The organism is Acinetobacter sp. YH12094 (assembly GCF_013419295.1).
GTDB lineage: Bacteria > Pseudomonadota > Gammaproteobacteria > Pseudomonadales > Moraxellaceae > Acinetobacter > Acinetobacter amyesii.
The window spans coordinates 230,687-319,529 of sequence record NZ_VPAK01000001.1; the positions used below are offsets into that span (position 1 = coordinate 230,687).

At 41.0% G+C, this 88,843-nt stretch carries 85 protein-coding genes, 6 tRNA genes, 1 other RNA gene, 2 pseudogenes and 1 riboswitch (1 of these 95 only partly in view); of the genes and pseudogenes, 42 read left to right on the forward strand and 52 right to left on the reverse strand.

Annotation, left to right across the window (positions count from 1 at the left end):
* Nucleotides 1–1,788, reverse strand: partial view of a valine--tRNA ligase gene (locus FTU34_RS01095; RefSeq protein WP_180034473.1) — the 5' portion only. The gene continues 1,107 nt to the left of window position 1, outside the view; the window shows 1,788 of its 2,895 coding nt (coding positions 1–1,788); it begins with the start codon at nucleotides 1,786–1,788; its stop codon lies off the left edge, out of view.
* A gap of 184 nt (nucleotides 1,789–1,972) precedes the next feature.
* Here FTU34_RS01095 and FTU34_RS01100 point away from each other — a divergent pair, with 184 nt between their 5' ends.
* The 3 genes from FTU34_RS01100 to FTU34_RS01110 all read left to right on the forward strand — a co-directional run bounded on the left by FTU34_RS01100 (nucleotide 1,973) and on the right by FTU34_RS01110 (nucleotide 4,586).
* Nucleotides 1,973–2,644, forward strand: coding sequence for a hypothetical protein (locus FTU34_RS01100; protein ID WP_180034472.1), 672 nt, complete (start codon nucleotides 1,973–1,975; stop codon nucleotides 2,642–2,644).
* 44 nt (nucleotides 2,645–2,688) lie between these two features.
* Nucleotides 2,689–3,495, forward strand: coding sequence for an SDR family oxidoreductase (locus tag FTU34_RS01105; RefSeq protein ID WP_078191399.1), 807 nt, complete (start codon nucleotides 2,689–2,691; stop codon nucleotides 3,493–3,495).
* Between the two features lie 74 nt (nucleotides 3,496–3,569).
* Entirely contained in the window at nucleotides 3,570–4,586 is a 1,017-nt protein-coding gene (locus FTU34_RS01110; RefSeq protein WP_180034471.1) for a hypothetical protein, read from the forward strand.
* Between the two features lie 33 nt (nucleotides 4,587–4,619).
* On the opposite strand, the gene FTU34_RS01115 is transcribed toward FTU34_RS01110, so the two are convergent.
* The 8 genes from FTU34_RS01115 to sdsA all read right to left on the reverse strand — a co-directional run bounded on the left by FTU34_RS01115 (nucleotide 4,620) and on the right by sdsA (nucleotide 15,337).
* Nucleotides 4,620–5,063, reverse strand: a complete 444-nt coding sequence (locus FTU34_RS01115; RefSeq protein ID WP_111885285.1) for a YbjQ family protein — start codon at nucleotides 5,061–5,063, stop codon at nucleotides 4,620–4,622.
* Nucleotides 5,064–5,066: 3 nt separating this feature from the next.
* Nucleotides 5,067–5,423, reverse strand: a complete 357-nt coding sequence (locus FTU34_RS01120) for a YbjQ family protein (protein ID WP_078192212.1) — start codon at nucleotides 5,421–5,423, stop codon at nucleotides 5,067–5,069.
* 150 nt (nucleotides 5,424–5,573) lie between these two features.
* Entirely contained in the window at nucleotides 5,574–7,028 is a 1,455-nt protein-coding gene (adeK, locus tag FTU34_RS01125; RefSeq protein ID WP_180034600.1) for a multidrug efflux RND transporter AdeIJK outer membrane channel subunit AdeK, read from the reverse strand.
* Nucleotides 7,028–10,207, reverse strand: coding sequence for an efflux RND transporter permease subunit (locus FTU34_RS01130; protein WP_180034470.1), 3,180 nt, complete (start codon nucleotides 10,205–10,207; stop codon nucleotides 7,028–7,030). The genes adeK and FTU34_RS01130 overlap by 1 nt, the downstream gene beginning before the upstream one ends.
* Nucleotides 10,208–10,219: 12 nt before the next feature.
* Nucleotides 10,220–11,485 carry an efflux RND transporter periplasmic adaptor subunit gene (locus tag FTU34_RS01135; RefSeq protein ID WP_180034469.1) on the reverse strand — a complete coding sequence of 422 codons (1,266 nt, stop codon included), beginning with the start codon at nucleotides 11,483–11,485 and terminating at the stop codon, nucleotides 10,220–10,222.
* 42 nt (nucleotides 11,486–11,527) lie between these two features.
* Nucleotides 11,528–12,124, reverse strand: a complete 597-nt coding sequence (locus FTU34_RS01140) for a phosphatase PAP2 family protein (protein WP_180034468.1) — start codon at nucleotides 12,122–12,124, stop codon at nucleotides 11,528–11,530.
* 152 nt (nucleotides 12,125–12,276) lie between these two features.
* On the reverse strand, nucleotides 12,277–14,328 hold the full coding sequence (locus FTU34_RS01145) for a site-specific recombinase (RefSeq protein WP_180034599.1): 2,052 nt from the start codon (nucleotides 14,326–14,328) through the stop codon (nucleotides 12,277–12,279).
* 31 nt (nucleotides 14,329–14,359) lie between these two features.
* Nucleotides 14,360–15,337: an All-trans-nonaprenyl-diphosphate synthase gene (gene sdsA, locus FTU34_RS01150; protein ID WP_180034467.1), complete on the reverse strand. Its 978-nt coding sequence runs from the start codon at nucleotides 15,335–15,337 to the stop codon at nucleotides 14,360–14,362.
* Between the two features lie 459 nt (nucleotides 15,338–15,796).
* On the opposite strand from sdsA, the gene rplU reads away from it, so the two are divergent.
* The 10 genes from rplU to FTU34_RS01205 all read left to right on the forward strand — a co-directional run bounded on the left by rplU (nucleotide 15,797) and on the right by FTU34_RS01205 (nucleotide 24,103).
* Nucleotides 15,797–16,108: a 50S ribosomal protein L21 gene (gene rplU / locus FTU34_RS01155; RefSeq protein ID WP_078191390.1), complete on the forward strand. Its 312-nt coding sequence runs from the start codon at nucleotides 15,797–15,799 to the stop codon at nucleotides 16,106–16,108.
* A gap of 19 nt (nucleotides 16,109–16,127) precedes the next feature.
* Nucleotides 16,128–16,382, forward strand: coding sequence for a 50S ribosomal protein L27 (gene rpmA, locus FTU34_RS01160; protein WP_067764378.1), 255 nt, complete (start codon nucleotides 16,128–16,130; stop codon nucleotides 16,380–16,382).
* 181 nt (nucleotides 16,383–16,563) lie between these two features.
* Nucleotides 16,564–16,734, forward strand: a complete 171-nt coding sequence (locus FTU34_RS01165; protein ID WP_180034466.1) for a hypothetical protein — start codon at nucleotides 16,564–16,566, stop codon at nucleotides 16,732–16,734.
* 92 nt (nucleotides 16,735–16,826) lie between these two features.
* On the forward strand, nucleotides 16,827–17,945 hold the full coding sequence (locus FTU34_RS01175; RefSeq protein WP_306669808.1) for a YadA-like family protein: 1,119 nt from the start codon (nucleotides 16,827–16,829) through the stop codon (nucleotides 17,943–17,945).
* A gap of 232 nt (nucleotides 17,946–18,177) precedes the next feature.
* Entirely contained in the window at nucleotides 18,178–18,873 is a 696-nt protein-coding gene (gene lolA / locus FTU34_RS01180) for an outer membrane lipoprotein chaperone LolA (protein ID WP_180034465.1), read from the forward strand.
* A gap of 161 nt (nucleotides 18,874–19,034) precedes the next feature.
* Nucleotides 19,035–19,826, forward strand: coding sequence for an RsiV family protein (locus FTU34_RS01185; protein ID WP_180034464.1), 792 nt, complete (start codon nucleotides 19,035–19,037; stop codon nucleotides 19,824–19,826).
* Between the two features lie 117 nt (nucleotides 19,827–19,943).
* On the forward strand, nucleotides 19,944–21,215 hold the full coding sequence (gene serS, locus FTU34_RS01190) for a serine--tRNA ligase (RefSeq protein ID WP_078192204.1): 1,272 nt from the start codon (nucleotides 19,944–19,946) through the stop codon (nucleotides 21,213–21,215).
* Between the two features lie 73 nt (nucleotides 21,216–21,288).
* A complete protein-coding gene (cysG, locus tag FTU34_RS01195; RefSeq protein ID WP_180034463.1) occupies nucleotides 21,289–22,689 on the forward strand; it encodes a siroheme synthase CysG in 1,401 nt (466 codons plus the stop codon).
* A 265-nt stretch (nucleotides 22,690–22,954) separates the two neighbouring features.
* Nucleotides 22,955–23,434: a tRNA (cytidine(34)-2'-O)-methyltransferase gene (locus tag FTU34_RS01200; RefSeq protein ID WP_111885295.1), complete on the forward strand. Its 480-nt coding sequence runs from the start codon at nucleotides 22,955–22,957 to the stop codon at nucleotides 23,432–23,434.
* Nucleotides 23,435–23,602: 168 nt separating this feature from the next.
* Complete coding sequence (locus FTU34_RS01205) at nucleotides 23,603–24,103, forward strand: hypothetical protein (protein ID WP_218948048.1); 501 nt, start codon at nucleotides 23,603–23,605, stop codon at nucleotides 24,101–24,103.
* 114 nt (nucleotides 24,104–24,217) lie between these two features.
* On the opposite strand, the gene FTU34_RS01210 is transcribed toward FTU34_RS01205, so the two are convergent.
* Together FTU34_RS01210 and FTU34_RS01215 are read right to left on the reverse strand one after the other, a co-directional pair.
* Entirely contained in the window at nucleotides 24,218–25,885 is a 1,668-nt protein-coding gene (locus FTU34_RS01210; protein ID WP_180034462.1) for a PT dipeptide repeat lipoprotein, read from the reverse strand.
* Nucleotides 25,886–25,955: 70 nt separating this feature from the next.
* A complete protein-coding gene (locus tag FTU34_RS01215) occupies nucleotides 25,956–26,351 on the reverse strand; it encodes a hypothetical protein (protein WP_078192198.1) in 396 nt (131 codons plus the stop codon).
* A 152-nt stretch (nucleotides 26,352–26,503) separates the two neighbouring features.
* Here FTU34_RS01215 and FTU34_RS01220 point away from each other — a divergent pair, with 152 nt between their 5' ends.
* The 3 genes from FTU34_RS01220 to FTU34_RS01230 all read left to right on the forward strand — a co-directional run bounded on the left by FTU34_RS01220 (nucleotide 26,504) and on the right by FTU34_RS01230 (nucleotide 29,206).
* Nucleotides 26,504–27,700: a cupin-like domain-containing protein gene (locus FTU34_RS01220; RefSeq protein WP_180034461.1), complete on the forward strand. Its 1,197-nt coding sequence runs from the start codon at nucleotides 26,504–26,506 to the stop codon at nucleotides 27,698–27,700.
* Nucleotides 27,701–27,771: 71 nt separating this feature from the next.
* Nucleotides 27,772–28,575, forward strand: coding sequence for a DUF6502 family protein (locus FTU34_RS01225; protein ID WP_180034460.1), 804 nt, complete (start codon nucleotides 27,772–27,774; stop codon nucleotides 28,573–28,575).
* On the forward strand, nucleotides 28,562–29,206 hold the full coding sequence (locus tag FTU34_RS01230) for a hypothetical protein (protein ID WP_180034459.1): 645 nt from the start codon (nucleotides 28,562–28,564) through the stop codon (nucleotides 29,204–29,206). Before FTU34_RS01225 ends, FTU34_RS01230 begins: the two co-directional genes overlap by 14 nt.
* A 119-nt stretch (nucleotides 29,207–29,325) precedes the next feature.
* Here the strand turns inward: FTU34_RS01230 and FTU34_RS01235 are convergent, their stop codons facing one another.
* From FTU34_RS01235 to rpoD, 6 genes are all read right to left on the reverse strand, one after another.
* Nucleotides 29,326–30,723 carry an APC family permease gene (locus FTU34_RS01235; protein ID WP_180034458.1) on the reverse strand — a complete coding sequence of 466 codons (1,398 nt, stop codon included), beginning with the start codon at nucleotides 30,721–30,723 and terminating at the stop codon, nucleotides 29,326–29,328.
* Nucleotides 30,724–30,988: 265 nt separating this feature from the next.
* The gene (locus FTU34_RS01240) at nucleotides 30,989–32,173 is read right to left on the reverse strand and encodes an iron-containing alcohol dehydrogenase (RefSeq protein ID WP_078191377.1); all 1,185 of its coding nucleotides are present in this window, start codon (nucleotides 32,171–32,173) and stop codon (nucleotides 30,989–30,991) included.
* A 3-nt stretch (nucleotides 32,174–32,176) separates the two neighbouring features.
* A complete protein-coding gene (locus FTU34_RS01245; protein WP_180011534.1) occupies nucleotides 32,177–32,710 on the reverse strand; it encodes a hypothetical protein in 534 nt (177 codons plus the stop codon).
* Between the two features lie 75 nt (nucleotides 32,711–32,785).
* On the reverse strand, nucleotides 32,786–33,445 hold the full coding sequence (lipB, locus tag FTU34_RS01250) for a lipoyl(octanoyl) transferase LipB (RefSeq protein ID WP_180023222.1): 660 nt from the start codon (nucleotides 33,443–33,445) through the stop codon (nucleotides 32,786–32,788).
* A 142-nt stretch (nucleotides 33,446–33,587) separates the two neighbouring features.
* A complete protein-coding gene (locus tag FTU34_RS01255; RefSeq protein ID WP_078192402.1) occupies nucleotides 33,588–33,875 on the reverse strand; it encodes a YbeD family protein in 288 nt (95 codons plus the stop codon).
* 127 nt (nucleotides 33,876–34,002) lie between these two features.
* Nucleotides 34,003–35,892 carry an RNA polymerase sigma factor RpoD gene (rpoD, locus tag FTU34_RS01260; RefSeq protein WP_078192191.1) on the reverse strand — a complete coding sequence of 630 codons (1,890 nt, stop codon included), beginning with the start codon at nucleotides 35,890–35,892 and terminating at the stop codon, nucleotides 34,003–34,005.
* Nucleotides 35,893–36,290: 398 nt separating this feature from the next.
* Between rpoD and FTU34_RS01265 the strand changes: the two genes are divergently transcribed.
* Both FTU34_RS01265 and FTU34_RS01270 read left to right on the forward strand, forming a co-directional pair.
* Nucleotides 36,291–36,500, forward strand: a complete 210-nt coding sequence (locus FTU34_RS01265; RefSeq protein ID WP_078191373.1) for a PA3496 family putative envelope integrity protein — start codon at nucleotides 36,291–36,293, stop codon at nucleotides 36,498–36,500.
* 67 nt (nucleotides 36,501–36,567) lie between these two features.
* Nucleotides 36,568–37,092, forward strand: a complete 525-nt coding sequence (locus tag FTU34_RS01270) for a YecA family protein (RefSeq protein WP_078191372.1) — start codon at nucleotides 36,568–36,570, stop codon at nucleotides 37,090–37,092.
* Nucleotides 37,093–37,172: 80 nt separating this feature from the next.
* Here the strand turns inward: FTU34_RS01270 and FTU34_RS01275 are convergent, their stop codons facing one another.
* From FTU34_RS01275 to FTU34_RS01295, 5 genes are all read right to left on the reverse strand, one after another.
* Complete coding sequence (locus tag FTU34_RS01275) at nucleotides 37,173–37,589, reverse strand: ABZJ_00895 family protein (protein WP_180034457.1); 417 nt, start codon at nucleotides 37,587–37,589, stop codon at nucleotides 37,173–37,175.
* Between the two features lie 123 nt (nucleotides 37,590–37,712).
* Nucleotides 37,713–38,123 (reverse strand): ABZJ_00895 family protein, encoded by a 411-nt coding sequence (locus FTU34_RS01280; protein ID WP_111885304.1) that lies wholly within the window; start codon nucleotides 38,121–38,123, stop codon nucleotides 37,713–37,715.
* A 21-nt stretch (nucleotides 38,124–38,144) separates the two neighbouring features.
* Nucleotides 38,145–38,756, reverse strand: coding sequence for a DedA family protein (locus FTU34_RS01285; RefSeq protein WP_168378111.1), 612 nt, complete (start codon nucleotides 38,754–38,756; stop codon nucleotides 38,145–38,147).
* A 372-nt stretch (nucleotides 38,757–39,128) separates the two neighbouring features.
* Nucleotides 39,129–39,425, reverse strand: a complete 297-nt coding sequence (locus FTU34_RS01290) for a hypothetical protein (protein WP_180034456.1) — start codon at nucleotides 39,423–39,425, stop codon at nucleotides 39,129–39,131.
* Nucleotides 39,426–39,619: 194 nt separating this feature from the next.
* The gene (locus tag FTU34_RS01295; RefSeq protein WP_111885306.1) at nucleotides 39,620–40,552 is read right to left on the reverse strand and encodes a rhodanese-related sulfurtransferase; all 933 of its coding nucleotides are present in this window, start codon (nucleotides 40,550–40,552) and stop codon (nucleotides 39,620–39,622) included.
* Between the two features lie 188 nt (nucleotides 40,553–40,740).
* Here FTU34_RS01295 and FTU34_RS01300 point away from each other — a divergent pair, with 188 nt between their 5' ends.
* Together FTU34_RS01300 and FTU34_RS01305 are read left to right on the forward strand one after the other, a co-directional pair.
* A complete protein-coding gene (locus FTU34_RS01300; RefSeq protein ID WP_180034455.1) occupies nucleotides 40,741–41,229 on the forward strand; it encodes a DUF1289 domain-containing protein in 489 nt (162 codons plus the stop codon).
* A 62-nt stretch (nucleotides 41,230–41,291) separates the two neighbouring features.
* Nucleotides 41,292–41,903, forward strand: coding sequence for a LysE family translocator (locus tag FTU34_RS01305; protein ID WP_180034454.1), 612 nt, complete (start codon nucleotides 41,292–41,294; stop codon nucleotides 41,901–41,903).
* Nucleotides 41,904–41,991: 88 nt separating this feature from the next.
* On the opposite strand, the gene ribB is transcribed toward FTU34_RS01305, so the two are convergent.
* On the reverse strand, nucleotides 41,992–42,651 hold the full coding sequence (gene ribB / locus FTU34_RS01310; RefSeq protein ID WP_180034453.1) for a 3,4-dihydroxy-2-butanone-4-phosphate synthase: 660 nt from the start codon (nucleotides 42,649–42,651) through the stop codon (nucleotides 41,992–41,994).
* 103 nt (nucleotides 42,652–42,754) lie between these two features.
* A riboswitch (FMN riboswitch) is annotated at nucleotides 42,755–42,908 on the reverse strand.
* A 170-nt stretch (nucleotides 42,909–43,078) separates the two neighbouring features.
* Between ribB and FTU34_RS01315 the strand changes: the two genes are divergently transcribed.
* Together FTU34_RS01315 and FTU34_RS01320 are read left to right on the forward strand one after the other, a co-directional pair.
* Nucleotides 43,079–44,920: a DUF2157 domain-containing protein gene (locus FTU34_RS01315; RefSeq protein ID WP_180034452.1), complete on the forward strand. Its 1,842-nt coding sequence runs from the start codon at nucleotides 43,079–43,081 to the stop codon at nucleotides 44,918–44,920.
* Nucleotides 44,920–45,540, forward strand: a complete 621-nt coding sequence (locus FTU34_RS01320; RefSeq protein ID WP_180034451.1) for a GDYXXLXY domain-containing protein — start codon at nucleotides 44,920–44,922, stop codon at nucleotides 45,538–45,540. Before FTU34_RS01315 ends, FTU34_RS01320 begins: the two co-directional genes overlap by 1 nt.
* 122 nt (nucleotides 45,541–45,662) lie before the next feature.
* Here FTU34_RS01320 and panD read toward each other — a convergent pair whose 3' ends face one another.
* The 11 genes from panD to FTU34_RS01375 form a co-directional block, all read right to left on the reverse strand.
* Nucleotides 45,663–46,043 carry an aspartate 1-decarboxylase gene (gene panD, locus FTU34_RS01325; RefSeq protein WP_078191363.1) on the reverse strand — a complete coding sequence of 127 codons (381 nt, stop codon included), beginning with the start codon at nucleotides 46,041–46,043 and terminating at the stop codon, nucleotides 45,663–45,665.
* A 150-nt stretch (nucleotides 46,044–46,193) separates the two neighbouring features.
* Nucleotides 46,194–46,769, reverse strand: a complete 576-nt coding sequence (pth, locus tag FTU34_RS01330) for an aminoacyl-tRNA hydrolase (RefSeq protein ID WP_180034450.1) — start codon at nucleotides 46,767–46,769, stop codon at nucleotides 46,194–46,196.
* Nucleotides 46,770–46,789: 20 nt separating this feature from the next.
* On the reverse strand, nucleotides 46,790–47,086 hold the full coding sequence (gene rplY, locus FTU34_RS01335; protein WP_078192179.1) for a 50S ribosomal protein L25: 297 nt from the start codon (nucleotides 47,084–47,086) through the stop codon (nucleotides 46,790–46,792).
* A gap of 98 nt (nucleotides 47,087–47,184) precedes the next feature.
* The gene (locus FTU34_RS01340; RefSeq protein ID WP_078191360.1) at nucleotides 47,185–48,138 is read right to left on the reverse strand and encodes a ribose-phosphate pyrophosphokinase; all 954 of its coding nucleotides are present in this window, start codon (nucleotides 48,136–48,138) and stop codon (nucleotides 47,185–47,187) included.
* 37 nt (nucleotides 48,139–48,175) lie between these two features.
* Nucleotides 48,176–48,250: transfer RNA gene (locus FTU34_RS01345), tRNA-Gln, on the reverse strand.
* 91 nt (nucleotides 48,251–48,341) lie between these two features.
* Nucleotides 48,342–48,416 (reverse strand) — tRNA-Gln (locus tag FTU34_RS01350).
* 28 nt (nucleotides 48,417–48,444) lie between these two features.
* Nucleotides 48,445–48,519: transfer RNA gene (locus FTU34_RS01355), tRNA-Gln, on the reverse strand.
* 38 nt (nucleotides 48,520–48,557) lie between these two features.
* A tRNA-Gln gene (locus FTU34_RS01360) sits at nucleotides 48,558–48,632 on the reverse strand.
* A gap of 3 nt (nucleotides 48,633–48,635) precedes the next feature.
* Nucleotides 48,636–49,475, reverse strand: coding sequence for a 4-(cytidine 5'-diphospho)-2-C-methyl-D-erythritol kinase (ispE, locus tag FTU34_RS01365; protein ID WP_180034597.1), 840 nt, complete (start codon nucleotides 49,473–49,475; stop codon nucleotides 48,636–48,638).
* Nucleotides 49,476–49,503: 28 nt separating this feature from the next.
* Nucleotides 49,504–50,082 (reverse strand): lipoprotein insertase outer membrane protein LolB, encoded by a 579-nt coding sequence (gene lolB / locus FTU34_RS01370; protein WP_180034449.1) that lies wholly within the window; start codon nucleotides 50,080–50,082, stop codon nucleotides 49,504–49,506.
* A gap of 9 nt (nucleotides 50,083–50,091) precedes the next feature.
* Entirely contained in the window at nucleotides 50,092–51,804 is a 1,713-nt protein-coding gene (locus FTU34_RS01375) for a hypothetical protein (protein ID WP_180023231.1), read from the reverse strand.
* 78 nt (nucleotides 51,805–51,882) lie between these two features.
* Between FTU34_RS01375 and hemA the strand changes: the two genes are divergently transcribed.
* A complete protein-coding gene (gene hemA / locus FTU34_RS01380) occupies nucleotides 51,883–53,166 on the forward strand; it encodes a glutamyl-tRNA reductase (RefSeq protein WP_180034448.1) in 1,284 nt (427 codons plus the stop codon).
* A 54-nt stretch (nucleotides 53,167–53,220) separates the two neighbouring features.
* Here the strand turns inward: hemA and FTU34_RS01385 are convergent, their stop codons facing one another.
* Complete coding sequence (locus FTU34_RS01385; protein ID WP_180034447.1) at nucleotides 53,221–55,149, reverse strand: DNA primase; 1,929 nt, start codon at nucleotides 55,147–55,149, stop codon at nucleotides 53,221–53,223.
* A 220-nt stretch (nucleotides 55,150–55,369) separates the two neighbouring features.
* Nucleotides 55,370–56,353: an outer membrane protein assembly factor BamD gene (locus FTU34_RS01390; RefSeq protein ID WP_180034446.1), complete on the reverse strand. Its 984-nt coding sequence runs from the start codon at nucleotides 56,351–56,353 to the stop codon at nucleotides 55,370–55,372.
* A 71-nt stretch (nucleotides 56,354–56,424) separates the two neighbouring features.
* Here FTU34_RS01390 and rluD point away from each other — a divergent pair, with 71 nt between their 5' ends.
* The 4 genes from rluD (at nucleotide 56,425) to FTU34_RS01410 (ending at nucleotide 60,434) form a co-directional block, all read left to right on the forward strand.
* Complete coding sequence (rluD, locus tag FTU34_RS01395; RefSeq protein WP_078191355.1) at nucleotides 56,425–57,477, forward strand: 23S rRNA pseudouridine(1911/1915/1917) synthase RluD; 1,053 nt, start codon at nucleotides 56,425–56,427, stop codon at nucleotides 57,475–57,477.
* 45 nt (nucleotides 57,478–57,522) lie between these two features.
* A complete protein-coding gene (gene pgeF, locus FTU34_RS01400) occupies nucleotides 57,523–58,263 on the forward strand; it encodes a peptidoglycan editing factor PgeF (protein ID WP_180034445.1) in 741 nt (246 codons plus the stop codon).
* A gap of 40 nt (nucleotides 58,264–58,303) precedes the next feature.
* Nucleotides 58,304–58,855, forward strand: coding sequence for a flavodoxin family protein (locus tag FTU34_RS01405; RefSeq protein WP_078192171.1), 552 nt, complete (start codon nucleotides 58,304–58,306; stop codon nucleotides 58,853–58,855).
* A 229-nt stretch (nucleotides 58,856–59,084) separates the two neighbouring features.
* Nucleotides 59,085–60,434, forward strand: a complete 1,350-nt coding sequence (locus tag FTU34_RS01410) for a hypothetical protein (RefSeq protein WP_373686458.1) — start codon at nucleotides 59,085–59,087, stop codon at nucleotides 60,432–60,434.
* A 53-nt stretch (nucleotides 60,435–60,487) separates the two neighbouring features.
* Here the strand turns inward: FTU34_RS01410 and smpB are convergent, their stop codons facing one another.
* Nucleotides 60,488–60,961 (reverse strand): SsrA-binding protein SmpB, encoded by a 474-nt coding sequence (gene smpB / locus FTU34_RS01415; protein ID WP_078191351.1) that lies wholly within the window; start codon nucleotides 60,959–60,961, stop codon nucleotides 60,488–60,490.
* A 137-nt stretch (nucleotides 60,962–61,098) separates the two neighbouring features.
* On the opposite strand from smpB, the gene coaD reads away from it, so the two are divergent.
* The 4 genes from coaD to FTU34_RS01435 all read left to right on the forward strand — a co-directional run bounded on the left by coaD (nucleotide 61,099) and on the right by FTU34_RS01435 (nucleotide 62,411).
* Nucleotides 61,099–61,590 (forward strand): pantetheine-phosphate adenylyltransferase, encoded by a 492-nt coding sequence (gene coaD, locus FTU34_RS01420; protein ID WP_078191350.1) that lies wholly within the window; start codon nucleotides 61,099–61,101, stop codon nucleotides 61,588–61,590.
* Between the two features lies 1 nt (nucleotide 61,591).
* Complete coding sequence (locus tag FTU34_RS01425) at nucleotides 61,592–61,855, forward strand: YfhL family 4Fe-4S dicluster ferredoxin (RefSeq protein ID WP_078191349.1); 264 nt, start codon at nucleotides 61,592–61,594, stop codon at nucleotides 61,853–61,855.
* 26 nt (nucleotides 61,856–61,881) lie between these two features.
* An RNA gene (gene rnpB, locus FTU34_RS01430) (RNase P RNA component class A) lies at nucleotides 61,882–62,261 on the forward strand.
* A 73-nt stretch (nucleotides 62,262–62,334) separates the two neighbouring features.
* Nucleotides 62,335–62,411 (forward strand) — tRNA-Met (locus FTU34_RS01435).
* A 67-nt stretch (nucleotides 62,412–62,478) separates the two neighbouring features.
* Here FTU34_RS01435 and FTU34_RS01440 read toward each other — a convergent pair.
* Nucleotides 62,479–63,060 carry a hypothetical protein gene (locus FTU34_RS01440; RefSeq protein ID WP_257226185.1) on the reverse strand — a complete coding sequence of 194 codons (582 nt, stop codon included), beginning with the start codon at nucleotides 63,058–63,060 and terminating at the stop codon, nucleotides 62,479–62,481.
* 159 nt (nucleotides 63,061–63,219) lie between these two features.
* Between FTU34_RS01440 and FTU34_RS01445 the strand changes: the two genes are divergently transcribed.
* A complete protein-coding gene (locus tag FTU34_RS01445; RefSeq protein ID WP_180034443.1) occupies nucleotides 63,220–64,626 on the forward strand; it encodes a P-loop NTPase fold protein in 1,407 nt (468 codons plus the stop codon).
* Here the strand turns inward: FTU34_RS01445 and FTU34_RS01450 are convergent.
* Nucleotides 64,610–65,227, reverse strand: a complete 618-nt coding sequence (locus tag FTU34_RS01450; protein ID WP_180034442.1) for a CatB-related O-acetyltransferase — start codon at nucleotides 65,225–65,227, stop codon at nucleotides 64,610–64,612. The genes FTU34_RS01445 and FTU34_RS01450 overlap by 17 nt on opposite strands.
* Before the next feature lie 101 nt (nucleotides 65,228–65,328).
* Nucleotides 65,329–65,733, reverse strand: a complete 405-nt coding sequence (locus FTU34_RS01455; RefSeq protein WP_078192166.1) for a RidA family protein — start codon at nucleotides 65,731–65,733, stop codon at nucleotides 65,329–65,331.
* A 141-nt stretch (nucleotides 65,734–65,874) separates the two neighbouring features.
* Between FTU34_RS01455 and FTU34_RS01460 the strand changes: the two genes are divergently transcribed.
* Nucleotides 65,875–66,462: a TetR/AcrR family transcriptional regulator gene (locus tag FTU34_RS01460; RefSeq protein WP_078192165.1), complete on the forward strand. Its 588-nt coding sequence runs from the start codon at nucleotides 65,875–65,877 to the stop codon at nucleotides 66,460–66,462.
* A 79-nt stretch (nucleotides 66,463–66,541) separates the two neighbouring features.
* Here the strand turns inward: FTU34_RS01460 and greA are convergent, their stop codons facing one another.
* The 3 genes from greA to carA all read right to left on the reverse strand — a co-directional run bounded on the left by greA (nucleotide 66,542) and on the right by carA (nucleotide 71,512).
* Nucleotides 66,542–67,018 carry a transcription elongation factor GreA gene (gene greA / locus FTU34_RS01465; RefSeq protein WP_078192164.1) on the reverse strand — a complete coding sequence of 159 codons (477 nt, stop codon included), beginning with the start codon at nucleotides 67,016–67,018 and terminating at the stop codon, nucleotides 66,542–66,544.
* A 107-nt stretch (nucleotides 67,019–67,125) separates the two neighbouring features.
* Nucleotides 67,126–70,356 (reverse strand): carbamoyl-phosphate synthase large subunit, encoded by a 3,231-nt coding sequence (carB, locus tag FTU34_RS01470; protein ID WP_180034441.1) that lies wholly within the window; start codon nucleotides 70,354–70,356, stop codon nucleotides 67,126–67,128.
* A gap of 13 nt (nucleotides 70,357–70,369) precedes the next feature.
* The gene (carA, locus tag FTU34_RS01475; protein WP_078192162.1) at nucleotides 70,370–71,512 is read right to left on the reverse strand and encodes a glutamine-hydrolyzing carbamoyl-phosphate synthase small subunit; all 1,143 of its coding nucleotides are present in this window, start codon (nucleotides 71,510–71,512) and stop codon (nucleotides 70,370–70,372) included.
* 309 nt (nucleotides 71,513–71,821) lie between these two features.
* Between carA and FTU34_RS01480 the strand changes: the two genes are divergently transcribed.
* Nucleotides 71,822–72,307: a hypothetical protein gene (locus tag FTU34_RS01480; RefSeq protein WP_180023242.1), complete on the forward strand. Its 486-nt coding sequence runs from the start codon at nucleotides 71,822–71,824 to the stop codon at nucleotides 72,305–72,307.
* A 239-nt stretch (nucleotides 72,308–72,546) separates the two neighbouring features.
* Here the strand turns inward: FTU34_RS01480 and FTU34_RS01485 are convergent, their stop codons facing one another.
* Entirely contained in the window at nucleotides 72,547–73,086 is a 540-nt protein-coding gene (locus FTU34_RS01485; RefSeq protein ID WP_180034440.1) for a DOMON-like domain-containing protein, read from the reverse strand.
* A gap of 6 nt (nucleotides 73,087–73,092) precedes the next feature.
* The gene (locus FTU34_RS01490) at nucleotides 73,093–73,416 is read right to left on the reverse strand and encodes a YhbY family RNA-binding protein (protein WP_078191340.1); all 324 of its coding nucleotides are present in this window, start codon (nucleotides 73,414–73,416) and stop codon (nucleotides 73,093–73,095) included.
* A 195-nt stretch (nucleotides 73,417–73,611) separates the two neighbouring features.
* Here FTU34_RS01490 and rlmE point away from each other — a divergent pair, with 195 nt between their 5' ends.
* The 4 genes from rlmE to FTU34_RS01510 all read left to right on the forward strand — a co-directional run bounded on the left by rlmE (nucleotide 73,612) and on the right by FTU34_RS01510 (nucleotide 77,666).
* Nucleotides 73,612–74,262 (forward strand): 23S rRNA (uridine(2552)-2'-O)-methyltransferase RlmE, encoded by a 651-nt coding sequence (gene rlmE / locus FTU34_RS01495; RefSeq protein WP_078192159.1) that lies wholly within the window; start codon nucleotides 73,612–73,614, stop codon nucleotides 74,260–74,262.
* 136 nt (nucleotides 74,263–74,398) lie between these two features.
* Entirely contained in the window at nucleotides 74,399–76,297 is a 1,899-nt protein-coding gene (ftsH, locus tag FTU34_RS01500) for an ATP-dependent zinc metalloprotease FtsH (protein ID WP_078191443.1), read from the forward strand.
* A 112-nt stretch (nucleotides 76,298–76,409) separates the two neighbouring features.
* The gene (gene folP / locus FTU34_RS01505) at nucleotides 76,410–77,264 is read left to right on the forward strand and encodes a dihydropteroate synthase (protein ID WP_078192158.1); all 855 of its coding nucleotides are present in this window, start codon (nucleotides 76,410–76,412) and stop codon (nucleotides 77,262–77,264) included.
* Between the two features lie 87 nt (nucleotides 77,265–77,351).
* Nucleotides 77,352–77,666, forward strand: coding sequence for a DUF5713 family protein (locus tag FTU34_RS01510; RefSeq protein WP_078191338.1), 315 nt, complete (start codon nucleotides 77,352–77,354; stop codon nucleotides 77,664–77,666).
* Nucleotides 77,667–78,484: 818 nt separating this feature from the next.
* On the opposite strand, the gene FTU34_RS01515 is transcribed toward FTU34_RS01510, so the two are convergent.
* Together FTU34_RS01515 and FTU34_RS01520 are read right to left on the reverse strand one after the other, a co-directional pair.
* A tRNA-Leu gene (locus FTU34_RS01515) sits at nucleotides 78,485–78,570 on the reverse strand.
* A gap of 169 nt (nucleotides 78,571–78,739) precedes the next feature.
* Nucleotides 78,740–79,474 carry a hypothetical protein gene (locus tag FTU34_RS01520; protein ID WP_180034439.1) on the reverse strand — a complete coding sequence of 245 codons (735 nt, stop codon included), beginning with the start codon at nucleotides 79,472–79,474 and terminating at the stop codon, nucleotides 78,740–78,742.
* Nucleotides 79,475–79,669: 195 nt separating this feature from the next.
* Here FTU34_RS01520 and FTU34_RS01525 point away from each other — a divergent pair, with 195 nt between their 5' ends.
* Nucleotides 79,670–80,176 carry a hypothetical protein gene (locus FTU34_RS01525; protein ID WP_078191335.1) on the forward strand — a complete coding sequence of 169 codons (507 nt, stop codon included), beginning with the start codon at nucleotides 79,670–79,672 and terminating at the stop codon, nucleotides 80,174–80,176.
* Between the two features lie 98 nt (nucleotides 80,177–80,274).
* On the opposite strand, the gene FTU34_RS01530 is transcribed toward FTU34_RS01525, so the two are convergent.
* The 4 genes from FTU34_RS01530 to FTU34_RS01545 all read right to left on the reverse strand — a co-directional run bounded on the left by FTU34_RS01530 (nucleotide 80,275) and on the right by FTU34_RS01545 (nucleotide 84,666).
* Complete coding sequence (locus tag FTU34_RS01530; RefSeq protein ID WP_180034438.1) at nucleotides 80,275–81,615, reverse strand: CitMHS family transporter; 1,341 nt, start codon at nucleotides 81,613–81,615, stop codon at nucleotides 80,275–80,277.
* A gap of 267 nt (nucleotides 81,616–81,882) precedes the next feature.
* Nucleotides 81,883–82,161, reverse strand: coding sequence for a hypothetical protein (locus FTU34_RS01535; protein ID WP_078191333.1), 279 nt, complete (start codon nucleotides 82,159–82,161; stop codon nucleotides 81,883–81,885).
* A gap of 54 nt (nucleotides 82,162–82,215) precedes the next feature.
* The gene (locus FTU34_RS01540; RefSeq protein WP_180023248.1) at nucleotides 82,216–83,544 is read right to left on the reverse strand and encodes a hemolysin family protein; all 1,329 of its coding nucleotides are present in this window, start codon (nucleotides 83,542–83,544) and stop codon (nucleotides 82,216–82,218) included.
* Between the two features lie 129 nt (nucleotides 83,545–83,673).
* Entirely contained in the window at nucleotides 83,674–84,666 is a 993-nt protein-coding gene (locus tag FTU34_RS01545; protein ID WP_078191331.1) for a LysR family transcriptional regulator, read from the reverse strand.
* Nucleotides 84,667–85,350: 684 nt separating this feature from the next.
* Between FTU34_RS01545 and FTU34_RS01550 the strand changes: the two genes are divergently transcribed.
* Nucleotides 85,351–86,955, forward strand: a complete 1,605-nt coding sequence (locus FTU34_RS01550; RefSeq protein ID WP_078192152.1) for an isocitrate lyase — start codon at nucleotides 85,351–85,353, stop codon at nucleotides 86,953–86,955.
* Nucleotides 86,956–87,096: 141 nt separating this feature from the next.
* Here the strand turns inward: FTU34_RS01550 and FTU34_RS01555 are convergent, their stop codons facing one another.
* Complete coding sequence (locus tag FTU34_RS01555) at nucleotides 87,097–87,471, reverse strand: diacylglycerol kinase (protein ID WP_078192151.1); 375 nt, start codon at nucleotides 87,469–87,471, stop codon at nucleotides 87,097–87,099.
* A 372-nt stretch (nucleotides 87,472–87,843) separates the two neighbouring features.
* On the opposite strand from FTU34_RS01555, the pseudogene FTU34_RS01560 reads away from it, so the two are divergent.
* Together FTU34_RS01560 and FTU34_RS17810 are read left to right on the forward strand one after the other, a co-directional pair.
* Nucleotides 87,844–88,575, forward strand: a pseudogene (locus tag FTU34_RS01560) (MBL fold metallo-hydrolase); the annotation flags it as partial.
* 132 nt (nucleotides 88,576–88,707) lie between these two features.
* A pseudogene (locus FTU34_RS17810) lies at nucleotides 88,708–88,843 on the forward strand (hypothetical protein); the annotation flags it as partial.

The following is an 88,843-nucleotide window of genomic DNA, read 5'->3' on the forward strand; positions in this document are numbered from 1 at the left end:
CAAACCAGTCGTACGTTTTTGTACTAAAGTTTCAAGATCAACACCGTCAATCAAGTCTAATGGGTCAAGCACGTTACCCTTAGATTTAGACATTTTCTGACCTTCGCCATCACGTACCAAACCGTGAACGTACACCGTTTTGAACGGAACTTGCGGTGTGCCGTCTTCATTTTTCATGAAGTGCATGGTCATCATGATCATGCGGGCAACCCAGAAGAAGATGATGTCGAAACCTGTTACTAGTACATCAGTCGGGTGGAAAGTATTTAAGAAATAGTTTTCTTTATCTTTCGCCGCGTCGCCAGTCCAACCTAAAGTTGAGAACGTCCAAAGACCAGAAGAGAACCATGTATCAAGCACGTCTTCGTCTTGTTTCAATTCAACTTCAGGTGCAATGCCGTTTTTCGCACGAACTTCAGCTTCATCACGACCTACAAATACGTTACCTTCAGCATCGTACCAAGCAGGGATACGGTGACCCCACCACAATTGACGCGAAATACACCAGTCTTGAATGTTGTTCATCCAAGCCATGTACATGTTGCTGTATTGCTCAGGTACAAATTTGATCTCGCCATCTTTCACAGCTTTGATTGCAGGTTCAGCAAGCGGAGCGATCTTCACATACCATTGGTCAGTCAGTAATGGTTCAACGATCACACCTGAACGGTCACCGCGAGGTGGCTTCAAGGTATATGGTTGAATTTGGTCTAACCAGCCTTCAGCTTCCGCTTGAGCAACCAATTTTTTACGTGCTTCAAAACGTTCTAAACCAATGTAATCCGCAGGTGCAGGAATGGTTTTAGAAATTTGCTCGCCCGCTTTTGCGATGTATTCAAACTCAGCCAACACTTCAGCATTTTTGTTGAAGATATTGATGATTGGAAGTTCACAGCGTTTGCCCACTTCATAGTCATTGAAGTCGTGTGCAGGGGTGATTTTTACACAGCCTGTACCAAATTCTTTGTCTACATATTCGTCTTTAACGATTGGAACTGCACGGCCTGTAATAGGTAGGATAATGTTTTTACCCACAAGCGCTGCATAGCGTTCATCATCCAGTGCAACTGCAACAGCGGTATCGCCAAGCAATGTTTCAGGACGAGTGGTCGCAACGACAATGTGATCTTTACCATCGTGGGTGCGGATAGATTTGTCTTCAAAGAAGTATTTGAAGTGCCACAGTGAACCTGCTTCTTCTTTATCAGACTCAACTTCCAAGTCAGAAAGGGCAGTTTGTAGTTTAGGGTCCCAGTTCACAAGGCGTTTACCACGGTAAATTAAGCCTTCTTCATGTAGCTTAACAAACACTTCTTTAACGGCATTTGATAAACCTTCATCCATGGTGAAGCGTTCACGTGACCAGTCTACAGATGAGCCTAGACGACGAATTTGACGGGTAATGTTCCCGCCAGATTGTTCTTTCCATTCCCACACTTTTTCGATGAACTTTTCACGGCCAAGGTCGTGGCGGCTGATGCCTTCAGCACCCAATTGACGTTCAACAACCATTTGCGTTGCGATACCTGCATGGTCGGTACCCGGCTGCCAAAGGGTATTTTTGCCAGACATGCGGTTATAACGAGTCAACGCATCCATAATGGCATTGTTGAAACCATGACCCATATGCAAGCTACCAGTGACGTTTGGTGGCGGAATCATAATACAGAATGAATCACCTTTTTGAGATGGCTTGAAGTAGCCTCTCTCTTCCCAAGTCTTGTACCATTTTTTTTCGATCTCGGTCGGATCGTAGGTCGTAGCAATATTTTGCGCTGAATCAGTCATAGTCTAAACAGATCAAAAGTGGATAAAAAATTAGATCTATTGTAGCAAAAAAAATGGTGAATTAGGGATGTTGGGCGAATGTTAACTTTTAGGATTTGGCAGTAAATAAAAGAGTCCGTATGATAGGACCTAAGATAAGAAGTATCCATTGATCCCAAAACTAAGATAAAAGGAGCAATATCAAATGACTTATTCTATTTCTTTAAAGATTCAACCTACGACATATCAACGTTTTGAGACGATTCATCAAAAACTCAATGCAGGTGAAACAGAAAGTCAGTCCAAAGCCTTAGGGGATAATTTAGCGGATATTGCATGTGAAATTTTAGATCAAGTTTTTGGCCAAATGGCGCGTATGAATAAGTCTGGAGACAATGAATCCGAAAAAATTATTCAGCAAATACGTGAAACAACCCGTAAATATATGCCGTGGTCGGTGTCTTTTTTTGGCAATGACCGCCTTGTACCGATGGTAAATTATTTATATGGACGTTTTTACAGCGAAGATGGTCAGCATTATATGCATTATCCGATCGATGCCTCTTTAGCCACCGACTTGCTTGCCTATGTCAGTCAAATGAAAGAAGGGCAGAATCAATATGTCCCACTCGCATTGAAGGCATTTACACAAGTGGTCGATGCCGGGGTGACGCATTTGGTGCGAGAACCGAAAAAAATGCTGAAATTTAACATGGTGGTGGATAAAACTTTAACCGGTGTCATCAATCTCACCACGCAACTCGGTTATAAACGTTTTGATAAACTCGGCAAAATTTATGATGCACAATCGATGAGTCAGTACTTTGACCATTTTATGATGTTTTTGAGCAATGAGCCTGTACTACATAAAGCATAAAATACATATAAATGAATAAATTAGTTATTTAAAAGGATGTCAAAATGGCAAAACGTGATGATTTAAATGGAAAAGTGGTATGGATTACTGGGGCATCGTCAGGTTTGGGTGAAGCTTTAGCAAAAGAATGTGCTTTGCAAGGGGCGCAGGTCATTTTGACCGCACGTCGTTTTGAAGAGTTGGAAAAAGTCCGTGTTTCATTATTACATCCAGATCAACATCTTTCAGTGTGTGCAGACATTACCAATGAAGAACAAGTTCGCCATGCTTATGAACAAGTCCTTGCGCATAAAGGCCGAATTGATTGGCTAATCAATAATGCGGGATTGAGTCAGCGTGCATTGATCACGGATACGACTATGCAAACTGAACGTGCCATCATGGAAGTAGATTATTTTTCGCAAGTCTATTTAACCAAAACCGTTTTACCGACATTTTTAGCACAAAAGTCTGGTCGAATTGCTTTTGTTTCAAGTGTTGCAGGCTTATTAGGGACACAATACCGCGCGACCTATTCTGCTGCAAAAGCTGCCATTCATATGTGGGCGAACAGTCTACGTGCGGAAGTTGCGGATCAAGGGGTGGGCGTATCGGTGATATTCCCCGGATTTGTCAAAACCAATGTTTCATTTAATGCACTCAATGGTGCTGGCAAGCCACAAGGGCATCAGGATGAAGCCATTGAAAATGGTCTAGAAGCCAATGAGTTTGCCGAAACAGTAGTGCAATCTTTGCAACGTGGGGAAGAATACATCGTGGTGGGTGGTTCTAAAGAAAAGCTCGGTGTTTGGGTGTCACGTTTATCACCAACAACGTTGTATAAAATGATTCGTAAAACCAAAGTGAAGTAAGTTTTAACAAGTTTAAATTGTTTAAAAGTCACTCTTAACAGTGACTTTTTTAATGAGTAACGAGATTATAAGAAATGAAAAAGAATAATTTTAACAAATGGGGAATAGCCATCATTTTGTGCGCAATCATTGGTGCAATCGGTACAGTGGCATATTTTTATTTTAAACAGAAAACTCAAAAAATTGAGCACAACTCAACGCTCGAAAAGCCTGAAAAAGAAATAGGAACTGTATCAGAACTCGTTACTGAATCTGTTGAGATTGAGCCTAAAGTTGAAGCGGCGAGTGCAGAAGTTGTTATGCGAGGACCAAATGAGGGGTGGTTACCGATCGAAGCACTGTTTGATGAAAAAGGATTATTGAAGTCTGAGTATTACAGTCAAAATCCTCAAGATTCAGATGTTGATAAATTACCTTATAGCTCGAATAAAATTGGTGATTTTAAATGGCGAGCTGAATTTCATCCTGTTGATGATTTTAAAGGCGATCAGGCTAGATTTAAAGATCAATGTTTTGGATATTGTGTTTTAGTGAAAGGTAAGTTGCTGACCAGTGTTGAATCGACTGTATTTACGGGAGCATTTATTGCGAAAGATCATTTGATCGAAGTGATTGCACATAAGGGGAGTGGCGCATATATGCCTGTCAACTATAGCTTTATCAAAATCGACAAAGCTGGTAATGCAGAGTTAATCTCAGATGATCATAATTCTTACAAAGATCAATTGGCTCGTATCAATCATTCGGGACTCGAGATTGACTTAAAACCATTTAGAAAACTTCAATATTTTCTTTTAATGAATGAAAATGGTTTAAATGTGTCGATGCAAAAACCCAATAAGGTGGATGTCGAACCGACTCAGTGTAAAGAGTATTACGAAGGAACATTAGAGGCATGTCCAACTTTATATGGATGTAAAGCTGACATTGTGGTGCAAGATCTGGCACGTGCTTATGCTGGAGATGTTGCATTTAGTTATCATGATCCAAATATTGATGAAAAGAAATTTAATGAAGTTTGTTTTAAAGTTTGTCGCAATGAAAATGTGAGTTATGAAGAGTTTGAAAACACATTGTGTAAAGTAAATTAAATAGTAAAAATGAATTGGGGAGAAGTAGAGAGATCAGATGTCTCTCTTTTGAATTGCTGTCCCATACGCAAAGACTTCGACCATGCCGCCTTGCATACCCAACTCAGTGGTGCTTAAACGCAGGCCCATAATTTGCGTTGCGCCCATCTTTTCAGCTTCTTGCTTTAAACGCACCACGGCTTCACGACGTGCCCGATCGACGATGCTTTCATAACTGGTTAAACGTCCGCCAAAGAAGTTCTGAATATTGGCAATCACATATTTAAAATAATCATGTGAAATCACTACATTACTCGAAATCAGTTGTCCGAAATGTTCAGTAGTTTTAAAGCGGTTGTTGTCTATGCGAATATGTGCCAATCGCTTTTCTTGAGCTTCGAGTTCTTTGAGATGTTTTTGTTCGATATGGCGACCGAAGCCCCAACCAATACAAAAGAGCACCACAAAGATCAGGACTTTAAAAATAAAGGCATCCATGACTTAGTCCTGAGTTGGAAATGGGTCTGGGAGTTTTGCTGAGTTGGCTTCTACGCGAACAGCGGTGCCATACACAAATAATTCAGAGGCGCCTTGAGCAATATTTGAGGTTGAAAAACGGATGCCGACGACCGCATTCGCGCCTAAGGCACGTGCTTTATCAATCATACGGCTCATGGCTTCTTGACGAGATTCTTCGAGTAGTTCTGTATAACCTTTGAGTTCACCACCCACGATATTTTTTAGGCCAGCCATAAAGTCACGACCAACATGTTTACTGCGGACAGTACTGCCATAAACGACATCAAGTTGTTGTGTAATGGTATGACCCGGAACAGATTCAAGATTACTTAAAAGCATTTTTAGTTATCAATATAAAAAGGTGAATTGAAGATAGAAAACTCTTTAGCAAAAAGCAATAAATTCATTTTTATTTTAAAGCTTCGATCTAAAAATGAAAAAGCCCACCGAAGTGAGCTTTTCAAATATTACTGGCTAGGCTAAATCAAATTATTGTTTTGATGCAGCTTTACGCTCAGCAGTAGAAGGTTGGTATTGCACAGCATCAGAAGTGTTGGCTTTGATACCACCACCAAGTGTTTTATACAATTCAACTTGATTGTTGAGATTTGCTTGTTCAAGCAACAACAAACCTTGCTCAGCTGCATAAGATGCACGCTGCGCATCCAGTACAGTTAAGTAGCTATCAATACCAGCACGGAAGCGAGCATTTGATAGTTTGTACGTTGTGTTGGTTGCATCAACTAAACGGCGCTGTGCTGCAATACGGTCACCAATGTTTTGGCGAACTGCAAGCGCATCATTCACTTCACGGAAAGCTGACTGAACTGATTTTTCATAATCAGACAATGCAATTTTCTGGTCAGTTTCAGAAACTTTAATATTTGCCTGACGTGTACCCCAGTCGAAAATTGGAATATCTAGGCTAGGGCCAGCAGACCATACAAAGTTGCCTGATTTAAATAGATCACCTAAGTCCGTTGAAGCATAACCCGCTGAACCTGTCAGACTAATCGTAGGGAACAGACGTGCTTTAGCTGCACCAATGTTCGCACCAGCAGCAGACAGTTTATATTCAGCTGCACGTACATCTGGACGGTTGTTCAACAAGTCACTTGGAATACCTGAACCAATGGTATTGGTCGAAGTAATTCGACTGACACGTTGATTTGGCAGCAAGTTCGCAGGCACTTGTTGACCCACTAATAGGTTCAATAAGTTTTGCGCTTGAGCAATTTGAGTCTTGTAATTCGCAACATCATTACGTGCAGTTTCTACAGAAATTTGAGCCTGACGAACAGGAACTTCACTGTCAATACCGACATCAAAACGCTTTTTGTTGAGGTTGTAAGATTCAAGCTGAGCCTTTAAGGTTTGATCCGCAAGCTTCAAGTTTGAGTTAGCGTATGCATAGTTTAACCATGCTTGAGCCACTTGACCGATCAACGCAATTTGTGTCGCATCACGGGCACTTGCAGTTGCAAGGTAACTGTCTAAAGCATTGTCTTTTAAGCTACGTACACGACCCCAAAAATCAAGTTCATAGGCAGTGACACCTAAACCGACATTGTAAGAGGTGATAGGCTTTTGTGTATTCAACGTGTCTTGACGAAGTACACTACCACTTGCACCAATGGTTGGTAATTGACCATTGGCAGTGATTTGATACTGTTGCTGTGCACGTTCAATATTTAAAGCAGCCGTACGTAGGTCACGGTTATTGGCTAAAGCTAAGTCAAGAACTTGTACCAGACGTTGGTCAGCAAAGAAATCTTTATATCCTTGTTCAGCAACAGAAGTACCTGAAGCACTTGCTGTGTAGCTTTCGGGGATATTGGTCTGAACAACCGGCTCTGGACCACGCATGCTTTGGCAGGCAGCCAAAGCAAGCGCAAGTGAAGAAACCGCAATGCTACGACCTGCAATAGACCATACATTTTGCATCACGATAAATGCTCCTGATTATTTTGTTGTTTTGGTTTGTACTTAAAGATACTTCGGATCCATACATAGAACACAGGAATAAAGAAGATACCAAGTAGGGTAGAACTGATTACGCCACCCAATACACCATAACCTACGGAGTGCTGACTACCTGCACCTGCACCCGAAGAAAGGGCAAGCGGAAGTACACCAAAACCAAAGGCTAAAGTGGTCATGATAATTGGACGTAGACGCATTTTAGCGGCATGCAATGTTGCGTCAAACAGATCTTCACCTTTTTCTTGAAGTTCTTTGGCGAATTCTACGATCAAGATCGCATTCTTCGCAGACAAACCAATAACGGCAATAATAGCCACCTGGAAGTAAATGTTATTCGCCAAGTTTGGATTTTTGAAGAACACCATTCCAAGGAAAGTCAGTAATAACGCACCCAATACACCTAATGGTACAACCAGTAATACTGAGAACGGAATAGACCAGCTTTCATACAAGGCAGCAAGACATAGGAAGACGATTAACAATGAAAGTGCGTATAGGAATGGTGCTTGTGCGCCAGACTCACGTTCTTCTAGAGATAAACCAGTCCATTCATAGTCAAAGCCTTGAACGCCCATCGAAGGAAGTTTTTGTACAATTTCTTCCATCGCTTTCATCGCGTCGCCCGAACTTACACCCACACCCGGTGAACCTTGAATGTTCACAGATGCGATACCGTTATAACGTTCAAGACGCGGTGAACCATAAGTCCATTCACCAGTAGCGAAGGTCGAGAATGGAACCATTGTGCCTTGGTTGTTACGGACATACCACTGGCTCAGGTCTTCAGGCATCATACGTGCCGCAGCTTCACCTTGTACATAGACTTTCTTCACACGACCACGGTCAACGAAGTCGTTGATGTAAGAACCACCCCATGCCATACCCATTGTGGTATTGATTTCAGAGATGCTGACACCCATAGCACCGGCTTGAGCTTGGTCAATCGTGATTTTGTACTGTGGCGTATCTTCTTGACCATTAGGACGAACACCCATGAGGCGTTTATCTTGAGCAGCCATACCTAGCACCATATTACGGGCATCGATAAGTTGTTGATGGGTTTGACCTGCAGAAGCTTTTAACTGCAAGTTGAAGCCGGCAGTTACACCCAATTCAGGCATTGCTGGTAATTGGATTGGCATGATGTATGAAGCATCCTTCACGATCATGTTCAATGCCATACCACGTTGAATAATCGCACCCACTTGAGATTCAGGTGATGTACGGTCTTCCCAATCTTTTAACTTGACGAAAGCAAGACCTGCGTTTTGACCCACACCTGTGAACGAGAAGCCGGCAACACTGAATACAGATTCGACATATTTTTCTTCGTTTTTCAGGAAGTAATTGGTCATTGCAGTGACAGTTTTGTCCGTACGCTCAAGTGAGGCATTCGGTGGTAACTGCACCAGTGTCATCACGACACCTTGGTCTTCATCAGGTAAGAATGATGAAGGCAATTTTTGGAATAAAAGTACCAACAAGCCGATTACAACTGCATAAATCACACCAGAGAAAATCTTGTGGTGTGTCATGAAGTTCACGCCGCCTTGGTATTTATGCGCAACTTTATCAAAAGAGCTGTTAAACCAACGGAAGAAACGGGCAAAGATATTGTTGCTTTCAGGTTTGTTTGGATCATGTTGTTTCAACATGGTCGCGCATAGGGCAGGGGTAAAGGTCAATGCCACAATCAATGACAGAATCATTGCTGTTACCAGCGTGATTGAGAACTGACGATAAATTACACCTGTCGTACCACCGAAAAATGCCATCGGCACGAATACAGCGGTTAACACAGAGGTAATACCGATTAAGGCACCCGAGATCTGTTTCATTGAGATTTCAGTTGCAGTCACTGGGTCAAGATGATCTTCAACCATAACACGTTCAACGTTCTCTACGACAACAATAGCATCATCCACGAGGAGACCAATCGCCAGTACCATCGCGAACATGGTGAGTGTGTTGATCGAGAAACCAAACATGTTAATGACAGCAAAAGTACCCAATACCACTACAGGTACAGCCAATGTCGGAATAATCGTTGCGCGCCAGTTCTGTAAGAATAAGAACATCACAAAGAATACAAGAATCACGGCTTCTACAAGGGTATGTACAACACTTTCAATCGATAACTTAATGAATGGAGTCGTATCAAATGCAAGCGTGTCTTCTAAACCTTCAGGGTAGTTTGGACGTAGTTCTTTTAAACGTGCTTCAACAGCTTCGGCTGTGTCTAATGCGTTTGCACCAGTTGCTAGTTTGATCGCTACACCACCAGCAGGTTTGTTGTTGAACTTAGAGTCGAACTGATAGTTGTCAGCACCTAATTCAACACGTGCAACATCACCTAAACGTACCTGAGCACCATCACTACTGTTACGCAGGAAAATGTTTTTAAACTGCTCTGGTGTTTGCAACAAACTTTGTGCTGTAACTGTCGCGTTCAGTACTTGACCTTCAGTTGCAGGCGCACCGCCTAACTGACCAACAGCAACCTGAGCATTCTGTGTACGGATAGCCGCAGCCACATCACTCGGTGTAACTTTCAGGTTTGCCATTTTGGCTGGATCTAGCCAAATACGCATCGCATAAGAACCACCAAATACTTGGACTTCACCTACACCTGCCACACGGCTGAGAGGTTCAGAAATATTCGAGTTTACATAGTCCTTAATGTCGTCCGCAGTCAACTTGCCCGACGGTGAGTGGAATGCTACAACTTGTAGGAAGCTTGCGCCAGATTTGGTGACTTTTACACCTTGACGCTGTACATCTTCAGGTAATAGCGCTGTCGCAGACTGGAGTTTGTTTTGGACTTGAACTTGGGCGATGTCTGGATCGATCCCTTGTTCAAAGTTCAATGTAATAGATGCCTGACCGTTACCCGCACTGTTTGACGAAATATAACGTAAGCCATCCAAACCATTCATTTGTTGTTCAATGATTTGGGTTACGGTGTTTTCAACTGTTTCTGCAGATGCACCAGGGTAAGTCGCAGAGATTGAAACCGTTGGCGGCGCAATGGTCGGATACTGTGCAATTGGCATATTTGATAGCGTGAGTACACCCGCCAACATAATCACCAATGCAATCACCCATGCAAAAATGGGGCGATGAATAAAGAATTGAGCCATTCAGTCTACTCCTTATGCGTTTGAAGTAGCTTTTTGTTCAGTTTTAGGCGCTGCTTGTTCTGCGGCTTTAGCGTCTGGCTTTGCTGCAGCAGGTTGTTGAGCACCTTGAGGTGCAGCAGCCTGAGGTTGATACGGTTTGGCTACAACTTGTTGCTCTGGCTTAACTTTCGCAATACCGTCAACAATTACTTTATCGCCAGTATTCAAGCCTTGAGTCACGATCCAATTCGAACCTTGTGTACCAACAGTGGTTACAGGGCGAGATTCAACAGCACCTTTTGCATTCACAATCATTGCCATTGCTTGACCTGTAGGAGTACGCGTAATGGCAGCTTGTGGAATCAGGTAAGCATTTGGAATCACACCTTGAACGATGCGAGCATTGGCAAACATACCCGGAAGTAATAAATGATTCGGGTTAGAAAAAACAGCACGAAGTGTAACCGTACCTGTATCTGGGTTTACACTCGCATCAGAAAATGCAAGACGACCTTCAATTGGGTATTCGCTACCATCTTCAAGACGTAATTTCACTTTGGTGTTATTACTGCTGTCCAAGTTGCCTTGGCTTAATTGTTGACGTAAGCGAAGAAGTTCAGCACTTGATTGGTTAATGTCAACGTACATTGGATCAAGACGTTGAATTGTGACTAATGGATCAGCCTGAGATGCAGTAACTAATGCACCCGCTGTGACTGTAGAACGGTTGGTTTGACCTGAAATTGGCGCACGTACAGTTGAGTAACCTAAGTTAATTTCTGCATTTTTAAGTTCTGCCTGAGATGCAGCAACGTCTGCTTCAGCCAGTTTTACTTGCGCAACAATATCGTCATATTCTTGTTTAGAAATCGCATTTGATCCCACAAGCTGACGGTAGCGACCTTCTTTAACACGTAACACGCCTAAATTTGCTTGTTGACGTCTTAAAGCAGCACGAGCACTGTCAGCTGAAGCACGGTTTGTACGCGAGTCGATCTCGTACAAGGCTTGTCCTTCGCGAACATAACTGCCTTCTGCAAATAGACGTTTCAGTACTACACCACTGGTTTGTGGACGTACTTCTGAAATTTCATAGGCAGATGTACGGCCGGAAAGTTCAACAGATTGTTCAACGCTTTGCGGTTGGGCAACAATGACACCGACTTCAGTTGGTGGCATTTGCTGTGCAGCAGCAGCTTGCTGTGCATCTTTAGGATCTTTGCTACAACCAACAAGTGCAATACTTGTTGCCAATGCGCAAGCAGTCAGGGCAGGAGCCCAAAGCTTTGCAGACATCATTGTTCCACCTCAATTAGATATTTATCTAAACTATTCATTTGTTTACGCTTTACTGATTTTGATGTAACTCAAATAAAGTAGCGCGATCCAAATAAAACTTATGCTCCAACCGGATAAGACATCTGTCGGAAAATGAACCCCAACATATACTCGCGAAACACCCATACACAGTATCCATAACAATGCCAAAATGGTGATCAAGCGATGTTGAGCATGTTGTCGGTAAATCAAGATCATAAGACACGCAAGCGATGCAGCATAACAACTGTGTGCACTTGGGAATGAACTCCCGTAAGACGCTACAAGATGGTACATTTCTGGGGGACGCGGTCTGGTGAACGTAAATTTAAGCAACCATGCAAGGCCGATACTTCCAAAGATCCCTATACTGATAAAAACAATCTCTGTGTATTTTTTATACCACGCAAAGTGTAAACACCATAGTGTGGTGAAAAATAATACAAAAGGCATGCCGCCTAGCGCCGAAAGTCCGATGGCAATTTGATTAAAAACAGCAATACGGTGCTGACTCATCCATTCCACGATACTTAAATCTAATAGATTTAAATAGCTAGAATAAAGCGACAACACACTGATAATTAATGCAAAAAAACCAACAAACAGTAGCGTTCGTGGCATATTTTATTCCTTGTCATTTTAACCGGTTTGAGCTCGGTTAATTAATGGACTAAAGTGTACTCATCAGTACACTTTATTTCAAGTATGTGTAAATCATACTGATTTTATTTTTTGTGTTCATTTACATCTTACTAAAATAAAACACAAATCTGCTAATGATTGTTCTTACTGGCTTGTGTGCCATCTTCAACTTCAAGTGGGGTTTTCGGTGGCCAGAAAAAATCACTTGGTCGCGTTAGAAAATGAGTCATCACCAGTTTAGCCAGTGGTTTCCATTGTTCAAATCTTACGCGACGTGCCCGTAGTGCCACAATAATGGTTAACGTGAAACTGACGAATAAGTTAGTCAGACCGATCAGAATAACCCCTAAGAATGACACAATGATTAAGCCAATGTCTGGTGAACCATTAATATTGATGAGGCCTTGAATGAAGTTGGCCGAGGCGAAGGCGATATGGCGAATATCTAAAGGTAAACCAAAAATAAATCCAATCGTTCCCATACTGCCCAGCATGATCCCGAATAAGAAGTTACCTGCTAAAGCACCTAAGTTTCGCTCAATGTAAGCGGCAAGCTTATCCAGTCTCTCTTGACCCATGATGCGTTTTAACTTTGGATGTGCTTGAATCCGTGGTCCAACTTTGCGATAGATCGCCATGTTGTCAAAGTATCCAGCAAGCAAACCTGATAAAAACAAACATACCCCAGCAATCGCAGCATGTGGCACAGCCAATGAGGTAAATGGATTGAGGTCGTGTAAGGTTTTAGCTGCTTTTGCATGATTCATTAATGGCTCATGTAAAGCCATGTCCCAACTTAATGCGATCAATGCTGCAACAGGAATCGCAATACTGATGTTGCCTAAGATTGCAATAAACTGGGTTCGAATGATGTTAATAATCAGCGCGGCAAGCTCGGCAATTTGCGCCATTTTCGAGCCTTTACGATGCTGAACCGTCGAGGCAAGGGCAGCAGCAGTCATCGCAGGCTGTTTAGTGGCAACAGTAAAATGTAAGACATGAATCAGCATAAAGCCGAAAGAGTAGTTCAGACTATATGAAATGGCTTGCATGAGCGGTGCCATGCTGACACGGGCCATCAGTACTTTTAAAGTTGCCATACAGGCAATGATCACACCGGCACCTGCCGCAGATCGGTACATGCTCATAAAGCCTTGTTTGTCCGTACTTACATAGTGTTCGCCGGTTTTACTTGCGTTTTCGGTGACTTGTAGGGCAACCAATTCACTATTGGTGGCGAGCAAATCGCGCACACTGCGCTCGCTATAAATCGCTGACGTCACATCACTGAGTAAACTACCCATAGACACATAGCGGACATCATCTTCTTCAACAATCAGGTTGAGTAAGATTTCTAAGCGATCTAAACACTGTTCTAAAAGCGACAATAAGTAAGTCAGGCTGACACTTACACCAATTCGTTTGGTCGCACGCCGAATCTTCAGCACCACATCACGACATTGTTCCAGCATTACCAACGCTTGAGAAGCATCTGGCGGTCGCACAGCACTCATTTCTTCAGCACTTTGATGGAGCTTTTTATACTGCTGAATAAAATCATTTATTTCACGGTTTTGCACCAAAAAAGGTGATTCATATTCGGTCAGTTCAGGCTGTGCATTAATAAATTCAGGATATAAGCCAATACCACTTACCCGATAGGACAAAACGGTAATAGCTTTAATTAACTCACGGCGAATTTTCTTTTTTTCTTCCTGATTGCTATGACCTTGGTTAAACAATCGAAAGAGCTGCATCCATTGCTGATCATCAATACTGTCCAGCCAATATTTGTCGCTATGACGATAAAAAACTCGACGGACTAAATCTTGTAATTGAGTTTCGTCATTGATCAGAGGAAGAAAATGTGCGCCAAGCCGTTGGAACAGTTGTCCCCAGAAACCATCGAGAGACAAAATACCCGTGTCCGCATATAAACTGGTTTGTTTATATCGGCTAATGAGTTTTAGGACAAAACTTTGCAGGGTAGAGGCTGCATCTGGCGTGATGAGTAAAGCTTGGATGAAAGCCTGAAATTTTTTCTTAATTTCGTCGGTATTTTTTGTATCTTCTGGTCGAATTCGGTTGACCAATTCGATCAGCAAGTTTTCATCCAGCACAGCCCGAGGGGTATCGAGCTGTTGCTGCATGGTCAAAAAGATATCATTGAGTTTTATATGCATAGGCAAGGGGAATTACGATGAATATTGTTAATTATTGAATTCGGTGTAATGCCAAGTTTGCGAGGTTGATTAAAGCTTGACGATATTCAGTATCTGGTAGCGCTGCTAAAGCGGCTAGTGCTGCCTCAGTTTCTTCAGTCGCTCGTTGGCTACAATAATCAAGTGCCCCAGAGCTTTGTACAATCTGAATAACACGCTCTAAATCTGCCGTACCACCTGTGGCAATACTGCGGCGAATAATGTCATGTTCTTCGCCAGTGGTATTCTTTAAGGCAGAGATTAAAGGTAAAGTTGGTTTACCTTCCATCAAATCATCGCCAATATTTTTACCTAATGTTTCAGCATCTGAGGTGTAATCTAAAATATCGTCAATAATTTGAAAGGCATTTCCAAAGTGTCCCGCAAATTTTCTAAGCGGTTCACGGTACTCTGGTGTACCAGTCAGAATCGCTGCACCTTCGGTAGCGAGCTCAAATAAACGCGAAGTTTTACCGTGAATAATATCTAAATAGGTTTGTTCAATAGTTTCGGGTTGGTGCTGTGATTGAAGTTGTAAAACTTCACCTTCAGCAATTTCACAGGTACCCGTTGAAAAGTCTTTGAGTAATACTTTGCTGTCTAGATCCACCAATAAATCAAAAGCTCGTGAAATTAGAAAATCCCCCACTAGTACGGCAGTTTGATTATTCCATGTCGCATTTGCGGTTGGGCGACCACGGCGTAAACCCGATTCATCGACTACGTCGTCATGTACCAAGGTTGCGGTATGTAGCATTTCAATAATTGCTGCAAGTTTACGGTGTTTTTCTAAATCTTCTGCGCCACATGCCTTTGCTGCAAGTAAGCACATAATGGGACGCATGCGTTTACCGCCTGCTTCAACTACATGTTTACTGACTGCCATGACCAAGGCAACTTTAGACGTGATCCCTTCATTAATAAATTTGTCCATCGCAGCAAAGTCAGTAGCAACAGGCGCGAGAATATCTTGCTTAAAGTCGATGGTCATATGAAGAGAAACCTCAATAATTTTTGAATTACAGACGTAGTGTAGCAATTTGTTATATGAATAACAGATAAGAACTTACTCAATTGACTTAATCTTAAGTGATTTTTTTCATCAAGCGGAAGTATTGTACTTATTTTTTAACAGACTTTTATCTTTAGCATGTTGTTTGAACAGCATGTTGTTGATGTCAGTCCAGTGTATATTAGCGAATTGTTGCTAAAAATCTATGTCAAACCTTGCCAAAAGCATGGTAAGTGAAATAGAGCACTCATTTTAATGGTTTTAATGACACTGTTTATATAATAAACGCATACTCATCTAATATTTTACGGAAATGACTTGTTGTTTTTCGGGTTATCCCTTAAAATCTTTGCCTTTGCGAAACCCCAGTGACGATCGTTTTAAGATCGGTATATCCCTTTACCGGCACGACAACACGGGCATGTTTGGAGTACTTAAATGTACGCAGTAATCCAAAGCGGTGGTAAACAACACCGTGTAGTTGAGGGTGAAACCCTTAAAGTAGAATTATTGAAAGCTGAAACTGGCTCAACTGTTACTTTTGATGACGTGTTGATGCTTGTTAACGGTGACAGCATTCAAATTGGTGCACCAGTAGTAGCTGGCGCTAAAGTAACTGCTGAAGTAGTTAGCCATGGTCGTCACGACAAAATCCGCATCATCAAAATGCGTCGTCGTAAACACTATCGTAAACAACAAGGTCACCGTCAATGGTTCACTGAGTTGAAAATTACAGCTATTTCAGGCTAATTACGAGGAGTAAGTAGACATGGCAACTAAAAAAGCCGGTGGTTCGACTAAAAACGGTCGTGACTCGAACCCAAAAATGTTGGGTGTTAAAATCTACGGCGGTCAATCTGTGACTGCTGGTAACATCATCGTTCGTCAACGTGGTACTGAATTCCACGCTGGTGTAAATGTAGGTATGGGCCGTGACCATACTTTATTTGCAACTGCTGACGGCGTTGTAAAATTCGAAGTGAAAGGCCAATTCGGTCGTCGCTACGTATCTGTTGAAGCGTAAGCTTGAATAGAAAAAAACCCGCATTTTTGCGGGTTTTTTTTTGTCTGAATAAAATGTGAGGTATTTTTTAGATTGTTACAAATGATGTACAAATCAATAAATTCACCATAAATAGTGATTTAAATCACAAAAAAATAAAGAGCGTAATAGAGGAGTACAAATACAAAAAAAGGATAAGGACATGAATAAAATATTGAATACAGTTTTTATCGGTGCTGACTATCAGAAAAGGAATTGTCCTGATAAAAGCCAACAAATTGCATTTGAAAAGACACTAGGACTTGGTGAAATAACTTCAATCGCTATTAAAGCTGTACCAAAATTACTAGCTGTGAGTATTTTATTTTCTTAGGTTCAATTGCATGGGCTGGTGGGAGTGGCTCGTCATATCCTGAGCATACTTGTAATCGTTGCAATAGTGGAATTCCTTGCCCAGAAGGGCCAATGGGACCTCAAGGTCCTGCTGGTGAAAAAGGCGATACAGGAGCAACAGGTGCAACCGGAGCTAAAGGTGACAAAGGCGATACAGGAGCAACAGGCGCTATTGGTAAAGATGGACTCAATGGCCGAGACGGCATCGATGGTAAGGATGGGTTCAACGGTCTGAATGGCAGCAATGGTCTAGATGGTGCAAGTGCTTATCAAGTTGCGGTGAGCAATGGTTATGAAGGCAATGAAGACCAATGGTTAGAAAGTCTACGTGGTGCAGTTGGCGCACAAGGACTAACTGGTGAAAATGGTTTCAGTGCGTATGAACTTGCGATAAAAAATGGATTTGTCGGTACTGAAGTTGAATGGTTGTTGAGCTTAAAAGAAACAGATCCGTACATTAAAATTCAATCAAACGTTGCCAATACAGCACCTAAACCAACTGCGAATGGACAAGATGCGATTGCAATCGGTGCAGGTAATAAAGCTGATGGTAATCAGTCTATTGCCCTCGGTGTAAACAATACAGTCAGTGGTGATGGATCTGGTGCTGTAGGTTCAAATAACACAGTCACAGGTAATAATACCTATGTGGTTGGTAACAATATCAACACCTCTGCAAATAATGCTGTTGTACTTGGCAATGGTTCAAGCTCTGACCGCAATAATACGGTTTCCGTTGGCCCGGCTGGTGCAGAGCGGCAAATTATCCATGTGGCAGCTGGTACGGCAGACACCGATGCGGTAAACGTGAAACAAATGCGTCAAGCAGATCTAGAAGTGTTAAATAGTTCAAAAGCATATACAGATCAGCATGGGGCAAATGTACTCAACCAAGCCAATAGTTATACCAATCAACGTGTGAATGAATTGAACCATAATTTCAATAAATTTAAAGATAATGTTTACGGTGCTGTTGCTTCAAGTATTGCAATCGCCTCCTTACCTCAACCCACAGATGCTGGATATAACATGTTCAGTGTAGGTATGGGGACTTGGGAAGGTTCACAAGGCTATGCAGTAGGTTTTAGTGGAGTAACTGAGAGCAATAAATATGTGTATAAATTGGCTGCAATAGGGAACTCTGAAGGCGACTTTGGCGCTGGTGCATCGATCGGTTGGCAATGGAAATAACTCAATATTGGATTATTAAAATTGCTAAATCGTTGTTTAATTATTTGAAAGGCATTTGAATCAAATCAAGTGCCTTTTTATTTTATATTTCTCCATCATGATGAATAAAAAACAGCAATTTGCATTAATAACCATACAAAACTTCTTTTTTTCTCTAAATTTAGTCAATGAAAGTGGTTTAAGATGGAGCCATCTAACAAATTGCGTTGATGCAAATATAAAAGGTGAATCTATGAAAATGCTTCGTAAAACCATCTGTGCTATGGCATTAGGTGCAGCGACACTGGCACCGGTTATGAGTACGACAGTATTCGCGGCACCAGTTGCAGCGTCGGAGCAGCAGGCAACTGCCAATTTGGTGAAACAATTATCGGGTATTAAAAGTTTTACAGCTAACTTTCAGCAAACTACAAAAGTGACCAACCCGAAAGCTACTCAAAAGAAAGGTTTAAGTGCGCAGCATATGAACCAAACTTTTACTGGGGTCATGAAAGTTCAGCGTCCGGGTAAATTCTATTGGGAAACAACCAGCCCATCTAAGCAAACCATTGTGACTACAGGTAAAACAGTTTGGATTTATGACCCAGACCTACAACAAGCGGTACGCCAAAGCTTAGATGACCAAGTTGCGAATACACCTGCATTATTATTGTCAGGTAATACGGCTCAAATCATGAAGTCTTATCGTATTACACAGCCGAATAAGACCAAAACTTATTACACTTTATATCCAAAAAGTGATGATGGTGTGTTTCAAAGCTTAACCATTAGTTTTGGTGCGAAAAATGCGCCGACTTTAATGATTCTCCAAGACTCATTAGGTCAAACAACCCATGTACGTTTCAATAATGTGAAGGTGAATGCGTCTATTCCAGCGTCAACCTTTAATTTTGTACCTCCAAAAGGTACGGACATTATTGATCAATAATTCTCATAATCGAAAAAAAGCAGACATCGGTCTGCTTTTTTTATGGAGAAATGTAAAGCCAGCAAGCTGAATATAAGAGAAATTTAGTAGTATGCTGATATTCACAGTTTGCTTAAATGAAGTGACTTGTGGTTTTGACTGTTGCTATAGGGAATTTTGGGATGAAAAAAAATCATATGAATAATATAGCTTGGGCTGTTTCAGCTGTGGTTTTAATCGGGTCATTAACGGCCTGCCATCCTCGAAATGAACCTGTTGAAGGTGAAACAACGGAACAGAAGCCAGCGGTCGTCGCTGATGCGATTCCACTTATTCAATCTAAATCTGTCGAGATGCAATTACCAAAAGCTCAAGCTTGCGATGCGGAAGGTTGTACCCAATATAGGATTCAAACAGTTGAAACCAATGTTGATTGGATTAATCAATATTTTACTGATCGGATTAAAAAAGCAGACCCGATTGCATTTTCAACTGAGCCGAATCAAAAAATCGATTTATCAGACAAGACGGATGCAGGCTTAAGTCAAAGTACAACTTCTGTTCGATATATTAGTCAGTGGGGACATATCGCAACTTTTGCAATCGAAAGCTATACCTACGCAGCGCATGCGGCTCATGGTATGTCCCATGTTGAATATGTCAATTTTGATTTAAAAGCCAAAAAACGTTTGGCTTTACAAGATGTCTTGGTCAAAGGTGCAGATGCGAAAGTGATTAGCGCACTTTTTGATGCCAACTATATGTGGTTAGATAGTCATAATATTGAACGTTCAAAACTACAGTTAAGTGATAATTTTTATTATGGGGCGAACGGGATTGTATTTGCTTATCCACTGTATGAATTGGCGAGTTATGCAGAGGGCATGCCTGAGCTAAAACTTCCATATTTTACGGCTAAAGGACTATTTAAACCTGAATATTTACCAAGTTTGCCAAATTACGACACCAAATAAGACAATTTGAAGCAAGATTATTGGTTTAATAAGGGGCAGCTGTAAGCTCGGTCACTGTATTTTTGAGTGTTAAGAGCTTACACTATAGCCAGTTTTTTTCTTTACTTAAGATTGGCTATGATCGACCCGAAATTACTCAGAAATAATATTGAGGCTGTAAACTTAGCCTTAGCAAAACGTGGTGTTCAACTTAACGTAGCAGAGTGGGCAGACCTTGAAGCGCGCCGTAAGGAAATTCAGTCTAAAACTGAGTCGTTACAAGCTGAACGTAATGCTGGTGCAAAACAAGTTGGTCAAATTAAAAAAGCTGGCGGTGATGCATCTGAAATCATGGCACGTATGTCTGCTATTGGTGATGAAATTAAAGCCGCAGAAGTTGCACTTTCTGAGCTTCAGGCTGAACTTGAAGCCAAATCTTTATCGATTCCGAATTTACCTCATGAGTCTGTGCCAGAAGGTAAAGACGAAAACGACAATGTTGAAGTTTTAAAATGGGGTACACCACGTCAGTTTGATTTTGAGATCAAAGACCATACTGACTTGGGTGAAATGATGGGCGGTTTAGAATTTGAAACCGCAACCAAATTGACAGGTACTCGTTTTAGCGTACTCAAAGGCCCATTGGCGCGTTTACAGCGTGCAATTACCCAATTTATGTTAAATACACATACCTTGGAAAATGGCTATACAGAAGCGTATGTACCTTATTTAGTTAATGCAGATTCTTTACGTGGTACAGGCCAATTGCCTAAATTTGAAGAGGATTTATTCAAACTTCAAGGCGAAAAAGAATACTACCTGATCCCGACTGCAGAAGTGCCTGTAACCAACTTCGTGCGTGATGAAATCATTGATCCAGAACGTTTGCCATTAAAATATGCAGCGCATACGCCATGTTTCCGTAGTGAAGCAGGTTCGTATGGCCGTGATACACGTGGTTTGATCCGTCAACACCAATTTGACAAAGTAGAAATGGTTCAGATTGTAAAACCTGAAACTTCGATGGATGCGTTGGAAGAATTAACGGGTCATGCCGAAGGTATTCTTCAAGCATTAGGCTTACCATACCGTAAAGTCGTTCTGTGTGGCGGAGACATGGGCTTTGGTGCAATCAAAACTTATGATTTAGAAGTTTGGGTGCCAAGTCAAAATACCTACCGTGAAATTTCATCTTGCTCATGCATGGGTGACTTCCAAGCACGTCGCATGAAAGCACGTTACCGTACTGACCAAAAGAAAACTGAGTTTGTACACACGCTGAATGGTTCAGGTTTGGCAGTTGGCCGTACTTTACTTGCCGTGATGGAAAACTATCAACGTGCAGACGGTTCAATTGAAATTCCAGCAGTACTTCGTCCATATATGGGCGGTGCTGAATTTATCGATTAATAGTCGATAAAGTGCATACATTTGTGCACAAAAATTGCTTAAGACAATCAGATTTAAACTATTGAGGTCGTGTGTGGATATCTTTCCAATCTCTTTGAAGTTGCAGCAGCAACCTTGTCTGATTGTTGGTGGTGGTCGAATTGCATATAGAAAGGCTGTGCTGCTTGCAAAAGCGGGCGCTCAGCTGACAGTTTGCTCACCCGAAATTGAAGATGATTTATTGACCTTGGTTAATAAAACCCAAGGTCAATATCTCAACTCGATTTATCACGAATCGGTTTATCAAGAAAATGCCATTGCGCTGCGTCAGTTTCGTTTAGTGATTGCAGCAACCAATGACAAAGCAGTCAATCAGGCGGTATTTGAAGCCTGCGAAGCTGAAAATGTCTTGGTCAATAGTGTTGATGATCCGCCGCATTGCCGTTTTATGGTTCCTGCGATCATTGACCGTTCTCCGCTGGTCATCTCTGTTGCATCTAATGGCACATCGCCAGTGCTTTCACGCCAAATCCGCACCCAGTTAGAAAGCTCAATTCCACATGGCATGGGCAAACTGGCTGAGTTCTCAGGCCAATGGCGCGCAGCTGTTAAAGCCAAAATCGTCAATCCAGATGAACGCCGTATTTTTTGGGAAGATTTGTATGCAAGTCCGCTCAAAGAGCAAGTATTCAATGACAATTTGACTGAAGCCAATCGTTTGATTGAACAGGCCTTATTGGAATGGAAACAGCCGAAAGGTGAGGTGTATTTGGTTGGGGCAGGGCCGGGTGATCCTGAACTGTTGACCTTAAAAGCACTGCGTTTAATGCAGCAAGCGGATGTGGTGATCTATGACCGTTTGGTTTCTCAGCCAATTATGGACCTCTGCCGCCGCGATGCCGAAAAAATCTATGTAGGTAAAGCAAGATCCAATCATGCTGTTCCGCAAGAAGGCATCAATGCCTTACTGGTAAAATACGCAAGTGAAGGCAAACGCGTCTGTCGCTTAAAAGGTGGAGATCCGTTCATCTTTGGCCGCGGTGGTGAAGAAATTCAGGAACTCTTTGCGGCAGGCGTTGCTTTCCAAGTTGTTCCGGGAATTACTGCTGCCTCTGGATGTTCGGCTTATGCAGGGATTCCTTTAACGCATCGAGATTATGCGCAAAGTGTACGCTTCTTGACAGGGCATCTGAAAGAAGGTTCACCTGAGCTACCTTGGAATGAGTTGGTTTATCAAAATCAAACGCTCGTGCTGTATATGGGCTTGGTCGGTCTAGAAAAAATTTGTGAGAAACTCATTGCGCATGGGCAGCGTCCAGACATGCCTGTCGCATTGGTTTCTAAAGGGACGACTCCTGAACAAAAAGTCGTGGTCGGGACATTGGCAGATATTGCATCTAAAGTCAGTGAATACCAAATTCAGGCGCCTACATTGACCATTATTGGTGATGTGGTGAGTCTGCGTGAACAACTTCAATGGCATGAGCGAGGATAAGCAACGCAACGCGTTGCCCGAGCGCAAGGCGAAGGCTATGCCTGAGCAAAGAGGATAAGCAGGCTGCTGAATTGTCCAAATGCAAGGCGAAGGCTATGCCTGAGCAAAGAGGATAAGCAAGCTCTCGTATAGTTCATATGCAATGCGCAAGCTAAGCAAAGAGGATAAGCGAACGCTTGTCGTAGCATCTAAACTTATGCTTTAGCTTTGTAACTATAGCCTGAGCTTTAAGCCATTATTTAACTAAAGAGTAGAGAAAAAAACTGTGATCCATGTTGTTTTATACGAGCCAGAAATTCCTGCAAATACAGGGAATATCATTCGTTTATGTGCCAATACTGGAGCGCAGTTGCATTTGGTCAAGCCATTAGGTTTTGAGCTGGATGATAAAAAACTCCGCCGCGCCGGTTTGGATTATCATGAATGGGCACACATGAAAGTATGGGAAAACTTTGAAGAATGCCTTGCGGGCTTAAAAGCGCAAGGTATTGAGATGGATGCCATTTATCCATTAACCACCAAAGGTTTTGAAACACCGCATACCTCTAATTTAAATCGTCCTGTGGCACTGTTGATGGGGCCAGAAACACGTGGTTTGCCGGAAGATGTCCGTATGATGTTCCCAAAAGAACATTGGATTCGCCTGCCGATGGCACCAAATTCACGCAGTTTAAACTTGTCTAATGCTACTGCTGTGATTTTATATGAAGCTTGGCGTCAGCAAGACTTTAAAGAATTGGTCTAAGTGTGATCTGTTCAAAAAGCCGCTCTATCGAGCGGTTTTTTATTGGGAGTGAGCACAGTGAACCATTTACAGCAATGAAGTTTTGTAAAATAAGGGCTTAAAAACTTCAGCATCAATATAAAAATGTGTATAAGAACACTGTGAAGAAATAAAACGGGTACTTAAAACTTGAAATCTATAAATTTAAAAGCTTTTGGTGTCGTGATTGCGACCGGATTCATTTCATCAATGAGTTGGGCTAATCCAACCGTATCGAACACAACAGAACAGACACCAGTGACCGTCACTGCAACTACAGAAAATGTTCCAGTTGTACCGAAGGTTGAGGTGATCAAGCCTTTTACTAAGGCTGAAATCCAGCAGGGCATGCTGGAAATGCAGCAAAGACAAAATCAGCGTATTGAGGAATGGGGAAAAACACTAAAAGCCGACGATTTTGAACGTTCATGGTATGGTGGTCGTCAATTGAAAAAGTCCAAGCGTCAGGAAGTTTGCGGAATCTATCAGGGTTTAGTGAATGAAACCTATGGGTTGGCACAAAAAAATAAAGCAAGATTGAGTCAAGCGGATCAAAAACAAATATCAGACCGCAACCAATTTATTCAAAGCTTAGGTTATGAAAATAATATCGTTGATACCAAGATGGGTTTTAATTGCCGCCTAAAATAAGTGGTTTGTTGAAACCCTTTTGATCTATCTTAATATAATTAATGTCCTTGATGTCGAAACAACAAGGACATGGAAAAGCTTAAGTACTTTTAAAAGCTCGAGAAACCTAGTGATTTAATCAATTAGATTAAAGTCACTCAGCTCTGTTTGCAGATGTTTTGGATTATTTGCAAACAGCAGTTGACCGCTGGTGTATATCCAACCCAATTGACCTTGCTGCTGAAGACGTTTCAGTAAGACGTCGTTAAATGTCGACGTTGCAAAGACAGTTTCACTAAAGACTTTAAACTCACCGACATTAGTGTTTTCGCTGTCTTTCATAAACAGCATGCCGTTTTTGGTGGTTGAACTCATATCTAAAGCACGGCTGACTAAGCGGTAACCGTCTTTAGCTTGCTCATCAATCAACTCCTGTAATTTTAAGCTGCGCTCTACACTATTGCTGCCGGTTGGGTGAGTTTTATAGCGATAGCTGTAAGTGCCATGGTGTGCGCTGCTATTTATACAGGTTGCAACTTTAGGACTGTTTTGATTGCCGTTAAGAATTTCAGGACGAAAACCTGTGTAATAGCTTTTGAATTGAATAATACGGCAGCCTTGGGCACCCAGTGTATTGAGCATAGTTTCCAGTTGCACTGGGTCTACGAGCGGGGAAACATAGCCGCTGTCGTAAGTATATGTCGCGGTATCATTTTCCTTCTTAATAAAATAATCTTTGAAATTCAGGGCATTGGTTGGTCTGACGCTATGCAGGTATTGATAGCCTGATTTACCTTTTTCATTTAACTGATTACGCCATGTAAAATATATGTCAGCGATAGAGGGTGCTGTACGGTCTGCCACAATATGATTGAAACGCGTATTTTCATTGGCAAGTTTCATGTAGCTATTAACATTACCATTGTCCAAAGTTTTAGAATCATAGCCAATTAACTTATAACCGCTTTGTCCCATTGTATTGAGCTGAGCCAAGAAGTTTACTGTGTCGGTGGTATTAATAAAATTCTCAGACTTAAAATCTGCAGTTGTGATTTTGGTTTTCGGTTTTAAATTGGTGAAGAATTCATTGGAATTTTTTGTATAGCAGCGGCTGTCCTTGAGTGGGTCGGTAATTAGACCTCGTTGCATGATGATATAGCTTGGATTTGAAATCGTCGCGTTAATTACACAGAAAGAATTATTATTTAAAAAAGTTAAGACACGGTTGCTCGTCGCGCCACCTCTGACTGGTTGAAACTTAATGGCATGATATTCAAAGTTATTTAGTGTTGCAGCCGGCTGTATTTCACTCATGACCATGTCATGAAGTAATTGATAGCGTTTGGAAATAAATTCACCGCTGCAAGTTTTACTTGAACTATTGTGTACCGCATATTTTAGTTCTTCGTTCAGTGAACTGACTGAATTTTCACTGGTTTTATGAATTGAAATTTGTGGCAAATCACAATTACTGTTACCGAGGGCAGAGTTCCCTTGAATCCATTCTCCTGTGAATTTATCCGCTACAGTTGTTGGCGTTGGCGTTGGCGTTGGCGTTGGCGTTGGCGTTGGCGTTGGCGTTGGTGTTGGTGTTGGTGTTGGTGTAGGTGTAGGTGTAGGTGTAGGTGTAGGTGTAGGTGTAGGTGTAGGTGTAGGTGTAGGTGTAGGTGTAGGTGTAGGTGTAGGTGTAGGTGTAGGTGTAGGTGTAGGTGTCGCGCCACCATCATTGGAGCTTGATCCACCACAGCCCACCAATGTCGTAAATACAGCAGCGATAATGCTGATTTTGTGATTATTATTCATGACTAGTGCTCAATAGAGTGAAGTTGTTATGTATGGCTGATGCCGTTGTATACACTTTTAAAATCTAGATTTATTGCACAAGGTGTGACTCAATCCAGCCATTGCCATGTTCTGTAGTGACTTCGATCAAACCTGTTTTAGTCATGTTTCCCGCAAAAATAATGTCTGCATTTTTTGACAGTTTATTAATGACTTGGCTCGATTTATCGGCAGTTTGATAAAGCGGTAGATTATTAATTTTAGGTCTGAGTTGCTGTCCCATGCTGAAACCATTTGCAGCATAATTTGAGTTAGTCGTGGCCCGACTACCTGTCCATTCTTTTGCGGTATTCGATACTTCTTTGGATGTTTCATTAAATTGATTCAGCGTATTTCTTAAATCACGCATGGTATCGGCAAAACCTGCATATACCGGTATTGAAGCTAAAGACAGACTGCTAACAATGACTAAATGACGAATTTTCATGAACTTTCTCCTTTACTTTGTTATGTCATTCCGCATGAGTTTTGTCGGATTCATAACATTCGCGGTGTTTAAATAATTATAAAATGCGAAAATTTAGCATTTTTAAAATAGATCATTTATACTTCACTTGTAAAGAGGGTGGAGTGGTGAAGATGAATGTAGAAAGCCAGAGTGAACATCTAAAGCAAAGTAAAAATTGGTATCAGTCCTTACCGACGGAATGGCAAAATTGGTTGAATGAAAATATTGAAAATGGTTGCGATGTACAGAAAATAAGTCTAATTTTACAATCACATGGATTAAGCCCAAGGGCGGATCAATACTTATTTTCTGATGCAGACCAACTTTCAGAACAGCTGCAAAATGAACTTTTGGACTACAGTCTTGAGGGCTTAGAGACAGATGAAATTTTAGAAAAAATTAAGCAAAAAAATATTTCAAATCATTTGATCATTCAGTTTTTAAAGCGTGTAAACAATAACGTAATTTTTAAAAAACTGAAGCAAGTACAGCAACAGCAAAATAAACAGCGTTGGCTATTACAGGTGATGGGTCAATTGAATCAATTGAACGACCACATTCCATCCACAATCGATTGCATAGAAACACCTGATTTTGAAACATTTATAGAGCGGTATTATAGCCAGATGCGACCAGTCATTTTAAAAGGTGGGATACAACATTGGCCTGCACTGCATAAATGGAGTCCTGATTATTTTGCAGAGCATTTTGAAAATGAGTTGGTTGAAGTCCAGATGCATCGTGAGCAGCATCAAGATTTTGAAAAAAAATCGGTACAATTGAAACGTATTATTTTGATGCAAGATTTTGTCGCACAAATTAAAGCCACTAAGCACAGCAATGACATTTATTTAACTGCGAATAACGCCGCTCAAAATAAGCAATTTATGCAAAAGATTAGTGAAGATTTAGGTGACTTCGCCAAAGCTTATTGTCAAAAAGAGATCAAAAATCGACATTTTTTATGGTTTGGCCCTGCAGGCACATTTACACCACTGCATTATGACTTAACCAATAATATGTTGGCACAAATCTATGGACGTAAAAAAGTGACTTTGATTCCTGCATGGCAAATGCCGTATATGTATAACGATCATTGGGTATTCAGTCAGGTTTCAGACGTCGCAAAGGCTGATCTAGCAGACTATCCATTGTTAGAAAAAGTGACGCCATTTGAGTGCATTTTGCAACCTGGAGAAACCTTATTTATCCCAATTGGCTGGTGGCATAGTGTTAAAAGTTTAGATATATCGATCAGTGTTTCATTTACGCATTTTAATGCAAATAATCATTTTTTTACTGAATATCCTCAAGATATCATCAGATGAAAATTGTGAAGAAGATCAAATAATGCGAAAATTTCACCTACAGAGTATTTCTTTATTTGTTGGCTAATTGCATGACTAAACTGCCGCTGGACGATGCCCAATTCAATTTACAGCAAGTGCTGCTTTTAATGGGCTATTTAAGTGAATGGCTCATTCGTTCAGGTGTGGGCTATACGGAGTTTACTGCTGCATTGAAGCCGATATTTTATGAACAGGCAGAGCTGGAACTGGCGCGCATTGAGCAAAAACCGACAATTTCAGCGATCAGTTTGCTGTCTGGCCTGCACCGTAAAGATGTCACCGCTTATAAGCAGACTGTACAGGCGGGTAAGGCGCTGACTGAAGCGCCGGTCTCAGAACCGATCAGCGTGCCGTCCAGAGTTGTTGGCCTATGGCTGGCTGAAGGCTGGAAAGAGACTTTGCCGTTTTACAGCGAAACCGAAAACAGCTTTGAACATCTGGTGAAACGGGTATCTACAGAACGCCACCCGCGTTCTGTCTTGAATGAACTGATCCGTTTAGGGGTCGTCACTGAGCAAGCAGAGAATGTATCGCTGCAAAAAGGCCAGTTTATTCCTGACCCCTCATTGCAGGAAGCCCGGAAAATTTTGACAGCTAATTTGAGCGCGCATTTGGCTTCAGGCTTACATAATTTGTTTCAAAATACAGGTGATACTTATCTGGAACAGGCAATTTGCGCAGATGAATTAACTGAAGAATCAATTAAAATTTTACATAATGAAAGCCTGAAATTATGGCAAGAATATTCATTGCGCTTATTAAAAATAGCATCGGAAAGATGCGCTATAGATGAAGGAAAGCCTGATGCGACACAAGCCTTCAGATTTGGAGTTTATCAGCATGACCGTGAGTAAGCCGCTCAAGCTGTTCAGTATTTGCATGCTTTTCGCAGCAATGTCAGGATGCGGGGATTTATTTGGCGCAGGAGGCGTCAGCTTAGAAGGGACAGGCAACGGCAAGCCGACCGTGCCGGGCATGGGAAATGCCGGTGAGGATAAAACAGATAAAGTAGCGGATTCAGATTATAAGCTGAATCTGTCATTGGGAGCATCAGCGGTAGATTCCTGCAATTTAGTGATTCGTGAATTGCAGTTCATCAATACCGCATCCGATACCGCGGTGTTTCAAAATTCAGTGATCCCTGTGAACTTTGATAAAGACGGCATTGTGCCGGTCACAGTGCAGCTGACTTTGGAAAACGCCAATGCGTCCGCTGTGGAAATTGAATATCCGCATTGCGATGTGCCGCTAATGCTGCAGAATGCCGCTGCGGATGTGCAGTATTTTCCGGCGCGCGAATGCAGCGCAATGAAAACAGAGCTGCTGGCTTCGGATGAAATACGCAGTTTTAGGCTGAATTACAGTCTGGATACAGCTATGCAAGGCAATTGGAGTGTGCACAGCAAGCTGAAAATGAGTGTGCCGGGACAGCCAGCAGAACAGTGTGAACCGCTGCTGCTGCCGATAAGCCTGACATTGAAATGATCAGGTGCAAATCATGCAGGGAAGTATGTGCAGCCTGCTTAACCGCTGCATCTGAATCAATAAAATACAACATAAAAAAAGGCGCTTTAAGCGCCTTTTTTGTTTAGAGATAAACTTGATTAGAATTTATCATCAAATTCGTTATGTTGCGGTGCAGGGTGTTTAAAACCTTTAGTTTTATAACCAAGGTATAAAATACCGAACATTGCCCACCACAAACCATATTTCAATGCAGTTTCTTCAATTTCTAACCACATCGCAAAGATACTGATAAAGCCAAGCATTGGAATAACGACAAAGCTAAAAATATCTTTGGCTGTTTTTGTGCGGCCATCACGAAGTGCATAACGTGAAATCACAGATAAGTTCACGAAAGTAAAGGCTGTCAATGCACCAAAACTAATCATCGAAATGACAATATCAAGATTCATAAAGCCCGCAGTTAATGCAACCGCACCTACGATCATGATGTTGTACGATGGTGTGAAGTTTTTCGGACTAATATGACCAAAGATCTTCTTGTTAATTACGCCATCACGACCCATTACGTACATCAGACGTGATACACCGGCATGTGCAGAAATACCTGATGCCATTACTGTCACAATCGCAAAAGTTAAAACATAGGATTGGAACAGTGAGCCGCCGACGAGCATGAGTATCTCTGGCTGCGTTTCAGCAATATTCTTGAAATAGTTACCTGGCTCAGCAGGGAAGAATAGCTGCATGAAGTAGGTACTAATAATGAAGATAATCCCTGCAATTAAAGCAGTTAAGAAAATCGCTTTCGGCAGTGTTTTCTCAGTATCTTTGGTTTCTTCTGCCAATGAACTTAATGAGTCAAAACCAGTGAACGAGAAGCACAGTAATGTTGCACCTGTAACCAGCGCACCCACAGACGTCAGCTCATTCCAGAATGGCTCAAGGCTCCATAATTGGTAGCGTTCTGCAGCAGAAATCGGGCCATCAGCATTGAAGCCCATTTGAAGCTTGCTGTAGACCATCCACGTGAAAATACCAATTACTAATAACTGCACAAGTACAATCAGGCTGTTGAAGTTAGCAACAAAACGCGCGCCGCGTAAGTTAATTCCAGTCATGAATGCCGTTAGCACAATGACCCATACCCAGTGGTTTACTGTTGGAAATAGTGCTTCAAGGTAAATCACTGCAAGAATAATATTCACCATTGGAGATAATAGGTAGTCTAACCAAGAAGACCAACCCACCATGAAACCTACGTTCGGGTGAATAGATTTTTGGGCATAGGTATACGCAGAACCCGAAGAAGGGTAGCGACGGATCATATGACCATAACTAATCGAGGTAAACAGAATTGCAATAAGGGCAATAATGTAAGAAGTCGGCACGTGTCTATGACTTTCTTCAGATACTAAACCAAAAGTATCAAATAGAGTCATTGGTTGGATGTAAGCCAAACCAATAATAATAATGTGCCAGAGTCCAAGCGTTTTTTGCAGTTTAGCTGCCGATTGAGTCCCAGAGATATTTGTCAACGGCGTTATCCTCTTATCGTTGATCAAGGATCAGTCATATTCTAAGGATCGTTTGAGACGAACGATCCCCCCTACGTTTTAAAACAAAAGTGCGCCAATCTACTCCAAATTGGTACATTTTGTCAGTAACTTTGAAATTATTTTTAGCAGAAATTATGCCAGTTTGATTAAAAAATAACTGATATTGCGTTCTGCAAGTGAAAAGCCTGATGTTTAAAAAAACATCAGGCTTAATTTTTCGCTATATTCGCTTATTTTTCAGCAATTACCAAGCTTTTTTTAGAATAGTTTTAAGGTCTTCTAAGCTGGCTTCTTTAGGATTATAAATAATCGATCCATCATTCAGTGCTTTCTCTGCCACTTCATCTAATTGAGCTTCTGTCACCTTGCCAGTTTCACTCAAAGTACGAGGTAATTTGGTCAAACTATACAAGCGGTCACGCATGGCTAAAAGCGTTGAAATGGCTTTTTCAGCGCGGAGGTTGGCCGGTGTTTGTGCATAAATATCAGGACCAGCCAGTGGTAATAGCAATTCAGCAATCTTATCGCCATTCACTTCTTTGTTGTATTCCAACACATACGGCAAGAATAAATTCATGCATAATCCATGGGGCAGGTGAGCAACAGCACCTAAAGCATGACCCAATGAGTGGACTAATCCAACCATCGAATTCGAAAATGCAATTCCTGCCATTGTAGACGCTTGTGCAAGTTCTAAGCGCCCATGTGCATCGCTGGTATTATCTAATACACCAAATAAGCTATTGCTAATTTTCTTGATTGCGGCAGTTGCATAGGCATCTGAAATCGGGTTCGCCGCCATGCACGTATAGGCTTCAATGGCATGCGTCATCGCATCCATCGCTGTCATAGCCGTAAGATGAGGTGGTAAAGTTTGCGTCATACGTGGGTCAAGAATTGCCGCATGTGGCATCAAATAATTCGATGCAAAGGCCATTTTGACATTCTTTTCAGGGTCAGAAACTACAGCGACCATAGTCACTTCTGAACCTGTTCCCGAGGTTGTTGGAATCACAAAAAATGGTTTTAACGGTTTTGGTAAGTTGTGCGCACCTGAGTATTTCAGTAAATCATCACCACCTTCAGATACCAAGATGTTGGTTGCTTTAGAGGTATCAATCACTGAACCGCCACCGACGGCAATAATGGCATCACATTGGTTGTCGCGGTAAAGTTGAGCCGCTTTACGTACGGTTTCTAGACTTGAGTCTGGCGGAACATCATCAAAAATATAGCCAATCACCGTCTCGGTACTTTCAAATGCCGCTTCAATCGGTGCAAGTAATTGATTACTGCGAACGCCTTTGTCAGTAATGATCATGGGGCGTTTAGCACCCAAAGTAGAAAGTTCGAATGGAATGTGTTCTAAAGCAGCATGGCCAGCAATCACTTTTACAGGACAGAAAAATTCGTAATATGGTTTAGCCATGTGTTATGCGCTCCGTTTTAAATAAGACTGGGCTACTTTTAAATAAATATTTGCAGCACCGCTCAGTTTTTCTTTTAGGCTTAAATGTGTTGGATATTCTTTGACAGCCAATTCAGCCACCAATTTAGGTAAAATTAACGCTTCCATTTTGTTGAGACAACGCACCAGTCGGATGGCATAAGACAAATCACCATCGGCGATCATGCGGTCATTGGCAAAGGCTTGTGCGGTACTTTCTTGAAATGAGAAGACCAAAAAGGCATGATTCAAATGCTTAAACGTAATGGTTAAGTCAGGCTTTTGAGTGCCGGGTGTGAGGAGTTTGAGTTGGTGGTCTTCCGTGACTTGCGCGACAAATGCAGCACCATTAGGAAAAACATTCATAGATAAAATAAAATTAACTGGAAATTTAGCAACTTCTTGTTTAATTTCTTCATCGACCTGGCTCGCCATGACCAGACCTCTGCCAATCACATCCATCATGAGTTTGACATAGGCCTGCTGGAGCGCGGGTTTAACGGATTTAGTTGCAATCACGTGTACATCCCTTATCTATAATTATTAATTTAGAGCTTTTACTCTAAATTATTTTATTTGAGAAAGCAAAGTCTTTTATAGTTGTTTGACTGTTACGTCTTTAAAGTAACCACTGTTTTTCAAAGTATCAATGATATCGACGCATAAGTTTTCAAATTTAGGGTAATCTTGCACCAAATCTTGTATACGAACCATTTCTAATCCAGCATAGCCACATGGATTAATGGTATGAAAACCAAATAGATCACAATCGATATTCAGTGCCAAACCGTGATAACTGCGGCCTTTACGAATTTTAAAACCGAGAGAACCAATTTTGCGTTCTGCAACATAAACACCCGGTGCATCAGGCTTGGCATAAGCGTCGATGCCGTACTTTTTCAGCAGTTCGATCATCAAGTTTTCTGCATAGGAAACCAGCGTACGCACGTTCCAACCTAAGCGATTTAAGTCAAACATGAAATAAGCTACCAACTGACCCGGTCCATGCCAAGTGACTTGTCCACCACGGTCTGTTTGTACCACAGGGATGTTACTTTGCACCAAAATATGTTCAGGTTTGCCAGCTTGCCCCTGAGTTAATACATCGGGATGTTGCAATATCCACAGCTCATCGGGTGAGTATTCATCTCGCTGTTCAGTGAGAGTTTTCATCTCTAAAAAGCGGTCTGCATAAGGGGTAAGGTGGTTATATTGACGAATGATTAATTCGGGTTTTTGAACAGTTTCAGTCACGCGTGTTGCGTCCTTTATGGTCAAACATAGAGTTTTATTATAATGAATTGGCAGAATAATGGGGGCGTTGAACGGTTTGAGTTGTAATTTAATGCTCTATTTTCACATAAAAAAACACGCTCGAAAGCGTGTTTTTCAGTACTTACAGTGCTGTCTTAATTAATGGACAAGCTGCAAGGTCTGCATAAACTGCGTGAACTTGTTCAAGCTCTTCAAAACGAAGATTTGCTGTTACTGAATGGTATTTACCTGTACGTGAAGGCGTTACAGTCATTTCACTGCCGTCAAATTCAGGAAAATGTTTAACGAAAATATCATTTACTGCCTGACGGAGTTCCGCGCCTGCAAGACCAATCAGTTTAATTGGATAATCCATCGGGAACACCCAAAGATGCTCTTGCAATTCACGTGAAGGAGCGCGATTAGTCATATCAGTCATGGGACACCTCATTAGAAAAAATACCTGCAATGAGCAGGTATTTTGTATTGTTTTGCTACATGCTCATATTATGGGGGAGAACCCCCCATATTCAAGCCTGCATTATCCTATAGATAGATTAGTCATTCTCAAGGAAAGAACGTAAGTGTTCAGAACGAGAAGGATGACGTAATTTACGTAAAGCTTTTGCTTCAATCTGACGAATACGTTCACGTGTTACGTCAAACTGTTTACCCACTTCTTCCAAGGTATGGTCGGTTGGCATATCGATACCGAATCGCATTTTCAAGACTTTCGCTTCACGTTCAGTCAAGTTTTCAAGAACTTCACGTGTTGCTTCTTTTAAGCCTTCTGACGTTGCAGCGTCAATAGGAGAGGTGATATTACCGTCTTCAATGAAATCACCAAGATGCGAATCTTCATCATCACCAATTGGTGTTTCCATTGAAATTGGTTCTTTCGCGATTTTAAGCACTTTACGAACTTTCACTTCGTCCATTTCTAGACGTTCACCTAATTCTTCTGGTGTAGGTTCACGACCCATTTCTTGAAGAAGTTGGCGAGATACACGGTTGATCTTGTTAATGGTTTCGATCATGTGTACTGGAATACGAATAGTACGTGCTTGGTCGGCAATCGAACGCGTAATCGCCTGACGAATCCACCAAGTTGCATAAGTAGAGAATTTATAACCACGACGATACTCGAATTTATCCACCGCTTTCATCAAGCCAATGTTACCTTCTTGGATCAAGTCGAGGAATTGCAAACCACGGTTGGTGTATTTTTTCGCAATCGAAATTACCAAACGTAAGTTCGCTTCAACCATTTCCTTTTTCGCACGGCGAGCTTTCGCTTCACCAATCGACATACGTTTAGAAATGTCTTTGATGCCTTTAACATCTAAACCAAGTTCTTTCTCGATGTCAGCGATTTTTTGTTGGAATGCCAGAACGTCAGGGCGGACTTTTTCAAGATAGCCTTTCATTTCTGCAGGTGCTTTAGCAATTTGTTCATCTAACCAAGCAAAGTTAGATTCTTGACCTGGGAAAGACGTACGGAATTGAGTACGGTCCATACGACCACGACGTACTGCATAGCGCATAACTTCACGTTCAGAAGTACGGATTTGGTCATGGGTATTACGAATCAAATCAGAAATGATGTCGAATAAACGTGGTGTGAATTTGAACATCATGAATACAGTTGCAAGTGCTTCAAGGGCAGCAGCAGCTTCTTTACTGTTACGACCATGTTTTTCAATTGCAGCTTTAGTGACTAACCATGCTTGTTCAAGCTCAGTGAAACGTGCTTTAGCAATTTCAGGATCTGGACCAGATTCGCCTTCAGAATCATCATCACCTTCAGACTCTTCTTCTTCATCGTCATCATCAAGTTTGACATCTTTAGTTGGCTTGTTGGTTGACGCTTCATCTTCATCGATCTCAGAATCATCTTCATCGATCACTTCTGGGATGGCTTCGTCAGATTCTGGATCTAAATAACCAGAAAGAATATCAGCTAAACGGCGTTCACCCGCTTCATAATCTTTATATTCTTGCAATACAACTTCGACTGCATTTGGCCAATAAGCAATAGAATGTAAAACGTCACGAATACCTTCTTCGATGCGTTTTGCAATGCTAATTTCGCCTTCACGTGTCAAAAGCTCAACTGTACCCATTTCGCGCATATACATACGCACAGGGTCAGTGGTACGACCGGGTTCATTTTCAACAGATGCAAGTACAGCAGCGGCTTCTTCTTCAGCAACTTCGTCAGTCGCTTCGCTGCCACCTTCAAACATTGTATCGTCAGTTTCTGGTGCACGATCATGTACCGGAATACCCACGTCATTCAACATCTGAATGATGTCTTCAATCTGTTCACTTTCAGTGATTGAGTCCGGGAGATGATCGTTAACCTCGGCGAAAGTTAGGTAACCTTGCTCTTTGCCTCGGCTAATCAGAGCCGCTACTTGAGAAGTAGGGGAAGTCATATCGCTCATCTTTGCTTACTCTTCGTTGAATCTGTGGCAGTAAAAAACCGTGCATTTTAGCACGATCGTCTCATTAAATCTTGTTAATAGCTGGCTTATCCCATTAGGACGGTACAGCATCAAGCTGTCCAATGAGATATTAAAAATTTAAATTCAGTAATTTAGGTGGGGCTGAAATTGTTGTTTTCAAGTTCATCCCATGCATCGATTATTTTACGAGTCATCTTTGACTGTCATAAAAATGAAGGACGCAGGGTGGATTATATCATGCCACAGGTTTTGGTAAGAAAAAAAGACCTATTTTTAAAGTTTAGTTGTTAAAAAAACAAATAAAACTTGACAATATTTTATATCCCATATAAATAGCGGCTAGACCCTTCAATTTTTTTCATTATGAGGTAGTTTTGGTGTCTTCTACAGATTTTGAACTAGATGATAACTACGGTGATGATGATGTGAATTTCGATGAGGCCAGTGCAAAAACTAGCGCGAAAGAATCGTTAGAAAAGCGCCGACTTATTGATGACCTTCTGGCTCAGCGCCGTCTTGAACGTGAGCTTAAAGATTTTGATTACGACATCGACGATGACGATGATTTTGATGACGAAGAAGACTAAATAGCGATTTAGCATAGCGTTTGAAAATGCTATGCTTACGCATTAAGTTTCTAACTCTGGATTTGAAATGAGTGCTTTAGATTTAGACCTTTTGAGTGACTATCTAGACGGCGATGACAACGAGCATGGTCTAGATTTTGCAGCGACTCATGGTTTTTTATGTGCAATTGCAGTAGGCCCAGCTTTTGATAAATGGCTAGACGAACTTTTTGATAACAATCAGAAAAAAGTACCTGCTGAAATTATAGCACAAGTAAAAGCATGGCTCGAATCGATTCGTCAGAATCTTGCCAATGAAGATGGTATTGAATTTCCATTTGAAATTGAAGAAGCCGATGTTGAATCAAGTCTTGGTGACTGGAGTGTTGGCTTCGTTGATGCCATGTTCCTAAACGAAGATGCATGGTTCACCGACGAGTTTGAAGAACAATTGGTAGATTTAACTTTGCCAATCATGGTGTTCAGCGGCATTGATGAAGAAGATCCACAAATGGAATCTTTCCGTCGTAATGGTCAGTTGATGGATGAACTTGCAGAAGAAATCCCAACCAATTTGAACGAATTATATTTGATGTATCACACACCAAATTAATTTCGACGAAATTTAAAAAAAGCACCTTGGGGTGCTTTTTTTAGTGCTAAACCTTTTCAATTCAAAGTTAGTCTAAAGGCTTAACTACGTTTGGCTTTTAAGAAGCTCTTTGCCATCCATCCAAAAGATAAAGCCAACATGAGGTAATGGATGAATAAGGTAAAGCTGATAGCAAGCAGCCAGACCCAAGCGGGTAATTGCGTTAGCGCCATTTGAATAAAGGCTTGGGTTTCAGGGAAGATCAAGAGACAAATGACTGTAGCAACGATACTGATGAGAACCGAAGCTAAAATACAGCTCCAAATCAAAGTTCGCTTTTCTAACTTATTTGGCACTCGCTGATGGTCTTTAACAAAGCTAGATGCTGCAGCAAGACCGCCCACGATGAGACAGGTAATAGATGAACCACCGGGTAAATCAAAGAAAGATTCGATGGCTGCGACAGCAACCATGGCGAGGGCATAAGCAATGCTAAATGTGATGATGTATTTTTTCATTATTCAATGTTCATATTTTCGTTATATAAAGGGAGAGTATAACTTACCCGAAGTTTCTTCACTGAATTTTAAGTTTTAGTGAAGGGTAATGTTTTAAATTTTAACGTAATACATTGAAAAAATTTATAATTTTTTAGCGCAATAGTCTGCATACCAACCATAGGCAATATGAAATATTGTGCCATGAATGGCGACCAAACAAAGCATAACCACAGCAGTTAGCCCGATGCCTGCATGATCTACAGACTTCATAATGCTTTCGGCATTGGGATTCATTAGCACCAAGAACAGCACAAAAAAGCTCCCAATAATGATTGCAACGGCACTGGAGCCCCAAACCAGTTGAATCTTTTCATGGTTGCTAGGCACGCGTTGTTCTTTCTTTACAAAATGCCCAACGCTGATTAATGCACATGCCACCAATGTAGGAATTAATGTAATACCACCTAGATTTAATCCAAAAATTAATACGGTAATCAAAAGCACCAAGGCGATGCTATAAACAGCAGCAAAGTGTAGGAGATAGTGTTTCATTTAAGCCCCAAAAATAAAAAATTAACGAGGTCGACGTTTATGTCGACGGTACAAAATCCAACTAATAATGATGACTGTGATCAGAATAATCACATGGCCAACTTTACTAAATATTTGCTGCATTAACTGCTGATTTTCACCTAAATAAAAACCCATACAAGCTAAAAAAGTGGTCCAAATAATCGTGCCTAAACCACTATAAAACATGAACTTCCAAAATGGCATGCGGCTCATTCCCGCAGGAATACTAATGAGAGAACGCACAGCTGGAATCATCCGGCCAAAAAATACAATGCGGTGACCGTATTGCTCAAACCATGCTAGAGATTTTTTTACATCTGCCGATTTGATAAATAAATACTTTCCATAGCGATCGACGAAGTGAAAGATAGATTCATGCTTAAACTTATAACCAATCCAATATAGCAATGCAGCCGCCAGTAAAGAGCCGACACAACCTGAAATAATGACACCAATGAGGAGTAGTTGACCTTGGGAGGCAGAATAGCCAGCCGAGGGCATAATGATTTCTGAGGGGATTGGGGGGAAGACATTGTCAAGGAACATGAGTAGGGCAATACCGAGATAACCCAATTGTTCCATGATTGAAATGATCCATTCAGTTAAAGTCATGGTAGCTAAGGCAGAGAAAAGGTGTATTTATCCTATGTTGAAAAGCGCAGTGGGTAAAGTTCCGTTTTAAATATTCCTGAAACCACCTAAGCAAAAACAACAAATATTGAGTTCATCTTGTATTAAGTAGCATGTAGGCTTAATGAGAAGGAAAATGTATCAATGCGTGATGGCATTAAGATATGCTGAATGGTATAAGGCTGAATAGCTGAATAATTGAAAGGCTTGGATCATAGTTTTTATAGTATTGAGTGTACGCTGTTCAGTTTGGATTTTATTTAGATTTCGGAGCTTTAGCAGCTTTAAAAATCGTTTTATGTACTGAACAGCGTAGGACAAAGTTGCAATAAGTGACGTTGTAAGGTGCGTAAATTAATCATCATGTTCCATATTTAACAGTGTGTGAATATAGACTTGGCGTAAGCATAGAGATAAAGCAAATGGAATCACACAAAGTCCAAGAATATTGAGCATAGTAGGTTGTAAGTGCAATGTATAAGCAATAAATAAGGCAAAAATTGCACCAATGCATGTAGCAATACTGACTATCAAAATATGCGACTGTTGGTTAAGGAGGTGTTTTAATTCTGTTACACTTTCTTTTACGTGTGGAGCGGGTAAAGCAAGGCGCCTTGAGGTTGCAATTGGAGAGTTGATTAATTTTGGCATAATGCTTTCCTTTTCAATTATCTATAATGATTTTCTCGGATCAATTGATCAGAATAAGCATAAATGCGCGAACTGATTCTCGTAAATAACCAGATATAGTTATTTTGTCAAAAAAATTAAGTCACTGTTGAGAATGCGTAAAAAAAGCCCTAAAAATAGGGCTTTTATTTATATATCGTTACAACAAATTTTCCTTAGAGACGCTTACGTTTTGCTGCCACAATTTGTGATTGACGCATACGGAAGCCTGCTTTTTGCTGTTCAGTAGTTTTGTCGATACAGTATTTGCATGATACGCCGTGTTCGTAGCTCGGAAGTTCAACTTCAGCAGGAGCCAGTGGCCAACCGCATGCGTGACATTTGATATTTTCGCCTTCTTCCATACCGTGAGTGACAGCAGTACGACCGTCAAATACGAAACATTCACCTTCCCACATGCTTTCTTCAACAGGGGTTTCTTCTAAATATTTTAAGATACCGCCTTTAAGGTGATAAACCTCATTAAAGCCTTCTTGAAGTAAAAGTGAGGTTGATTTTTCACAGCGAATACCGCCTGTACAGAACATGGCAATTTTCTTATCTTTATGCTGCTCAAGCTCTTTTTTCACGTATTCAGGGAATTCACGGAAAGTCTCAGTTTTCGGGTCAATCGCACCCTTAAATGTACCTGCTTTGTACTCATAGTCGTTACGTGTATCAATTAGGATTACGTCATCACGTGTAATTAGTTCATTCCATTCTTTAGGATCAAGATAGTGACCGACTAAATCACGTGGTTTCACTTCCACACCTAAAGTCACGATTTCTTTTTTCAGTTTGATCTTCATTTTACGGAATGGTTTATCCGTACTATGCGATTCTTTGTATTCCATCGCATTAAAGCCTTCATTGAGAAGGAATTGATGGATGATATCTACAGATTTACGGTCACCGGCAACAGTACCGTTAATACCTTCACCTGCCACAATTAGAGTACCGCAAAGGTTGATGGTTTTTACCAAGTCTAAAAGACGTTGTTGAAGATCGGCAGGATCTTGAACTTCTTTGAATTGATAAAGTGCGGCAACAACCCAACCAGAGGTCGCTTGCTGTTCTACAGGTGCAAGCTGTTCTACAGTAGCGTTCATGGAGTACTCCAAATGAATAAACAGGATAAAAATTAAGGCGCACATTCTACCGTGATTTGGATGAATAAGCGAGTAAAGCGGTGGCTTTTAACCACACATTTGATCATAGCTTCATTTCAGTAGTTTTAGCGTGTATAGTCATGCCGAGTTGTTTTTATCCCATAAATATTGATTGAATGGAGCCGGTTTTGAGTACTGATCGTCGAATTGCCTCGTTGACCCCATGCGCAGGGCGTTGTTCTACGGTATTTGGTGATTCAGTCTGTCGTGGTTGCCGCCGCTTTAACCATGAAGTCATAAAATGGAATACCTATACAGCAGAGCAACACACGGCCATTTGGTGTCGTTTAGATGCACAATTAGATCAAATTTTAATACCGATGTTGCCGCAAGCAGATATCATCCATGTCGAAGGCTTTGTCTTGTCTAAGCGAGTTCGCTTACGTCCAGATGCAAGCAAAGGCCGTAAACTGTATCACGCACTCAAGCTCTGCGAAAAAAACCGTCATTTCACAGATGAAAGTGGACTCGGGATACATTACAAACAAGTGCGACCGTTGTGGGATGAATTTGAGCGTCGTATTTTAGCACTTGCCACAGCCAGCTATGATTTGGCATTTTTAAGAGCAGATGCCATTCGCTTGCATTTATTGCAAAACATGGATGAAGAGGACTAAGTCCTCTTTTTTTATTTATGAAATTTATCTTGATGTAAAAAAATAAGTGAAGGAATTTCAGCGTGAATTATTCGGAGTACTTTTTATATTGTGTGGCAGTCATCGTGATGATTGCAACACCTGGACCTGTCATGCTGTTGGTCGCAAGTTCAGGTTTACAAGGCGGATATAAAAAGGCATTTCAAACCATTGTCGGGACAAATTTTGCGTCACTGATTTTGATTGTGCTGTCAGTGTGTATTTTAAAAGGCATTTTAAATGTTAATGCGCATTGGCTCGATGGCATTAAAATACTGGGTTGTTTATATATTGCTTATATTGGTTTTGATATTTTAAAAGAAGTAACGATACAGCCCACTGCACAATCTCTGCAGTTAAAAGCAGCACAAGGGGGTTTTAAGCAAGGACTAATTGTGGGGATTTCAAATCCTAAGGATATTATTTTCTTCGCGTCATTTTTTCCGCAGTTTGTAGGAATTACTCCTCATCTTAATCTGAGTTTAATTGTGTTGACCCTGAGTTGGATCGTTTTAGATTTCGCAACTTTGTCTTTGGTGTATTTGTCTTTTCATCGATTGTCGAAATCACGCTGGTATAAAAAATTGTTGGCACTGTGTGGGCTGATTTTAGTGGTGGTTGCCATCTATGGCATCTATAGCATATTCACGGCTTAATTCTTAACTTGAAACGTCTATTAAAAAAATAAAAAGGCTGATTAAATCAGCCTTTTTTATGAACGTGTAGAGCTTTAATTAATTCGCACTAGAGATTGTGCTGTAAACGATATTGCACAATTTCTTCAATGGTGAGTACAGTCAAATGATGGGTTTGTGCATACGCTAAAACTTGTATGCCATTGGCCATTGTGCCGTCTGGGTTGGTTAATTCACACAAAACACCTGCAGGTTTTAAACCGGCCAGACGTGCCAAATCAATGGTGCCTTCAGTATGTCCGCGACGGGTCAATACGCCGCCTTCACGCGCACGTAAAGGAAAAACATGACCCGGACGGTTTAAGTCACTAGCCACAGCACCATCTTTAATTGCGGCTTTGACTGTAGTTGTTCGGTCTTTTGCTGAAACGCCAGTAGTAACACCTTCCGCAGCTTCAATGGTTACGGTAAAGGCAGTTTTAAAATGGCTAGAGTTATCAGACACCATGGGTGGAAGTTCTAAATGATTAGCCTGAGCATCGGTTAAACACAGGCAGACAATCCCTGAACCGTCACGAATCATGCGTGCCATGGTTTCTACAGTCAGTGTTTCTGCAGCAACAATCAGGTCGGCTTCATTTTCACGGTCAAAATCGTCCATGACTAAAACAGGCTTGCCATGACGAATGTCTTCTAAGGCTTGCAGCATTCGCAGTTCTGCAGGTGGAAGGGCAGAAAAGAAAATTTCGGGTTGAATTAAACTAGACATTGAAACGCTCGCGTAAATTTTAGATACGGTTGAACATTTCAGGACATGTGAAATAGTGGCGTTACGATATATATTGAAAATGATCAATGATATAGAGATGTGACGTCGTCTTCTTTCATCCGGACTATACCGTCGGCTCAGGTATTGCACCTGATCTGCGAATCGCGTTTAAACGATTGGCTCGTGGGCTTTTTGTAGGGCTTTCAACCCAGCAAATTTACCACCGGTGGGGAATTTCACCCCGCCCTGAAGCGATGTGTCTTGAGTATAGACCTGTTTGAGTGATGATGGGGGATTATTGCTTAGAATCATTTGCAAAATTTTAGATAAGTAAATTTATAAGATTGGATTTGTAAGCATTTATATAAAGTGTGTCAAAGCATGCTATCGTGCCGATAAATCAACCATGATTGCATAATGATAAAAAATGACCGCTCCTCAGCATTCTCAGCAGCAGAATATAAAGCTGCATCGTTCACAGTTAGATCAAGAGTTTTCAACAGGTCTGTTCCAAGATGTACAGGTCATTCGGTATCTGCAAGTGATCGGTGTTGCACTGATAGCAGCCAGTTTCGTGTATTTGATCGCGGCAAACTGGTTGATGTTGCCAAAATTCATTCAATTAGCAATTCCAATGTTGCTGTTAGTACTTAGTGCTGTGACGAGTGTATATTTTGCAAGTCGTGTTTGGATTCAGCAAAGTTTAGATACTTTAAGCGGTTTGTTGCTTGGATTGTGTTTGGCTGTGATTGGGCAGGTCTATCAAACAGGTGCGGACAGTTATCTGTTATTTTTAGTCTGGGCTTTGCTGCTTTTACCTTGGTTATATCGACCGAATACCGGAGTCTTTGCGTTACTGTGTTTGATCAGTCAATTGGCATTATTTTTATATTTTAAACAAAGCTATTTAATCGTTGATCATTCATGGTGGTATTTACTTTGTATGAATATATTGACGGCAATATGTGTGACCTTGTGTTTGAAATATTATGCTGCACTGCGCTTTGTATTTATTGCATTCATTACATTAATGTCGATGTATTGCATGTTTTTATATTGTGGAAATGGGGTAGAGCAGTATCAATGGCAATATTTAATTTTTGCCTTGTTGCTTCCAATTTATCTGATTATCTATTTTTATCGACAACAGCGTGCATTAGAAACCAGTTTACAAACTGCGGGTCTTGCCGCGAGTTTCAGTATTTTGATTTTCCAATGGGCAGAACATATTTTATCTGATTCGATTACAGGATTGTTGGTTTTTGCTTTGCTGATATTTGCTTGGTTTGCGGTGATCAGTTTGGCACTGATGAAATTTCTGCCAAAGACTAAATTTGCGGTTATTCCTTTAGCGATTGGGGCATGGCTGGCAGGCATTATTTTGTCGAGTTTATTGCTGACCTATTGGAAGGCGTTTTCGATCGTCATGGGCTTGGTTTTTTTGGGTGTGGCTTGGTGGTTGATTCGACATGCTAAGAGTATCTTTAGTCGCCAATTTGCTTACTGCTTATGGGTATGTGGCCAATCTGCGGTCTTCATTCATACAGAGAGCTTAACCAATAGCATTTCGTTTATTTTAGTGTTGCAAATTGGCGTTATATTGCTCTGTTTATTTAGTCGAATGCATTGGTTTATTGTTTTTATTCAACTCATTGCAGGATACGGCCTTGCAGTGGTCACACTATTTGATGCCGATCTTTTTATGAGCGATGAACATGTCATCTTAGCTGTGACTGGATTGAATTATATTCTACTGATTTTCTTGCTCGGGAGTGCAACAGCTTGGTTGCACTCGATGTATCGAAAAAGCATTGTGTTATGGATGTTATGCATCGTATTGGCGGGTGTGGTGTTGCAGACGTTGTCAAATAACATTCTACAGTTTGAACAGACCCAACATGGTGTTCTTGACCTGTTTATCGGTTATCTGTTGCCTGTAGTTTGGCTTGGCCTTTACATCGCAAATCAGAAAAAACAGGCGGGGAGCGAAAAATGGTTGTTACTGCTATTGGGTCTTGTGCTGATTGCGATGGGTTATTTTGAAATTTTCTTATTATTGGTTTTATTGGCATGGGCGCAGGTCTATCAGCAATCTTTGGTTAAAGCCCTGAGCATCGTGTTGATCATTTTTAGCTTATGGATGCTGTACTACAATTTGGGTCTGAGTTTTTTATTAAAAAGTTTAACGATTTTGATCTCTGGCCTTTTGCTGCTTGGCATTACCAAGATGTTATCTGCGATACAGCTTAAACAAGGGGGAGATGTGTGATGACCATACTTAATAAAAAAATACTTCCTGTTGGTTTGGTTGTACTCAGTATTCTTTTATTTGTGCTGATGATTGCACGTCATGAATGGCATCTGGCAAACAGTCAGAGTATTTATGTAAAGCTGCAGCCTGTCGATCCACGCTCTTTGATTCAAGGTGATTATATGGCCTTGAATTATCAGCTCTATTTTGGTGGTCAGCCTTCTGAAGAGCAATCTGCCAATAGGCAGACAGCCAAAGTGAACGATGCTGAAAATTTACACCGTGACTATTTTGTCGATCAAAAAAGTATTGTGAGTTATGTGCAGCTTGATGCACAGCGTAGAGTGATTCGAACCAGTTTCAACCCAGAGTTGTTAGCGCAGTATCCAAGCTCATCTACAAAACTGGTGCTCAAAAATCCTGACAATAGATTTGAGGGTTTATATCCCGCTGCGAGAAGCTTTTTATTTGCTGAAGGCTTGGAGTCGTGCTATCGCGATGCGCAATATGCAGAGCTAAAGGTACAAGAAAATGGTCAGCCTTTGTTGGTGGGTTTGGTCGGAGAGCATTTACAGCCCTTTGATTGTAAACAAAACCAAGCATGGTGGAAGGGCCCGAGAGCAGGGGAGATAAGTTGAGCTGTTGAGTTGTATGTAGTGATATGCGTCTAATACTGAATTTTTGCAGTCAATAATGCATAGTTCAGCCATAAAAAAGCCCGCAAATTTTGCGGGCTTTTTAGAATCTTTAAATGCTTGAACTAAGCGACTTGAACTGGAATACAGTTCGCTGTGTGGTTCACCGTGTTGTTTGGGTTCGCGTAGACTAAGCGTGGCTTATGTGCATTTGCTTCAGCTTCTGTGAAATCACCAAAAGTTGCGATAATCAACAAGTCGCCAATATCTGCTTGGTGAGCAGCACCGCCATTTACAGAGATAATGCCAGAACCTTCTTCACCACGAATGGCATAAGTGGTAAAACGCTTACCATTAGTCACGTTCCACATATGAATTTCTTCATATTCACGGATACCGGCTAAATCTAGAAGAATACCGTCAATTGCACAAGAACCTTCATAATGTAATTCTGCTTGTGTAACGACGCAACGGTGGATTTTAGCTTTTAATAAACGAGATAGCATGGCTAGCGTCTCCTTGGTAGACCTAAGATCGTATCTTATGGTGGAACAATCTCTTGAATGCTGGGTGAGCAGTCAAATGCAAGCGCATTTTGCTCTGAAATCATTCAGATGGCAATAAGTATTGTTCAACAATTTGTGGAATTGTCAGTTCTATTTGTAAGCGTTGATCTGGTTCATGGCTTGCTGAATCTCACCACTTACCAACAATTTAGTACGTGATAAGGCATGTGCAATAGCATCATCCATTAAACCTTGTTCACTACTTGGTGCTTTACCTAAGACATGGCCTGAGACACGTTCTTTAGAACCAGGATGACCAATACCAATACGTAAACGATGGAAATTTGGACCAATATGCGGGACGATATCGCGTAAACCATTATGACCACCATGACCACCGCCAGTTTTCAGGCGAATGACACCAGGGTTCATATCAAGTTCATCGTGTGCGATAAGCATTGCTTCAGGAGCAATTTGATAGAATTTAGCGAAGGGAACAACACTTTGACCAGAGAGATTCATAAAGGTTGTAGGTAACAGCAGACGAACGTCTTGACCTTCGATATTACCACGACCACTGATGCCTTTATATTTAGGATCAGCTTTGAGTTGGATGCCATATTGATCTGCAAGGCGTTCTACAAACCAGAAGCCTGCATTATGGCGGGTTTGGGCATACTCAGAACCTGGGTTACCCAAACCAACAATCAGTGAAAGTTTACTCACTCATTTACACCATTTAACACTTATGCGCGTTTGAAGTCAGCGTGCATAGGAGTGTTTTTAGCTGGGTGACGTTGTAAAGCTTGGATTTTAACGCTTTCAGCTTTACCGTCAATGTTGATTTCAACAACTTCTTCAAAGAATGCGTTGTTTTCTAAAGCTTTAACAAGTTCGCGAAGTTCCAAAGTAACTGCTACAGGTTCAGCTGCACCACCGTAGATGATTGCTGGTACTTTATTTTGAAGACGAAGGCGGCGGCTCGAACCTTTCCCTTGTACTGCTTCTTCACGTGCTACTGCATTTAATACGAAGTTTGCCATGATAGACATTCCTATTTAAGTTTAATTAACTAGACCTTCGACCAGTCTAGTGATAGAAAGCCCCACCAAAAGGCAGGGCTTTTAAATTTAGCGCTATATTATAGATAAGAATCAAACATTGCGCTAATAGATTCTTCGTTGTTAATACGACGAATTGTTTCAGCAACCATACTTGCAACTGAAACTTGGCGAATCTTACCAAGAGCTTGAGCTTCTTCTGAAAGCGGAATAGTGTCTGTTACAACCAATTCGTCAATCACAGAGTTTTTCAAGTTTTCTAAAGCTTTACCAGAAAGTACAGGGTGAGTTGCGTAAGCAACAACTTTGCGAGCACCAAAAGTTTTTAGTGCGTCAGCAGCTTTACACAATGTACCTGCTGTATCCACCATATCATCAACGATGACACAGTCACGGCCTTTAACGTCACCGATCAAGTGCATTACTTGAGATTCATTCGCTTTTTGACGGCGTTTGTCGATGATCGCAAGATCGATATCACCCATTTGCTTAGCTACAGCACGCGCACGTACTACACCACCAACGTCAGGAGAAACAACCATTAAGTTGTCGTGTGACTGTTGACGAAGATCTGCTAAAAGTGCAGGAGTACCGTAGATGTTGTCTACAGGAATATCGAAGAAACCTTGGATTTGGTCAGCATGAAGGTCGATCATGACAACGCGGTCAATACCAACAGTTGTGAGCATATCTGCAACAACTTTTGCTGTAATTGGCACACGGCTTGAACGTGGACGACGGTCTTGACGAGCATAACCAAAATAAGGAATGACAGCAGTGATACGACCAGCACTTGCTCGACGCAAAGCATCAGCCATAACTAAGATTTCCATAAGGTTATCGTTAGTTGGAGCACAAGTTGGTTGTACGATGAATACGTCTTTACCACGAACATTTTCAGTAATTTCGACAGCGATTTCACCGTCAGAAAATTGACCTACAGATGCAGCACCTAGAGGGATGTGGAGGTGGCTAACGACTTTTTGGGCGAATTGTGGATGTGCAGATCCACTAAAAACGACAAGATTGGGCATGAAGCACCCTTGGCGGTTGGCAAATTGGAAAATTAGATGGCAGGGGCGGCTGGATTCGAACCAACGGATGCCGAGATCAAAACCCGGTGCCTTACCACTTGGCGACGCCCCTAATGCGGCAGAACTTTAATATTTTTACGGTATTTTGTCAAGTTGAAACAACAAAGATACTGCAAATTATGCTCTGTCTTTTTTGAAGTAAATGGCAGGGGCGGCTGGATTCGAACCAACGGATGCCGAGATCAAAACCCGGTGCCTTACCACTTGGCGACGCCCCTAAATTGATGAAATAGCGAATAAAGTAAATGGCAGGGGCGGCTGGATTCGAACCAACGGATGCCGAGATCAAAACCCGGTGCCTTACCACTTGGCGACGCCCCTAATACTTTACAGCAATTACATCTACAGGTGAAAAATGATGGCAGGGGCGGCTGGATTCGAACCAACGGATGCCGAGATCAAAACCCGGTGCCTTACCACTTGGCGACGCCCCTATATCAAACTTCAAAATGACGTAATGGTGATTCTTGCAAACTGCGAACCAAGTAAGATTTACATGGTGCATTTTTCAATATGTCATCAATATTCATATTTTCAGTCACTTCAGTAAATACACAAGCACCTGTACCTGTAAGCTTTGCTGTACCGAACTGATCTAAGTACCGCATTGCTTCATCGACTTCGGGATATAAGCTTCGTGCCACAGGCTCAAAGTTATTTCCAAAATCAGATGGTGTTTCCTGATAGCCGCAAAATTTAGTGGGCTTTGAGTCTCTTGTCAACGTTTTTTGTGAAAAAAGCAGTTGAGTGCTGATAAAACAGTCAGGTTTTAACACAATGTACTGTTTTTGAGCTAAATCTATGAATGTTAAGTGTTCACCGATGCCTTCTGCCCATGCATTTAGACCATGTACAAACACGGGAATATCTGCTCCAAGTTGTAAGCCGAGCTCTGCAAGTTGTTCGGTATTTAGACCGCATTTCCATAGTTGATTAAGCACGATTAGGGTGGTGGCTGCATTGGATGAACCACCGCCGAGCCCTGCACCCATCGGAATATTTTTTTCAATGTGGATTTTTTGTGCAGTTAGTGCTTTAGCAAACGGTTTGAGTATTTGAGCAGCACGATAAATTAAATTTTGCTCTAGATTGACGCTGTTTAAGCCCTCAATTTGAATAAAATCTTCATCAGCAGAATTTGCACGTGGATGAAATTCCATCCAATCCGATAAATCGATGAGCTGAAAAATCGTTTGTAATTCGTGATATCCATTCGGACGTCGGCCAGTAATGTGCAAAAACAAATTGAGTTTTGCAGGAGAAGGTACACGAATCATGGAAGTCATAGTTCAGCTTTTAGGCAAATTAACGATTTTGAATCACCATTGTAATACGATTTTCCTGACCGGATTCAAGTGCTTGTTTTAAAATTAACTTGTTCGGTACCGTCGCAGTCTCGTTATAGCTCAGGTCTACGGTCCAACCATCTTCAATAATCTGTTGGGGGCGCTGCGCAGTATCGCGTTGAATTTTTGCTTGTGTGGTTGCAGGGCGCGCCTGTACCCAGTCGATGAGGTGGGTAATGGGAGCTTGCCAACCGGTAGCACGCTCGAGTAATTCTTCTGGTGTTGCTGCTTCAATCAAACCGGTTTTTGCACTATTGAGTTGAACTTGACCGGGTTTACCGCTGATTTGAGTTTTTCCAACACCTAATATGCCACTCAGTTCAATGTCATATTCATTGCGGTCTTGAACCCAAGTAAAAAAAGCACTTCCTGACTGTTGTGGCGTGCGCACACCAATCTTACCTTGTAAGTTGAATTGATTTGCAGCGACCTCTTCAGGGCTAGGTTGAGCGGGTGTTTTAACATATTGCTGACAACCGGTAAAAAATAAAGCGCAGCAGGTCAGGGCAGATACCCCAAATTTTGAAGATACTTGCATAAAGTCTTTTTAACTCTTTTTCATGGGTTGGGGTAACAATAACGAATGTAGTTGCTCTAATTGCGGATCATTCGGATGTTTTTGTTGGAGTTGTTGTAACAACGCGTCAAATTTATTCATATCACCTTGCATGAAGACTGATCGTGCGTAGCGAATGCCAATTTTTAAACTATTACTCAGTTCATACGCTTTGGCCAAAACAGATGCAGATGTACTAAAATCATTTTGCAAATAACAAATATAACCGAACGTATCTAAAATTGAGGCTTGCTCAGGAGCATATTCTAAGGCATGTTCGACGTATTTTCGGGCTTCATCTAAGCGTCTATTTTGTACCGCCAAGGTATAGGCATATGCATTTAAATAGGTCGGGCTATTGGGTTCAATTTCAAGTAATTGTTTTAGTAATTGGTCGAGTCTATCTTTATCTTGATGGGCGTCGAGCAGTAGAACTTCGGCATAAATGAGCTCAGGATCTTCGGGCAAGTTTCTTACCGCTTCATCAAGCAAACGGACTGCTGCTTTTTTATTGTTCATGCGTTTTAAAATATCTGCCTGAGCAAGATATAAGAAACTGGCATGTTGAGGATAATTAACCCGCTCTTGGGTTAAAAAGCGCAGCGCATCATGCAGCTTATTTTGCTGGCTAAAAATGCTGATCATATTGCGCCGTGAAACTGTATAAAGACTGCCATCAACAAGGCGATAATAGGCTTTTGCCGTTTCATAATGCTGTTTGCGTTCAGCATTTACTGCGAGATAGTAATACGCTTCATTTTGGTATTTGCTCGAATAGCGTAACTCCACCAAATACTTTTCGGCTTTTTCATAAAGCTCTAAGTCAATACTGGTCAAACCTGCCATAAATAGCGGTTCTTCAGCAGATGGCCATTTCTTTAGTATATCTTCGAGTTTTTCTAGACCTAATTCTGACTGATTGATTTTAATTAAATATTTTGCTTCTGCTAAGCGAACTTCCATATTGTTGCGGTGTTTACGGCTGGATTTTTCGAACCATTTTAAGGTTTCTTCTTCATCACCTAACGACATAAGTAAATTGGCTTTCATTAAAATATAGCCAGTCACTTTCGGGCGTTTTTTCAGTGCTAAATTAATGGTGTCTAAGGCATCAGCAAAGGCACCATTTTGAGCTTGTAAACCTGCGACTAAGACCAAAATAGAAGGGTTGGTTTTCTCCTTGCTAGCGGTCAGTGCTTGAATCAGATAAGCGCGATCTTCCTCTGATTCAGGGGAAATACCCGCCAAAATTTGTTCTAAATCTGCATTTGGGTCAATGGTTAAAATTTTATCAAGTGTTTCGGCGGCAAGCTCATATTCATGGGCTTTCAAAGCAATATGTGATAAATAAAATAATGCTGGTACATCTTCAGGTTCTTGCACAACCCAATGTGTAGCAATATCTAAGGCTGCTTGTAAATCATTTTGCTCAATAGCAACGTTTAAAGCACGCTGTTTGACCATGGTGGATTTACTTTTGATTGCAAGCACGGTGTAATTATGAAGCGCGGTTGGGATGTCGTTATAAGCTAAGGCAAATTCTGCAATCATACTTTGTTTAATTGCATCATATCCTGAATTTGCATGGTAAACTTCTCCCACGGCCCGAATTGGGGCAGTAGAAGCCATGCTACCAACAAGTAAGAATGTGGTAGAATACTGCTTTATTGTCTGGCCGTTCAGTCGGCTATTTGTTAGACGCAATTTTTCTTGATCCAAGTAATGCTTTTTATGACGCCGATAATGCACAATAGCATAAATTTAGCGAAATGATGATCTGATATGTCTTTCTTTGCATTGGGTGTCAACCATCAAACCGCCTCTGTAGAACTGCGCGAACAGATTGCATTTAACCCTGAAAAGTTAACAGCGCTGCTTGAACAGCAAAGCCATGCACCTGAACTCAATGACATGGTGGTGGTATCTACATGTAATCGTACTGAAGTCTATGCGATGTCTGAAAATGCAGACATGGTATTGAATTGGCTTGCCCAATCAAATGGTATTGATGTAAAGCAATTGTCAAATCATGTGTATCGTTATGAAAATGCACAGGCGGTGACACATCTCATGCGTGTGGCTAGCGGCTTGGATTCGCTCATGCTTGGTGAGCCTCAAATCTTAGGTCAAGTTAAAACGGCTTTGTCCTTAGCCAAAGATGCCGAAACTGTCTCCCCAAATTTAAACCGTATTTTTGAATATGCCTTTTATGCGGCAAAACGAGTGCGTTCTGAAACAGCCGTAGGAAGTCATGCAGTGTCGATGGGCTATGCCGTTGCTCAGCTAGCTTTACAGGTTTTTAGTCAGCCTGAAAAATTGACGGTCATGATTGTTGCTGCTGGTGAAATGAATAGCTTGGTTGCGAAGCATTTGGCCGAAATGGGTGTGGGTAGAATTATTATCTGTAACCGTACACGTGCCCGTGCTGAAGCTTTATCCCAAGAGATTGCTCATCGTGTAGAAGTTGAAATAATTGATTTTGCAGATTTGGCAGACAATTTACATCGCGCAGATGTAATTTCAAGTTGTACTGGAAGCTTGCATCAAGTGATTTGTTTTGCGGATGTCAAAGCAGCATTGAAAAAACGCCGTTATAAACAAATGTTGTTGGTCGATTTGGCGGTACCCCGTGATATTGAAGCCAAAGTCGAAAGTTTAGATGGTGTTTATTTATATGGTGTCGATGATCTGCAAACAGTCATAGAAGAAAACTTGGCTCAGCGTCGTCAGGCGGCAGTTGAAGCCGAAGTGATGGTTAATCAGCTTGCGACAGATTTAATCACACAGCAAAAAGTGAATTTGGCTGGCTCGACAATCCATGCATACCGTGAACATGGGGAGTCATTGCGTCAAGAAGAGCTGGCTTTGGCCTTGAATCGTCTACAAAAGGGCGAAGATGCTGCGAAGATTATGCAAGAAATGTCACATCGTTTAACCCAAAAGCTGTTGCATCCAACCTCTATCGTGCTGCGCAATGCTGCGATGGCGGAAGATCCTGCTTATTTTGAAATGTTAGAACAAAATTTAGTTAATGTGGCTGAAAATCGCCGTAAACCAAAGAAATAAATAAAGCTATTCATTGAATAACGGTCATTCACAGTTTGAACTTGAAGTTAAAAATTAATCTTCAAGGAGGGTGAGCGATCTTTTTTTATCAATATCATAAATACGTTGTTTTAAATTACGCATTTCAGCAAGGCTAGAAAACTTATTCGACTTGATCTTGAGTTGTAAGAATTGATATTGCAATTTTGTCGATAAATCTGCCGCAAGTTTATCTGCTTGTTCAGGTGATGACGTATAGTCACTGATATTGGCATGTTCTAAAATATGTTGTAATTCATGATGATGTGCTGCACAAGCACCGAGTACATAATAGGTGGATAACTCTGGATCATCAGGCAATTCATCAAAAATCACATTGAAAATATTTAACACATGATAAAGCAATAGGTCTTGTGAAACTAAGGCGCGTAAAGGCTCAAAGTGAATGTAGAGATAAGGATGATTGATTAAAATCGCAATCACATATTCTTCAGCATCAATTTTTGTACTAAAGCTCAGAGACGCATCATTATTGACTTGAGGCTGCCACTTTCGGCTAAACCCTAATTTTTCACGGAAATATTGTTGTAGCAAATAACGATATGAACCACCTTTCGGCAACAGTTCAGTGAGCTGTCTGAGTTCACCCATCACCTGACTTTTACCCTCAGGTGAACTGACATCATGATTTTGCGTTAAATGTGCAAAAACAAATTCAGAAAGAAGCGGTGAGGTGTGCAGTAACCGTCGAAAATTTTCAATACCTTCACGGCGGATCAATGAATCTGGGTCGTGGTCATTCGGCAAAACAAAAAATTTAAGTTCACGTCCATCATTCAGTAATGGAAGGGCAATTTCGAGCGTACGACGAGCTGCTTTTTGACCTGCGGCATCACCATCAAATGCAATGGTAATGCGGCTATTTTGCTTAAATAAAATGTTTAAATGTTCAGTATTACTGGCAGTCCCTAAAGTCGCTACAGCGCCATGAATGCCATATTGCTGTAGGGCAATGACATCCATATAACCTTCGACCATTAACCAATCTTGGGCTTTTTGTTTACGGCCTTCATATAAACCATAAAGTAACTGGTTTTTATGGAAAACTTCAGAGTCTGGAGAGTTGATGTATTTCGGTTTGATTTCATCATTTAGGGCACGACCACCAAAACCGACCACACGACCTTTCGCATCTCGAATCGGGAAAATCACCCGCTCACGCAGTAAGTCAAAGTCACGACCACTATCACTGGTGCGAATCAAACCGAGGAGTTTGAGTCCTTCGATATCTTGTGGAAAGGCTTTTTCCAGATGTTGCCAATCTTCGGGGGCATAGCCTAAACGCCAATAGGCAATGGTGTCTGCACTGAGACCCCGTTGTTTAAAATAAGCTTGCCCAATTGGACTGAGCGGAAGTTGTTGCTCATAAAACTGTGCGACATTTTCCAGCAAGTCATATAAGTTTCCGTCTTGCGGCACATCTTCAAAACCATTGGTAACTTGGTCAAAGTGAGCAAACGGATCGTTCCCATAAAACGCATCTTCGTTATTTTGAAACTCAGCAAATGGGTCGTGTTCGAAATTTACTGCAGCAGGATTTGTGTCGGTTTCGCCTGTTTTGGGCGGCAGAGCTTTTGCTTCGATTGCAGGTTTTTGTACAGGTTTGGGTTTAGATTCGCGTTTATATTTGAGTTTATTGGAATCGTTATTGTCTTTCGGTAGTTCAATCCCTGTTTGGCTTGATAAATCCTTCATCACTTCGATGAAGTTACGGCTACCAATATCCATTAAAAAACGGATGGCATTACCATTGGCCTGACAACCAAAGCAGTGAAAATATTGTTTATCACGATAGACATGGAAAGATGGCGATTTTTCCTGATGGAATGGGCAGCATCCTGAGTAGGTGCGTCCAGTCTTTTTCAATTTCACAAATTGACCAATCACATCGACAATATCGGTGCGATCTAAAATTTGATCAATTGTATGTTGAGGAATGGCCATGCTGTTTTATCTGTCTATCTATTGAATTTGGGCAGTTCGTGAAATATGTTGAAATCAGCAATGCTGTAAGTTCAGTGGGGATGCAGTACAGCATCGCCCATCGAACTATTGTATACCTTTTAATCTAACCGAATCTGTAGATCCTGAAAAGATAAAAGGGCAAGTATTCTAACTTGCCCTTTGTGAAAAATCGACCTTCGTTGCGACTATATTATTCAGCTTATTCTGACGACTCAGTTTTTTCGCTATGAGGACGATCCAATAAGCCAAAGCTTAAACGATTAGTTAAACTACGTTTTTCTTCATCATTTTCAACTACATCTGTAGAGGTTTGCTCAGACATCGTCTGTGCTTCTTTACCGAAAATACCTAAGGTTGCACGGTTTAGGAAGCTACCTTCACTACGTGCAGCACGCATATTGACCGTACCGTCTGACTTCACAAGTTTTGGATAGTTTAGCTTAAGCACTTCAATGTATTGCTGAGACGTGATTTTATCACCAAGTTTGTCATAACCATAGGCAACCGTCGCTAGAGCTTCTGGAACTTGTGGTGCTTGAGGATAATGTTCGATCACCCAAAGTGAACGTTCAACAGCAGCTAACCATGCTTTACGCTTCACATTAAAACGTGCCGCATTCATTTCGCTTTCAGCCAATTCTTGACTGATGAACTTCATACGTTGTGCGGCATCGACTGCATATTCGCTCGATGGGTAGCGACGGATAAAGTCGACAAAGTTTTGATAAGCCACTTTGAGATAGCTCACATCACGATGCGATTGCTTTAAAGAAGTATAGCGAAGCAAACCATTGTAGTTTTGCTCCATGTTTGAAACACCACGCACGTAGTACGCATAATCAACTTGCGGATGCTGTGGGTTCATACGAATAAAACGGTCTGCAAGTGCAATCGCACCTTCATAGTCTTTTTGCTGAAACTTTACATACAATAGTTCAAGTTGTGCTTGCTGCGCATAGTTACCTGTAGGGTAGTAGGTCTCTAGAGCTTCAAGGTGTTTTGCTGCATCTGTATATTGGTTACGTTCAAGCGCTTTTTGTGCTTTCTCGATATAAATCTGTTCGCTTGATTGTGGACCTGTGTCGACCACTTCTTTCTTTGGATTACTGCTACAGCCTACCATTGCCGATGCAATGCCTATTGTTAGAGCAAGCATTGTCATTTTATATTTTGGTAGCGACATAAAAATTCCTCTGTTAATACGGGCAATGAGCTACAATTGAACTATTAAACCACTTTTGTCTGAATGAGCAAATGAGTCAAGCACAATCTTCCAATTCTAATTTCCCTGAAACTGATTTCAATTTACTTGAAGATTCTGAGGATGCAGATAACCATACTTCAGACTCAACTGCAACACGTTTATCGTTGCAATTTCAATTGGATGAAAGCTATTTAGGACAACGTATTGATCAGGTTTCAGCACTGGTATGGACTGATTTTTCTCGTGAAAAGCTAAAACAGTGGCTCAAAGAGGGCCATTTGTTGGTCAATGGTAACACTGTGAAACCTAAGTACAAATGCGAAGGCACAGAGTTACTGACTTTAGACGTCGAGTTAGAAGCACAAACCCGTAGCTTACCTGAAGATATTCCGCTCAATATTGTCTATGAAGATGACGATATTATGGTAATTAATAAACCTGTCGGCATGGTTGTTCATCCGGGTGCTGGAAACAGTACAGGCACATTGGTGAATGCAATTTTGCATCACTACCCAAAATCTTCAGAGTTGACTCGTGCAGGTTTGGTGCATCGTATTGATAAAGACACCTCAGGTCTGTTGGTTGTTGCGAAAAACCTCGAATCCCAATTTTCTTTAAGTAAGCAATTGGCGAAGAAATCGGTTTACCGTATTTACGATTTGATCGTATATGGCAACATTATTGCTGGCGGTACAGTCGATGAACCAATTAAGCGTCATCCTGTCGATCGCATCAAAATGGCAGTCTTGCCGGGCGGTAAAGATGCGGTGACTCACTACAATGTGAAAGAACGTTTCCAAAACTTTACCCGCGTTCAAGCACGTTTAGAAACGGGTCGTACCCATCAAATTCGTGTGCATTTTACTTATATCGGTCATGGTCTTGTGGGCGATCAAGTGTATGTACCACGTGTACGTATGCCGGCAGGCGCGTCGATGTTATTAGATGACACTTTACGTGGCTTTAAACGTCAAGCGTTACACGCGGTTAAATTGGGTCTCGTTCATCCACGTACAGGAGAAGACATGATGTTTGAAGCACCATGGCCTGAAGACTTTAATCAATTGGTTGAAGTTTTACGTAGTGAAAACAAAGCTTATTAAGTTTTAAAACTGATTTACACGCCATAGATAGAAAAGGACGGCAACATGCAATTTGTTCAGGGACTTCCACAGGGTGTTTTTGTGGGACAAACTCGAGTTCATCATGATCAGACGCAACCCGCTGAACAACGTGAACTGGCAGGATTTAATCTGGCATTGCATGTGGGAGATGATGCAGCGCGTGTGCAAAAGCACCGGATGCAATTGCTCAAAGACTTTGCTAAATATGGCGTGAATAAAATCAGCTGGATGAACCAAACCCACAGTACGCTATGCCATCGCATTGATGAACAGATCAACTTTGTTGCACCCCAAGGCGATGGTATGGTCACGCAGTCTAAACATCATGCCCTGATGATGATGACCGCAGACTGCTTACCCGTGGTTTTGGGTAATGCTGATGGGACTGAAGTTGCCAATCTGCATGCAGGTTGGAAGGGCCTGGCTAATGGTATTGTGGAAAATACCATTGCAGCTATGCATACTCAGCCAACATGGGCGTGGTTGGGGGCAGCCATTTGTCAAGAGAGTTTTGAAATTGGCGCAGAAGTCAAAGCTGCCTTTTGTTCCAAATACCCAGAACTTGAAAGTGCATTTAAAGCTGGTGTAAGGGAAGGCAAATATTATGCTGATCTTTATGCGATAGCGCGTTATATTCTTGCATTACATGGGGTTAAAGCCGTAACAGGTGGCGACCAATGTACCTTTTTGCAAGCTGAAGAATATTTTTCTTATCGCCGCGAAGCGAAAACAGGACGTATGGCAACATTCGTCTTTATGCTTTGAAAATGCTAAACTTGACTGAATCTATCGACTTTTAAATGTTATGTCTTTGACTGCTAAATCTCTTGCTGTTGTTTACCACAGTCCCTATGGGCACACTGCCAAAGTGGCGAATTTCATTGTACAAGGTGCAGAAAAAGCCGGTGTAAAAGTCCATCTCATGAATGTAGAGCATGTGGATTGGGATGAATTGGACAGTGCAGATGCCATCGTTTTTGGATGCCCAACCTATATGGGCAGTATGAGTGCGGCAATGAAATTATTCATGGAGCAATCATCTAAACGCTGGTTAGCACGGACATGGCAAGGCAAGTTAGCCGCAGGTTTTACCAATGGTGGCGGCTTAAGTGGAGATAAATTGGCAGTATTGCAGCAAATCAATTTATTCGCCATGCAGCACGGTATGTTGTGGAGCGGTCTTCCATTGATGCCAACTGGACGAAGCACAACAGATTTAAATCGGATGTCGAGCTTTTTAGGTTTAATGACACAATCGGATAATGCACCTGTTGAAGTCACGCCACCTGCGGGCGATTTAGAAACCGCCATTTGGTTTGGTGAATATTTGGGGCTGTTGTTAAATAAAGTTAATTAATTTGTAAATAAATCGTTTGAACTATCATTTATAAATCTTTGAAAACCCTAGTGATGGAAATGTTACTGGGGTTTTTAATGGCCTGAAATTTGTGAAAATTGGCATTTTGTATAATTGAGTTGTGATGTGTGTCACAAATTGCCATTCATTTACGCCAACGCTATTGATTTAATCTTCTCATAAATTTCACTCGGGATGAGTGACGAATATTAAAAAGGATTAAATAATCGTGAAAAAAACAATAGTCGCAATGGCATTGACCTTATGTGTTTCTGACGTTGTTTTTGCAGCAGAAGGATTGGTGGGATTAGCCGATGAAGAATTGTCTGCCATCAATGGTGCTGCATTGATGAATATGTCCTATACCGATCCTATTTTGGTCAACCAACAAATGGTCGATGAAAATATTGGTTTCTACAAACTCAGTTTAGATGCCGTCATGGATCTAAATGTCAATGTCAAAAGTTTGCAACTCGGCTGTGGTGGGGTAAATGGGTCAAATGGCTGTGATATTGATATTCGTCATCTGGCGTTGAGTGGTAATGCAACGTCGACCGATGCCAATGGTAATCCCGTCTTTAATGGTGATCGAGCGTCAACAAGTGCCGAACTGAAAAATCCGTTTATTGAATTTGCAATTAAAAACCCAAAACAAGCGGCTTTACGTGAAGTTAAAGGCTTCCGTGTCAGTGCTGAATCAATTACAGGTTTATTGACCACAGGTATTCAAAACACGGGTGCGCCGATAGATGGGATTAAGTCGCTAAGCGGTTATATGAAAATTGCACCGACTACAGGGATAGCAAAGACCCAAGCAGCAATTTTTGGTGATAGCAGCAGTGAGACTTTATCCGGTAACTTGGTGATTAATACGATTTGGAACAATGATCGTAGCTTTGTTAGCCAACCCGAAAATAGTAAGGGTTTAAAAATTCCTTCAATGAATGTGCCATTTACCGTCCCTGAAATTACTATTAATGGAAAACGACAAACTCAAGCCGTTGCCAAAAATATCAGTGCGACTGTACCGTCGATTCAACTCAACCGTGATAGTGGTAGTTTGCAGGTCAAACTTGACCGTAATTTGTTATGGGTAGAAGGGGCGCAGTTCTTTATGGATTCGGGTTCATCAATTGATGGTTTGAAAATGAACATTACCTTTGAGCAAGCCTTAAATATGATTCATAACATTCCATTAAATGGCACAGCCGGTTATTTATCACTTCAATCTCAAGATATCAGTTGGCCAGATGCCAATGCCGATGATATTGCACGTACAGGTTGGTGGATGTCATTTAAAGACCCGATCAATATTGGCAAATTGAATCCAACATCTGAAGTGGATATCTCAGGCGTCTTGCCACAAGTTGCTCAAAAAGTATCGCAAATTTTAACCAATGAACCAATTTATATTCCCTTAGGTTCTGCTGTTGGTGCAGCATTTGGTCTGCCAATTTATAAAAATGTCGGTTCAATTAACCTTAGTAATGCCGGTGCGGCCAATTTAACGTTAAAAAATCAGGTCTTGGGGAATCAGGAAGTTCGGACCAACTGTTTTGGTGGATTGAAATTCTGCTAAATCTGCAATTTAAAAATAAAAAAACCTCCAAAAAGGAGGTTTTTTTAATGAACTTATTTATGAAAAATACGGGCTTTATCGCGTTGCCAATCACGGTCTTTTTCCGTTGCACGCTTGTCGTGAAGCTGTTTACCTTTTACTAGGGCGATTTCAAGTTTGGCATGAGGACCTTTCCAGTAACATGCCAAAGGCACACATGAATAACCTTTTTGGTTAATCGCACCTTGTAGTTTTTCAATTTCACGGCGGTTCAGCAATAATTTACGAGTACGTGTTGCTTCAGGCACCACATGTGTCGAAGCACTCAGTAAAGGTTGCACTTGAGCGCCGAATAAAAATGCTTCACCATTTTTAAACGTAATATAGCTCTCTACGATAGTCATACGACCCGCACGCATTGATTTGACTTCCCAGCCTTGTAATGAAAGACCCGCTTCAAATTTTTCTTCAATGAAATAATCGTGACGCGCACGCTTATTTAGGGCAATCGTACTGCTACTATTTTTTTTAACTACTGCTTTCGTCATAATCAAAAACTTCCAAACTTAGCACTATTGTACCCGAACTTTGAATAAGATGAAGTTTTTAAATTTACAAGCTGACTTCACCTATAAATCAAGATTTTGTTAAAATACCCGTCTACAAAATAACAGAGTACAACTGGATGTCTAAAACTCGTGTAATTTATCCGGGCACATTCGATCCAATTACTAATGGTCATATCGACTTAGTGACACGTGCATCACGCATGTTTGACGAAGTTGTCGTGGCAATTGCAATTGGACATCACAAAAACCCTGTGTTTAGTCTGGAAGAACGTGTTGCACTAGCGCAAGAGTCTTTAAGTCATTTGTCAAATGTTGAGTTTGTAGGTTTTGATGGGCTGTTGGTCAACTTCTTTAACGAGCAAAAAGCAACAGCCGTATTACGTGGGTTACGTGCAGTTTCAGATTTTGAATATGAATTTCAATTGGCAAATATGAATCGCCGTTTGGACAGTAAATTTGAAGCGGTGTTCTTAACCCCATCAGAGCAATATTCGTTTATTTCATCTACGCTCGTGCGTGAAATTGCACGTTTAAATGGTGATGTCACTCAGTTTGTACCACAAGCTGTCGTGGAAGCCTTTAAGCGTAAACAACAGCAAGGTTGGTAGAGTGTCTTTATATATCACTGATGAATGCATCAACTGCGATGTCTGTGAACCTGTATGCCCCAATGAGGCGATTTTCATGGGGGAACTCATTTATGAGATTAACCCTGATTTGTGTACGGAATGCGTTGGGCATCACGATAAACCGCAGTGTCAGTTGTTCTGTCCGGTGGACTGTATTCCATTGGATCCGGCACATCCTGAAACTCAGGAACAGCTTCAACAAAAGTACGAAAAACTAACTGCTCAAAAAACATCAAGCAATTAGTTGTCAGATTTGTTAGAATGCGCCCCGAAGTGAACCAGACGATCGCTGCTGTGTATAGGTCTCCGTGACTAAAGCAGGGGAGGAAAGTCCGGGCTTCATAGGGCAAGGTGCCAGGTAACGCCTGGGCGGTGTGAGCCGACGGAAAGTGCAGCAGAGAGTAGACCGCCTTCATTATGGTTTCGAGCAATCGAAATCGGAGGTAAGGGTGAAAGGGTGCGGTAAGAGCGCACCGCGTGTCTGGTAACAGTTCACGGCATGGTAAACCCCACCGGAAGCAAGACCAAATAGGGATCCTTTAGGCATGGCCCATGCTGGATCCGGGTAGGTCGCTTGAGCGTATGAGTGATTGTACGCCTAGAGGAATGATCGTCCTCGACAGAACCCGGCTTATCGGTTCACTTCAACAAATTTTGATCAAATACGCGCATTATGGGCTTGACGATATTTAAATATCCCTCCATAATGCGCGCACAGTTTAAGGCTATGTAGCTCAGTTGGTTAGAGCACCGCACTCATAATGCGGGGGTCACAAGTTCAAGTCTCGTCATAGCCACCATATTCAAAAAAAGACCACTCCGATTGAGTGGTCTTTTTTTATGTCTCAATTTTCCAAATTTAAAAAATTAACGATAAACAAAACGACGCATACCTGCACGTAAGGCAAATGCGCCATGCATATATAAGCCACCGAGCCAATACGGCACATTGTAAATATCTTCATGGCGATATTTAACTAAAGCAAACTCAGTCAATAGTCCTTCAAAGAACGTGCCGCCAATGGCAAGCATAATGGCTAATATCAGTAGCCATGTACGCTCATAGCTAAATAACCAGCGAATAAAAAAGCTAATATAGAAAATCCAGCACAATGCTTCAGGGTGGAAGTTACCAAAACCACTGAGTATGTAGACAATCGCAAAGAGTACTAAAGCCTCAACTAATGGAGCTGTACCATCGTGATGGCAACTGAGCTGAGTCATTACATAGTGTTTAAGTAGTTGTGTAAGTTGAATATAGCTAAATGCCATGAAAGCAAAGGCAATAAAAAAGCCGGGGAATACCCACCAAGCCTGATGGAAAAATAATGGGTTGGGATAACTAAGCGTCTGGGTATAGACATGAATCGCATCGCAAAAAGTTGCGACGACTGCTGCCAGCAGGGCAAGTATAAATATGCCTGAGAATTGAGTGGTTCTCGTCATCATTCATCCTGAAAAGTGGGGTCTTTTTATTTTATGAGTTCTTTATAGTCTGAATTTGAGGAAAAGGCTATGACAAGTTACGAGATGCTTATGGGTTAAATGTTAATTTATAGCGCTACTGCTATACTCAATACATAGTTAACTTGATGAATATAAATAGAAATGATGGATAATCAATTAAACTGGGCTAAAGATAATTTTGAGAATATTGAAACTGCATGGGAGGGTGATCTTTGGGATCGCCGCCGTTTAGGAGAGCAACTCACCAACTATGTTGACCGCTTAAATTGTGGGGCTGTTCTTGCCTTAGATGCACGATGGGGAGAGGGCAAAACATGGTTTGTTCGTAACTGGGCGAAACATTTAGATGATACTCAGCATAACGTGATTTATTTGGATGCGTTTGCAAATGATTATTTGGAAGATCCTTTTTTAACGATTGCCGCTGAAATAAGTCAAACTTTTAAAGAATCAGAAGAAATTGATGATAATGAAATTAAAGATTTTAATGCTAAGACTGCTTCAGTTTTAATATCGTTGGCTGCTATTATACCAATGATTGCAGCTAAAGCTGGGATGCATTTGATTGGCTTGGGTGGAGCTGGAGAAGCATTTAAAGAGGTATATGAAGAAGGAAAAGAGTTGTATGACACAGCAAGTGAGGAAATAGCTGCAAAAGTTAAGGAGAAAATCGAAAAGAAAATAGAGAATCATCAAGTTGAGAAACAAACAATTCATGACTTTCAGAGAGAACTTGCTGAATTAGCTGGAAAATTAGATAAACCTTTAGTTTTTATTATTGATGAGTTAGATCGTTGTCGGCCTGATTTTGCGATACGATTAATTGAAAGGGTTAAACATTTCTTTGATATTCCTAAAATTGTTTTTGTTTTGGTGATGAATAAGCCACAATTATCACAGTCAGTTCAGAATTTTTATGGTTATGAAGCAGAGATAACAGCTGATTATTTTGAAAAATTTATAGATTTAACAATTAAATTTCCAAATTTGGAAGCTTATATTAACTATGAAAATGTATTGAAGGAAGAGCTTTATAGAATTGGTGAGATGGAGCATAAAGAAGCTTTAAATGAATTCTTTTTTTGGGTATTAGCATTACAAAATTATAAAAACTTCAACTCACGTGAATTAAAAAGAAAAATTAATCAATATGCTATTTTGAAAACTAATGATTTTAGAAAAAACCTAATATTAATTGCGTTTGTATTTGGTGTGGAATTTTCAAAAGATTTGAAAATATTTCGTTTAGTTTTAAGTAAGTTAGTTGAAAAACTTAATTTGTCTTTTAGTGATAGTAAATTTCTTGGAAATATTATTATCAGTAAACTACGAACTGAATATTTCATTGATGAATTTCATATAGGAAATTTATATAATAAACAAGTAACATTGAATGAAAAATATGTATCAGTGGGACAACAAGATGCCAAAGAATTGTATATGCTTGAAACTTATACTCCCTTTGCTATCCAGAAATTAAAACACTCCGATGATTTTATAATCGATTGGAAAAACTATGTTGAATCGGGATTTAATCTAGATATTTGATTAATGTATCAACATCATCCGTCTGCAACTGCTCCCGCATCTTTAAAAACTGCTTTTCATCTAAGTCATAAAGCTTAAGGGAAAGCAGTTTTTTGATATCTTCTTCAGAAAAGCGATATTTAATAATTTGAGCAGGTACACCGCCGACAACTGCATAAGGTGGCACATCTTTAGTCACCACCGCGCCTGTAGCCACCACAGCACCTTCACCAAGAGTCACACCTTGCATAATCATCGCACGTGAGCCGATCCAGCAGCCATCACCAATGACTGTGTCGCCAGCAGGTACAAAACTGCGTGTATCGAACGGAAATGCTGAAATCCAGTCAGTGCGGTGGAGTTGGTTACCGCCCATCATAATCACGCATTCTGCGCCAAAACAGACAAAATTACCGATATGTAGCTGGTCTATCGGCTTCTCTAGAGTCGCAGGTTTATCATGCAGATAACGCACCACACAGCGCTCAAAACCTTGATCCCAATATGCAGAATAATATGAATAATTACCTTTGATGTGAATATTTGGGTTCTTCACTGTTTTAGAGATGAACTCAAATTCACACCAATGATTGACAGGTGAATTAATCAATTTTTCAGACATAACTGGGATACAAAAATAGGGAATGTGCCATTATACCGAATAGATCTTTACGCTGGTGAACAATCCAATTCCACAAATGAACTGATGGCAAAACTAAGTTTTTAGGTGGTTTTAGATTGTTGAGGAATACGGGCAATGACCTTAATTTCAAAATCAAAACCCGCCAGCCAATTCACACCAATCGCTGTCCAGTTCGGATAAGGCTTTTGGGTAAATACCTGATTTTTGACTTTCATAATGCTTTCAAATTGCTGTTCAGGATCAGTATGAAAGGTGGTGACATCAACGATATCATCAAAAGTACAACCAGCAGCTGCCAATGTTGCAGCCAGGTTTTCAAAAGCCCGTTCTACCTGTTTCTCAAAATCAGGTTCAGGAGAACCATCCTCACGGCTACCAACCTGACCTGATACAAAGAGTAAATCTTCCGATTTGATGGCAGCCGAGTAACCATGCTGTTCATACAAAGCATGCCGATCTTGGGGAAATATTGCAGTTCTTGTCATGACTATTCTCGCTTAATGTTAAATTTAAAAAAATATTTTTAAAAACGGCATAAGTTTTCACATACGCTTCGTATGTAAACATAATTGACATACGGGCCGTATGTCAATTAAAATTTTGGTAAGGATGAGGTAAGCAAAGCAATGTCTGTTCGTGAACAAAAAATGGCGGCAACCCGCAAGAAACTGATTGAAGTGGCACGTCGTGCATTTGCTGAGTATGGTTATGCAGACACGTCCATGGATAAACTCACGGCAGACGCGGGGCTGACACGTGGCGCGCTGTACCATCATTTTGGCGACAAACGGGGCTTATTTGCTGCTGTGGTCGATCAAATTGATTCAGAAATGGCTTCATCTGCCCAGCAGCATCTGGAGCAGCCTGAAGATCTTTGGGAAGGGCTGATGCTTGAAGGGCAAGCCTATATTGAAAATGCTTTGAATCCTGAATTTCAGCGTATTGTACTGCGTGATGGGCCAGCTGTATTGGGAGATCCTGCACATTGGCCCAGTCAAAACAAATGTTTGCAGTCTACCCGTGAGTGCGTACAACAGTTATTGGCAGTAGATCGAATTAAAGCAGTAGATCCTGAAGCGGCTGCCGTATTTTTAAATGGCGCTGCCATGAATGCCGCACTTTGGGTCGCCTCCAGTGAGCATCCTGAACAGGCACTCCCAGAAGCATTACATGCCTTTCAAGTCTTTGCGTCAGGATTGTTAAAAGAAGGATAGAGTGGGGTTGTTGATAATCAATTGTCTGAATATAAAAAACCCCTCAAAAGAGGGGCTTAAAATTGCTTATCTTAATGAATTAAAGATATTCAACTTTAGAAATTTCATACTCAACTTCACCTTGTGGTGTGTTGATTTTTACATCGTCGCCTTCGTTTTTACCCAAAAGACCACGCGCAATTGGAGAGTTCACAGAGATTTTGTTGATTTTAAAATCTGCTTCGTCATCACCAACGATTTTATAAGTCTTTTGTTCTTCAGTATCTAAGTTTTCAATGGTCACTGTCACACCGAAAACCACACGGCCATTTTGCTCAAGTGATTTAACATCAATCACTTGGCAAGCACCCAATTTACCTTCGATATCTTGGATACGGCCTTCACAGAAACCTTGTTGCTCGCGAGCAGCGTGGTATTCAGCGTTTTCTTTCAAATCCCCATGTTCACGCGCTTCAGCAATTGCTGCAGTAATACGTGGACGATCAACACTTTTAAGTTGCTGTAATTCTTTCTCTAGGGCAATTTTGCCTTCGGGAGTCATAGGATAACGTTGCATTGTTGTCCCTCATGTTTGTAAAAAGAAAAAATCAGTAAAATTTTTACTGACCTAGAAATGAAAAAAAGCCCGCCACCGAGAGGTGGCGGGACTTCTCGGTAACTTAATTAACCTTTAGTAAGGTCTTGTAAGCGGTATACATCCATTGGCAATTTGATTGCTAAAGCTTGGCATACTGCATCAGCACCGTTAAGGGTAGTTGTGTAATACACTTTACCTTGTAATGCAGAGCGGCGGATCGAGAATGAATCTTCTTGAGCCTGTTTGCCTTCAGTTGTATTGATAATGAGCTGAACTTCGCCATTTTTCAAGCGGTCTACGATATTAGGACGGCCTTCAGTCACTTTGTTCACACGTTCACATTCAATACCAGCATCTTTAATCACATCATAAGTACCGCCAGTAGCGATGACTTTGAAGCCAAGATCTGTTAGCTGTTTCGCAATACCAACAGCACGAGGCTTGTCAGAATGACGAACAGATAAGAATGCATGTTTAACTTCGCCTTCTGTTGGTAGGCCAGGTAAACGGTCATTAGAGCCTAACACAGCTTTATAGAACGCTTCACCAAATGTTTTGCCTACACCCATCACTTCGCCTGTAGATTTCATCTCAGGGCCAAGAATTGGGTCAACACCAGGGAATTTGTTGAATGGGAACACTGCTTCTTTTACAGAGAAGTGTTCAGGAATAATCTCTGTAGTGAATCCTTGAGATTCTAAAGATTGACCAGCCATACAACGCGCAGCAACTTTCGCTAAAGATTCACCAATGCACTTAGATACGAATGGAACAGTACGTGATGCACGTGGGTTCACTTCTAGAATGTATACGTCAGTGCCTTTAACAGCAAACTGTACGTTCATTAAACCAATTACGCCAAGCTCTTTCGCCATAGCGATGGTTTGACGGCGCATTTCGTCCTGAACTTCTTTAGATAAAGAGTAAGGAGGAATAGAACATGCTGAGTCACCTGAGTGAATACCAGCTTGTTCGATGTGCTGCATGATACCGCCGATCACAACGTCTTTACCGTCAGATACGCAGTCCACGTCAACTTCAATCGCGTCATCTAGGAAGTGGTCAAGAAGTACAGGTGCTTCGTTCGATGCTTGAACCGCATCACGTAAGTAACGTTTCAATTCTTCGTCGTTGTACACGATTTCCATCGCACGGCCACCAAGTACATAAGATGGACGTACCACAAGTGGGTAGCCAACTTTTGCTGCTTCAGCCATACCTTCTTCAGCAGATTTTACGATGCTGTTGTTTGGTTGACGAAGTTGTAGACGTTGAATCATTTGTTGGAAACGTTCACGGTCTTCTGCACGGTCAATCGCGTCAGGTGATGTACCAATAATTGGCGCACCAGCTTCTTCTAAAGCACGAGCCAATTTAAGCGGAGTTTGACCGCCGTACTGAACGATAATGCCTTTAGGCTTCTCGATACGCACGATTTCAAGTACATCTTCCAAAGTAATTGGTTCGAAGTACAAACGATCTGATGTGTCGTAATCTGTAGAAACCGTTTCAGGGTTACAGTTCACCATGATGGTTTCATAGCCGTCATCACGCATTGCAAGGGCAGCGTGTACACAGCAGTAATCGAACTCGATACCTTGACCAATACGGTTAGGACCACCACCGATGACCATGATTTTGTCACGGTTCGATGGGTTTGCTTCACATTCTTCATCGTAAGTTGAGTACATGTAAGCTGTATCAGATTCGAATTCAGCCGCACATGTATCTACACGTTTGTAAACTGGAGTTACGCCCAAGTTCCAGCGGTGTTTACGGAATTGTTTTTGTGAAATGCCCATCAAGTCCGCAATGCGAAGGTCAGATAAACCTTTGCGTTTGAACGAACGGATGTTGTCAGCGTTTAAGTCACCAAAACCTAAAGATTTGATTTTCTCTTCAGTTTTGATGATGTCTTCGATTTGGATCAAGAACCAACGGTCAATATTCGTCGCAGCGAACACTTCATCTAACGTGAAACCATGACGGAATGCATCGCCAACGTACCAAATACGCTCAGGACCAGGCACTTTAAGTTCTTGAAGGATTTTCTCTTTCGCACCTTCAGTACCCACTTCGATTTTTTCATCAAAGCCAGCAGCACCCACTTCAAGACCACGAAGCGCTTTTTGTACTGACTCTTGGAAGTTACGGCCAATTGCCATGACTTCACCCACAGATTTCATCTGTGTAGTTAAAGTTGCATCAGCTTGTGGGAATTTCTCGAAGTTGAAACGAGGAATCTTAGTCACAACATAGTCAATCGCAGGTTCGAATGATGCAGGAGTTGTACCGCCAGTGATGTCATTTTTCAGTTCATCAAGGGTATAACCGACTGCCAATTTCGCTGCAATTTTTGCAATTGGGAAACCGGTTGCTTTAGATGCCAAAGCAGATGAACGAGAAACACGAGGGTTCATCTCGATCACAACCATACGGCCATCTTTCGGGTTAATACCGAACTGAACGTTCGAACCACCCGTTTCTACACCAATTTCACGAAGTACTGCTAAAGAGGCATTACGTAAAAGTTGGAATTCTTTGTCTGTTAATGTTTGTGCAGGGGCAACAGTGATTGAGTCACCTGTGTGCACGCCCATTGGGTCAAAGTTTTCAATGGTACATACAATGATACAGTTGTCGTTTTTGTCACGAACAACTTCCATTTCGTACTCTTTCCAACCAATCAATGATTCATCAATTAAAAGTTGGTGAGTAGGAGAAAGGTCGAAACCGCGTTCACAGATCTCGATAAATTCTTCTTTGTTGTATGCGATACCACCGCCTGAACCACCCATCGTAAATGATGGACGGATAATCACAGGGAAACCGAAGCGTGCTTGAATTTCTAACGCTTCTTCCATTGATTCAGCGATGTCAGCTTTTGGACATTCAAGACCAATTTTACGCATTGCTTGGTCGAAGAGTTTACGGTCTTCGGCTTTTTCAATTGCTTCTTTAGTCGCACCGATCAATTCAACATTGTATTTTTCTAAAATGCCGTGCTCATCAAGGGCGAGGGCACAGTTCAATGCAGTTTGACCACCCATTGTTGGAAGAACTGCATCTGGGCGTTCTTTCTCAATGATCGCTGCAACAGTTTGCCAAGTGATCGGCTCGATGTAAGTTGCGTCTGCCATCGCAGGGTCAGTCATAATGGTCGCTGGGTTAGAGTTCACCAAAATAACACGGTACCCTTCTTCACGAAGGGCTTTACATGCTTGCGCACCTGAGTAGTCAAACTCACATGCCTGACCGATCACAATCGGACCAGCACCAATAATTAAGATGCTTTTAATGTCTGTACGTTTAGCCATGATGCTTCCTTAATTACTTCTTAGATGCTTCGATAAGTTCGATGAAATGATCGAACAGTGGTGCGCAGTCATGTGGACCAGGGCTTGCTTCTGGGTGACCTTGGAAACTGAACGCAGGTTTGTCTGTACGATGAATCCCTTGAAGGGTTTGGTCGAACAGCGATTTGTGCGTAGCTTTCAAGTTTGCAGGAAGAGTTTCTGCATCCACTGCGAAGCCGTGGTTTTGAGAAGTAATCATCACTGTACCATTTTCTAAGTTTTGTACAGGATGGTTAGCACCGTGGTGACCGTGAGGCATTTTCACAGTTTTTGCACCTGATGCAAGTGCAAGAATTTGGTGACCTAAGCAAATACCGAATACAGGTACATTACGTGCGTCTTCTACAATTGTTTTTACAGCTTCAATTGCGTAATCACATGCTGCTGGATCGCCGGGACCGTTCGATAAGAACACGCCATCTGGATTCAGCGCAAGTACATCAGCAGCAGGAGTTTGCGCAGGCACGACAGTCAATTTACAACCGCGGTCTGCGAGCATACGTAAGATGTTGGTTTTGACACCGTAATCGTATGCTACAACATGGAATTTAAGTTCTGGTTGAGCGAAACCTTTACCAAGCGCCCAAGAGCCTTCAGTCCACTCGAAACCGGTCGGATCACAGCATTCTTTTGCAAGGTCTAAACCATTAAGACCACCAAAAGCACGTGCTTTAGCTAACGCTTCTTCTTCAGTTGCATTTTCACCAGCAAGGATACAACCGTTTTGCGCACCTTTTGATCGCAGAATACGCGTTAATTTACGAGTATCAATATCTGCGATAGCAACAACATTGTGTTGTTTAAGGTAATCACTTAGTGATTGCTCAGCACGGAAGTTGCTATGCAATAAAGGTAGGTCACGAATGATCAATCCGTTGGCCCATACTTTATGAATTCGACCTGACTCAGCGTCTTCATCATTACAACCTGTGTTACCGATATGTGGGTAAGTTAGGGTCACAAGTTGTTGTGCATAACTTGGGTCAGTCAAAATTTCTTGATAGCCAGTCATGGCAGTGTTGAAAACGACTTCACCAGTCGTACTACCCGATGCGCCAATTGAAGTACCTTTAAAAATAGTACCATCGGCAAGGGCTAAAATTGCTGGGGTGCTCAAACCAAAGCTCCTGAAATTTAGGCTGTAAAAAAGCGAGAAGACGAAAAAAAAGGAAGGCTGCTTAAAAACCTACCCTCCTTACATCTGCTCGCTTGAACTTAACACGGCATTATACGCAGAAAGCCACTGAAAGTCCATTGTAAATATTAGGAATAAAGCAGATAAAGCGCTTGCATTTTAGAATAAAGTTTGGTTTTGCAAAATCGTAGAAAAATGTAAGCAATTAATTATTGTCAGACAAATCATAAATTAAAATTTATCAATAAGCGCTATTGTGGTTCGGTCAGCAAAAACTATAGGTACAAAGTCATGGCAACACAACAAAAACAAACAGCGGCTAAATCCTCCCTGAAAGAAGTCGTTATCGAAGGTGCTGAAAAGCTTGAACAAGTTGCAAAAGAAGCGAGTGTCCAAGCCACAGAAGCGGTCACTGAAAGCAAAGAAAAGATCGGAGCAGAGGCAAAGCAGTTGAATGCCAGTGTGCAAGATCAATTGCGTCAGTTGAAGCAAGATGTGTTGAATAAACTTGATCAGCTAAAAGTTCAATTTGGTTCATCGCAAAAAGATTTTAGTGAACTCAAAGAATTTGTGAAAACTGAGTTTAATACGGTTATTGATGATCTTTCAAAACTTGGAAAAGAGCTGAAAGAAGATGTGACCCAAATTTCAGGAAAACACAAAGATCATCTAACAGAAACATTTAAGCGTTCTAAGGAACATACTTTAGAAGCGTGGAAAAAAGTTTCACCACTGAAAGCTGATGTTACGGATCAAACCACAGATCTTAAAAGTTAATTGTGAATGACATGAATTTTAAAGCGCTTAAGCTAAATCTAGTCATTCCAGGGAGCTGGATTGGGTGAGAGCGAATTAAACTTAAAGTTAACGCTATATATGCATAAGGGAGCCATTAATGGCTCCCTTATTGTGAATAGTACATTTAAGTCCAAAGCAGTTATTTAAAAATAAGCAGGCAATAAAAAAGCAAAAGATCGTACTTTTGCTTTTTATCGAAGATCAAAACGTTAAAAAGTTTAGAACTGATGTAGCCAATCACGTTTGTTGTGAAAGTCAGCATTTGGACTACTATGCTGCATGGCATAGTACTGTTCACCTTGAGGGGTTTTCAGTACAGCAGTTAGACCAATATAGAGATCTTCCCATTTAAGTTTGTACTTCAGCATAAATTCTGTCAGATCAAGACTGACATTTAAGCCATAGTGCGTCCGTTTCAATTGATTCAGTTCGATATCGTAAGCAGCTTGTGGCGGCATATCTTCTGGATAGCGATATTCTTCAAACTGGTAAACCTGCCAAGCTTGTGAAGGGGAGAGGTTGATTTCACGATAAAAGTCTTCGTTGCGTACACCAATAAAAACTTCTAAGCAGGTCTGTTCCCACAAAAAATCGATTCGTGGGTGAGCTGATACCAGTTCTGGCCATTGAATCAGTTGGTTTGGGTCTCGAATCCAATAACCCACATTTAAAGTATATGGGCTTTGTTGTTCGATAGCACCAACGACTGATACAGCCTGAAAGCGACGATCAAAAGCGCTGAGTTCGAAACTTGCCATAAATGCTTAGTTAGACAGGTGTGCGTAGCGAACAAGGTTAGACAGTTTTGCATTTTGTTTTGCCGCTTTGCGGTAAATCAAAGCAATCTTACCAATCGTTTGAACAACTTCAGAACCTGAAACAGTCGCAATTTCAGTAATCATTGCAGCACGAGCTTCACGGTCTTCTGCCACAACTTTCACTTTAATTAACTCATGGTCGTTTAACGCACGGTTTAATTCTTCAACAACGCTTTCTGATAAGCCTTTGTCCGCAACCATTACAACTGGGTTTAGGGTGTGACCAATTTGACGTAAGCGTTTACGTTCTTGAATAGATAAAGCCGCCATAAATATAACCTAATTTTAAAAACGACCTAGTATAGCAAAATCAAAGTTGAAGCGCTGTATTTAATCGGCATTTTCTCGATGAAGATTATTGAAAAAAACATGATTTAAGATGCTTTTTAGATACACATGTCTACTGCAAAAGTGCTGAATTTCACGTACAATCAAGACTGAGAAGTTTTTTTTATTTAGAGAGTTATGGCTACCCGCATTACTAACCAGAAATTATCCAAAAGTAGTCGTGACTGGATGCGTGAGCATCTTGATGACCCCTTTGTGAAAAAAGCACAAAAGGAAGGATATCGTGCGCGTGCCGCTTATAAATTGCTTGAAATTCAAGAAAAATACAAATTGATCAAGCCAGGCATGACCGTTGTCGACTTAGGTGCTGCACCAGGTAGTTGGTCGCAAATTGCCGGTAAACTTGTTGGCGACAAAGGTTTGGTTATTGCTTCAGATATTTTACCAATGGATGCTTTACCCGATGTGACCTTCTTACAAGGTGACTTTCGTGAACAAGAAGTGTTCGATGAATTGTTAAAAATTTTAGATGGACGTACTGTAGACGTTGTAATTTCAGATATGGCCCCCAATACATCAGGTAATAAGGCTGTAGATCAACCGCGTCAGATCTATCTTTGTGAATTAGCAATCGACTTTGCTCAAAAGGTTCTTGGACCAAATGGACAATTTGTTGTTAAAGTGTTCCAAGGTGTTGGATTTGATGAATACCGTAAGCAAGTTGTAGACACATTTGATGTGCTGAAAACAGCAAAACCGGCGGCTTCACGTGCTCGATCTAAAGAAGTGTTTTTAATCGGGCAGGGACGTAAGAAAGCTTTCAAGTAAAGTTTACTTGCCAACTCGTTAAAAATTGTGCATTTTGTACGTTTTTAAATTATTGCGAAGCTACTCTGCAGCGTAAGTATTAGAGTCACCCATATAAATGGGATTGAACGAATTAGATAGAAATGGGAATAAAGCTTTGAGCGATCTTTTTAAGAATGCCGTGTTGTGGCTGGTTATCCTAGGCGTGCTGGTTTTAATCTTCAGCAACGTCAGTGACCGCAATCAACCGACCGCGATGAACTATTCTGAGTTCGTGGCAGCCGTAAATGCGGGTCAGATTAAACAAGTCACCATTGATGGCGAAAGAATTCGTGGCGAAAAATCAAACGGTTCTGAGTTTGAAAGTATCCGTCCTGCGGTTCAAGATCCTGAACTTATGCCGAACCTAATCAAGAACAATGTTGTTGTTGAAGGTACAGCGCCACAGCGTCAAAGTATTTTGATGCAACTTCTGATTGCAAGTTTCCCTGTTCTTTTAATCATTCTGTTATTCATGTTCTTTATGCGTAACATGGGTGGTGGAGCTGGTGGTAAGAATGGCCCAATGAGTTTTGGTAAGTCAAAAGCAAAAATGCTGTCTGAAGACCAAATCAAAGTGACATTTACTGATGTTGCGGGCTGTGATGAAGCTAAACAAGAAGTTGTTGAAATCGTTGACTTCCTAAAAGATCCATCTAAGTTCAAACGACTTGGTGCAAGCATTCCAAAAGGCGTGCTTATGGTTGGTCCTCCGGGTACGGGTAAAACTTTACTTGCTAAAGCGATTGCGGGTGAAGCGAAAGTACCGTTCTTTAGTATTTCGGGTTCTGACTTTGTTGAAATGTTCGTGGGTGTGGGTGCGTCTCGTGTCCGTGACATGTTTGAACAAGCAAAGCGTCATGCACCATGTATCATTTTCATCGATGAGATCGATGCCGTTGGTCGTCACCGTGGTTCAGGTACAGGTGGTGGTAATGATGAGCGTGAGCAAACATTAAACCAAATGTTGGTTGAAATGGATGGTTTTGAAGGCAACGAAGGTATTATCGTCATTGCTGCAACAAACCGTGCTGACGTATTGGATAAAGCTTTACTTCGTCCAGGTCGTTTTGACCGTCAAGTGATGGTGTCTCTACCTGATATTAAAGGTCGTGAGCAAATCCTGAATGTACATTTGAAAAAATTACCTTCTGTGACTGGTGTAGATGTCAAAGTCTTAGCACGTGGTACACCGGGCTTCTCGGGTGCACAGTTGGCTAACCTTGTAAACGAAGCGGCACTGTTTGCTGCACGTCGTAACAAGAATACGGTCGATATGCATGACTTTGAAGATGCAAAAGATAAGCTTTACATGGGTCCTGAACGTAAATCGATGGTGATTCGCGAAGAAGAACGTCGTGCGACGGCTTATCATGAAGCAGGTCATGCAATTGTTGCTGAAATATTGCCGGGTACAGACCCTGTGCATAAAGTGACAATTATGCCGCGTGGTTGGGCACTGGGTGTGACTTGGCAGTTGCCTGAACATGACCAAACCAGCCATTACAAAGACAAAATGTTGAATGAACTTTCAATTTTGTTTGGTGGTCGTATTGCAGAAGAAGTCTTCATTAACCAAATGTCGACTGGTGCTTCAAATGACTTTGAACGTGCAACGAAAATGGCACGAGCAATGGTTACTAAATACGGTATGTCCGATAAAATGGGCGTCATGGTTTACGAAGATGATTCACAGCAGTCATTCATGGGTGGTTTAGGAAGTCGTGTGATTTCTGAAGCAACGCAGCTTGAAGTTGACCGTGAAGTTCGCCGCATTTTAGATGAACAATATAAAGTTGCACGCGATATTCTTGAAAATAACAAAGATATCGCACATGCCATGGTGAAAGCATTGCTTGAATGGGAAACCATTGATCGTGATCAAATCCGTGACATTATGGAAGGTCGTGAACCTCAACCACCAAAAGTGTACATCGCTGAAAATCCAGTGATTGATGTTACACCAACGGATGGTCCAGATGTTCCACCACCATTACCGTCATTGCCAAAAGCATAAAATTTTAAAACCACCTTCGGGTGGTTTTTTTATATGAAAATAAATGCATGTGAGCGCAATGCTGAGCAAACTTAGCGTTAAAATAAGCGCAGCAAAATCTGGGATGTGTACTATGAAGTTGGTGTCTTTGCCTAATAAAATTTTAAACTGTGGTAATTTGCAATTAGATTTGTCAGAGCCACATGTGATGGGGATTTTAAATGTCACACCGGACTCTTTTAGTGATGGTGGCAAACATAATGGTAAAGACCAAGCTATAGCACATGCCTTACAAATGATAGTGGATGGCGCGACAGTGATTGATGTCGGTGGTGAGTCAACACGTCCGGGTGCATCTGTTGTTGAGGTTGAAGAAGAAATTCGACGGGTCGTACCCGTCGTTGAAGCATTATCCAAACACAATGTGGTGATTTCTATCGATACCTCGCAACCTGAGGTGATTGAGGCAGCGGTTCAAGCAGGTGCGCATATCTGGAATGATGTACGTGCATTAACTCGGCCGAATGCCTTAGAAACCGCTGCAAAACTGGATATTCCAGTGATCATTATGCATATGCGTGGAGAACCCACCACGATGAATAATCTAGATCAGTATCAAGATGTCGTTGCTGACGTCATCGATGAATTAAAGCAACGTGTGCAAGATGCATTGGACGCAGGCGTCCGTGCAGAAAATATTATGATTGATCCGGGTTTTGGTTTTGCTAAAAATGCGCAGCAAAACTTAAAGCTTTTACAGCAATTCTATCAATTGAATAACATGGGCTATCCGATCCTGTCTGCATTATCACGTAAGCGTTTTATCGGTGAAGCACTTGGCGGTGCAGATGCACAAAATCGCGCTGTAGGCTCGGTTGCAGCGCATTTACTCAGCATTCAACAAGGTGCATGTATGGTTCGCGCACATGATGTCAAAGCGACGGTAAATGCGATTCGTGTTTGGCAAGCCATGCAGAATGCAGTGTGATTTGAAAATACTGAATCCCAATAAATTTGGTGAATTGTAGTATTTGTGTTATATAAGCGCCCTGAATGTTTTGTGATAGAGTTTCGTATGTTTGCAGATTTACTGCTACCCATGTTTGATGATGAATATTACCCAGATGTGTTGGTTGCAGAGGTGAAGTTATTGGTTGTTCAATTTGCGAAGAAAATCGCAAAAGCAGATTTAAGTTCAACTGATATCTACCATTTTGCCAATGAAACGGTTGCACAGCTCAATAAGATGAAACCTCAATTTGAAGATTTAGATTCGTCTTTGGATGATACGGCTGCAGATTATATTGCAGAAGCCATGATGATGGTGCTGCAAGACGAAGGCCATATGGATATTGAAATGGAAGAGTTAGTTGCTAACCGAGAATGGTAATTGAACTTTAAAAAAAGCCCTGTAGTGACAGGGCTTTTTTGTGTCTAGGGATTTAAAAAATTATTTAGCTTTGTCTATAAAATCTTTAAACGATGATTTGATCGATGCTGATAGTTTTTGTTCTTCATGCATGGCTTGTAAGTGTAGGGCGTAGACATACGATTGATGTTCTTTTTGTTTTAAAGATTGTTGATAAGACCAAAATGCCAGTTGGCGAAGCTTTTGTAGTTTTACTCGTTCAATGGCGCTGCTTTCAGGTTTATAAAATAATTCAGTAAATACACATAAAAACAGACTGAAAAAAAGTCCACAGAGACTGATGAGGTTTAATACATCTGTTTGTAGATACTTAAAGTTAATAGCGAGGATAAGTGTGAATCCGCCAAGGAGATATAGTTGTATTTGCAGGCGTTAAACTGCGGACTTGCTGCTAAAACGTGCTTGATAATGTGCATACCAGATATAGCAATAGATCAAAGGAAGAATAATCAATATACCAAGATTAAACGCCATGTTTGTGTCGTGAATTGAAAGTGCCGTTGATAGTATCTGGCCAAGTACAGCGCTGCCAAGCGAGATTAAAAGTATCAGGCAAAAGCTAAAGATTAAAACGGGTGCAGTGGGCGTTAGATTGATAATTTTGAATTGCGCAAACAGCAGCCGTTGATAAAAGGCATCGGGATGCTTAAGTTGTAGTGCAGGGAGATTAAAATCTGAAGGTATTGGCATTGAATAATAATAGATTTATAAATTTTAGGCATAAAAAAAACCAGCAAATTGCTGGATCTTTTATTGCACCAATCTTAGAAGTATAAGAATGGTGCCCGAGGCCAGACTCGAACTGGCACGCTTTGTGGGCGGGGGATTTTAAATCCCCTGTGTCTACCGATTTCACCACTCGGGCATGTGCGCAATAATAGAGGACGAAATGAAGCTTGGCAAGTGTATTTGATGGTGTTTGTTTTAAAATCAATCAATTCATGCATATAAGTTGAAAATATTCAAAACTAGTGATGTATTGAATGACTTTTTGAGCAGTAATTGAAAGTTTTTTGCACTATATCAATGCTAACTTATTTCATTAGCTCATCAAGATAATGTTCAACATTTTGGTGCTTTAGCTTTTTACACAGCTGATTTTCCTGGTGCAGCATTTGTATGTGTAAATTTTGGAAATGGGTAAAGCGCTCAGATAACTGTTTATGATTTACTTGATTTGGATTACTGAGTGTCAAACGTAATTTTGCTTTAAGCATTTGTTTATACGACCAATAAGCAATACGACGTGTCTCTTGTAGAAAATAGTATTCTTGCGTGTTACTTCCATCTTTGAATAGATTTTCTTTATAAAAACGCACAAAGCCGAAACTCATGGCGAAAAAGAACAATACAGATTGAACGAAGGTACTTTGTAAAAAGGCGATATTGAGTAACTGTAATAAAATCACGATCGCAAGTCTGAACGGCGTATTCTTCAAACTTTGATACAGTGACATCGAACTGTGTTTGATTTGCTTGATAACTAAAGGCACAACCAGCATGAAAAACAGCATAATACTTAATACAGCAATACCATGAGCTCGAAACTCACTCATTTCTGGAAAATACAGTTGCACTGCATGACCAATACTCATGCTCAAAGAAATAAAAATCATCGCCGCCAAAACCCAAGGAATGAGTTCTTTGAGTTCGTCTAAAATGCCTTGAGTTTTCAGTTGGCTATAAAATAAATAATTATGTTTAAAGGCTGCTGGATATTGCTGTTTCAGTTGTTGAAGGTAAAGTGCAGCCTGTTTCTTTTGAGCCATATTGTGACGTTAGTATTAAAGCGTGAAAGTAATATAGTTGATTTCGATATTTTTGACATAATTTTTTTCTAAATCATGTTGTATATCTGAACATTATAAGAGAAAACGCAATTTCTATAGCGAAGGTCGCAGTTTTCATGCTGCTTTTATGCGAAAATACATACTTATTGAATATTAAGTTTTTATAGGCAGTTTATGACTGATCACTCTCCTGAAACATTAAGCGATATCGAAATTCTAGACATTCTTCAGTCGATGAAATCAGATGTTTTAAATACTGAAGCAAATGAAGTGATTCGTAGTGGGGGAAAAGCTGGTCGTCAAGAAGCACACAAACAAGCTTTGGTGAAATTAAATCAAGCATTTGAAGATAAATTTGTTGAAGCTGTGACTTTGGCTTTAGGCTTAAATGAAGGCCAAAGTAAAAAAATCCGCTACAAAAAAGATCGTATCCGTATTTTGAAAGTTCGTGGTATCGATTATTTAGCGATTGATGGTGCTGAAACTGCACAAGTATTGTCGCAAGTTGCACAAGCGATTGTACGTGAAGACGCAACGGTGACTCATGACCTGCATAATATTTTCCCATTTTGGAAAGAAGGCTGGCCAATGGTGCAATTCGACAATGTCTATAAAATTTTAGAAGATGACATTCGTATTCATTATGAAGCAGTTCTAGAAGCATTAATTTCAAAGCATTAATCACTACAAATGAACCTGTGAGTGTAAAACACTGGCTAGTTCATTTATTGTTAAGCATAAAAAAAGCACTTGATGGTGCTTTTTTTATCTTTAACTTTTTAAGTTAAGCTCGAATAAAATGGAAACATTCCAAAGATCAGACCTGCTGCTAACATGACAAAACACGTGATTACAGCCCAGATAATGGTAAATTTCTGATGTTGTCCAAACTCGATACCCGCAAGTCCACAGAGTAAATAGGTCGAAGGGACAAGTGGAGAGAGTAGGTGTACAGGTTGCCCTACGATGGAGGCACGTGCCATTTCTACAGGTGCAATTCCATAATGAGCTGCTGCATCGGAAAGAATTGGTAAAACCCCAAAATAGAAAGCATCATTCGACATAAAGAAAGTCATCGGCATACTGATGACAGCGGTAATCGGTGCTAAATAGGGACCCATACTTTCAGGGATAATTGCCACAAGTTGTTTGGACATGGCTTCTACCATGCCTGTTCCAGCTAAAATTCCGGTAAAAATACCTGCAGCAAAAATAATGCCGACCACGTTTAAAGCACTACCTGCATGATGTGCGATTAACTTTTTCTGCAAGTCGACATTTTTGTAGTTGACGACTAGCGCAATACATAAAGCCACCATGAATAAAATAGGCATAGGTAAAATACTAAAAACCAGACAAATCATCAGAACGACGGTTAACAGTGCATTAAACCAACGTAGATCTGCGCGGTTGGCTTCTGGATTATCTGAGATTTGAATGTTTTCACCATGGCTGATATCCAATTGGACAATTCCTAGACGCTTTCTTTCCATGCGACCATACATCGTTCCTAAGAAATACAACCAGCCGATGGCAAATAACATCGGTAAAACCATCGGAACAAAAACATCACTTGGGTCGACATGAAGTGCGCTGGCGGCGCGGGCTGTAGGCCCACCCCATGGCGTAAGGTTCATAATGCCGCTAGAGAGCATAATCAAACATGCCATAATCAGTGGGCTCATACCTAAGCGCATATAGAGTGGCAGCATGGCCGCAACACAGATCATATATGTTGTAGAACCATCTCCATCCAAAGAGACAATTAACGTCAGGGTAATGGTTCCAAGAACGACTTTTAAGGGATCACCTTTGACCATTTTTAAAATAAATTTCACCGAAGGGTCGAACAAACCTGTATCAATCATGATGGCAAAATACAGAATCGCAAAAAGCAGCATGATGCCAGTCGGTGCAAGTTTTTTTACACCTTCAATCATCATGTCGCCAATTTCATTTATTTGTATGTGTGACAAGCTGTCAAAATAAAAACCAAGTAACCACGCAATCAAGGCAAAAAGTAGGGGAATTAAAGTCAGTGCGACAAGTGGGCTTAAGCGTTTCGACATGATCAAATACATAAAACACAAGATCATGCCCAAACCGAGTACGGTTAACATGGTTCATTCCTTTGAAATATAAAGCTGTTTTTAAATCCAAGGGCAGAGCATAAAGAGAAATTTCATCAGTCAAAACAAAGGTGAGAAAATGTGAAATACATCACTATTTTGATGAAAAATAGTCATTAATAATGAAGGTATTAAGGAAGGCCGATTTTTCGATTTATTTTAATTTTTATTCAAAAAAAGTGGTCTGTTTACATATATTCAACATCTGTAGAGAACTGTAAGTGCGGTGTAGATCCAGTTTGATCACAATAATTGCACTTAAGCAAAAATAGACAGTAGGGTCCGAATCGGCCAACTAAAAAATCGGAACCAAAAAATTAAGGGATTATAAAAAAACAGACCAAAACGCATGGTTTCGTCATATTGTTGTCTGCCACGTTCATAAGGATAAGGCGTTAAAAACCAAGCAGTGACGATCAGTGCAACACCGAGCAATAGAAATAAAGGTTGTGGATGAGCTTTGAAAAAATAATAGATTAGATAAGCCCCAGTATAAAAACTAAAGCAAGTCAAAATCGCTTTAAGTGAAAAAGACATCTTCGTATTCCATCGTATTTATATTTTATTGTTTTAGAAAAAAGAAGAATCGAATTAATCCGATTCTTCTGGTGTATCAAGTTCAGTTTCAGTCTGTTGTAAGCGGGTCACTAATAATTGGTCAATTTTAAAGTGGTCTACATCAACAACTTCAAATTTGTAGCCATGATAAGTAACAAAGTCAGCTGGACGTGGAATTTTACGCAGTTTAAACATCATAAAGCCCGCAAGGGTTTCATAGTTTTCTTCATCGGGCATTTCATCTAAAGCGAGGGCATGCTTTAAATCTTCAATTGGTGTACTGCCATCGATAAGCCAAGAATCTGCATCACGTTTAATAATTTGTTGTTCTGCTTCAATCGGTGTTACCCAGTCGCCCATCACGGTAATCATAATGTCGGAGAGGGTAATAACGCCAACAACCAATGCATATTCGTTAATTACAACGGCAAATTTTTCTTTGGTTGAACGGAAACGATCGAGTAATTCAGACAGTGTTAAGGTATCTGGAATCGTGAGAACATTACGAATAGTATTTTCGTTGAGTTGTAAAAGTGACTGATTGTTGAGGATACGAACCAAAATATCTTTGGCATCTACATAGCCAATCACGTCATCAATATTTTCACTACAGACCAAAAACTTCGAATATGGAAATTCAGCGAGTTTTTGACGAATACTGGCTTCTGATTCTTTTAGGGTAAAGTACACCACGTTTTCACGTGTAGTCATACTTGAAGGGACGTTACGTTCTTCCAGCTCAAATACGTTTTCAATAAAGTGGTGTTCTTGCTTTTGAAGTACACCAGCTTGAGCACCGGCATCCATCACGGCTGAAATGTCGTCAAAGGTAATATTGTCATCACGTGTTGTATTCACTTTGAATAAACGAAACAACAAATTGGCAATGGCATTAATCACCCACGCCATTGGCTTACACACCTTAATAAAGATTTGAATCGGGTCTACAACAGCAACGGCAATTTTTTCAGGTGCAATCATCGCCAAACGTTTTGGCATCAAATCAGCAAATAGAATGAATAAGGATGTGACTAAAGTAAACGACAGAGTGAAACCGATAGTTTCAGTCCACGGGCCCTGATAAAAACGAGTGACTAAGCTAATGAAATAAGGACGAAAAGCACCTTCACCCAAAATACCGCCAAGAATTGCCACGGCATTTAAGCCAATTTGTGATGCGGCGAAAAAGTCTGCTGAGTTGGCTTGTAAGTCAAGCACACGTTGTGCACGTGAATCTCCAGATTCAGCCAAAATTTTAAGTTTTACTTTTCGTGCACCCGCAAGGGCAATTTCTGTTAATGAAAGAAAACCTGCACCGACGATCAGGAGAATAATAATGACAATATTTTGGAAAAGGCTCACGAATACACCTGTTTGTGATTCATTCTATTTTTCTGTATTTCTAACACAAAAATGGGCAAGGTAGTAGTCTTAACTACTACCTATATAGTGACAGTATACGTTTGAATTAATAAGGAATTAAAGAATTAATTACTGATACTGTGAAAACTGAGAGTTATTCATTAAGTATTCGCGGTTTTCTTCTTCAATCATTTGACGTGCAACATACAAAATAAGTTGACGTAACCAGCGATGAGCAGGGTGATGATGAAGTAAAGGACACCACGCCATTTTTAATTCAAATTCAGGAATATAGAATGGAGGATCACGAAGTAATAGGTTTTGACTTTTAGCTTGAAGGCGAGCAATACGGCTTGGCAGAGTTGCAACCAAGTCAACATTCGATGCCAATAAGCCCGGCATTTGATAATGACGGGTGAAAACTGAAATTTTACGTTTTTGGCCAATACGTTCTAAGGCTTGATCAATCCAACCTAGACCTGCTTGTTTTTCTGGGTTGACACCAAAACCGACACCCATACCTGTTTTAGACACCCAAATGTGTTGTGCATCCAGATAGCTTTTCAGGTTTAAATTATTTGCAGCAGGGTGCTTGGCATTTAAAAGGCATGAAAAACTGTCACGCCAGACCAAAACTTGGTGGAAACTTTGCGGAATTTCATTAAAGCGGTTAATGGCCAAGTCGACTTTACCTTGTTCCATATCTCGATAAGACACATCACTAGGCGTTAAAAAATCGAGAACCACATTGGGTGCTTCTGAGCGCAAAGCTTTTACTAGGCGCGGCACCAGTGTTGCTTCAGCATAATCTGAAGTCATGATGCGGAAGACACGATTTGAGGTGTAAGGGCGGAACTCGGTACGGGGTTCCAAAATCATCGAAAGGTCAGAAAGTGCATCACGGATACGTGGCTGTAATTCAAGCGCACGTTCTGTAGGTGTCATACCTTCTGAAGAACGAATAAGAAGTGGATCATTAAATAAGTTGCGTAGACGACGTAAAATATTACTCATCGCGGGCTGAGTTACACCCAGTTGCTCGGCAGCACGAGTCACATTTTTTTCACGAAGAAGTACATCAAGATAAATTAATAGATTGAGATCGACCCGCTCCAGATTCATAAAATAAATACCGACAATAAAATCATGAAATTTATCTGATTATGCCATAACTACTAAGGCTTGTGTAAAAAATGGATGAAAAAATGACGTGTACTTTTGTACTAAAATTCAGCAGTTTTAAGACAAATTTGCTGAAGTCGTAGCACATACTTCTTAAATACTTATTACCTGTTTAGACCGATATTTTTAAAGTGAATGAAATAAAAATACGGAGCAATTTTGTTTATGTGATGCGATGTTCATAAAACAAAAAAATTAGATGAAATATCTCATTTGCATGATCATTTGAAGACAGAATAACCAAGTATTTAGCTCGGTAAATTTGGGCAAAAATGGCGTAAAAAATGCTGTTTTTTTTAAAAGTGAATGCTCAGTCGACTTAAGTCTAATGAAGAATAATTCATCAGAGTGTTTGTAAAATAGACAAAAAAATCAGCCTAATTTATTGATAAAATTATTTAAATACAAATACTTCTGAATATTGGTTAATTATTATAATACGACTTTAATCTACATATTTTTTAAATAAATACTGAAAATTAATGCAGAATATTGGATTAATTTTATTAGTCAATCTACTCTGTGTCTATCGCAACGAAGTGTTCTAAATCTGAGCAATCATTCGAGGGTATGATTTTAGCCTTACGTTGCAGAAAAATCCTAATATTATTACAGGAACATATCATGTCTACATACTTAACAGCGATTGATGCAATCCGTGAATTAAAAGCAAAATTCGGAAGCACTTGGCGCGATATTAGCCCAGAAGATGCTGCACGTATGCAAATGCAAAACCGTTTCAAAACTGGTTTAGACATTGCGAAATATACAGCTGCAATTATGCGTCGTGATATGGCTGCTTATGATGCTGATTCTAGCAAATACACTCAATCATTAGGTTGCTGGCACGGTTTTATCGCACAACAAAAAATGATTGCGAACAAAAAATACTTCGGTACAACTGAACGTCGTTATATCTACCTTTCTGGTTGGATGGTTGCAGCTCTTCGTTCAGAATTCGGTCCACTTCCTGACCAATCTATGCACGAAAAAACTTCAGTTCCTGCATTGATCGAAGAAATCTACACTTTCCTTCGCCAAGCTGATGCGAAAGAATTAAACGACTTATTCCGTGCGCTTAAAAAAGCAAACGAAGCAGGTGATACTGCTAAAGCTGCAGAAATCACTGCTCAAATCGACAACTTCCAAACTCACGTTGTGCCAATTATTGCGGACATCGACGCTGGTTTCGGTAACGAAGAAGCGACTTACTTACTAGCTAAGAAAATGATCGAAGCGGGTGCTTGTGCACTACAAATCGAAAACCAAGTATCTGACGCTAAACAATGTGGTCACCAAGCTGGTAAAGTTACAGTTCCACACGAAGACTTCATCGCGAAAATCCACGCTCTTCGCTATGCATTCTTAGAAATGGGTCTTGATGATGGTATCATCGTTGCTCGTACTGACTCTGAAGGCGCTGACTTGACTCAAAAAATCCCAGTGGTTAAAGAGCCAGGCGACATCGCTTCTCAATACATCAGCTACTTAGACACAACTGAAATTGACATTTCAGAAGCTCAAGAAGACGAAATCCTAATCAAGCGTAACGGTAAACTTCACCGTCCAAAACGTCTTGCTTCTGGCTTGTACCAGTTCCGTCCAGACACGCAAATCGACCGCGTTGTACTTGACTGTGTATCTAGCCTTCAAAATGGTGCTGACCTTCTTTGGATCGAAACTGCGACTCCAAACGTTGAAGAAATTGCTCACATGGTTAACCGTGTACGTGAAGTTGTTCCAAATGCGAAACTTGTTTATAACAACTCTCCATCATTCAACTGGACATTAAACTTCCGTCAACAAGCGTACGATCGTTGGGTTGCTGAAGGTAAAGACGTATCTGCATACGACCGCGCTAAATTAATGAGCGCTGAGTACGATAACTCTGAATTAGCTGCTGAAGCTGACGAAAAAGTTCGTACATTCCAAGCAGATGCTTCTCGTGAAGCAGGTGTGTTCCATCACTTGATCACACTTCCGACTTACCACACAGCTGCGCTTTCTACACATGAACTTGCTCAAGGTTACTTCGGTTCTGAAGGTATGTTGGCTTATGTTGCTGGCGTACAACGTAAAGAAATCCGCGGTGGTATTGCATGTGTGAAACACCAAGCAATGGCTGGTTCAGACATTGGTGACGACCACAAAGAAATCTTCGCTGGTGACAACGCGCTTAAAGCGGGTGACGATGCGAAAAACACAATGAACCAATTCGCTGCTCACTAAGCATTGAACTGATTCGAAAAAAAAGCCCAGCGAAAGCTGGGTTTTTTTATGGCTTTAAAATCTTCTTAAATCCATTTATTGAAGTGTGTCGATATAAAAAAGCAGGGCATAACCCTGCAAATATAATGAGACCCCCTTTATTTAAGGCAAAAGGATAATTAACCAAGTAAAAAAAATAATTGCTAAAGCGACGAATTGAGCGGCACTTCCCATATCTTTGGCAATTTTAGAAAGTGGATGCTTGTCTAGAGATACCCGGTCGACCACGGCTTCAATAGCAGAATTGAATAACTCAACAATTAAGGCAAATAAACACACCACTACCATAAGGACATGTTCAACACGACTCACATCGAGTAAGCAACTGGTGGGAATAAGCACAATATTCATCCAGACAATTTGTCGAAATGCAGCTTCATTTTGATAAGCAGCTTTGAATCCGTCGAGGGAATATTGCGTTGCATTAAAAATTCGTTTAAGTCCAGATTTACCTTTAAACGGGGAAATTTCACTCATAGCACTGTACAGACGTATAGATTTAAAAACTGGCGAAAATATAGCATGCCAAGCTTAAAGTTTTCTTGCATTCAGTTTTTATTTTATTGAGCATTAAAGTTTAGGATGATTTACATAAGCCTGTATTAAGTTAGTGCTATGTTTATCCAGTATTAGACTTAAAATTTGCCTGAATTTCAGGCACAATACAAGCGTTTAAAATTTTTAATTTTGAAGCCTTTGCTTCATTGCATGAAATAATAAAAGTGATATAGGTCAACAATGAAAAACTTTAGTTTTGCTGTGCTTGCAGCAACACTTTTAACCAGCCAGTTTGTCAGTGCAGAGCCGGCAGTTATTCAAACGGAAATCAAAACGAATGTGACACAGCCCATGGGATTTTATCCTTTCCAAGTGGGTGCATATAAAGTCATTGCTTTAAAAGATGGGACACTCGAATTAAGTCCTGATTTGTTTAAACAAAATTTAACTCCAGAAGAAGTCAGTGCCTTATTTCAAAAGCTTGCGGTTGATCAGAGTAAAGGTATACAAACCAGTGTCAATGCCTATCTGATTGATGATGGACAAGGCGGCATCAGTCTTGTCGATAGTGGTGCAGCCAGTTGTTTTGGACCAAACTTAGGTTCTATTGCACAAAACATTGAAGCGGCCGGCTATAAGCTTAATCGTGTACGCAGTGTTTTCTTAACCCATTTACATCCAGATCATGCATGTGGCATTGCGAAACAAGGTAAGGCCGTGTTTCCGAATGCAACGGTTTACGTCAATGAACAAGAAAGTCAGTATTGGTTAAGTGAAAGCACCGTCAACACTTTAGCTGCCGAAAAACGTGACGGTTATTTAGCAACCGTTGCAAAAATTAAAGCTGCGATTGCGCCTTATCAGACCATGCGGAGTTTTAAGACTTTTAGCGTTGGTTCTGTGATTAATGGATTAGAAGTACTACCGAGTGTTGGGCATACACCAGGGCATTATTCTTTTATCTTAAAGTCGCAAGCTAAAAGTTTTGCTATCCTCGGTGATGTGGTTCATTCGTATCATTTACAGTTTGAACAACCCAAGTTATCTGTTGATTTTGATGTCGATCCGGTCAAAGCCAGTGAAACTCGTTTAGCAATTTTTAAACGTTTCGCTCAAGAGCAAACGTTTGTTGCATTTGCACATTTACCATTTCCTGGTATTGGTAAAATAAGTGAAATCAATGATGGTCAGTTCCGTTGGAACCCGCTAAATTTAGCTCCGACAGCTCCGACAGCTCCGACAGCTCCGACAGCTCCGACAGCTCCGACAGCTCCGACAGCTCCGACAGCTCCGACAGCTCCGACAGCTCCGACAGCTCCGACAGCTCCGACAGCTCCGACAGCTCCGACAC

What these genes read in the sequence shown, in the direction of transcription:
- FTU34_RS01100 (WP_180034472.1), top strand. Translation starts at nt 1,973, where the DNA reads ATGACTTATTCTATTTCTTTAAAGATTCAACCTACGACATATCAACGT.
- FTU34_RS01105 (WP_078191399.1), top strand. Translation starts at nt 2,689, where the DNA reads ATGGCAAAACGTGATGATTTAAATGGAAAAGTGGTATGGATTACTGGG.
- FTU34_RS01110 (WP_180034471.1), top strand. Translation starts at nt 3,570, where the DNA reads ATGAAAAAGAATAATTTTAACAAATGGGGAATAGCCATCATTTTGTGC.
- FTU34_RS01115 (WP_111885285.1), bottom strand. Translation starts at nt 5,063, where the DNA reads ATGGATGCCTTTATTTTTAAAGTCCTGATCTTTGTGGTGCTCTTTTGT.
- FTU34_RS01120 (WP_078192212.1), bottom strand. Translation starts at nt 5,423, where the DNA reads ATGCTTTTAAGTAATCTTGAATCTGTTCCGGGTCATACCATTACACAA.
- adeK (WP_180034600.1), bottom strand. Translation starts at nt 7,028, where the DNA reads ATGCAAAATGTATGGTCTATTGCAGGTCGTAGCATTGCGGTTTCTTCA.
- FTU34_RS01130 (WP_180034470.1), bottom strand. Translation starts at nt 10,207, where the DNA reads ATGGCTCAATTCTTTATTCATCGCCCCATTTTTGCATGGGTGATTGCA.
- FTU34_RS01135 (WP_180034469.1), bottom strand. Translation starts at nt 11,485, where the DNA reads ATGATGTCTGCAAAGCTTTGGGCTCCTGCCCTGACTGCTTGCGCATTG.
- FTU34_RS01140 (WP_180034468.1), bottom strand. Translation starts at nt 12,124, where the DNA reads ATGCCACGAACGCTACTGTTTGTTGGTTTTTTTGCATTAATTATCAGT.
- FTU34_RS01145 (WP_180034599.1), bottom strand. Translation starts at nt 14,328, where the DNA reads ATGCATATAAAACTCAATGATATCTTTTTGACCATGCAGCAACAGCTC.
- sdsA (WP_180034467.1), bottom strand. Translation starts at nt 15,337, where the DNA reads ATGACCATCGACTTTAAGCAAGATATTCTCGCGCCTGTTGCTACTGAC.
- rplU (WP_078191390.1), top strand. Translation starts at nt 15,797, where the DNA reads ATGTACGCAGTAATCCAAAGCGGTGGTAAACAACACCGTGTAGTTGAG.
- rpmA (WP_067764378.1), top strand. Translation starts at nt 16,128, where the DNA reads ATGGCAACTAAAAAAGCCGGTGGTTCGACTAAAAACGGTCGTGACTCG.
- FTU34_RS01165 (WP_180034466.1), top strand. Translation starts at nt 16,564, where the DNA reads ATGAATAAAATATTGAATACAGTTTTTATCGGTGCTGACTATCAGAAA.
- FTU34_RS01175 (WP_306669808.1), top strand. Translation starts at nt 16,827, where the DNA reads ATGGGACCTCAAGGTCCTGCTGGTGAAAAAGGCGATACAGGAGCAACA.
- lolA (WP_180034465.1), top strand. Translation starts at nt 18,178, where the DNA reads ATGAAAATGCTTCGTAAAACCATCTGTGCTATGGCATTAGGTGCAGCG.
- FTU34_RS01185 (WP_180034464.1), top strand. Translation starts at nt 19,035, where the DNA reads ATGAAAAAAAATCATATGAATAATATAGCTTGGGCTGTTTCAGCTGTG.
- serS (WP_078192204.1), top strand. Translation starts at nt 19,944, where the DNA reads ATGATCGACCCGAAATTACTCAGAAATAATATTGAGGCTGTAAACTTA.
- FTU34_RS01210 (WP_180034462.1), bottom strand. Translation starts at nt 25,885, where the DNA reads ATGAATAATAATCACAAAATCAGCATTATCGCTGCTGTATTTACGACA.
- FTU34_RS01215 (WP_078192198.1), bottom strand. Translation starts at nt 26,351, where the DNA reads ATGAAAATTCGTCATTTAGTCATTGTTAGCAGTCTGTCTTTAGCTTCA.
- FTU34_RS01220 (WP_180034461.1), top strand. Translation starts at nt 26,504, where the DNA reads ATGAATGTAGAAAGCCAGAGTGAACATCTAAAGCAAAGTAAAAATTGG.
- FTU34_RS01225 (WP_180034460.1), top strand. Translation starts at nt 27,772, where the DNA reads ATGACTAAACTGCCGCTGGACGATGCCCAATTCAATTTACAGCAAGTG.
- FTU34_RS01230 (WP_180034459.1), top strand. Translation starts at nt 28,562, where the DNA reads ATGACCGTGAGTAAGCCGCTCAAGCTGTTCAGTATTTGCATGCTTTTC.
- FTU34_RS01240 (WP_078191377.1), bottom strand. Translation starts at nt 32,173, where the DNA reads ATGGCTAAACCATATTACGAATTTTTCTGTCCTGTAAAAGTGATTGCT.
- FTU34_RS01255 (WP_078192402.1), bottom strand. Translation starts at nt 33,875, where the DNA reads ATGACTAATCGCGCTCCTTCACGTGAATTGCAAGAGCATCTTTGGGTG.
- rpoD (WP_078192191.1), bottom strand. Translation starts at nt 35,892, where the DNA reads ATGAGCGATATGACTTCCCCTACTTCTCAAGTAGCGGCTCTGATTAGC.
- FTU34_RS01270 (WP_078191372.1), top strand. Translation starts at nt 36,568, where the DNA reads ATGAGTGCTTTAGATTTAGACCTTTTGAGTGACTATCTAGACGGCGAT.
- FTU34_RS01275 (WP_180034457.1), bottom strand. Translation starts at nt 37,589, where the DNA reads ATGAAAAAATACATCATCACATTTAGCATTGCTTATGCCCTCGCCATG.
- FTU34_RS01280 (WP_111885304.1), bottom strand. Translation starts at nt 38,123, where the DNA reads ATGAAACACTATCTCCTACACTTTGCTGCTGTTTATAGCATCGCCTTG.
- FTU34_RS01285 (WP_168378111.1), bottom strand. Translation starts at nt 38,756, where the DNA reads ATGACTTTAACTGAATGGATCATTTCAATCATGGAACAATTGGGTTAT.
- FTU34_RS01290 (WP_180034456.1), bottom strand. Translation starts at nt 39,425, where the DNA reads ATGCCAAAATTAATCAACTCTCCAATTGCAACCTCAAGGCGCCTTGCT.
- FTU34_RS01295 (WP_111885306.1), bottom strand. Translation starts at nt 40,552, where the DNA reads ATGAACGCTACTGTAGAACAGCTTGCACCTGTAGAACAGCAAGCGACC.
- ribB (WP_180034453.1), bottom strand. Translation starts at nt 42,651, where the DNA reads ATGTCTAGTTTAATTCAACCCGAAATTTTCTTTTCTGCCCTTCCACCT.
- FTU34_RS01315 (WP_180034452.1), top strand. Translation starts at nt 43,079, where the DNA reads ATGACCGCTCCTCAGCATTCTCAGCAGCAGAATATAAAGCTGCATCGT.
- FTU34_RS01320 (WP_180034451.1), top strand. Translation starts at nt 44,920, where the DNA reads ATGACCATACTTAATAAAAAAATACTTCCTGTTGGTTTGGTTGTACTC.
- panD (WP_078191363.1), bottom strand. Translation starts at nt 46,043, where the DNA reads ATGCTATCTCGTTTATTAAAAGCTAAAATCCACCGTTGCGTCGTTACA.
- rplY (WP_078192179.1), bottom strand. Translation starts at nt 47,086, where the DNA reads ATGGCAAACTTCGTATTAAATGCAGTAGCACGTGAAGAAGCAGTACAA.
- FTU34_RS01340 (WP_078191360.1), bottom strand. Translation starts at nt 48,138, where the DNA reads ATGCCCAATCTTGTCGTTTTTAGTGGATCTGCACATCCACAATTCGCC.
- ispE (WP_180034597.1), bottom strand. Translation starts at nt 49,475, where the DNA reads ATGATTCGTGTACCTTCTCCTGCAAAACTCAATTTGTTTTTGCACATT.
- lolB (WP_180034449.1), bottom strand. Translation starts at nt 50,082, where the DNA reads ATGCAAGTATCTTCAAAATTTGGGGTATCTGCCCTGACCTGCTGCGCT.
- hemA (WP_180034448.1), top strand. Translation starts at nt 51,883, where the DNA reads ATGTCTTTCTTTGCATTGGGTGTCAACCATCAAACCGCCTCTGTAGAA.
- FTU34_RS01385 (WP_180034447.1), bottom strand. Translation starts at nt 55,149, where the DNA reads ATGGCCATTCCTCAACATACAATTGATCAAATTTTAGATCGCACCGAT.
- FTU34_RS01390 (WP_180034446.1), bottom strand. Translation starts at nt 56,353, where the DNA reads ATGTCGCTACCAAAATATAAAATGACAATGCTTGCTCTAACAATAGGC.
- rluD (WP_078191355.1), top strand. Translation starts at nt 56,425, where the DNA reads ATGAGTCAAGCACAATCTTCCAATTCTAATTTCCCTGAAACTGATTTC.
- pgeF (WP_180034445.1), top strand. Translation starts at nt 57,523, where the DNA reads ATGCAATTTGTTCAGGGACTTCCACAGGGTGTTTTTGTGGGACAAACT.
- FTU34_RS01405 (WP_078192171.1), top strand. Translation starts at nt 58,304, where the DNA reads ATGTCTTTGACTGCTAAATCTCTTGCTGTTGTTTACCACAGTCCCTAT.
- smpB (WP_078191351.1), bottom strand. Translation starts at nt 60,961, where the DNA reads ATGACGAAAGCAGTAGTTAAAAAAAATAGTAGCAGTACGATTGCCCTA.
- coaD (WP_078191350.1), top strand. Translation starts at nt 61,099, where the DNA reads ATGTCTAAAACTCGTGTAATTTATCCGGGCACATTCGATCCAATTACT.
- FTU34_RS01440 (WP_257226185.1), bottom strand. Translation starts at nt 63,060, where the DNA reads ATGATGACGAGAACCACTCAATTCTCAGGCATATTTATACTTGCCCTG.
- FTU34_RS01445 (WP_180034443.1), top strand. Translation starts at nt 63,220, where the DNA reads ATGATGGATAATCAATTAAACTGGGCTAAAGATAATTTTGAGAATATT.
- FTU34_RS01450 (WP_180034442.1), bottom strand. Translation starts at nt 65,227, where the DNA reads ATGTCTGAAAAATTGATTAATTCACCTGTCAATCATTGGTGTGAATTT.
- FTU34_RS01455 (WP_078192166.1), bottom strand. Translation starts at nt 65,733, where the DNA reads ATGACAAGAACTGCAATATTTCCCCAAGATCGGCATGCTTTGTATGAA.
- FTU34_RS01460 (WP_078192165.1), top strand. Translation starts at nt 65,875, where the DNA reads ATGTCTGTTCGTGAACAAAAAATGGCGGCAACCCGCAAGAAACTGATT.
- greA (WP_078192164.1), bottom strand. Translation starts at nt 67,018, where the DNA reads ATGCAACGTTATCCTATGACTCCCGAAGGCAAAATTGCCCTAGAGAAA.
- carB (WP_180034441.1), bottom strand. Translation starts at nt 70,356, where the DNA reads ATGGCTAAACGTACAGACATTAAAAGCATCTTAATTATTGGTGCTGGT.
- FTU34_RS01480 (WP_180023242.1), top strand. Translation starts at nt 71,822, where the DNA reads ATGGCAACACAACAAAAACAAACAGCGGCTAAATCCTCCCTGAAAGAA.
- FTU34_RS01485 (WP_180034440.1), bottom strand. Translation starts at nt 73,086, where the DNA reads ATGGCAAGTTTCGAACTCAGCGCTTTTGATCGTCGCTTTCAGGCTGTA.
- FTU34_RS01490 (WP_078191340.1), bottom strand. Translation starts at nt 73,416, where the DNA reads ATGGCGGCTTTATCTATTCAAGAACGTAAACGCTTACGTCAAATTGGT.
- rlmE (WP_078192159.1), top strand. Translation starts at nt 73,612, where the DNA reads ATGGCTACCCGCATTACTAACCAGAAATTATCCAAAAGTAGTCGTGAC.
- folP (WP_078192158.1), top strand. Translation starts at nt 76,410, where the DNA reads ATGAAGTTGGTGTCTTTGCCTAATAAAATTTTAAACTGTGGTAATTTG.
- FTU34_RS01510 (WP_078191338.1), top strand. Translation starts at nt 77,352, where the DNA reads ATGTTTGCAGATTTACTGCTACCCATGTTTGATGATGAATATTACCCA.
- FTU34_RS01520 (WP_180034439.1), bottom strand. Translation starts at nt 79,474, where the DNA reads ATGGCTCAAAAGAAACAGGCTGCACTTTACCTTCAACAACTGAAACAG.
- FTU34_RS01525 (WP_078191335.1), top strand. Translation starts at nt 79,670, where the DNA reads ATGACTGATCACTCTCCTGAAACATTAAGCGATATCGAAATTCTAGAC.
- FTU34_RS01530 (WP_180034438.1), bottom strand. Translation starts at nt 81,615, where the DNA reads ATGTTAACCGTACTCGGTTTGGGCATGATCTTGTGTTTTATGTATTTG.
- FTU34_RS01535 (WP_078191333.1), bottom strand. Translation starts at nt 82,161, where the DNA reads ATGTCTTTTTCACTTAAAGCGATTTTGACTTGCTTTAGTTTTTATACT.
- FTU34_RS01545 (WP_078191331.1), bottom strand. Translation starts at nt 84,666, where the DNA reads ATGAATCTGGAGCGGGTCGATCTCAATCTATTAATTTATCTTGATGTA.
- FTU34_RS01550 (WP_078192152.1), top strand. Translation starts at nt 85,351, where the DNA reads ATGTCTACATACTTAACAGCGATTGATGCAATCCGTGAATTAAAAGCA.
- FTU34_RS01555 (WP_078192151.1), bottom strand. Translation starts at nt 87,471, where the DNA reads ATGAGTGAAATTTCCCCGTTTAAAGGTAAATCTGGACTTAAACGAATT.